We start from the raw sequence: 93,527 nt of genomic DNA on the forward strand, positions 1-93,527 counted from the left end.
CTCATCAGCCTGAAGCATATCCCCGCCCTGCATCGTTCGCGACAATGCAGCATGCGCCGAAATCTCAGTCGTCATCCATCTCTCCTCGTTTGACACGAGGGGTCAGTTCTACGTTTCGTTAGGGGGTCAATTTCTCATTTCGCCCGACAGGAACCATCGGCGAGTGCTAGCCGCGCCGTTTAAGACCAGGATTGCAGTAACGGAGCCGCCGCAGGCGGGCAACAGGCGGAGGTCGAATGGAGAAGGGGCCGCAACAGGATGGAATAAGCCCCTTCTCCGACTGATAACGCAGTATCAGCAGTTTAAAGCTAACGTCGCCTGCGACACTGTCGAGCCAGGGTACGCCAGCGTACGAAAACGGATTGCGTGACCGCCAGTTTGCGCTGAGCCGCCTTCAACACGGTTGAATAAGGAATCTCGTAATTACGAAAAGGACAAATGAACCAGAATTTGGGGACCTCGGCTCGGACGCGGGTAGGCGATATGCTTTAGTTTCAAAATTGCATTCTGTCGCCAGCGACGCAGAATTGCCGCATGCAAGCCTTGCAGCACCAATAAGGCCAGGAGCATGCAGCTTACTGAGTTGCCGCCGGATTATCGACATGTTCCGTCACGGGCTGTCCATTGATCATCGGCCGCAGCTCATAATAGGCGCAGGCCACGATCAATACGGATATCAGGACTGCAAGCAACGACCACCAGACCGCGCGCTTGCCATACAGTCGGTGCGGTGTCGTCCTTAGATCCAGGTCGTTTTTGTCGGACGCGGGCATTTTGCTTCCTTGAGTGACAAGTGATCAACTTCAGAGCTGCCGGTTCGTTCCCCGCCCCGGACTTCGGTCCGATATGGCCAGGCCAGCATCGCTGGCTGTCCCGGATTTGTCAAAGATGCCACGGAAGGCGGCGGCAGCGATGGAAAGGCCGTGGCGTCACGTGACGGACCAATGGTCGCCACGCATGGCGGGAGCGATGACGATCGCATCGTCAAGGCTGGGAAAAGCCAACCGAGTAAGGTTGCCCGCCAGAGAGCGCCGTCGGACAACGAACCTGGATTGGTATCGTGTCTTTGATGCCGCAAGGATCGGGAGGATGCGGAGTGACGCTTGGAGAATTGATGGATCGATACCGGCCGGGCCTTGCCTGCGAGACCTCTGCTGTCCGCCGCAGCTGGGAGGAAATGTTCACCTTCACGCTACGACACTACACCCGGGAGACGCCCATCATAACCTTCGATCCCGATTTCCTGTCTCAGCGGCTTATCTTGGCAGGCATCCACCATCTTATCGTGGCCGGATACGTCATACGCTGGCGCCACATGCTGTCCATGGCGCATGAGCATAACTGAGACCACGGGGATTATCCTGATCGCATCCTTCGCAAGGGAAAAACCTCCTCTTGGGGGGCTCGCTTCTTGGCTTCGGCCGCAGGCATCATCACCCATATTCCGGCCATGCGACACGAACAGCTGGCGACGACGCATGGGCCGGAAGCTGTGGATAATCCTGCCGCCGGCCTAAGGATCAGCCCCGGCCTCATGACAAAGCGATTTGCCGATGGCAGGGGTTTTGTCCCAAAGATAACGCGGAGACCGACATGACAACGACGAATGAAATTGCAGACAAGATCGCCGGCGCGCACGGCCTGACAAAGGTCCAGGGCAAAGCGATCGTCGAAGCCGTCCTGGCATCGATCACCGAGGCGGCCCTTGCCGGAAACGAGACATCGCTGCCTGGCTTTGGCAAGTTCAAGGTGAAGGCGACGCCTGAACGCGAGGCGCGCAATCCCTCGACCGGCGCCACGATCAAGGTTGCGGCCGCAAAGAAGCTGAGCTTCCAGCCGGCCAAGGCCCTCAAGGATGCGATGAACAAGTGATGCGAGCCTGAGGGGCAAACGCCCACCTCTGCCCGCGGCAATGCCGGGGCAGAGGCACAGTGCCGCCCCTGACACTTCCAACGACAGCAGCGTCAAGAGGCGGCTCAGCGCTGCTGCAAACATCTATTGCATTGCGACCTGGCATTGCGATCGCCAATCGCCATCTGAAGCCGATTGCGTCACCCGTTGCCTTTCCCATTTTTTGATCCCGTCTCCGCCACATGAGATCGATAGGGTAGCCGTAGTGCCTCGAAACTGGCCGGGGTGTCGTTTGCTCTACAACGTCAGACGCAGCCCCGCTGCGCCGATCAGCCAGGAGCGGGCAACGCAGGCTTGTTACGGGAAGGGTCCGCCGGGGCAGCCTCTCTGCTGTCGAGCGTATCTGGTGCGGCCGCCGCGCCGCTTCGGCGCAAGCGCAGGCGCAGGCTTTGCCAATGCCCGTTCCCGAATTGTTTTTTGTCGCCCCATGCGCGGGCTCGATGCCCCTGTCTGACCGGAAAGCGGCTACGCCTCGATCGTCCAGCCGCAACGGCAGTCGCAATTTTCTGACCCCTGCCGGCTATCGCCGTCATTCCGCGCCACTCACAAAATTGCGACTTGCCGTCCTCCATTGCATTTCGGCCCTATGGGTGCGGTCCGCTCGTTCCCGGTCTTTTCGACAGCCATCGAGGCCGCGATGGGCGCGGCCCGAAACAGCGAAAGGAACAGGAAAATGGCAAGCATCGGTACCTTCACCAGCATCGAAAATGGCTTCTCCGGCTCGATCCGCACCCTCGCCCTCAACGTCAAGGCCCGCATCGCCCGGATCGACAATCCCACAGACAAGGGCCCGCACTACCGCGTCTTGGCCGGTCCCGTCGAACTCGGCGCCGCCTGGAAGAAAACCTCCGAACAGGGCCGCGACTATCTCTCGGTCAAGCTCGACGATCCGAGCTTCTCAGCTCCGATCTACGCAACGCTCTCGGAGATCGAAGGGGAAGAGGGATACCAGCTGATCTGGTCGCGCCGCGTCAGCCAGGACTGAGACCGAGCGCCCCGCCGAAAGGCGGGGCCTTGCCTGCACCATCAGGATGTCGAAGCGGCGATCGCGTCGGCAGTTCCTCGGAGGTAACGGCCAACGGCCCCCGAACTATCGCGGCGTGTTTCTGTGGAAACGGTTTTCGTGCACGCAGACGCGCATGTCGGCTCTTCGGAACCAGATCGCTCGCCCGCAGCGGAGCGGCCGGTTGCCCGCTGTGAAGATGATCTGCTCATCGGCGCGCATCTGCAGCACTTCGTGAGGCAGGATCAGCGGGCGTGGCGCCAGCTGTTTCGAGCGGGTGCGGGACGATCCCCTCGCCTGTACGCTGCGGCTTTCCTGGTCGACCTCTACGGTCGTCATGCCGCAGCGGCGCGAAATATAGTCGGCGGTCTCCGGATCGTTGATCGCCGCAAACGAAATCCAGCTCGCGCTCTCGAACCATTTGCTGGCAGCATCCCGACCGCCATAGGTTTCCCGCATCTGGCCGATCGACTGGTAGATCATCGCCAGCGTGATGCCATATTTGCGGCCGGCGTCCCTTGCCGTTTCCAGGACGCGCATATAACCGAGACGGGCCGCCTCATCGAGGAGGAAAAGCGAAGGTTCGCTCACGATGCCGTCGCGATTGTAGATCGCGTTCAGGAAGGAGCCAATGATCAGGCGCGCGAGTCCGGCATGCGTCTCGAGCGTCTTCAGGTCGATATTGATGAAGACGTCGGTTGTCCCGGAGGCGAGCTCATCGGTCGAAAAGCTCGAGCCCGACACCAGGGCCGCGTAATTTTCATAGGAAAGCCAATGCGTTTCCTTGACGGCATTGGCATAGACGCCGGAAAAGGTTTCCGGCGTCATGTTGACGAAGACGGCGACGTTGCTCCGCACGAATTCGGAACCCGACCTCTCGTAGATCCCCTCCAGGCGCCGGCGCAGTTGCGGTTCGGGTTCGGCAAGATTGGCGCGCACCTGCCGCAGCGTCTGCCGGTCGCCGTCGGTCTGCCCCGACAGGCAGACATCGGCAATCATTGCGGTCAGCAGCTGCTGCCCCGATGTGCGGAAGAAATCATCGCGAAGGCCGCCGCTCCGTCTGCTGTCGCTCATGATCCAGGAGGCGATCGCTGCTATATCCTCCTCCTTCGACGCGCCGAAGCGGCCTATCCAGTCGAGCGCGTTGAAGCCGACAGCGGGCTGATGCGGATCGAGGATCTTGATCCGGCGACCTGCCGCCTGCCGGTGCGTTGCTACCATCGGGGCTACCTCGTTGGAAGGATCGAGCAGGACGAGCGTGCCGCCCCATTTGAGGGCGGTAGGGATTGTCACCGACGTCGTCTTAAAACCGCCGGATCCGGCAAAGACGATTCCATGGGTCGAACCGAACGAGCAATCAAAACAGAGAAGGGGCTGCCTGCCGCCGGGACCCCAGCTCTCCTTGTCGATTGCCCGAAATGGCCGGCCGGCAACGTCGGTCCGATCCACGCGGTAACACTCGCCGATGACAATGCCACCGGTCGGGGTAAAGAGCGCTTGCGCTTGGGACAATGACATCCATTCGGCCTCGCCGTGAACTGCACGTTTGCCACGGGTCCGCCTCGGGGTCGGGCGGACAAAAGCTGCGTTGCCTGAAACCACGACCCGCAAGCCGAAAGCAGCCGAGAGCAGAAGCGCACAAGCGCCGATCATCGTCGCGGGATCGAGATAGGGTGGGACTGACCGGGCTGATGGCATGACTGTGGCGTGTCGCGCGGCCTGCTCGAACGCTGCGATAGCGAGGCTCGACATGGCGCCTGTAACGACACCCGCGCCGGCGTGCCGGATTGCCGCCGACCCGGCACAGGCAAAGAGCAGGGCAAGACCTGTCGCCGCGGCAGAGACAAAGGGCAGAGCCAGGCCGATGCCTGCCAGAGCGCGCCGGCTGGCGCCGGTCTTGCCCAAATCGGCAAGCGTCACATCCATGCCCATCGTCAGGAGCGTTGCGCTCAGCATCAGCCCAAGGGCAAGAACCGGCAGGATGATCCTATGTGCCATCGCAGACGACCTTGCCGCCGATTACCGCCGCAAGACGGCCGATGCCCTCGTCTTTACCGGTCGCGGCTTGTTTCACATCGTTCCACAGGCCGGCAACCGCGGCGCGGATCGTGCAGGATGGCCTCCTCATTCGAGATGCTCCTGTCGGGCAGTTTCGACCCTGCGACGATCCTTCAGATCGGCCCGCCCATCTACTAACAGAAATGCGAGTTGGCCCAGTCGACCGCTTTGGCCATGATCCGGACCGTAGCGAAGGGACAGATCAAAGGGCGCGCCAGACTGACCGAAAATGTCGTCTCCTTGCGGCTGTCGCAGTCAGGATCGCGCCGAGAAAGCCCGTCACCCCGAACGAACTCATGTCAGAGAAGGAGGCTTAACCGATGGTAGCCGAAATGATGAAATCTGCCCGACCTGACGCGGTGTCCGGTGACGACAGTCCGCGCACCGATCGCCGCCCCAAGGTTTCAGGGCAGGAGATCCTGCGAGGTGCCGAGGCAGGTTCACGATGACCCGGGAGGCAAGGTCGATTGGCGGTCACATTTTTCCTGTCGCATGGGCTCGTGGCATCCACGCAATTTCCGTGTTCGTCGGATTGGCCGCGGGTCTCGCCCTTCTCCATCAGTTCGGGCTGCGGCTCAATCTGACCCCGAGCGAGCCGATCGGCCTTTGGCGTATCGCACCGCTCGACAGGCAGGCGCTCGCCGGCGCGCGCGTCTTCATCTGCCCGCCGCAGCGCGCGGACATGCGCGAGTCCAGAAGGCGCGGTTACCTGCGGCCAGGCCCGTGCCCTGGAGGCTACGCGCCGCTCATCAAGTCTGTCGTCGCAACCGCCGGCCAGACAATCAAGCTCAGCGGCGGCGTCGTCATCGACGGCGCCCTGCTCGAACAATCCCGGCCGATGGCGGCCGATGGACGCGGCAGGCCCCTGACGGCCTGGCCGGGAGGGCCGGTGCCGGCTGGTCAGGTCTTCCTCCACTCGCCTTTCGAAGCCTCCTTTGATTCGCGCTATTTCGGGCCGGTCCCGGCCTCAGGCATTCTGGGGCTGGCAAGAGAGGTCGCAACCTATGCGCCCTGACGGAACGCGCCGCTTGCGCCCGCGCATGGAACCGCTGCGCTTTCCCCTACTCGTCGTCACCTCTATCGCGGCGGGCTGGATCGGCTGGTGCGGTGCCGTCGACATGCTTCCTGCGGCCATGGCGTTTCCGGCGATCTGGTCGCTCTGCCGCGACCGCCGGCAGGCCGGCGCCGTATCCTGCTTATATTTCCTGTCGGCGTCGCGCGCCCTGCCGCAAGGCGTGGCAACCTATTACGCAACCGACCTCTGGCCGGGACTTTTCCTGTGGCTTGCAGCCTCGATCCTCTTCGTCGGCATCCACATGCTCTCCTGGACGCAGGCGTCAGGATGGAGGAGAGCCTGCCGCTACCTTTTCGCCACCACCCTCATGATGGTCCCGCCCTTCGGGATCAGCGGTTGGGCGAGCCCGTTGACCGCGGCCGGAGTTCTCTTTGCAGGCTGGGGCCTTGCGGGGCTGGTGGCCGGCGCTGCCGGTCTTGCGGTTCTTGCCACGCGTTTTCGCCCGCTCGGCGCGATCGTGCTTGCCGGTGCCTGGCTCTGGTCGGCCTCGACCTGGAAGGACAGGCCGGTACCGGTGGGCTGGCAGGGCGTCGACCTGCAATTGGGACCGGCCCTCGGCCGCGACCTCTCTCTGCCGTTGCAGCGGCATCTCATCGCGACGGTTGGCAAGGCGCAGGCTGGCGCCAGCAGCGTCGTCGTCCTGCCGGAAGGCGCGCTGGGCTTCTGGACGCCGGCCGTCGATCACCTGTGGCGCAACGCGCTTGCCGATTGGAACGTCACCGTCCTTGCCGGCGCCTCCCTCGCCGACGCATCAGGCTACGACAATGTCGTCGTCAGCATCGGCAAGGCCGACAGCCGCGTCGTCTACCGCCAGCGCATGCCGGTGCCGATTGCCATGTGGGCACCCTGGCGAGGCTGGATGGGAGAAAGCGGCGGCGCCCATGCACATATGCTTGGGAAGGCCGAGCAGACGGTCGCCGGTCAACGCGTGACCATCCTGATCTGCTACGAACAGCTGCTGATCTGGCCGATCCTGCAGTCCATGTGGTCCGACCCCGATCTGGTGGTGGCGATCGGCAACGGCTGGTGGACGTCGGGCACGTCGATCGTTGCAGTCCAGCGCGCCACCATCCTGGCCTGGGCGAGGCTCTTCGGCAAGCCGGCCCTCTTTTCCTTCAACACATGATTCAGGGACTGTCATCATGGACGCCAGCCTGATTGCGCAATGTGCCGACCCTACTTTGACACCTGCCGTCGTCGAGCATTTTCTGGCGGCAGCAGGATCTGCGGATCCGCTCGCGGTCACGGTCATGTCCGGAGACCGGCTACTGGTCCTGCCAAAGCCGGCCGATACCGGCCAGGCGATATCCCTGGTGCGCCAGTATGCCGGTCACGCCGTCGTCAGGGTCGGCGTAACGCAGATGCCGGCCGGACTTGGCGCGAGGCAGGTCGAGGAGATCGATGCGGATCTTTTCGACCCGTGCCAGAACCTGAAGCGCGGCTCGGGCCTTTTCAGCCATGTGATGCGCGTCGTTGCGGCTTGGTATGGAAATCCGCAAGGAAGGGAAGCGTCCCGGTTGATCTTCGAGGACGCGGTGCTTTCGTGGAAATCCGGATATTTCGAGGGTTTGAAGGTTTTCGAGGGCGTCAAAACAGCCGAGCGTACACCGGCAAAAGCACTCGCTCCCGACGAAGACGCCAGTCGCCAACCGGCCCCTCCCCTGGCGCCGACAGATGATCCTCTGCGTGAGGGCGACATCGGTGGCGCGGTCATGCGTGTGGACCTCTCCAGGCTTGACGAAAGACGCTAGAGCCTATCTTGGGGCACGGGCTCGTGCCTCAGATCAATCCGAATTCCTTGGCGAGCGCCGTTGCCTGCGGCAACGTGGTCGCCCCCAGTGCTGCCTTGGCGTTTCGAAGATGGAAGACCACATTGGCGTAGGCCATGTTCTCGATGACGGCGATTGCTTCCATCGACTTGCCCTCCGCCGACCAGCGCAGACAGCAAAGTTCTTCGAGCTTCAGCCTGATATCGGGCCTGGTCGTAGTGTGAAGCTTGAGCATGCTGAGGCGGACGTGGAGCTGCGCGATCGTTGCGGCGGCGATAACGGGATCGAGGCCGGGTAGCTGACCGGCGTCGCCTTCGCCCGAGGCCAGTGTAAACAATGCAAGACCGCCATAGCCGGTATGCACCGGGATGGTGAGGCCGGACCGGATCCCGAACTCGACCGCTTCGGCCATGAACCGGCGCTGCTCTTTGGCACCGTCGAAGGTCGTGCTCGACCACCGGAAGGCTTTCATCCCTGCTCTGGCGCCCCGGATCGCCGGATCGACATGGGCGTAACATCGCTCGAGATATCGCCTTTGCCATTCGGAAGGATAGTTGGAAAGCGCCGCCGCGTGATCGGCACGAAGGACGAGATAGGAATATAAAGTAAAGCCCGCCTCAGCGGTCAGCCGCGCAAGGACCGATGTGGCACTGACTTCGTCACGGGCAAGAGAAAGCCCTTCCGTCAACCTGTCGAACCAGATCTCCATCGTCGCGTCCCTCACTGACGCTGCACCCGGGCCCCTTGCAACAGCATAGGATGTTTTTCGTCAAAATTGCAACCTCTGATACCGAGGGGGAGACCTCAGTCCGGCGTTGAAAGCTCGACGGGCCCGTCACCACGCCGACGGCTGTTGTCCGCTCGAGGCGGAAGCACGCGGGGATGCTCATGTGACGTCACAGGCTGCGTTCTTCTTCGCCGCATGGGGCGCTCGGCCGCAGTCCTGCTGCTTCGAGCCTCTGTTATCAATGGAGATCAGCCGTTAATTCCTGGCGGTTCCGATTAGACCAGTGGAGTCCGTACCGTCACTCTTTTTCCGGGAACTCATCCAACCGGGAGAACAGACGTGCCGACCATCCAGTCCTCAGCCATATTCTATGCAGCCCTGGCGATCTGCCTGCCTGAGCTTGCCAATGCCGAGACACTTGTCGTCAACAGTTATGGCGGCCCCTATGAAGCGATCATCCGGCAGGCCATTATCGAGCCCTTCGAACGCAAGACCGGCATCGATGTCGTCTACGATGCTGTCGGCTCTGCTTCCCAGGACTACGCCAAGATCAAGGCGAGCGATGGACATCCGGGTTTCGATGTCGTCGTCATGACGGCCTCCCAGTCGCTGCAGGGCTGCCGCGACGGTTTGCTGGACAAGCTGGACGTCTCCGAGATCCCCAATCTCGGGTCGCTGACGCGAAGCCTTCAGAACGCCGCCGGCCCCTGCGGCGCCGTGCATGAAGTCCAGTACATGGCGCTGCTCTACCGGACCGACAAATTGGCCGCTGCGCCGACGTCCTGGGCCGATCTGCTTTCGCCCGATCTCAAGAAAAAGGTGGTTCTGCCGACCTTCCAGAACATCATGGCCGTCTACCTCCTGGAGATGATGTCCGTCACCGAGGGCGGTGGACTCATCGACAATATCGATCCCGGTTTTGCGGCAATGGCCAAGCTTTCCGGGCAGTCGATCGGCTTCGAGCAGTCTTCCGCCATTCTCGAAAGCTACATCAAGGACGCAACCGTCTGGGCAATGCCGTTCTGGAATGGTCGCGCCCAGCTGCTGGTGGACGAGGGCCTGCCGGTCGACTATGTCCGGCCGAAGGAAGGGACGATCCCGCTTCTGGCGACATTGAACATCCCTGCCGGCTCCGAACACAAGGCGGCAGCGAGGTCCTTCATCGATTTCTTTCTCGAAAAGACCAGCCAGGAGGCCTGGGTAGCAGGCTACAAGGTCGGTAGCGCGCGCATGGATATCGAGGTGCCCGAGGCACTTCGCAGCCGCCAGGTCACAACCCCCGAGGCCATGAGATCGCTCCGGCTGCCGGATCTGACGGTGCTGGGCGACAGGCTTGCCGAATGGGGCCAACGATGGGAGCGGGACGTCGTCTCGCAGGCCCGGTGAGGACGTGTCATGACAGTGCTTGTCGCAACCGCCCCGCCCTCACCCGGGCGTCCTTCCGTCCGAGCCACGGCACCGATGCTGCTGGCCCCCTCCTGTCTCCTGCTGACGGTCTTCTTTGCCCTTCCAATGGGCGTGATGATCGGCATGAGCTTTCTCGACAGCCGTTCGCTGACGCCAACATTTGGAAACTACGAGCGCTTCTTCGTTGATGGCCTGTCTCTCGCCGGATTTGCCCGCACAGCCGTCATGTCCGCCCTGGTTGCCGTCGCCGTTACGCTTCTCGGCTATCCCGTGGCCTATTTCCTCGCCCGCTCGCGATCACGCTGGCGCACGCTCGTTTTTGCCCTGGCGCTGACGCCCGAACTCGCAGGCGTCGTCCTGCGCACCTATGGCTGGCTGATCATTCTGGAAGATCGCGGCTTCATCAATGATGTCCTGATCCATGTCGGCCTCGTAACGGCGCCTCTTCCCCTGTCGAAAAGCCTGTTTGCCGTCGTCGTCGGGCTTACCCATGTCGTGCTGCCTTTCGGCATCCTGTCGCTGATGACAAGCATCCAGGGCATCGACGTCAACCTGGAACGGGCAGCGCAGATGCTGGGCGCCTCCAGGGCCTCCGTTATGCGCCATATCGTCCTGCCGCTGTCGGTGCCCGGCATCGTCAGCTCGCTGCTGATCAGCTTCACCATGGCGGCCAGCGCCTATGCGACGCCGGCTCTGCTTGGCGGCGCGCGTTTCAAGGTCCTGGCGACGATGATCTCAGAACAGGTCCTGTTCTACATCGACTGGCCGTTTGCAAGCGTCATGGCGATCGCATTGCTGGCGATGATGCTCACCGTTTCGCTTGCCGGACTCGGCTTTGAGGCGCGTCTCAAAAAGCGCCGGTCACAACGAGACGGAGACGGGAAATGACCAGGACAATCGCATTTGGCTTCTGGCTCACGCTGGCACTGGTGCTGGCCTTCATCACGCTTCCGCTCGTTGTCGTCGTCGCGGCGTCGCTGAGCCCGACCGCGGCCGTGAGCTTTCGGCCATGGGACTGGACGCCGATCTGGTATGGCGGCCTTTTCGACGAGCGCTGGGTCCAGCCTTTCCTGTTGAGCGTCAGGATCGCCGTGCTCGTCGCAGCCATCAGCGGGGTGCTTGGAACCCTCGCAGCCCTCGCCCTCGTCTATGAGCGGGTTGCCGGCTCGAGCATCATCATGGCGGCGCTGCTGTCGCCCCTTTCGGTTCCACAGATCGTCAAGGGGGTGGCAATCGTCCTGTTCCTGTCGATCATCGGCCTGCAGAACCTGCTCGGCACGCCGGCCCTGATTGCAGCCCATGTCGTGCTCGCGCTGCCCTTCGTGATGCGAATGGCGGTTGGCGCGCTCGTAAACTTTGACGATAATCTCGATCGGGCGGCACAGATCCTCGGTGCAAGCAGGGCCCAGCGGCTGTTTTATGTCGTCCTGCCCCTGATCAAGCCGGGTGTGCTGTCGGGCGTGACCTTCGCCTTCATCATCTCGTTCAACAACATTCCGCTGTCGGTCTTCCTGGTGCGCCCCGGAGACACGACGCTGCCGATCGCCGTCATCAATCACCTCGAATACAGCCTCGATCCGATCATGGCGGCCGTCAATGTCGCTTCGATGGTTTTTATCCTCGTGGTGATCCTGGCCTTCGAAAAACTTGGCGGCTTTTCGGCGCAACTTCATGGAGGAAGCAAATGAGCGAATTCGATATCGAACTGCAGCAGGTGAGAAAGTCCTTCGGTCAGGTTTCTGTGGTCCGGGATATCGACCTCCAGATCCCCAAAGGCGAATTCGTCAGTATTCTCGGCCCTTCCGGCTGCGGCAAGACGACCACCCTGAACATGATCGCCGGCTTCAGCATGCCCAGTCGCGGCGATATCCGCATCCGCGGACGCAGCCAGGTGAACGTGCCGCCGGAAAAGCGCAATCTCGGCCTGGTGTTCCAGAACTACGCGCTCTTTCCCCACATGACCGTCGCCGAAAATGTCGGCTTCGGACTGCGCATGCGTGGCGTCGCCCGTCCCGAGATGAAGGCCATTGTCGAGAGCGCGCTTCGTAGTGTCCATCTCGAGGGTTTTTCCGACCGCTATCCCAGGGAGCTCTCCGGCGGCCAGCAGCAACGTGTTGCGCTCGCACGGGCGATCGCGCCCCAGCCCTCGGTGCTGTTGCTCGACGAGCCCCTGTCCAATCTCGACCTCAAGCTGAGGGAGGCCATGCGCGCTGAACTCAAGGAGATCCACGAAAGGCTCGGCATGACATTCGTGTATGTGACGCACGATCAGGAGGAGGCCATGGCCATGTCCGACCGTATCGTCGTCATGGAGGGTGGAACGATCGCCCAGCAGGGCGTACCGGGCGACATCTACCGCCATCCCGCTTCACGCTTCGTTGCCGAATTCATCGGGCAGTCGAACATCCTGCCGGTATCGGCCTATTCCCGCTCAGCGGCGGGCTACAAACTCTCGATAGAAGGCGGTCCCGTCATCCTCGCCGGCGCGGGCGCTGACAGTCCCGCCTCTGTCGGCTTCTGCTCGGTCAGGCCCCAGAATGTAAGGCTGGTCGGCGTCGACGACGTGCCGCCCGGCATGAACCGGCTCGAAGCCACGTTGCGGCGGGTGACGGACTTCGGCGCCCATCAGGAACTGGAGGTCGTCATCGGCCTTGGGCACCGGCTGGTCCTGCAGCATCCCCCGATCGCCGCCGGACACGCTCTGGCACCTGGTCAGATGGTGACGCTCGCCGTCAATCCGTCCGATGTGCGCCTCCTGGCAGTCTGAGGGCATCTATCGGTCGTCGCCATCAATCACCGGGCAATGACGTTGGAGCCCCGCACTGAGCAGACGTAGCGTCATGATGACCTCGACAGGGGGCAACAGAAGGAGAATGGAAATGCTGAAGAAAAGACTGAAGGCGGAGCAGGCGCAAAGTAATGTCTGCGCCGACATCGCGGGGTTCGATTTCAACGATTACGATGCACATGATATCGAGGAAGTGCGCCACTACTGGCTCACATATGGTGTCCTGCGCTTCAAGAACACACGCATCACCGATGCCGACCAGGTGGCCTTCTCGCGTAATTTCGGCGAGTTCGTCATTCACCCGAAGCAGCTCCAGGAAGGCGGCCATCCGACCCATCCGGAAATCCTCGTCATCAGCAATGCGACGCAGGACGGCAAGCCGACCGGCGCCATGGGCAACAGCGAGGCGACCTGGCATACCGATACCTGGTTTTACGAAAGGCCACCTGCCGGGGCAATTCTTCGTGCCGTCAAGATCCCGCCGTCGGGGGGCGACACCTATTTCCTCTCCACCTACATGGCCTACGAGACGTTGCCGGCTGCCCTGCGAAAGCTCGTCGACGGCCGGCAGATCTTCTTCCAGAACGTCTATGACAAGACCGGCAAGCTCAGGCTTGGAAAGACCGAGCCGACGAGCAAGGATTTCCGCGAATGGAGCGGCATGGTCCATCCGCTTGTGCGCACCCATGGCGAAACCGGCAGAAAGGCACTCTATCTCGGCGGCACCGCCGACAAGGCCTGGATCGTCGGCATGCCGCTCGACGAGAGCGAGGCGCTGCTGGCCGAGCTTTGGGATCACACCACCAATGAGCAGGAGGTCTTCGTTCAGCAATGGGAGGAGGGCGACATCATGATGTGGGACAACCGATGCACGATGCATCGGCGCGATTCCTTCGACCCGGCGTCGATCCGCATCATGCACCGCACGACCACGTCCGGCGAACGCCCCATCTGACATCGTTTCAGGAAAGACCGTGACATGACACCCTTCTACCGGGCCCATGAACACCTGCTAAGCCTACCCCCGGATCTCCTCGACATGCTTCCGGCCGTCGAAACCGCCACGATCGGACATGTGGAGCATCTGGGCTTCGTGGGTGACAATGTCCGTCCCGTCTTTCCCTGCCGGGCGTTCGGCCCGGCCTTGACCGTCGCGGCGCCAGGCCGCGACGGCACCATCATCTACCGGGCAATCGACATGCTGAGACCGGGAGACATGCTGGTCATTTCGCGGGTCGATCGCGACGAAATCGCCTGCGTCGGCGGCGGCGTGGCGACGGCCGCAAAGGCGAAAGGCGCCAGCGGTATCGTCATCGACGGGCCCTGTACCGATATCAAGGAGATCGCCGCGCTCGGCCTGCCCGTCTGGTGCCGCGGTGTATCGTCGCGCACGACAAACCGGGCCGTCTCGGTCGGCGGCTCGATCAATGTTCCGATCGCCTGCGGGACGGCGGCAATCCTGCCCGGTTATGCGGTTCTCGCCGATAGTGAAGGCGTCTTCGCCGCCGAAGTCGAGCGCATGCGCGAACTTGCGGACCTGGCGATTGCCCGCCAGCGGCGGTCGGCTGTGCTGCGCAAGCACCTTGCCGCCGGCCGCTCCATCTTTGCCTTCGAGCATGAGGACCTTGCATGAAAATCTCGATGATCCAGCTGAATTCCCGCCCCGACCGCGCCTATAATCTCGCCGAGGCCCGGCGCCTGATGCTGAAGGCCGTCCAGAAGGAAAAACCGGATCTGATCGTGCTGCCGGAACATTTCGACTGGACAGGGGGAACGGTGGCCGAGAAGACGGCCGCTGCCGATCTCGTGCCCGGCGGGCGGGCCCACCAGATGATCCAGCGCTTCGCTGCCGAACATGGGGTTGCGATCCATGCCGGCAGCATATTGGAAAGCGTGCCGGGCCATGACCGGATCTTCAATACGAGCGTCATCTTCGATGCCAATGGAAGCCAGATCGGAACATACAGGAAGGTCCATCTCTTCGACATCATCGCCCCGGATGGGAAACGCTACGCCGAATCCGAGACGGTTGCGCCGGGCAACCAGCTGCTGATCTACGAGCTCCGCGGATTCAGGATTGCCTGCTGCATCTGCTATGATCTGCGTTTCTCGCGATTGTTCGATCGACTGGGAGCCGAGAAAGCAGACGTCTTCATCCTGCCGGCAGCCTTCACGACACAGACCGGGAAATTTCATTGGGAGGTCCTTTGCCGCGCGCGCGCCATCGAGTTCCAGGCTTTCATGGTCGCCTGCGGTCAATGCGGGTCCTACACGACGCCTGCGGGCGAGGAACGGCACATGTTCGGGAATTCGATGATCTGCGATCCCTGGGGACAGATCCTGGTGCGAGCGCAAGACACGCCCGGCGTCTTCAGCGCCCGAATCGACCCTGACCGCTTGCGGCAGGTGCGATCGTGGATTCCCATGGAGGCACACCGTCTCGATCTTGACGTCCTTCCGGTTGCGACGGCCAAGGCCGGTCCGAAGCGCGAACTGTCGGTCGCAGCGCAAGAAAAGTCTTAGAACCGGTCCAACCGCGGTGACGCGTCTGGATCGGAACCTTTTGGGGAGTAACCCGCCGGACGCAGCGGATCAATGGACGATCGAAAATGCCCTGATGCCCGCCTCGCCGRCGGCGCGAATGAGACGTTTGCGGAATTCGGCCGGCTGGATCTCGCCGCTGATTGCGTCCGCGCAGGCCTTGACCGCAGTCCTATATTCCTCGCCGTCGTCGGACGGCCAGTCTCGAAGGAGAGTGGCTGCCGCATCACCAAGGTTGCGAATGATCCTGCTGCGTCGACGGTCTGCGAAAACCAGGCCGATGGGAGCAAACTCCGTCACCCTGTTCCAGGTCATGGCTCTCTCTCCGAAGCGCAATACTGCTCGAGCCCACGCCACGATCTCATCGAGGGTCATGACGACGGGATTCAAATTGCACGGCTCTCGAATGGCGAGCCAGCAAAGGATGGCTCAATGCGCGAGCCTCTTGAAATGGGTCTCAAGCCTTGAAGCGAGCTCGGGCGAGCGTCAGGATAGCGTACGAATGCTCGATATCAATTCATCCAAAGGGGCTAACGTCCACCCATGTTCCCCCACCAGTGCCTGGATTTGACAAAGGGCGAGTGTCTTGATGAAAAGCTGGACTGTGATCGATGTCGGCGGCCCGGGTCTTCACGGCGACCACTTTCCTATCATGGGGGCCCGTGCCCAACTCATTTATCAGTGCCATGATTAGGGTGCCAAAGCCTTTGCCGCACGGACCTTAAGCCAGTCGAAGCGAGTGGCCCAGTTTCCTGTCCACGTGACGGTCGGCAGACATATCGTGTCACCTGTTTGCGGCTGCGGACGCAAACGTCATCGAATTGTTTCCCGCTTGTTGCCAAACAAGCGGGCGGCAAACCGAAACGTCTCCGAATATTCACCCGCAGAAGTCGCTTAAATCCATAGACTGCACGCTCCTGGCACCAGGGTCGAGCAGAGGAGGAGACGACGATGGATGCAGCCGCCAACATAACCTATTTGAAGGCAGCCGATCTGGAGGCGACCCAGCAGGCGCTGACGATGGGAGAAATTCATCAGGCCGTAACGCGCGCCTGGACCGAAATCCGCTCTGGCCAAGCGCGCGGCGGAAAGGCGGTGCTTTCCCTTGGCGAAGACGAGTTCTGGTCGACGCCCGACTTTGCCGCGTTCAGGGAAGAATTTGCTGACGAACGGCTCGGCTGGAAATTGTCATCCCTCTACAGCGTCAGCTCGACGCATGGCGGGGTGAAGATCATCGGAGCGAATGCCTTCAATCGACGTCTCGGTCTGCCGAGGTCGACCTCCACCTTCCTGCTTCTCGATAAATATACGTTGCGGCCCATCGTCATTCTGGACGAAACCGGGCTGTCTGCGGCACGCACCGGAACCTATGCCTCGATCGTTGCCGATCGATGCCTTGCCAGGGCCGGCATGGCTCGCGTCTTCCTGATCGGATCGGGGCCGGTCGCCCGCAGCGTCATCCGATCGCTTTCCTGCTCCTGTGGCGACAGGATCGAGCAGATCTTCATCCGCAGTCGCAGGATCGAAAACGCCCGTGCGCTCGCAATCGCATTGGCAGAAGAGACAAGCATCCCGCTTTCCTGCGTCGAAGACAACCGGATGATGGCCAGTTGCTCGCTCGTCATCACCGCCACGAACGCGCGCCAGCCGGTCTTTGACGACGAGGAGCTGGAAAGACATGCGACCACCCTTCATCTTGGTGGCGATGAAGTCCCGGGCGCATACCTGCAGCGCTGTCTGCGGACCGGCCTCGTCGTCTGCGACGACCTTGCGACGGTTTCGCGCCGCAACTCGCAAAGCATCGCTCTTCATTTTTCGCGAAACGGCCTCTCCTTGGAGAACATTGGCCCCTTGATCGGCATCCGCTCATTGTCCGAGCCCAAGGAGTGGTACGAGCCTGTCGACGGCCCGACCTGCATTACCTGCGTTGGCCTTGGCGTCCTCGATCTCTTCGTCGCCGAGGCGAGCTACGAGAAATACTGCCGGATCAACGCCGATCGCGATCGGATCGCCGCATGTCTCCCCTGACCCAAATGCTCGCCGAACACGTCTTTGCCGGCCCACGCGATCATTCCGCCGATCTCGTCGATATGGTTCGGCGCTGCGTCCTCGATCTTGTCGGCGCGGCAATTGCCGGATCTCAAACGGCAAGCGCTGTTGCCRCATGCAATATGGTTGGGCCCGTCTTCGGAGCCGGTAATGACCGCATATGGCTCGGCGCAACGAGTGCGCCGGGCGGCGCGCTATTGTGCAACGTGATGGCGGCAACCGCGCTCGACATCGACGACGGGCATCGCGCAGCCAGGGGGCATCCCGGAGCAGCGGTCATTCCGACCGCACTTCTGCTTGCCGACGAGCTCGGCGCCACAGGCTGCGACCTGATGAACGCGATCATCTGCGGCTATGACGTCGGCGTCAGGATTGCGGCGGCGCAGACGGCCGAGGGCATCCGGACCCGTCAGTCGGGGCGATGGGCAGCCTTTGCTTCCGCCGCAACGGCCGCGCGCCTGCTTCGGCTCGAGCCGGGCCCCCTCGCCCACGCCCTGGCGATCGCCGGCGTGCTTGCGCCAAACCAACTTGCCAACGGCAGCTCGGGATATTCGCGGATGACCGGCAACGATGTGAAGGAAGGAATCGCCTGGGCGAGCGTTCTTGGCTTGACGGCTGCACGACTTGCCGAAAGCGGCTTCACCGGACCGGTCGACCTCCTCGACCATGGCCACTATTATGACGGAGGCCGGATCATCGGCTCACTCGGTCAGCGCTGGGAAATAGCCGACACCTATTTCAAGCCCTACGGCTGTTGCCGCTATATCCATCCGGCATTGGACGCCTATCGTGAAATCGCGGGCGACGATATGATCGGTGCTGATGACATCGTCGAGATCGAGGTCCAGACTTTCGCCTGGGCGGGGAGACTGGCCAACCGTACCGATCCGCAGACCCTGGTCGACGTGCAATACAGCCTTCCCTATTGCATGGCACTGATTGCGGTCGACGGCCCACAGGCGCTTGCGCCGCTCGATGAAGGCGTGTTGGGGCGCAGGGAGCTGCAGATGCTGGCGGGCAAGGTCAGGATCAGCATCGACCCTGACCTCGACCGGTCCTTTCCCGCGCAGACGCTTGCGCGGGTGATCCTTCGCACCAGGACGCTCGAGCTTGTGTCTGCCGTTCATACACCACGGGGCGAAAAGACGCGGCCCATGGACTGGAGGACGATCTGCAACAAGTTCGAGATTGTGACGCGTCATCGCTTGCGGCAGCAAGAACAGCGCCGGATCATCGAGGCGGTCTCGGCCCTGCCCTGCGGCGCTCCGGCCGCGCTGATCGCCGCACTTGAGCCCGCGAGCGCGGTTGCATGAGAAGCGGCGAAAACGGTGCCGGCCAACGGACGGGCCTGTTGAGGACGAGCGTCAATTCGCCATCAGCGCTCGATACGTTGCAACCGGCGAATCTTTGCGCGCTTGACTCTGATCCTTGCAAGAACATAATGAGAACGACGTACAGGTGGGCCGTGCGGTTCCGCCTTGTCCTACGTCCAATCGCATCGCGTGGCCCATGACCAACGATCAACCCCGATACAAGTGGCGCGAAACCTGGCCGGGCGAGGGCAAGCCGGATTTCGTCGGCTATGACGGAAATGAAATTGTGGGCCGCGTCAGGTTGGACACGACCACTGCGACCAAAACCGGCTTATGGCGCTGGAACGGCGGTTTTGCCTCCTTTGTGAGACGGAGGGTCATGCCGCAGCAGGGATGGGCGAAGACAGTGCGAGCGGCCTCACGCATGGCCGAGGAACATTACGACAGGTTGAAGGACGTGCATTGCCAGGCGCAGTCGCAAGCGAGTGATGTGCTCTCCACCCAATTTGGCAGCACGGATCACCGATAGACACCATCCTCAGTAGGAGAGCCACGCCTGGCCTGTCACTGCGGCTCGTTTGCCGGTCGGCGACAAGGCGCATCTTTCTTGCATGTGTCGTTCGGCATCCTCTCCGGCCCTGCCCTTGGACCAATCTCGACCGCAGCGCGCCGGCGTCGAAAGCGGCGATAAATAGCCTGGAACATTTCTTCCGCATCCTGGTTGGAGGGCTGGATCGCGCGACAGTTCAATCCTGCGGCCCCGCAGAAATCGCGCGATCCAGTTCCCGTTGCACCCCTTGAATTGCCCGCTTCGGCGGGCTTTTTTCTTTGATCTGAGGGGTTGGACCCCCGGCCTTGCGTCGCTTGTCTCATTCGAGAAAAAGATCTGCACGGGAAAACAGGGCGCGAGGCGATCTGGAAATTGCATGTGCCGGCCTGAAGAGCCGAGCGTCTCTCGTCATCGCGGGCCTGGAGCAAGTCCGGGCTCGCTAGCGATCGGTTTCTGGTCTGGGAGCGACAACGATACTGCCGTTCTTGACAACGATCCTGCCCCGGCAAATGACATGACGGACGCGGGCGAGATTGTGGGACTGGCTGATAACGATATCGGCACGCTTGCCGTTTGCAATCAGGCCACGGTCGCCAGCGAGCTCCGGAAAGATCCTTGCGACGTTCCCCGTCGCCTTGGCGATAGCGTCAGCCGGCGTCAGGAGCTTGCGGCAAATCATCCGGTGGATCGCCTCCAGTATCGAATCCCAATCGCCGCCGCCGAAGTCGGTCGAAATCGTATCGACAAGCCCTGCATCGACGAGGCAGTCAAGATTGTCGGGGCCGTTGCGCCAGCGGGTCGAGATGCAGTCGAGCGTCGAGACGTCGATGCCCACACCGAGGGCGCGAAGCGCGGCAGCCGTTTCCACGGCTTCGGCACGCGTGAACGACGGATGATTGCTGTGGCCGGCGACCATTCTTGCCCTTGGAAACCTTCCGGCAAGTTCGATGAGCTGGGCTGCCGTCGGCGCGGCATTGTGAAAGATCGCCGGCATGCCGGTGCGCGCAGCTTCCGCGGCGATTTCGGCAAGACCCTGGCGAGCAAGCGCAACGGGCGTCATTACGGTCTTGCGCACGAGGCTTGTTATGCTCTCGATCGTAAAATGCCCTTCAAGCCCGTTCTCCTTCAACAGCGACGACAGGGTTGCGCCGTCGGGATTGGTGTTTGCGTCGAGCCTGCGTCCGAGTGCAGCCTCCTTGAGCTTTCGCGCAAGGTTGGGGTGGACGACGAGACCGCTGGCTTTCTCGATCGCCTCCGGCAGGAACCGGTAATCCTGGGCGCCGCCGCCGAGTGTCTGGCCGCCGCCCGCTTCACCGAGCGCCTTGGCACCAGCTTCGAGCAGACGGTCGATCCTTGCGGCCAAGTGACGGGGTGAAAGCCCACTTCCATCGGCCGCTTGCGCCGCCGCAAGGCTCGCCGGCGTATGGGCCGTGCTGATATGGATGTCGAGCGGATGGGGATGTTGCGCGATGTCGTCGACGTCCTCGGCAAGGGCGAGCCCGCAAACGTTGAGGAGGGTCGTCGTCCCGGATAGAAGATGGCGGTTTTTCTGATAGTCGATTTGCTGACGGTCGAAGGAGGCGGATCCGCTCGGCATCGTCGGGCCGCAGACGCAGCCATGGGCGTGGGCATTGATCAGGCCTGGCAGAACTGTACATCCGGCAGCATCGATCAGCCTGTAGTCTTCTGACAGCGACGGCCTCTCCGTCTGGACGACAGCCTCGATGCGGCCCTCGGCAAGAAGCACGCTCGCCCGTTCGAGCGAGGTGACACCGTCACCGGTGATGACACGGGCTGCATTGATGATGGCGATCGGACGGATCTGGCTCATGCGTTCACCCCTTCTCTAATCCTTTCCGGCTTCCAGGCCATAGCCAATGCCGCGAACCGTCCGCACGATGTCCGTCTTCATGACCGCACCCAGCGCCTTGCGCAGTCTGGCGATATGGACATTGACTGTTTTCGGATCGACGAAGACCCCATTCGGCCAGGCAAGGCGAGCAAGCTCGTCACGGCGGAAGACGCGCCCCGGATCGCTCATCATCCGGTGCAAGAGGGCAAATTCGATTGGACCCACATGGACGTCACGCGCGTCATAGATGATGCGATGGGCGCGGGCATCGATGCTCAATCCATCATGGTGGAGCACCTCCGGCCGCTCCTGCTGCGGCAGCTGGCGCGCCTCGGTGCCGAGAAGACGGTTTAGCGCACGCAGATAGCGATCGGGCGCTATCGGTCGCATAAAGGCCTCGTCGACGCCCGCTCTCAAGAAGGCTTCAAAGCGGTGTTCGGCCTCGACAGGGACAAGCGTGACAATACGAACATGGTCTGTCGCCGCATCCTCCTTCAGCGCTCTGCACAAGTCGATAGCAAACGCGCTCCTGCCATCGACGATGAGCCCGACGGGCATCTTGTCCCTAATCGCCGCAGCCGTTTCTGCCGGGCTCATGACAAGGTCGGTGGCAAAGCCTTCTGCCTCAAGTATATGTCGAAGAGACAGCGAGAAGTCGGCATCAAGCGAACTTATGACGACGGTGGGTTTCACGACGCAACCACGAGAAATCGACATGCTCTCGAGTTCGACAACTCATGGCTGCAGGATGCCACGGAGAGCGTGGGACTGCAAAGGCAATGATGTTAAATTTCGTTTCCTGACGGGCGGGGTCTCCGCTTCCCCCCCACCGCGAGAAACATCCTCCCAGATCTGTGACTTGAAGCGGTGGTCTAGTGTGTTTTTCTCCCGCGATGGAAACACGAGAACCAGCCATTCTGGTCGTCACCGAGGACGTCACGCTCGCCAAGCCGATCGTCGATGCGCTGGAGGTTGCAAACCTTCAAAGCAGGGTGGTTCAAACCGCTCTTGCAGCGCATCAGGTCAGCGCCGATCACGGCTTTCTTATCCTCGTCATTGCGACTGGCGATTCAGGCGATCTGAGCGTCGAGCTCTATCGAGACATCCGCAAGTCGAGCGCGATACCGATCATTCTCCTTGCCCCGGATGATCGCCAGCTCGCCGGGATCGATACCGGTGCAGACCGTTTACTGCCAGGCAGTGCCAATCCTCACCATCTGATAGCCGAGGTTCGCGCCTGTTTGCGCGGACTGGAGCGCGGCGAGCGGCAAAGACTGCGCGTGCTGACCTTCGAAGGCTGGCGCGTTGATACTCATCGCCGCGCCGTCACGGCGCCCGACGGATCGAAGGTCAGGCTGCTCGCTGCCGAATTCGATCTCCTGGTCGCCTTCTGCCGGAGCCCTGGAACTATACTCTCTCGCCGGGTGCTGCTGGAGGCAACCCATATCGGTCTCGGCAGGCCGCTCGAACGCAGCGTCGATGTCCACGTCTGCCGGCTTCGCCGCAAGCTTACGGAGGCCGGCAACGGGGGCGAGCTGATCCAGACCGTGCGTCTTGGCGGCTATGTCCTCATTTCACAGATCAACCCTGAATAAGTAAGGGTTCCAATTTGCTTCTCATAGGTGTTTAATTCGGAGCCGCATGCTTATGTCAGTTGGGATTTCAGCTTCGGTCGCCGACCTCGCTTGAACGTCGCGGCCGTTTAAGGGAGCGATGTGTCTTGAAGAAGAGACTGGATCATCTGATTGATGTCTTGAGCCTTTCGTCCGATGAACAGTCAATACGGCTGGCCTTGTTGACATTTGCGCAGCAATGCGGCTTCGAGAAGTTCGCCTATGTCAACCTGCGCTACGGCGATACGGAAGCGTTTTCCAACTACCCGCAGGAATGGCAGGAGATATATCTCGCCAACGACTACCAGCGGATTGATCCGGTCGTCACGGCAGCCAGGCGCGCCCTGAAGCCCTTCTACTGGTCAGCCCCGCCCCAGCGCCCCGAGCCCATGTCGGAAGAGCGCGAATTTTATAAACATGCCAGTCGGTACGGGATCGTGTCCGGCCTTTCCATCCCGATACGCATCGGCTTCGGTCGAACCGCCATCCTGACGCTCGCCTCGCACCTGCCCGCGTTCAAAGGGGAGGGAATAATCGACGACATACAGGCGATCACGGCCACGACACTCGTCCATGCCAAATTGAAGGGCCGAAGCGTCATGGCCAGGCCACGGGTCCAGTTGTCGGGACGGGAGAAGGAATGCCTCAACTGGGCCGCACTCGGCAAAACCATACCGGTGACGGCTGACATCCTCGGCATCAACCACCATACCGTTCGCTACTACCTCGGCAAGGCGAGGCGGAAGCTGCGTGCCAACAACACGGTGAACGCAGTCTATCTGGCGGCGCGCCATGGATTGATCTGAGCCATTGGCCGCGGTCTTGAAGGCAGCGTGATGCCGGCCATGGGTATCGCGCCGAAACCTCGGCTGGATGTTGCGTTCGCCGGGGAACGCCTGCCAGACGCCTTATATTCGGCCAATCGCCAGAAGCCAGTATCAACGACCTTCTCGCGTTGGTCTGACCAGAAAACGGCCAGCCGCTTGCGATCGCCTCGCAGTGCCTTTCGTGTATGAGGTTTGGCTGGACGCCATTCATCTCGAAGACAAACTAGAGGTCAGAGCTGGACATCGAGTGTCATCTGCTCACCCCTCCGTCGCGCTCGACATAGGCTCCGGGGAAGATGATGTCCTGGTCGACCAGGACATTGAACCTGTAGCCGGGGCGAATTTCCAGGGTTGGCTGCACGTTGAGGTTCCTGTCGATCGTCCGCTCCGCCACGCGACCGAAGCTTTCGGCAAAATTACGCCTTGCCGCGTCCGAGGCCGTGTCCTGGGTCGCCCTGGTCGAGCTTTCCGGCATGGAGGCATCGATGCCGGTGCCGATCAGAGCGATGAGAGCGGCCGCGGTGAACGTGCGGATCGTGTGATTGTTGACGCGGTCGCGAAAGCCGCCATAGCCCTCCGGATCCGAACCTGCCATCCCGCCAATCTGCAGCGTCTGRCCGTTTGGTAAGATCAGATCGGTCCAGACGACCAGCACGCGTGCCTGGCCGAAGGCGACCTTTGAATCATAACGCCCGAAAAGCCTGGCCCCTTGGGGGATCAAGAGCCGGTAGCCGGTCGTGCTGTCGTAGACGTTCTGGCTGACCTGAGCGATGATGCGTCCAGGAAGGTCGGAATTGATGCCCGAGATCAAGGTCGCCGGTATGACCGAACCGCGTTTGAGTTCGAAGGGCGATATCTGCGGCACGACCCTGTTTGGCAGATAGCCGAGCTCCTTAATGTCCTTGTTGAAAAAATCCTCCTTCAAGACCTGCCCGTTCGGATCGGCGTTCTGTGTGAGGGACCCGGCCTGCAGCGCGGCCTGATAAAGATCGAGCGGCCCTGTCTTGACGCCTTCGCCTGGTGGGGCAGAGTTATCGGCTGGCGCGTCACGGGCCTCGGCGTGACTGATGTCGACCTGAAGCGGCGAATCCAATGCGGCGTCGGCAGCCTGCAGGCGCGCCATCCCGCGGCGCTGCAGTTCACGCAGATACCGTTCGCGCCCTTCTCTGGCGAGCCGGGTTTCGAAATCGACCTCCGGCAGCGCCTGCGGCGCAGAGTTGGCAAGGCCTAACTGCTCGGGAGTCCGGCTGGACAAGGTTTCGCGCGCCGGTGTCGGGTCGCCGGCGACATTCGGCTCGAACGGACCGACCGGCTGAGCCTCACCGATGATGCCGTTCTCAATGCCGCGCTTCAGCTGGTCGCCATAGGTCGATGCCGGAAGACCGGCGCCCGTGACCGGCGCGGATTGCCTGAAGGGAAATCCGCGCCCGGAGAGACCGAAAATGATCACCGCAGAAAACAGGACCAGCAGGCCGATCGCGATCAGGATCGGCAACCTGTTGAGACGACGCATGGCCTGCGCCTGTTGGCTTTGCGGGCTTCCAAGTTGCAGCGACTGGGCCATGCGAGGCCTCCTATTGCAGTATCATCACGGAGAGTGGGCTTGCCGGCGTGGCCTGAGACCCTGAGACGAGATAGAGCCGGGCAAGCCGCAGCCGCGGCGTCGAAAGACTTGCGAGAAGCTCTGAGCCCGATCGATCAAGACGATAGGCGAGCGCGATTGTCTGTGGCTGCGGTAGCGTGCCGCTTGCGATCCGATAGCCCGATGTCTTGAGAGATGTTGCAAGCGCAATGGCAAAATCAGATGCCTCATCTGCAAGCTTCAGAGGGCCGGACGATCGGGGAAGCTGTTCGCTCAGGCGGCTCGCCATGTCGCTTGCGACCAAGGCGGCGACATCGGCCGGCAGCGATGCAGCTGGCGCGTCGGCACTGCCTCCCGCAGTCGACGTCTGGCAGCCGCAGAGGTAGGCGCAATAAAGGATAAGAAGAACAAGGCGGCCCATCTCAGCTGCTCCGGCGGATCGTGATCTTCTGGCGTCGCCACCCGACACCCGAGACGAGCACGGCGCGATCGACATTGTAGTCGACCACCATCATGTTCCTTGTCATGCGATAGTTGACGATACGGTTCTTGCCCTCCGACACGATGAAGAGGACGGGTGCATCCTCTCCGGCCACAGAGCGAGGAAACTGGATGTAGGTTTTCAGGCCATCCGAATAGACGCGTGTCGGCTTCCAGGCCGCGCTGCCGCTTACCGAATAGGAAAAGTCGAGCTGGTCGGGAGGCGTTGCCGTGCCGGGCGCTCCCCTGAAGTCAAGGCGCGCGTTTGCCTCGGCGAGTTTTTCGGTGACGTCCTGCGAATAAGAAAAGCCGACGCGGGCCATGTAGCGGCTCGAATGGGACTTCAGCTGGATATGATAGGTTCGCCGCGACGTCGTCACCACCATAGATGTCGACAGGCCGGCTTCTGCCGGTTTGACGATCAGATGGATTGCCTGGCCACCGACTGGCCCCGAGGTTGCCGGCTCGACCTTCCATCTGACCGTGTCGCCGACAAGCACGTCACGCACCACCTCCCCGGCCTCGAGCTCGATGTCGCACACCTGCAGAGGCGAGCAGACGACAAAGGGCTGGCTTTGGCCGTAAAGAAAGATGACCTTTCCGTCGGCCCCCCTGGTGACGAGGCCGGCGCCGTCGCGCCATTGCGAAGACAGGCGCGTCGCCTTCGCCTCGTTGTCGCTCATCGACTGGGCCGGCGCGATCCTTGTGGAGGCGAGCGTTGCGAGCATCGCGCAGCAACCGGCGACCGCTCGATATGTCACGTGTCTCATGGCGTGTCCTCGTTCTATAGCTGTGCGGTCCAGTCGAGATCCTTGAGATAAAGCCCGATCGGATTGAGCCTGATCGTTGCCTCATCCTGGGGGGCGGTGATCGTCACCGTGGCAATCGCGCGAAAACGCCGCGTGCCGGTTTCCTTGCCGCGCCGGTCGCGTTCGAACTCCGTCCAGTCGATCTGGTAGGACTGGTTCGACAGCGCGACGATATTGTTCACCTCGACGGCAATAGTGGCGGCCTTCGCCTTCTCGAAAGGGGAATTGCCGCGAAACCAGGCATTGACTTTCTCGGTCGACGGATCGGCGGTGCGCAGCAGCGCATAGGTCCGGTCGATATATTGCTTTTGAACGACCGCGTCGGGCGTGACCGAACGAAAGCTGGTGACGAAACCACCGAGCGCGGCGCGCACCACACGGGCGTCGGCATATTCGATATGTTCGGGAAAGCCCGCCGAAACCGGCGTGCCCAATCTGTCGACCTCGACAATATACGGAACAAGCTTGACCTGCGTGCTGAGGAACAAGGCATAGCCCACCCCGACGATTGCAAGAAGAAGCGCAAGCATGGCGACGATGCGCCAGGCTGCTGCCGCCCGCACATATGATCCATACCGCTCGTTCCACTCGTTGCGCGCGGCGAGGTAAGGATTTTCCGGAGAGCCTGGCGTCATGGCGAAATCCTCATTTCGATTGGCCCGACCGGAGCGACGACGAAGACGGCCTGCCCGCCCCTGGCCTTGACTGGTCCAGTTTGGCATTGGCCAGACCAAGCAGGGAACTTGCATGCGCGCTAGGGGCTCCGATCGCCTTGTCCTTCATGGCCGAAACCGTGGCGGACCCGGCGGCGCCTATGCCTTCCGTCAGGCCGCGCATGGCGGCTTCGCTGATCGATGCGCCTTGGGCCCGTGCGGATCCGGCCGCCTCCGCCCCCTTTACAGCGCCGCCGATCATCAGGAATAAGGCGCCCATGCCAAAGGAGGCAGCCTGGCCGCCGTGACGCATCACCTCCATTCCGCTTCCGACCGAGACGCCCTGGATGACGCCCTGGATGATGTTCGGCACATAGATCGCGATGACGAAGACAACGACGGCAATGCCGGCTATGGCAAGCAGCGTCTGGAACTGCTCACCGATCTCCGGGCTGCCGGCAAGCCCGATCAGCACCTCCGATCCGATGCGAGCGATCATCACCAGCGCCATCAGCTTCATGCCGACGCTGAAGGCGTAGACCAGATAGCGGATGGCGAAATCCTTGGTGAAGGATGACCCGCCGAGCCCGAGCATGATCATGCCGGCCAGTAGCCCGATATACATCTCCGCCATGATCGATACGAAGATCGCCGCGACGAGCGAAAAGGCGATGACGACGACGATCACCGCGAAGGCGACCGCAATCGCCCACACATTGTCCTCGAAGAGGCCAAAGCGAATCTTTTCCGCCATCTTGGCTGCGACAGCGAGCCCTGCATTGAAAATATCGGCCGGCGAGGCATCGCCGCCCGACGCGCCGATCTGGAAGAGACTGTCGACGACGGCTCTGGCAAAGGCCGGCCCCTGATCGAGAAGGAGCGCGAAAAAGCCGACGAACATGATGCGCCGCACGAGTTCTGCGAACCATTCCTGCAGCGACGGCGCCTGCAGCGCGAGCCAGATCGCCGCAAGGCCGATCTCGATCGAGGCGAGGATCCAGAAGAGCGATCGCGCCGCGTTCAGGACCGTCTGCTCCCAACCCTGCGCCGCCCTGGCGATCTCGTCCTGCAAGGTGGTGATCAGGGCGCCTTCCTGGGCATGAGCCGGAACGACGAGAAGCACCAAGATTACCATTGCCGCAACGGCAGGCCCCGTCATGGCAGGCGTTACGAGAGAAGATGGGCGGCTCACCAGCGCGGCTCCATGGTCCGGCCGCCACTCAAGGGCGGAACGGTGCCGCGGAAGAAGAGCTCGCGACGCGCCTGCGCCAGATCCCTGTCGGTCTGGTTGGTCTGAAGCCAGGTTCCCATCATCGTCATCTGCTGGGAGACGAGCCCGCGCAGCTTCTGCATCTGGGCGACCTGCTGGGCGGCGATGTCGTGGCCGACCTGAAGCGCCTTCACCTGACCGTCTGCGCTTTCAGACAGCGCGCGAAGCGTTGCCATGGTCGCTTCCTCGCTATCGAACTGCGAGGCCGTGAGGCTGGCGGCGCGAAGGGAAGCGGCGATCGTGTCCCGATTTGTGTCAGACCAGGCCTGGTAGCTGGTCGAGAAGCTGTCTTCATCTGCAATCCTCGTCTTCAGGCTTGCAAAGCTCGGGAAACGCTGCCGCAGGACATCGTCGGCATTGGCCATGGAGAAGGCAACGCCCTGGCCGTCCGTAACGATCCCTCGCAGCTGATTGAGGTCGCTCTCGACCTCGCCCCAGACATGGGCAGGCAAGAGGGCCGTGTTCTGCAGCATGTTCTGATAGATCCTCAGCTGGTTTTCGATCTGTTCGGCAAGCTGGGTGATCTGCGTCAGCTGGTTGTCGACCTGAACGCCTGAGCTTTCGAGCAGCTTGATGAGCTCTCCGTTGTTGGCAAGCTGCGTGAATTCGGTCGCAGCTCCGGTCGCAGCCCCTGCCGCGACCGGAAGTGGCCTGCCGGCGGCAAGAAGGATTGAAAGGACGATGGCCAGTCGGTTTCTAGATCGTGACATCTGATATCCCTCTTTCCTTGAGCCAGATCGACGGCCAGGCGCTGCCATGCTCTTCGGCCAAGGCGCGGATCCGCTTCAGATCGTCCTTGCCGGAAGCGCCGACGAAGGAGAGCGCCAAGGGGCCGAGGGCCATGTCAAAGAGGCGCCGGCCCTCGGGCGAGACGACGTAATAGTCGCGTTTGGGGATTGCCGTTGCGACGATCTCCAGCTGGCGCTCGTTAAAGCCGATCCGCTCGTAGAATTGGCGCGTTCCGTGCTCGCGCGCCGAACCGTTCGGCAGGCAGATCTTCGTCTGGCAGCTTTCCTTCAGGACGTCGACAATGCCCGATCTTTCTGCGTCCGAGATCGACTGGGTCGCAAGCACGACGGCGCAATTGGCCTTGCGCAGCACCTTCAGCCACTCGCGGATCTTCTCGCGAAAGGTCGGGTGGCCGAGCATCAGCCAGGCCTCGTCGAGAATGATCAGGCTCGGGGCTCCGGTCAGCCGCGTTTCGATGCGCCGGAAGAGATAGGTCAGGACGGGAAGCAGCGTGCGTTCGCCCATTGCCATCAGCTCTTCGATCTCGAAGGTCTGGAAATGCCCGAGCCTCAGCCCGTCGCTCTCGGCATCGAGAAGCTGTCCGAGCGGACCATCGACGGTGAAGTGGTAAAGCGCCTCCTTGATGTCGCGCATCTGCACGCCGCTGACGAAGTCCGACAGCGACCGGCCAGGTGCGCGGGCCATCAGCCCGATTTGGCGGGCAATGGCGTTGCGATGGTCCGGGGTGACGGCAAGACCCTGCAGGCCGACCAGCATTTCGATCCAGCCGCAGGCCCAGGCGCGGTCGGACTCATTCGAAAGCGTCTCCAGCGGGCAAAAACCTGGCGTCCTGACGTCCCCATGGCTGCCGATCTCATAATGATCGCCGCCTGCCGCAAGCGTGAGCGGCATCATCGAGCCGCCCTTGTCGAAGACGAAGAGCTGCGCCTGCCTGTAGCGCAGGAACTGGGCGCCGATCAGAGCGAGCAACGTCGATTTTCCGGACCCGGTCGGTCCGAAGATCAGGGTATGTCCGACGTCATCGACATGCAGGTTGAGGCGAAACGGCGTCGAGCCGGAGGCAACCTGCATCAAGGCTGGCGCGTCCTTGTCGTAGAAGGGACAAGGTGCGTTCTGATCGCCCGTCCAGACCGAATTCAACGGCACGAGGTCGGAAAGATTGCGCGTCGTGATCAACGGCTCGCGAACATTGCAATACCAGTTGCCGGGCAGACTGCCGAGATAGGCGTCGGTGGCGTTCAGCGTTTCGATCCGGGCGCCGAAGCCTTCGCCCTGGATCACGCGGCGAACGCCCTCGGCCTTGTTTTCAAGCCTCTCGACATGATCGTCGAAGAGCACGATGACCGGCGTGTAGTAGCCGTAGGCGACAAGCTCGGAGGCAGCCTCGGCAATTGCCTCTTCCGTCTCCGCCACCATCGACAGCGCGTCCTGATCGATGGACCGGCTCTGCGTCTGGAACAGCTGGTCGAAGAACGGCCTGACCTTCTGCTGCCATTTCTTTCTGGTGCGCTCCAGACGATCCCTCGCCTCGCCGGCGTCAAGGAAGATGAAGCGAGAGGACCAGCGATAGGATAGTCCCATCAGGTCGAGACTGTTGAGGATGCCCGGCGAACTTTCCGCCGGCAGCCCGTCGATCGCCACGATCGCGATGTAGCGATTGTCGATCTTCGGCGTCAGACCGTGCTGCAGTTCTCCCGTCACGATGCAGTCGAGGTACATGGGCACGTCCGGAAGGCGGACCGGGTGATTGTCGCCGGTGATGCAGAACCTGATGAACTGCAGGAGATCGTCATATCGGGCGCCATCACGGCTGTCGTTCGACGCGCTTTGCGTCTTCATCCTGCGGATCGACAATGTGATCGAAAGATATTGCTCGATCTCTCGGGCCGTCGTCTGGAAACTGGCAAGGGCGATGTCGGCATGGTTCTGCTTGCGGCTGGCAGCGTCGGAATAGATGTATCGGCTCAGCGTCGAGCGGCGGGGCTCGGGCGGCCTGTAGGTCAGGATGATGGCGTGATGGCTTTCGAAATGACCGCGTTCGGCTTCGAAATGGCGTCGCCGCTCCTCATCGATCGCCCGCGTCACCCGATCGGGAAAATGCGAGCGGCCGGCGGGTGCATAATCGTCCGTCGGCAGGCGAATGGCCTCGACCTGGATCATCCATCCGGAGCCGAGCCGTGCCAGCACCTGGTTGATCTGGCGCGCAATCTCGTTGCGCTCGGTCTCGGTCGAACTTTCGCAATCCGGACCGGCGAAATACCAGCCGGCCATCAATGAGCCATCCTTCAACAGGAGGACGCCGTCTGCGACAAGACCGGCATAGGGGACGAGATCGGCAAAGGATGGTCCAGCGTGGCGGAAAGAGCGAAGCGCTACCATGGCCCCTCAGCTCCTTCGCCACGGCGTGGAGGTTGCGCGGTAATAGGCGCGGTAGCGAAGATGGCGCAGATAGACCTTGCGCATCAAGGGATCGGCCTTCGCCATTCGGCGCAGCATACCGACGATCGTAACCCAGATCGCAACGCCGATAATGGCCGAGTAGACCGTCAGAACGACGAAGATAAGGATGATGGCCGCAAGTCCGGTCATGAGGACGAGCTCGCGGTCAGCACTCATCAGCAGGTTTGGCCGCGACAGCGCACGATGAATGCGATTGACGTCAAGTGCAGGGACTGTGGCGGTCATGAGCGCTCCCCTCCCCTCTCCGCTGCTTTCTGATCGATCGACATCGACAGTCCGACCGAGGCGCCCGTAGCGTTGAAAAGGGCAACGATCTGGGTGGCGCCAAGCAGGACGCCGGCGACGAGAACCAGATACATGAGGCGTCGTGCGAAATCGTTGAGTTCGCCGCCGAAGATCAGCATGCCGCCGGCAACCGCAACCGCGGCAAGCGCGATGAACCCTGCAACCGGGCCGGTGATCGATTCCTGGATCTGTTCGAGCGGCGCTTCCCATGGAAGACCGCCGCCGCTGCTTGCAAGGACCGGGTTGCAAAGGCTGATGCCTGCCAGAACGACGAGGCAGGCGAGCCCGACATGATAACTAGGCTGCATGAGGTTCCTCCGTTTCGGATTGGAGATGATAGCTGCCGTTCGAAAACCCCTTCACATGAAGGAGATTTTCAATGCGTCGTCCGGCGCTCGTGCGTTCGATCGAGACGATGAGATCAACCGCCTGCCCGATAACCTCCCGCATTGGTTGACGACTGGCCTCGCCGGTCAGTTGCTCGAGGCGCTGGAGTGCCGAGCGCGCATTGTTGGCGTGAAGGGTGGTGACGCCGCCCGGATGACCGGTATTCCAGGCCTTCAGAAGCGTAAGTGCCGCGCCGTCGCGCACTTCGCCGACGATGATGCGGTCGGGCCGCAGCCGCAGGGTGCTTTTAAGCAGCTGCGCCATGTCGACGTGATCGCTCGTTCGCAACGACAGGACATTGGCCGATGAAGAGCGCAGCTCGCGTGTATCTTCGAGCATGACAAGCCGCTCCTGCGGGCATTGAGCGGCGATTTCAGTCAAGATTGCGTTCGACAGCGTCGTCTTGCCAGACCCGGCACCGCCCGAGACGACGACGTTCAGCCGCGCGCGCACGGCCCGGCGCAAGATCTCCGCCTGGCATTCCTTCATGATGCCGGAGGCCACATAGTCGTCGAGCGCAATCAGCCGTCCGGCGTGCCGGCGGATCGAGAAAGAAGGTGCCGAAACGATGGGCGGCAGCAGGCCTTCGAACCGATGGCCGCCGATCGGCAGCTCCCCGGAAATGATGGGGTGAGCGCGATCGACCTGCGTGTCGAGGACGTGAGCGACGGCCCCGATCACGATCTCGGCCGGCCCTTCGGCCATCCTGCCGGCATGAACGATGCCGGCCCCGACGCGTTCGATGAACAGGTGACCATCCGAATTGAGCATGATCTCGATGACCGACGGGTCTGAGAGCGCCGTCATGAGCGGCGGGCCGAGAGCCTCCTCCAGCTTGCGCACGAGCCGGGGTAAAGAAAGGGCGTTCATGTCGTCCCCCTCAGGCGGCACTGCAAAACCTGTGCGAAAGGTTCGAGCGGTAGGCGGGCGGGCGTATGGCTTGGAAAAGCTCCCGCGAAACCTGCAGGCATCCCGCCACGCTCCTGACCTCGCAGATCAAACGGGGCTCGCCATAGCGCCGCAGCGGCCAGGACACGCGTTTCAGGATGCGTTCGAACCTGACGTCGGTCACCGTTGCGATCTCTGTCTTGCCGTTTGCAAGGCACCATTCGAGAATTCCGGCAAACAGGAAGAGCGTCGCCTCGTTCAAGCCGGACGATCCGCGCTTTGCAGCCTCCGCCTGCGTGTCGACGCAGAAGCGCGAGCTTTCCACCATGTCGGGATGGGCCATGAAGGGATTGCCAGCAAGCAGTACCGAAAAGACATCTGCCAACATGGTCGGTCCCGAGGCGGCAAGCAGCCGCGCTGAGGCGATCGCCTCGCCATCGTCGCCGACGACGATGATGTAATGGGGATCGAACGCATCGAAACGGTCGCGCTCCCTCCCCTCCTCGACCGAGACGCGCCATGCGAGCCGGCCGCCGAAAACGCGCGCCCTCAGACGGAACATGCCGTCGAGAAGAGAAGCGTGCGATGCTCTATCCGCAGGTCCAATCGCCTTTACAAACATGGTCGTCCTCCGCGCCGAATTCAGATGCGCTATGGTGAGCATGAAGCAGGCGACTTGTCAGACCCCCGGATGCGGGGGGCACTGAGTCGCACAGTTTTCGGAAACGGTCGGCGACAAACGCTGATTTTCAGCCTCGAAGGCCCGGCCGATAAGGGGGGCTAGAAATTGCCACGCGCCTGATTGCGCCCCCAGGCTAAGTGTCTAAGAAATCACATGATTTCCGCAGAGACGGATCGACCCATCCGGCTGTTTCGGCAGCCCGGTTAAAACTCTGTCAACCTTAAACTCCTTGCTGGCTGAACGAAATCGGAGATAATAACGGTTATGGGGGGATTTCAGCCCTAAAATCGTTATCTGGAAGATCGATTGCCATGAACGCTAATTCGATGCCTTCCGCGAATCGGCCTGTCAGTTTCGAGGATCAGATCCTCGAACAGGGTGATCTGATTTCGCAGAAGCTACACCTTTTGAGCGTGCAGCGATTTCCGCCGAACGCCCAGAAGACCCTGCGCAGTTTTTCGCTTGCCGAGGTCGCCTCCTATGTCGGCGTCTCCCAGAGCACGCTGAAGAAGTTGCACCTGGAGGGCAAAGGCCCCTCCCCCAGAACCTCGTCCTCCGGCCGCCGTTCCTATAGCGCCGAGCAGATGCTTGAGCTGCGACAGCATCTCGATGCGCATGGGCGTTCGGAAAGCCGCATGTATGTTCCCCATCGCCGGCCGGGCGAGAAGCTGCAGGTCATCGCTGTGGTCAACTTCAAGGGCGGTTCCGGCAAGACGACGACCGCAGCCCACCTTGGCCAGTACCTTGCGCTGACCGGCCACCGCGTCCTTGCCGTCGACCTTGACCCGCAGGCGTCGCTGTCGTCCCTGCACGGCTTCCAGCCGGAGTTCGATCAGGCCTCCTCGCTCTATGAGGCCATTCGCTACGACGGCGACAGGAAGCCTCTGTCGGATCTTATTCGTGCCACGAATTTTCCAGGCCTCGACATCGTGCCGGCCAATCTCGATTTGCAGGAATATGAATACGACACGCCGCTGGCGATGGCGGACAAGTCGTCCAACGAGGGCAAGACTTTCTTCACCCGTCTGTCGCGGGCGCTCGCAGACGTAGACGATCGCTATGATGTCGTCGTCATCGATTGCCCGCCGCAGCTCGGTTATCTGACGCTGACGGCGCTGACGGCAGCGACAAGCGTTTTGATCACCATCCATCCGCAGATGCTCGACGTCATGTCGATGGGTCAGTTCCTCCTGATGCTGGGCGGCATCCTGAAGCCTATCCGCAACGCCGGCGCAGAGGTCAATCTGTCCTGGTATCGCTACCTGATCACGCGTTATGAACCAGGCGACGTGCCGCAGGCGCAGATGGTCGCCTTCATGCGGACCATGTTTCACGAGTTCATGCTGAAGAACGAGATGCTGAAGTCGACGGCAGTCTCCGATGCGGGCATCACCAAGCAGACGCTTTACGAGGTCGACCGCGCTACCATGAACCGCGCAACCTATGACCGCGCGCTCGACTCGCTCGACGCCGTCAATGGCGAAATCGCCGCTTTGATCCACCAATCATGGGGGCGTTGAAGTTGTCAGCCGACAAAAATCGACTTTTCCATCGGAAATTCAATTCTCTAACCATCAAGTGGAGGCCGTGAGATGGCGCGAAAAGGCCTGCTGACGGGATTGGCCGATCTTCCGAGCGATCCGGCGACGAGCCCGTCCTATCCGATGCGTGGCGCCGGCAAGTCCATGGTCCGCTCGCTCGACGATCTGGCGCAACAGGCCAACAAGTATCTGGAAGGCCAGGTCATCGTCGAGCTGGATCCTGATCAGGTCGATGCCTCCTTCGTTCAGGACCGTGTCCTCGGCGACGAAGCGGAATTCGAGGAGCTCAAGGAAGCGATCCGCGCCCGCGGACAGGACAGCCCCATTCTCGTTCGTCCCCACCCGTCTGTCGACGGCCGTTATCAGGTCGTTTTCGGCCATCGGCGTCTCAGAGCTGCCCGCGATCTCGGGTTGAAGATCAAGGCGGTCGTAAAGCAGATCGACGACCGCACCCACGTGATCGCGCAGGGACAGGAAAATTCCGCTCGCGCCAATCTCACCTTCATCGAGCGGGCCCTGTTTGCACGGCGCCTGGAAGACCTCGGATACGACCGCGACGTGATTGCGGCGGCGCTCGCCGCTAACGCGGCTTCCATCTCAAAGATGATGACGGTGACCGAACGCATTCCGGCAGTGACGATTCAGAAACTGGGTGCCGCACCAGGCGTCGGACGCGAGCGCTGGATCGAGCTGTCGCTGCTCGTCGGCAAGGCGTCGAATGGCGCAAGGGTTTCCGAGGTCGTGAACTCTGCGGGTTTCGAAGAGCTGCCGTCGGATGAGCGATTCTCGCGTCTTTATGGCGCTCTCAACAGATCGGCGAGGCCGGTCCGCAAAGTCGAGCCGGCAGCCGGAAAGGCGAGCTGGCAGCCGCGCGACCGGGCCGTTCAGGCCGAGATCAAGAATAGCGGCAAGGTATTTTCGATGTCGATGAAGGCAAAAAATGCCAGCCGTTTCGGTGAATTCCTCTCCAGCCGACTGGATGCGCTCTATGAGCAATTCCTGGCCGGGGACGAGGGAAACAAAGGAGACTGAACCGCAAAAGAAAAAGGCCCCCTAAACGTCGCCGTCGTGGAAGCCTCTCTCGAAGTCTAGCAGCCCGAGAATCGCACTTCCTCGAATCACAGTCAAGACAGTTTGGCACCGTTTTGGTGGACGGTTTTCTTTTGCCTGACAGAAGGTGAAGGAAAATGCAGACCCATAGGATCACGACGCCTTTCGGGCGGCGGCCGATGACGCTTGCCCTGGTGAAAGGGCAGCTTGAGACGTCCTCGATCAAAGAGGGCAAATCGATAGACAAATGGAAGGTGTTTCGCGACGTCTGCCAGGCGCGGTCGACGATCGGCATTCCCGACCGTGCCCTGACCGTGCTCGATGCATTGTTGACCTTCCTGCCGTGCAACGAACTGACGCAAGAGGGCGGGCTCGTGGTTTTTCCCTCCAACCTTCAACTCAGCGTCAGGGCCCACGGGATCGCCGGCACGACACTCCGCCGTCACCTGGCAGCGCTTGTCGAGGCCGGTCTGATCGTGCGCAAGGACAGCCCGAACGGCAAGCGCTACGCAAGACGCAGCCGGACAGGCAAACTCGAACAGGCCTTTGGTTTCTCATTGGCGCCGCTTCTGTCGCGTGCCGAGGAACTGGCGGAGCTTGCCCAGTCGGTCGCCGCCGAGCGGCGGAGGTTTCAGATCGCCAGGGAGAACCTGTCGCTTTGCCGGCGCGACATCCGCAAGCTGATCTGCATGGCGGTCCAGGAGGGGGTTCACGGGGACTGGGCGCTGATCGAGAGCCGGTTTCGCGCCCTTCTTGCCCGCATTCCGCGCACGCCGCTCCTTGCCGATCTCGAACCGATACTTGAGAACATGGAAATGCTGCGTGAGGAAATACTCAACCAGCTGGATTTGAAAGGAAATTCCGGGAAGCCGGATGGCAATGCTGTCCGTTTTGACCGCCACCTACAGAATTCATATACCGAATCCAGCCGTGAACTTGAACCCGCTTGCGAAAGGGAGGAGGGGCCAAACCCAACCGATATGAGGCCATCCGCCAAGCCGATGAAAGTCTTCCCGCTTGAATTGGTGCTGCAGGCCTGCCCGACCATTTCCGACTACGCTCCAGGAGGAGGGGGAAGTATCGGCAGCTGGCGGGAAATTATGGCGGCCGGCATCATCGTGCGCTCCATGCTAGGGGTCAGCCCGTCGGCCTATCAGCGTGCCTGCGAGATCATGGGGCCTGAAAATGCAGCCGTTGCGATGGCCTGTATCCTGGAGCGGGCAGCCCATATCACTTCGCCCGGCGGTTACCTCCGCGACCTGACTGGCAAGGCGGCGCGCGGTGAGTTTTCGCTCGCTGCGATGCTGATGGCGCTCTATCGTTCGAACGCGGCAGGGCGCAGTGCCGGCGACAAAAGGCGGGGCGGATGCGCGCAGCCTTCCGCGTTCCAGGTAGATGACGGCCGGAACGGGCCCCCGCATGGTTAACCGCCGTCATCCGGCCTCTCGAACTGGGCAAGGTAAATACCGCCTGGGAGTCTGGCAAAGACGGAAAGCGGAGAAAAAACTTCGTTGAGGTCGTTGCGCAGGCGGGGGATCGTCGCGCGTAAGCGAGTTCGGCCCGGGAATTTTATTGAGTTTTCCAGCTCGACGGATGCCGCGCTGTATCTGCTCTGCAACGGGTAAGTCTTGGTTAGGCATATCCCCTTGTCCTGTTTGAGCGGTCATCTAGTTATGGGCGCTATGTCTTTCCGCCGTCTTGGTAGGAARGCATTGAGTTCTGCCGTTAGAGGTGACCGTGACTGACGCCAATACCACCAATGACACCGATACCACTTCAAACCAGGGTCTCGATTTCGACATGTTCTTCGGTGGCGGTACTGCAGGCGCCCTGATGAGGCAGATTGACTGGCAACATACGCCGTTTGGCCTGCCGCAGGAGTGGCCCCAGAGCCTCAGATCGGCCATCAGCATCTGTCTCGGTACGAATTTCCCGATCGCCATCTACTGGGGCCCAGAGCTTGCGCTTCTCTATAACGATGCCTGGAGCGACATTCCGGGCGAAAAACACCCGTGGGCGATGGGACGCCCGGGTCGCGAGGTGTGGCCGGAAATATGGGACGCGATCGGGCCGCTCTTCGAGGCGGTCCAGCGGACAGGCGAGGGCGTGTGGCAGGAAGACCAGCTCCTGCCGATGAACCGTCACGGTTACACCGAGGAATGTTACTTCAACTTCACCTTCAGTCCCATTCGCGGCGAAAACGGCACGGTCGAAGGTATCTTCAATGCCGTTGTCGAAACCACCTACAGGGTTATCGAGGAGCGCCGGGAAAAGACCCTGCGCGAGCTTGCCGAGCGCATCGCGTCGGCTCGGTCCGAAGAAGACGTTATGACGCTCGCGGCACAAGTCCTGGGAAAACGCCCAGAAGACGTGCCCTTCTGCCTGTTTTACCGGCTGAAGGCGGACGGCTCGCAAGCTGAACTGGTTGCAAGGGCCGGTCTGGATGTCGAAGCCTACGCGCCCTCGGCTATTGCCGCCGGCGATAGCGCCGCACTTTGGTCGATAGACAGGCTGGTTGCGAGCGAAGTCCCTGTTATCGTCGATAACGTCAACGACCTGTTCCGGAACAAGCCGGCAAGCCGCGCCTGGCCGGAAGCGGTCGAGCGGGCTCTGATGATACCGATCGGCGTGAATGCCAGCGCCCACGCGCCATTCGGTTTTCTTACCTGCGGCATCAGCCCGAGACGTGAGCTCGATACCGAATATGTCTCATTTCTGGAGCGTGCCGCCGCGCATGTGAGTACCGCCCTTGCCAATGCTCGTGCCTACGAGGAGGAACGGCGCAAAGCCGAAGCTCTTGCAGAGATCGACAGAGCCAAGACGGCCTTCTTTTCGAACGTCAGTCATGAATTCCGCACGCCGCTGACACTCATGCTCGGACCGATCGAGGATGCACTTGCCGACCGCGACAATCTGATCCCCCGCGAGCGCGAACGGATCGAGGTGATCCACAGGAACGGGCTGCGTCTCCTGAAGCTCGTAAACACCCTCCTGGACTTTTCAAGGATCGAAGCCGGCCGGACCCAGGCAAATGTCGAGCCAACGGATCTGGCCGTTCTGACACGGGAGCTCGCGAGCAACTTCCGCTCTGCGATCGAGAAGGCTGGTCTGACCTTCAGCGTAAACTGCGCGCCGCTCTCCCGGGCAGCAAATGTCGATCGCGAGATGTGGGAAAAGATCGTTCTCAATCTCCTTTCAAATGCGTTCAAGTTCACCTTTGAAGGTGAAGTCGCCGTTGAACTTTCCGAAGCCGGCGGCAATGCGATACTGCGCGTGCGCGATACGGGAACGGGAATACCCGAGGAGGAGCTTCCGCGACTTTTCGAGCGTTTTCATCGGGTTGAGGGAGCTCATGGCCGATCGATCGAGGGATCGGGGATCGGACTTGCTCTTGTCCAGGAACTGGCACGATTTCACGGCGGAGACGTTCGAGCCGAGAGCGAACTCGGCAAGGGAACCGAGTTCATCGTGACCATTCCGCTCGACGATTCACGGCAGAGCGCGTCCGAGGCGTTGCAGGAGCGGCCGATCGCGCTGACGGCGGTGCGTGCCGACTCCTACGTGCAGGAGGCACTGCGGTGGCTTCCGGAGGAAAAGGACAACGGCCCTGACGTCGCCGCCCCCGAACCTGAACCCGAACCGGCAACGGCCACCGGCACATCGTCGATCAGGATCGTTCTGGCCGATGATAATGCAGACATGCGCTCCTATGTGCGGCGCCTGCTGTCGGCGCAATATCAGGTCGATGCCGTCGAGGACGGACAAGCCGCGCTGTCGGCCATACGCCGGGAGCGTCCCGATCTCGTCCTGACCGACATCATGATGCCACGGCTCGATGGCTTCGGCCTGATTAGGGAGATCAGGAACGACCCCGCGCTTCGTGATCTTCCGGTCATCGCCTTCTCCGCAAGGGCAGGTGAGGAAGCCCGTGTGGAGGGCCTCGATGCAGGGGCTGACGATTACCTCGTCAAACCATTTTCAGCCAGAGAGCTTGTCGCCACCGTCCAGTCAAATCTCGAACTTTCCAGACTGCGTCGGGAGACCACTGCAGCCCTTCGCGAAAGCGAGGCGCGCTTCCGAAACATGGCCGATCATGCGCCCGTCATGATGTGGGTGACCGACGAGGAGGCGGCGTGTACCTACCTGAACCGAATATGGTACGAGTTCACGGGCCAGACGGAGGCAGATGGGCTTGGGTTCGGCTGGCTACGAGCGACCCATCCCGATGACGTGGCGCAAGCCGAGCGGATTTTCCTGGAGGCGAACCGGCGACGCGAGCCCTTTCGGTTCGAATACAGGTTGCGGCGGGCCGATGGCGAATATCGCTGGGCGCTTGATRCCGGCGCCCCCCGCTTTGGCGAGGACGGGTCTTTCCTCGGGTTCGTCGGATCCGTCATCGACATTACCGATCGGAAACGGACGGAGGGATTGCAGGCCGCGCAGGCACGGTTGCTGGAGGCGGCAATGCAGGACGTGCCGTTGCAGGGGTTGCTGGAGAGCCTTGTCACCATGGTGGAAGGTCTTTCTTCCCATGGCGTTATCGCCTCAATCCTGCTCACGGATCCTGATCGACGCCGGCTTTGCCACTGCGCGGCGCCAAATTTACCGGCAGATTTCAACGACGCTGTCGATGGCATCGAGATCGGTCCGAACGTCGGTTCATGCGGCGCCGCGGCCTACCGGAAAGAGGCCGTTTACGTCAACGATATCGCCAACGATCCTTTATGGGCCGACTATCGCGATCTCGCCTTGTCACATGGTCTGCGCGCCTGCTGGTCGGCGCCGATCCTGTCGACCGAGGGAGAGGTCCTCGGCACATTCGCGCTCTACTACCCCCATGCGCTGGAAGCCCCGTCATCGGACCGCGATCTGCTTGATCTCGTCGCGGGATCGGCTGCGCTCATCATCGAGCGGCGCAACGCGCAGGAGGCGCTCAGACAGCAGACGAGACGGCTTGAGGCCCTCAATCGGACCGGTGAAGCCCTTGCCGGCGAGCTGGACCTCGAGCGCCTCGTACAGACGGTCACGGATGCCGGCGTCGAGCTGACCGGCGCACAGTTCGGCGCCTTCTTCTACAACGTCGTTGATAATGCTGGCGAGAGCTACATGCTCTATACCCTCTCGGGTGTGCCCCGCGAGGCATTCTCCAAGTTCCCGATGCCGCGAAACACGAAGGTCTTCGCGCCGACATTCGGAGGGGAGGGGATCGTGCGATCGGACGACATCACGGCCGATCCCAGGTACGGGCAAAGCGCGCCGCACCATGGCATGCCGAAAGGACATTTGCCGGTCAGGAGCTATCTTGCCGTGCCGATTACCCTTGGCAGCGGCGAGGTGATTGGAGGACTGTTCTTCGGCCATCCGGATACGGGCAAGTTTACCGCGCATCATGAAACATTGATGGGCGGCATTGCCGGACAGGCTGCGATCGCCTTTGACAATGCGAGGCTGTTCCGCACCGCCCAGACGGAGATCGATCAGCGTCGGGCGGCAGAAGAAAAGCTCAGTCTCCTGAATGCGCATCTTGAGGAACAGGTGGCCGAGGAGATCGCGCGGCGCGCCGAAACCGAGCAGGCCCTTCGCCAGGCTCAGAAGATGGAGGCGATCGGCCAGCTCACGGGCGGCGTTGCCCATGACTTCAATAACCTCCTGCAGGTTATCGCGGGCAATCTCCAGCTTTTGTCAAAGGATCTGGTGGGTCACGAGCACGCAAGGCGGCGCATTGCAAACGCTCTGGCAGGCGTCGAGCGGGGCGCAAAACTCGCCAGCCAGCTCCTGGCCTTCGGCCGAAAACAGGCGCTCGAGCCGAGGGTTGTCAATATTGGTCATTTTGTCTCCGGCATCGAAGACATGTTGAGGCGCACGCTGGGCGAGGGGATCGAAATCGAGACCATTCGTGGCGGGGGGCTTTGGAATGTTTCGGTCGATCCGACCCAGATCGAAAACGCCATCCTCAATCTCGCGATCAATGCCCGCGATGCCATGGAAGGGCAGGGGAAGTTGACCATCGAGGTCGGCAATGCATTCCTGGACGACAACTACGCACGCCTCCAGAGCGACGTTAAGGCGGGCCAGTACGTCATGCTTGCCGTGACCGATACCGGCTCCGGCATGCCCGCAGAGATCATAGACCAGGTCTTCGAGCCATTCTTTTCCACAAAACCGGTTGGCAGGGGAACCGGGCTCGGACTGTCCATGGTCTACGGCTTCGTCAAGCAGTCCGCTGGCCACATCAAGATCTATAGCGAGGTCGGGCACGGAACGACGATCAAGCTGTATTTCCCGCGGGTCCATCAGCAGGAAGATCAACTCGCCGGTTCTGACACCGGGCCGGTGACCGGCGGGTCGGAAACCATTCTCGTCGCCGAAGACGACGAACAGGTTCGCGATACCGTTGTCGAGATGTTGGTCGATCTCGGTTACCGCGTCCTGAAGGCCAAAGACGCCGCTGCAGCGCTGACGATCATCGAAAGCGGCATCCACATCGATCTTCTCTTCACCGACGTGGTGATGCCTGGCGCCTTAAAGAGCGCGGACGTGGCAAGACAGGCGAAGGTGCGCCAGCCGCACCTCGCCGTGCTCTTTACCAGCGGATACACCGAGAACTCGATCGTCCATGGTGGAAAGCTCGACGCCGGCGTGGAACTGCTGTCCAAGCCTTACACGCGTGATGCGCTTGCCAGAAAGCTGCGTCACGTACTGAATAACCAGAAGCAGCGTTCAACTGCGCACGTGAATCCCGCCCCGGCTCAACTTGTGTCGGTCTCGCCCGAAGAGGCGTCGCGTCTGCGGGTCCTCGCTGTTGAGGACGATGCTCTGATCCGCATGAACACCGTCGATATGCTGGAGGAACTGCAGCATGAGGTTCTGGAAGCCGGCTCCGGCACGGAAGCTTTGGCGATCCTGGAGAAAGAGGAGGTGGACATCCTGCTGACGGATCTCGGCCTTCCCGGCATGTCCGGCGAAGAGCTCGGTGCGCGCGTGCGCGAGAGATGGCCGCAGGTCGCGATCGTCTTTGCCACAGGACACGATAAGGCGCCTGATCTTCAAGGTCCGTCGACGGTGACCTTGCTCAGGAAGCCCTTCCGCGCGGAGGATCTGCGGGAGGCACTCGAACGGGTTATCAGGCCGTCTCGTCAACCCTGAGGGGAGTTGGCGCTTTGGTTGAGCAATCAGCGTCACATGTCCAAACACATCATGAGACGCTTTCTCTTGCCTTTGCAGCTTCGAAGCCCGACGCGTCAGCCAACGGGCAGGAATGAAACGAGCGACATCGCGGTCGTGATCCCGGAGGTCACTGGTGGCATCAGCGTCACCAGGAAGCGAATTGGGCAGCTGGTCTCCGTCACCTACCGTACAAAGACTTGGGCTGGCGCAAGCGGACCCTAATATCATCGATCGTCTCGGTGGCTTGGGCTGTCGGGACTGTGCAAGGACTTGGAAGGAAAATCATGCCCGCTGATGTAGGAACGCTTCAAACCAGCATGCTGGAGGGGCGTTACAGGATGCTCGTCGATGCCATTACCGACTACGCGATTTACATGCTCGACATCGGGGGTCATGTCAGCAGCTGGAACGCAGGCGCTTATCGCTTCAAAGGCTATAGCGAGCAGGAAATTCTGGGCGAACATTTACACGCCGGAAGACCGCCAAGCCGGCAAGCCGCAGAAGGCTCTCGATACCGCCGCCAGGGAGGGCCGGTTCGAAGCCGAGGGCTGGCGGATCCGGAAGGACGGCGAGCGGTTCTGGGCCCATGTGATCATCGACGCGATCCGTGACGCCTCGGGGCAACTCCTCGGCTTTGCCAAGATCACCCGCGACCTGTCGGAGCGCAGGCTCGCCGAGGAAGTTCTCAGGCACAGTCAGGAGCAGTTCCGGCTTCTCGTTCAGGGTGTGACCGACTACGCCATCTATATGCTTGACCCGCAAGGCAAGGTATCGAGCTGGAACCTCGGAGCGCAACGCATCAAAGGTTATGATCCCGATGAGATCATCGGTCAGCATTTTTCCAGATTCTACACCGACGAAGACAAGGCCGCGGACCTGCCTCGAACGGCTCTGGAAACTGCGGCCCGCGAAGGCCGTTTCGAGCGCGAGGGGTGGCGGCTTCGCAAGGACGGCAGCCGGTTCTGGGCCAACGTGATCATCGACGCAATCCGCGGGGACGACGGCAGGCTGATCGGTTTTGCGAAAGTGACGCGCGACATCACCGAAAAGCGACAGGCGCAGGAGGCGCTTGAACGGGCGCAGCAAGAACTGTTCCAGGCACAGAAGATGGAGGCAGTCGGCCAACTGACCGGCGGTATCGCCCATGACTTCAACAACCTGCTCATGGCGATCCTCGGGAGCCTTGAGATTGCACGCCGCCGCGCTCTGGACGGCAAGGACGTCGTTCAGCTGATCGACAACGCGATATTGGGAGCCAAACGCGGGGCGTCCCTGACACAGCGGCTTCTCGCGTTCTCGCGCAAGCAGGAGCTCAAGCTGGAGCCGGTCGATGTCCAGGATCTGGTCAAGGGAATGGCCGATCTGCTTCAGAGGACGATCGGCGGCTCGATCGAGGTCGCGACAACCTTTCCGCTGAGCCTGCCGCTCGTGACGTGGATCCCAACCATCTGGCGACCGCGCTGCTCAATCTCGTCGTCAATGCTCGCGATGCCATGCCGCAGGGCGGTACCATCACGATCAAGGCTCGCCGCCGCGCCGTCAAGGAGGGAGAGATCTGTGGCTTGCCTGCCGGCGAGTATGTTTGTCTCACGGTGGCGGACGAAGGGGAGGGGATGGACGCCAAGACACTCGATCAGGCAATGACCCCGTTCTTCACAACGAAGGGCATCGGCAAGGGCACAGGTCTGGGGCTGCCGATGGTTCATGGATTTCTGGCGCAATCGGGTGGCGCCTTCAAACTGAAGTCCCGCAAGGCCGAAGGCACCACAGCCGAATTGTGGATGCCTGTTGCCTCGAGAGCGGCCGTAGAGGAGATAGAAAAGCCCGCTCCCGAAGGAACCGTTTCTCAGACCGTCGAGCCACTCAAGGTCATGGTCGTTGATGACGATGCTCTGGTGTTGGTAAACACAGCGCTGATGCTCGAGGATATCGGCCATTTCGCAATCCAGGCGCAGTCGGCCGAAGAGGCCCTGAAGCTGCTCGAAAACGGTCAGCTTCCAGATATCCTGATTACGGACCATGCAATGCCGCATATGACGGGGGCGGAACTGGTGGAGACGGTTTCGCAGAAATTTCGCGACATCGCGGTGCTTCTGGCCACTGGTTATGCCGAACTGCCCGAAGGACTATGTCCAGACGTCGTGCGCCTGGCCAAACCGTTTTCACAAGAGGAGTTGCAGGATAAGATCGCAAAGGCACGCGGCCACGTCGACTAGCCCGCGAGGTCAGGATGGTGATCCTTCCGTCGCGGGTTCGATTCTGTTGAGATTTCGATCGTCAGGAAACGCCACACCACAACGAGCATCGCTGCGCGCGCGACCGAGATCGCCTTGGAACTTCACAAGTTCAGCAATGGCCGGCACGGCAGAATACTTTGTTCCCGCCAGGAAGCACTGAAACGCGGGCTACTGGATCAAACGAGAGACCGTCTCGATAAGCTTGCTTTCGTTGTACGGTTTGTCCAATACGGCGTCGAAGACATCGGGATGAGCGCGACCGATGCTACCCTGCGCACCGCTGACGAGGATAATCGGGATGTGCTCGAGGTCCCTATCGGATCTCATGGTTTGAGCCAGTTCCAGACCATTCATCAGCGGCATCATGAAGTCGGTCACCACAAGGGAAGGGCTCCTTTCCCGCACAAGCGCAAGTGCAGCCTTGCCGTGCGGAGCCGACGCAACCTCATATCCAGCGTCTTCCAGCATCATGACCAGAACTTCAGCGATGAGGTATTCGTCCTCTGCGATCACGATGAGTGGCATGCGGTTTATGCTTCCCTTCTAATGCTCTCGTTCGACCGGGGCTGCCACTCCCGTCGCCGCGCCGGAAACTGGCTCCAGCGGCTCCTGGATCAGTATTCCGTTCGAGCCGAATCCCACCTCATGGATAACCGGCTCGTAAGCCCTGTCCCTTACCTTGACCACCGAAATAGTGCGCTTGAAGCGCGAACTGATCTCTACATGGCGCAGCATCACGAGATTATCCAGTAGGCTGGAGATTTCGGACCCTGGAGCCGTCACCGTCGGCCCGAAAAGGTCGCGCAGTTCCCATGTCGCAATTGTCGTAACGCCGAGTGCGCGCAGTTCGTTCGTAAGCGCGGCAAAAAATTCGACCAGACGGGGCGGGTGAACGGCAGCTCGCTCGAAACCACCCAATCCATCGATGAGCAGGCGCTTTGTACCTTGCGCGCGTACCTCATCGAGTAGGCGATGGCCAAGCTTGTCGAGCAGGTTTTCTGTCATCGGGCTCCAGACGACTTTGAGCGCTCCGGAGCTTACGGGTCCCTCCAGATCGACGCCGAGCGCGCGAGCCTTGCTCATCAGCCTCGCGGGCGTTTCATAAAAGCCGAAATGCAGGGCCGGCTCGCTTTGGCTGGCACGTGCCAGAAAATTGACGCCAAGCGAAGTCTTGCCGCAGCCGGAGGGGCCAAAGACAAGGGTCACCGAACTATCCTGTAGTCCCCCGCCCATCACAGCGTCCAACCCTTCGGTTCCCGATGCTATGATATTGGAGGACCCTTTATCGACGACACTGCTCGTTGCCAGAACCGCTTCAATCCGCGGATAGACGACAATACCCGCCGACGTGATGTCGAACTGATGGTGACCACCAAGCGCAGCAGTGCCTCTCGACTTGCGTATCTGCAGGCGTCGCACCGAACGGACCCCGACCAGCTCGTTATGCAGGTCGATCACGCCGTCGACCATCGTATGCTCGGGACTGTCTTCAGCGACCCTGGTGCTTGTCAAAAACAAGACGGAACAGCCGACAAAGGCCGCCTGGCTTTGCACCTCTGCAATGAATGTCTTGACGTCAATGTCAGTCTCGCCTCGGTCTCGTGCATTCAGGAGCCCGTCGAAAACGAGAAGGGTCGCGCCCTGACGGTTGATCTCCTGCCTGATGAGCTTGACGACAGCCGGCAAGCCCTCTTCGCGCAAGGTCTGGAAGACACTGACATAGGAAATACTCGTCCCGAGGCACGCGCGGTCGAAAAAATCGAGCGTACCGAGCGCCTGGAAAAGGCGATCGTGGGTCTCGGCCAGAAGGGTCACGTAAAGCACTTTACGGCCGTTGGTGACGCTGGCGAAGGCCATCTGGTTGGCGAAGATCGTCTTGCCGGCGCCCGGATGACCTTGAACGATGTAGGAAGCACCTTCCACCAATCCTCCTCCGAGGATCGTGTCCAGGCCCGTGATTCCGGTGGTTAGTCGTGGAAGCTTATGTGTCAAAGCGACTGCCCTGTCTTGGTGGAAGGCGCACCGTAGGATCGTCACGTAATTTTGCAACTGCTTATTGCCTCAGGGCTACCATCATCGCGATAAGGCGATAAAGTATCAGTGTCTCGAAACCCTCTCATGCTCGTGAGGCAATGACTGAATGCCAGCTCTCGACAACCAATCCCATCATCCAGACTTTGAAGGACGCTTCCTGGAGCTCGAGGAAAGCGTAAGGAATGCGCGCCCCGGTCATGATGCGGCAGCTTTCCTGGCCGCCATTGTTGAATCTTCCGAGGATGCGATCATCAGCAAAAGCCTGACGGGCATTATCACGACATGGAACAAGGCTGCCGAAAGACTGTTCGGCTACCCCGCGTGCGAGGCGATTGGACAACCCGTGACCATGCTGATCCCGGATGACCGGCTTGATGAAGAACCAGGTATCCTTCAACGCATCCGCGCTGGGGAGCGCATCGAGCATTTCGAGACCGTTCGGCGCCACAGGGACGGGACACTGATCGACATCTCGCTGACGATCTCACCAATCAGGAATCGTGAGGGCAAGATTATTGGCGCCTCGAAGATCGCCCGGGACATTTCCGAACGGCGGCGGGCGGCAGAGCACCGGGATCTGCTGCTTCGCGAGATGCATCACAGGGTCAAGAACCTGTTTGCGATCACGAGCAGCATCATTACGGTCGCGGCTCGCAACGCCACGTCTGCGGCGGCGCTCGCCGCCGACATGAGGAACAGGCTGGTATCGCTTTCCCGTGCTCACGAGATGACGCTTCCAAGCTTTACGGGAGATAATGCCTTCCAAGAGCGGGCGATGACGCTTTTCCAGCTGCTGTCCACCATCCTGGAGCCGTTCTCCGAGGTGGGGGAGGGACGTTGGGCGCTGAAAGGCAGCGACTTCGAGCTCGCCGCCAAGGACGTCACCAACTTCGCCCTTCTTTTGCACGAGCTTGCCTCCAATGCCGCAAAATACGGCGCCTTGTCGGTCCCTGATGGCCGGCTTGAGATCGAAGTCGAAGTCACAGCCGAAACCGCAAAGCTCCGTTGGCTGGAGAAGAATGGACCCGGTCAGTCGCCAGGTTCAACGCATGTCGGCTTCGGCACCCGGCTGGAGCAGACGGTAGCGCGCAGCCTGGCAGGAGAGATAGAGCGGGAGTGGTTGCCGGACGGGCTTTGCGTAACCCTTACCGTCAGGCTTGAGCAGCAGCCGTAAGAGCCGCTTGCTTTTCATCCAGCTTTTTCAGCAGGGAACCGAGACGATCATTGCCCTCCTGCGGAACGGCAAACGCTGGCAACCTGCGCATTTGGTGCGAGGCCGCCTCGTTCGTGGCGTAATGGGCGATCAACTTGGCGAGTGCGTCAGCGGGTTTGGTCATGCCACTATAACTTGATCAAGGGATGCTGGTTCCAAATGTCGGGCACGAACCGTTCGTGGCAAATTGGAGCAATCGTCCCTGCCAAGCGATCTGAAGTCCATGAGGTCGAGGAGTTTCGTGTCTGGTCTGGTACCGGCGCGATCCAATGGCCCTCGAAAGCCTGCGACAATCAAGAAGAGAACCTGTTTTCGACCGTGACGCCGACCCCGGCCCTTCAGACGCGATGTCGCAGCGTTCGGGTCATTGCGTCATCGGGCTACCCGTGTAGAAGCAGCACGGCATGACCATGCCGTTGTCCGATCGCTCGAATGCATTGGCCCATTCGTGCTGATCGAGGCTGGCTATCAAAGGCAAGCTGATGCGCGTCACTTTGGTCCCATGCAGTTTTGCGCAGGAACTTCGACGGCACGTCATTGTTCAGAGCCTAAACATGAAAGAGGCCATGATGAACACGCACCCGCGCAAAACTTCCACCTTCCTGACGGTCGCTGCCGTTATCGCACTCCTGCAGCCCGCCATCGGCCACACGCAGACGATGGAAAATCTCGCCAACAAGGCGAGGAAGCTCGTCGTGCCGATCACGGGCAAGACCGATGATCGTCTCGAGATGGTCGCAACCTTCGACCATCAGGTGACCGGCGTCACCGTTTCGCAAGATGGACGCGTCTTCGTCAACTTCCCGCGCTGGTCGCAGGACGTGCCCGTTTCCGTCGCCGAGGTCATGAAGGATGGTTCTATCAAGCCGTACCCGAACGAGGAATGGAATGCCTGGCGAAACGCCAGGATGAACGAGATCTCGCCGAAAGATCACTTCGTTACCGTCCAAAGCGTCGTCACCGACAACAAGGGCTCGCTTTGGGTCGTTGACCCGGCGGCGCCAAACAGCGAGAAAACGATCAAGGACGGCCCGAAGCTGGTGCAGATCGATCTCAGGTCGAACGCAGTCAAGCGCGTCTACCCCTTTACACCCGACGTCGCCGGGCCGGCAAGCTATCTCAATGACGTCCGCATCGCCTCTGACGGCGCATTCGCCTACTTTACCGATTCCGGCTCGCCAGGCGGCCTGGTCGTTCTCGATCTCATTTCGGGCAAGGCATGGCGGGCACTCAGCGACGATCCCTCGACGCAGTTCGAAAAGGAGGTCGTCATCCACACCGACGGCAAGCCGCTGCGCCGACCGGATGGACGCCAGCCACAGTTCAACGCCGATGGGATTGCCCTTTCCAAGGACGACAGGACGCTCTACTTCCAGGCGCTGACGGGCAAGACGATGTACAAGGTTTCGACTGATGACCTTCAGAAGGCAGCAACCGATCCCGCCGCAGTCAAAGCGGAGAAATTCGCGGATACCGAGCCGACCGACGGTCTTTGGATCGACGATCAGAATCGCATCTATCTCAGTACGATGGAGAATAATGGGGTGAAGGTTCTCGGCCCGGACGGCAAGGTCACGCCCTTCCTGGAAGACAGCCGGCTGCGCTGGCCAGATACATTCGCGCAGGGCCCGGATGGTGCGCTCTACATCACGGCCTCCCACATCCAGGATTCGCCCTGGTTCAACGAGGGCTGGACCGACACGTCGTTCACGCTGTTCAAGTTCGCCCCTCCGAAGTGAGGCTGGTTGGTCTGGGAAAACCGGTTGGCGGCAGCAGCAAGACGTGTTGCCGCCTATCGATTGCCCCTGCGTCGCCCACATCATCCTTCTGTCGTTTGACAAGAGATTGAAGTAAGGCGGCGGATCAAGGCAATGTCACGGCCAAGCCTCGCCTTTCGTCCACCCGGCCATTGAACGCTCTCGGCAAAGGCTCGGTTGCAACCCCGTGCGAGCAATGGGCGTTAGCGACGCTGCCCCCGGAATATGCTGCTTTGCGGTGGCGATCGCGATCTCCAGCATTTCCTTTATGCTTTTCGCTTTCGCCAGAATGTCTTCGACCTCTTTCGCATCCAGGGGCAAGCAAGCAGGTCTGTTATCATTGGCGGCCATTTCGGCATCCCGAGATCCAAGAAAGTCGAAAGGCTAGGCCACCCCGCTTAACGGACCGTTACGATGCGATGGGGAACGCACGCACACGTGACCGTTAATGGACGCTTTCGACCATGGACGGCACGGGACGGACGTCGACAAGGTTCCTGCCGAACGGATTGATGGCAACCAATACGGCCAAGATCGCCAATGCGGACGCGGCAAACAGTTTTCGATGAATGCTCATGTTGTCCTACCCTGAGGTAACCGATCGTGCGCTATATCAAAGAAAATTTGACAGATCGTTTAGGCAGCAGCAATCACGACGGTTTGCGTGACGGATTTCCTGAAATCGTTCTGTTCGCCAATCAATTTCCTTCGCGCCGAATTGTTCCGGGCTTGGATGTCGAACCGAGGAAAAGATCAAAGCGAAAGACCTTGCCCGAGATGTGAGGAAGAACAACGACGGGTCTAAGATCAGACATCCGAAGTGATATCCATGAATTGGGCTCTAGAAATCATCCGCAGCTGGATCGTTCCTGATCGCCCGCTCAAGCCTACCACCACCAACACGATTTTGGATCGATCGACACGTCTTCTGGCTTTCCCCGGGTTCGCCACTGTCTTGAGAGACACCCGTTTCGGCGCAACCATCAAGGCGAAGCGGTCGAGCGGAAATCAGGTCGCGCTGGCAAGCGCAACAGTCCATCTCCGTCTGACGGCGTCGGGAGAATCTCAGCCGGATCCGCCGACTTCGGTCGTCTCCATCGGTCTATCGCTGTCGACGCCGCGACGCCGGTCGATCCAATCCATGACCGGTGTGACGGCAATGCCGTGCACCACGATGGAAATCAAGACGATGACGAACACCGTCGCCCATACCACCTCAGCTTTGTCGAAGGACGCATGCCCGGACGCGTAGGCGACATAATAGATGGACCCGATGCCGCGAATGCCGAACACTGACACGATAAGCTTTTCAGCCTGAGGGCGTTCACAGCCGATAAGGCTCGTCCAGGCTGCCACCGGCCGGACGATGGCAAGCGCGACGACGGCGACGGTGACGATGCGCCAGTCGACATGGGCAAGGAGCGTGCCCTCTGCGAGGACGGAGCCGAAGCACACCAGGAGGACCATGGTCAGCATCCGCTCGATTTGTTCACCGAAGTCGTGGAGTTCGCCGTGAAAGTCGCTATTGCGCTCGACGTTGCGTAGGGTCAGCGCCGCTACGAAGACGGCGACAAAGCCGTAGCCATGCACGATCTCGGTTGCGCCATAAGCAATGCAGGTAAATCCAAGCGCCGCCAGGCCGTCACCAGTCCTGGCGATACGGCCCGCCTTCGGCAATTTGAACGTGAAGTAGCCGAGGACCCTGCCGACAATCCAGCCCATGGCGATGCCCGATGCAAGCTTCCACAAGACGTCGAACAAGAACCAGTGGGCGGTCCACCCGAATGGGCTGTCGCCGGCCGAGGCAAGTGCGACCGCCGCCAGCACGAAGGGAAAACTGAGACCATCGTTGAGGCCGGCTTCCGATGTCAAAGCAAAGCGGATGTCGTCTTCCTCGCCGGTCTTGGGAGGCCCGACCTGGATATCGGCGGCGAGCACGGGATCGGTCGGCGCGACAGCGGCACCCAGAAGCAGGGCCGACGCCGCGTTCAGGCCGAGGAACTGCCAACCGAGAAACGAGATCGCAGCGATGGAGATCGGCATGGCTATTCCAAGCAGCCGCCAGGTTGTCGCCCAGCTATGGAGGCCGAGCGGCCGATCGATCTTCAGGCCCGCGCCCATCAAGGCCACGATGACGACGAACTCCGTCAGATGCTCGGTGATTGCGCCATTGTCGAGCGGGTTCATCCTCGGAAGGGGCGTGAGAGGCGACCATGCCAATAAGACGCCGATCGCGACACAGCAGATCGGTAGCGACAATGGCAGACGCCGCAACGCCATCGGCAGCCATGCGGTCAGCAGGATGACGGCGCCGAGAATGAAGAGCGTGACGACATAGGTGTTCAAATCCTACTTCTCTCTCGCCTGCTTCAGGCGCGATCCGGCCGCAATCTGCCTGCCGTCCTGCTTTGCAAGAACGGCCTCTTGCAACGTCCGGGCGGCATTGCGGACTTCCTCCTGCATCGCCTGGTCCTTATCGAAGGCCGGATGGCTGGTCGCGTAGGGTTCCCAATAGCCGATATAGCGATCGACTTCCGCCAGTGTCCCGGCCGGTTCCAGTTCCATTGATTTCAGCCAGTCCGAGACGCCGCGTCGGACATTTTCGACGCCTTCGGTGTCGCCATGGACAATCACGGAAAAGAGGCGCCCTTCGAGATGCCTGGGATAGTCCCACCCCTTCATCTCGATCTCCTTGGCTTCTTTCGCATGCTTTCCATGCGTCGTTGTCGGATCCGGGTTTCCCCCGTCCGCACAGACCAGCCGGTCGATCATCAGCTTCAGAGGCGAGGACGTCTGGTACCAGTTCACCGGGGTGACGATCATGATGCCATGGGCTTCGACCCACATCGGATAGATGTCGTTCATCCAGTCGTGGATCTGTCCGAGCGAGTAATTGGGATAGCAGGAACAAGGCCAGTGACAGAGTGCGGCCGATGTCGAGAAGCAGGCCTTGCAGGGATGGATCTGGCGACCGTATTCCGATGCGATCCGGCTCAGATCGAGCACCTCGACACTGCTTTGCGGGTTCTGCTCCAAAACCGTCTTGGCGATCTCGACCATGCGGAAGCTTTTCGATATCTCGCCAGGACAGGTATGTTCGCTGCGCGACGACCCGTTTATCAGCAGGTAACGGCGGGGGCCGTTCGCATCGTCATGGCGATGCTGCGCTTCGCAAATAGCGTCGCGCGCCGCCAGCCAGTCTGTCGCAAGCTCGTAGGAAGGATTTGCAAATTCCGGCCCGGCCTTTTGCGTGCGAGGGCTCTTGCGCGAGTGCTCGTATGCGTCCCAGGCTGCCGCCGTGACCTTCTCGAGCTCCGCCTTTAGAGGCTCGAAGGCAGGATCTTGAAACTGGTTGCGAAAGCGCCTCTTGAACTCGTCCTCGTCCATGCGCGGGCTCGGGCTTCCTTTGCGGGGTTCTAGATCGGCTGGCGTTTGTTGCATCGGGCGGACCTTCGGTATGGCGGGTATCGGGCCGCCTGGACATCCAGGGGGCTTCAGCTAAAGTTCTGAGAACCGACGAAGTTCCGGACCGGCTGCCCTCAGGCTGCGAGAAACACTGCAAGTTCTCGCGCCACTGCCTCCGGATCCTCCCGCTGAGGGAAGTGGCCGACATTTTGCAGCAGGATCCGTTCGAACGCTCCTGTGAACTTCTCGTGCACGGTCTCAGACGTCGACAGTGGAGTAACGCCGTCCTCAATCCCATGAATGAAAATGGCGGGAAGCGACAGTGATTTCGTCGCCTTCACCTTTTCCTCGAGCCATAGGCTGCGCGCATCAGGCTCTGCCTCCTCCCAGCGGACACGATAACTGTGCAGAGTGACGCCGAGCCAGTCCGGGTTCTCGAAGGATTTCGCCACACGATCGAACGTCGCGTCGTCGAACCATCCGTCCGGCGCCCAGTTCTGCCACTGCAGACGGGCATATCCCTTCCGATCATTGTCGATGGCCGCAGCACCGCGCTTGGTCGCCATGAACCACTGGTACCAATAAAGCTGAGCTTGGCTGAAGGCCGGCGTCCGCAGTCCGCCCATGCGCGGCGTGGACGAAAGCAGGGCGATGCGATCGATCCTGTCTTGCCATCCGATCGCCAGGCATTCGGCGATATGCGATCCCCAGTCGTGGCCGACGACCGCGAATTTTTCGATGCCCAGTCCATCCATCAAGGCGATCGCATCCATGGCGAGGATCCCGCCATTCGCCGTTCTCGGCGCTTTTTCGTTTAGAAACGTCGTCGGCCCAAAGCCGCGCAGATATGGAATGACAAAACGAAGATGGCGGTCCTTCAGAAGATCCACGATCGCTTCCCAGGTCGTTGCGTCATCAGGCCAGCCGTGAAGCAGAAGTACTGGTTTTCCGGACCGAGCGCCGATCTCTTTGAACGTTATGCGCAGGTCGTCTGTGTCGAGGTGGGGCATCGGGATCTCCTTTGCTCGACCAACACGATCAGCATCGGTTGGTTCCTTCAAATGCTCGTTGCTTGGAACATTGGCGTTGAAGCGAAGTTCAGCAAGACCCATCGACCGGAGACGATGATGACAATCCGACTTCCCCGACCGTCACGACACTGGACCAATGCAGCGACCATCGTCTCGTTCGATCAACGCATCTTCCTGCCAAGGATGTCCCATGACCACGAAGATTAGACGCCGCTCGGTGCTCGCGGCCGCCTCCGCGGCCTTGGCGTCATCCGTCTTTCCAGCATTTGCCCAATCAAGCGCCAATCGATCAAAGGAGCCGATTATGTTGCAGGATCCGACGTCCAAGTATCCTAAGCCGCCGTTCGAAAGACAGAAGCAGCCGTTCCCCGGCCTGGCGGGCAAGATGAACCCGAAGCCCGACCATGGCGAGAACGCCTACAAGGGATCGGGTCGTCTGGCCGGTCGCAAGGCGCTGATCACGGGTGGCGATTCCGGCATGGGCCGGGCCGCCGCGATCGCTTACGCCCGAGAGGGCGCCGATGTTGCGATCAATTACCTTCCCGACGAGGAGCCCGATGCCAAAGAGGTCATCGCCCTGATCGAGAAGGAAGGACGCAAAGCCGTTGCATTGCCCGGCGATCTTCGTGAGGAGGCATTCTGCACCAAGCTTGTCGAGGATGCCGCGGCCGCGCTCGGCGGCCTCGACGTCCTCGTCAGCAATGCGGGACGACAGCAGCAGGCCGGCGCGCTCTCCGACATAACGAGCGAAGCGTTCGATGCGACGATGAAGACCAACATCTACGCCATGTTCTGGCTGACGAAGGCCGCGCTCAAGCATCTCAAGCCGGGATCGAACATCATCATCACGACGTCGGAGCAGGCCTACGATCCCTCCGAGGATCTGGTCGACTACGCAATGACCAAGGCTGCCGGCATGAACTTCACCAAATCGATGGCAAAGCAGCTCGGTCCGAAGGGCATCCGCGTCAACGGCGTGGCGCCGGGGCCGATCTGGACGCCGCTGCAGGTTTCTGGCGGGGCGACCATGGAGAAGCTGGAACAGTTCGGCGGCAAGACGCCGATGGGCCGTCCGGGACAGCCGGCCGAACTGGCGTCGATCTATGTGCAGTTGGCAGATCCGTCGGCATCCTATGCGACGGGGCAAGTCTACGGCTCGGCCGGCGGAAGTGGCCAGCCCTGAGAGACGCGGGACAAGAGATATTACTCCTGGAAGAGGATGACATAACATGAAAGCTTTGACCTGGCACGGCAAGCACGACATTCGCTGCGAAAGCGTTCCCGATCCGGTCATCGAGGATGGCCGCGACGCAATTATCAAGGTAACCGCCTGCGCGATCTGCGGATCGGATCTGCATCTTTACAACGGGGTGATGCCCGACATGCACAGCGGCGACGTCATGGGTCACGAGACCATGGGCGAGGTGGTCGAGGTCGGCAAGGACAACAGCAAGCTGAAGGTGGGTGACCGCGTCGTCGTGCCCTTCACCATTTCCTGCGGCGAATGCTTCTTTTGCAAGCGCGGCTTCTTTTCCGGCTGCGAGCGGTCCAACCCGAACCCGGAGAAAGTCACCAAGATGTGGGGCAACTCGCCGGCCGGCCTGTTCGGTTATACCCATCTGCTTGGCGGGTTCAGCGGCGGGCAGGCGGAATACCTGCGGGTGTCTTATGCCGATGTCGGCCCGATCAAGGTGCCGGACGGCCTGACGGACGAGCAGGTGCTGTTCCTGTCGGATATTTTTCCAACCGGCTATATGGCGGCCGATTTCTGCGACATTCAGCCAGGTGATACGATCGCGATCTGGGGCTGCGGGCCGGTGGGCCAAATGGCAATCAAGTCGGCGTTCATCCTCGGAGCCGAGCGTGTCATTGCCATCGACAGCGTGCCGGAGCGGCTGGCGCTTGCCCAAAAGTCCGGCGCCATGACGCTCGATTATCTCGAGGAAGATATCTATGACCGCATCATGGAACTGACGCACGGTCGCGGCGCCGATGCCTGTATCGATGCGGTTGGCACCGAGTCCGATCCTTCCGCAAGCTGGGATGCCCGACTGGACCGTATCAAGGTGGCGACCTTCATGGGCACCGATCGGCCCCATGTGCTGCGCCAGGCCATCCATTGTTGCCGCAACTTCGGCACGGTATCGATCGTCGGTGTTTATGGCGGGTTTCTCGACAAGATCCCGATGGGATCGGCAATCAACCGCGGCCTGACCTTCAAAATGGCCCAGACCCCTGTCCAGCGCTACCTGCCGCTCCTGATGGAGCGGGTCCAGAAGGGCGAGATCGATCCATCCTTCATCATAACGCATACGGGGGGTCTGGAAGACGGGCCGGATCTCTACAAGACTTTCCTCGAGAAGAAGGATGGCTGCGTCAAAGTCGTTCTCAAGCCTTAACGGGGCAACCATGGCGATCGAATAGGTTCCGTGTCTGTTCAATCGGCGGCGCAACTCTGCTGCCAGCCGATTCCGTTTAATCGCGCGTTCGCAAGCTCGGGAGTAGACGATTGCCGGTCACGGCACTGCGCTCTCGTGGAGGATCGCATTTCTTGACGCCTCCTCTGGGCTGACGTCGCCGTCGTTGCGGCGACGGAGCAGCGCGCTGATAACCGCGCTGTAATCGAGCGGCTTTTGAAGGACGATCTTGTCCTACGCCGGCATGTTCCAGGGATTGATCACAGTTGCGTCGGTCTCCTCGAAGTCCTTGACGTTGCGTGTGACGAGGATCAGGTCGTGGATGATCGCGGTCGCGGCGAGCAGCCCATCAATATCGCCCCGCGGACGGATCGCTGCGATCCGACCCCATTCCACGGCGATCTGGTCAGTTACCGGCAGGATACGATCGCCGTGGTCCCGGCGTAGCTTTCGCAGCCACTCGGTAAGGTGAGAGGCGGCTCTCGGGTCAGACTTTTGTTTCAGCGCGATGCCGCGCAAATAGAGCAGGGATGGGATCTATCTGGCGCAGCGCTTCGGTCGGCAGATGCAATTGCCACCTGATGATGCGCCACGCTGTGGATGCGTCACGCCAGGTCTAGCGACTGCTTGAGTTCGTCAATGCGCTTGGAGGCTTCCGCTTTCGTCAGATCCTCGCCGTAAGCGTCCGGTTGATGCGCCTGTTCCGATAGGGTCTTCAGATAAGAGCGCTGCGCACCAGTCATCGGCTCGTCGCCGCTGACCCATTCGTCCGGGTCCTTCTGCGTGTTGGACGACATATCGGTTTTCGGGTTGCCACTCATTACGATCTCCTTCAATTTGTTCTGCAAAGGTTCTTTGGCGGCTGATGGTTCCCATGTCTGTTCAATCGCGGGACGCAACTCTGCTGCCAGCCGCTTCCGTTTGATCGCGTGTTCGCAAGTTCGGGAGCGGACGATTGCCGATCATGGCGTTGCGCTCTTCTACGAACCAGGGGCCAGGGGCCATCGGCTGCCTTGATGCAATTGGATTATCCCACCGGTGCCTCAACGGGCGTTTTTACAAGGCTGCGCTTCGAACGGCAGGGACGGCTTGCTCGCGGACCTCTTCGAACCGACTGTAAGACAGGACGTCAGATGGTCCCTGCCGACCTCGTCAGGCATGGAAGCTCCCGAACGGATGGCGGCTTGCCAAGCCGTTCCACGTTCCCACGCCTCGTTTCTAAACAAGAGCAAGGTCACAGGCTCGCCTTGTTTGCAGGAGGGCTTCAAACAGCACTGCCGCTTGTCGCGATCCGGATCGGCCGCACGTTTCTCCGGCACAGATGGTGTGCGAGCGGCCAGTCCTCATGCTTCGAGGTGAGCGAGATCGGACGTGAGCGCTCTAGATGTATAGTCGCCCATGCCTCGTTCGACGGGCTTCAGGGTCTCCACGTCTTGGTCGGTTAGCAGCTCTGCGAGGGCGTCTTTCGCATGGGCCTCGGCAGCCTGCGGTTTCCCGGCAATAGCCCGCCGCGCCCGAAGAAAGGTATCTGCGCTCTCAAGCCAGCATCGACTGCTGGGCGGAAATCCCTGCCGTCGCGCCCTGCGATATTGCCGTAGTGACCGAGTTCATGGCCGGATTTGCGAGATCGCCGGCGGCGTAGATGCCCGGCATGCTGGTCTCGCGACGCTCATCGACCTTAAGGGCGATGCCGAAGGGCGTATTGACCGTGGCGAGGCCCAATGGCTCATGCAGGCTTGAGGACGGCTTGTTGCGCGGATGCGCGAACAGGATATCTACGCCGGCATTGCGGCCACTCTCGAGATTAACGGTGGTGATATGGCCCCGGTGATGGCCGATTTCGGCGATCCGGCCATCGACGACAGGTATGTTGCGGCGCGCCAGATCGGCACGGATATCGGGTGAAATGTCATGACCATCGGCAAAGACAGTCAATGTGTCAGTCCAGTCGTGATACAGCCTGACGTAATTGTGCGACGTTGGTCCTGACCAGACGAGGCCCCAATGCTGGTCGGCGAATTCAAAGCCATCGCAGTAGGGGCAGGGCACGATCGAGGTGCCCCAGCTTTGGACAAAGCCGGGAACATCAGGCATCTGATCGGCGACGCCGTAGCTTAGGATGACGCGGCGCGCACCGAAGCTTTCGCCATCGCCAGTGCGGACGGAGAAGTTGTCGATGGGGCCGGAGATGGTGTCGGCCCGGGCATTGACCAAATTGACCGTGGGATAACGCGTCAGTTGCCGCCGCGCCTCGGCCAGGATGTCCAGCGGTGGCTTATGATCGTGGCCGAGTAGGCCATGCGAGTGGCCGGCGAAGCGATTGCGCGGCAGGCCGGTATCGAAAACGGTGACCTTGCGTCGGGCGCGGCCGAGCTGCAGGGCGGCGGCGAGGCCGGCAAAGCTGCCGCCGATGATGATGACGTCATCCATGGTGATAAGCTCCGTGTTGTGTATGCAAGAGGTTGGGCTGAGTCTGGCGCAATATCATCCAGCGATGCGCACTCGATATGGATGGGCGGCCAAGGAGACCTGATTTGACGGACATTATAAAATCCACTCTTGGAAATTCGGAAACTGTGTAGTATCGTAATTCGAGAATAAAGATACTGTCAAGGACTGTAATTATCGTGCCCGAAGAAAACGTCCGCGCACGGCGCGGCCGGCCCGCCAATGAGGCGCTTGGCCAAACCATAGTCGACGCCGCGGGCGAACTCTTTGCTGAATTGGGTTTCCAAGCGACGACATTGGACAAGGTCGCCCAGCGAGCGAAGATATCCAAGCTTAGCATCTACAGGCACTTCGAGAACAAGGAGGCGCTGTTTGGCGCGGCCTTTGCGGCCCGCTGCCAGCAGTTAATACCACAGGCGCTTTTTGAAGGCGTCGACGGTTCGGCCGAGGATCAGCTCATGGCGGTGGGATCATCGCTGCTTCGCACGCTGCTGCGCCCAGACGTCCGCAACGTGGAAGCAATGGTCACGGCCGACACGCCGAACCAAAAGTCGCTAAGCAAGATCCAATACGAAGCCGGCCCCGCCCATATCATCGCCCAGGTCGAGGCCCTATTGCGTCAGTTGCACGCGAAGGCGCTTCTGAACGTGCCCGATCCGCTCTGGTCCGCCCGCTTGTTTGCCGCCCTTTTCAAAGGATCCGATCTCCTAATTATCGCGCGTTTCGATGAGGCAAGAGCAGAGGACGATAACGAAATCGAATCCTATTGCCGATCGGCCGTCATCATGTTCATCGCAGCGCACGGTGGCAGCGACCACGCAGGCGGATAGCCTAGCCAAGAACGGACGTTGGCCGTGGCGCGATCGAACCTGAAACGGTGGTGGCCCGAACAAACAAGAAGCCTACCGATAATGCTGGCTTGCTGCTGCTTGGCCTCCTTCCGAGCTGCAAGCTCTGCTTCCAACTGCCATCCTCCCAAGGGACTAATCACAGGTGCGTCGGTCGCTTCAAAGTCCTTGACGTTGCACGTAACGAGGATATGTGGTGGCTGCGGCACGCGAGCAGCCGGTCAATATCGCCTTGAGCCCGACTGCCGCGATGCGGCCTCATGCGATGTGATCGGACGCGACCTACTTCGCGGCGATGAAATTAGCGTCACGTGATTTAAGGCCTTACTGCCATGGGTTTATGATCACCAGGCCGACGCCCTCGAAGTCGGCAACGTTTCGAGTTGCCAGCGCGGCGCCGCGAGAAACCGTGATGGACGCAATCTGGGCATCGAATTGGCTGATCGGGCGACCTGCCTTGCGTCTTTCCGTTGCAATTGAACCGTAGACGTCTGCGGCCTCCCGATCGAACGGCAGCACACGACCGGCGAGATCTTGGGTGAAGATTGGTAGGATAGCCGCCTCAAGTTCGCGCCGGCTGGGACCGTCTGGGAGCAGGCGTAGCCCGTAGAGGATCTCCGCTTCGGTAACGGTCGTCGTGAAAATGGCAGCGGGAGACTGATCCGCGAGCCAGTCGACAACTGCGGGCTGTGGAACCGGCAAGAGCAGTTCAGATATGATGTTGGTGTCGAGGACGATCATGAAGCCGAAAAATCCAGAGCCTCACGGATCGGTGCACGCGTCGGAAGTTCCAGTTCCACGCCGCCGAGCGGCTGCAGCCGCGCACGGATGGTCGCGGCGAGGTTTTCAGCGGATGTTTCCTGTTGAGCTAACGCCATTTTCAGGATGTCCCGTGCCTCGTCTTCCATCGATCTCCCGTGGGTGGCAGCGCGGATGCGCAGCCTCTGTTTCAACCGATCGTCGATGTTGCGAATGGTCATACTGGCCATACTGAACCGCCCAAGATCCATCTGGCAATGGAGGGCTGCCGAACCGATGTTTTCCTATTCGAAATCCCTCACTATCAATAACCTGTACTTCTCGCTGCGGTCGAACCTCACAGCTGAGCCCTGGCAGAGCTGCGACTTTGAAGTTGATTCTGGGTGAGGCGACTGCAAAGCTATCGCCGTCGCGAGCATAAGGGAGCCGGCGGCCCGTCAGCAGCCGTACATTGGAGACCGGCGGCGCTGTATTTGCCGCGTCTAGAAGCTATGGTCTGTCGAAGGGCGCGAAACCCTCTCGTTCAAGTTCTTTTTGACTCACATCCTGGGGTACGTGAACGTCGATTAGCGGCCCGTCGGTCACGATTCCCGCGCCATCCGTCCAGCCGCTTGGACTGGCAATGCATGAGCTTGCTGCAAATGCGGCGGTCCATAGCGCGCTCTGTCATTCTGAAGGCAGCCTTACGATCAACTGGCGACAGGCAGAAGACGACGGGCTAATCATCGAGTGGGACGAGCTCACTAAACGCAACGCTGAGCCACGGAAGGGCTTCGGTACCATTCTGCTGAGTGCAGTGCTGGAGAAGCAACTTGGCGGGAAAATAAGCCGGGAGTGGCGGGACCGGGGCCTTCACATCGCTGTCGAGCTGCCGGCGCTAAACCGTGTCGGCGCCAGCCTAAGATCGAAACCTTGAACACGAACTATTCCACGTGACGCCCCATTGCGGAGAATGAAGTTGAACACTGAAGTCCGAAATCTACGGGAACTCGGGGAGCACGAAGGACAGGCTGTTCTGGAACGCCTTGCTGTCACGCTGGAGCGAACCGCAAAGTGGGCGGCTGACGAAGGAGACGAGGCACTGGAACTGGTCATGGCTTCGATGGGATGGGCTCTCCTGTCTGCCGCGAGCGAACTCTCGTCCAGCAAAGACAGCCTCCTTGCCGAAGATGTCGCGATCCGCGCGCTCAGTCTGATGACGACGTTCCATTGCAGGCACCCGCAGTATCCCCTCGGCCCGGCGCTGCATTGATGAAGGTATTCATCTACGGCACCCTCAAACGCGGCTTTCCGCTCTTCGACAAGGGCCTTGGTGGGGCTCGGTACGTCGGCGACGTAGAGACAATCGAACCGTATCCTCTTTATATTGCGGGCTCGTTCTACGGCCCGATGATGCTCGAGCGCCCGGGCGAGGGGCTGCGTGTTCGCGGTTGTTCGACATCGACGAAGATCGGCTTCAAGTTCTCGACGAAGTGGAAGATGTCGATAACAAATCCAGCTGTCGCAGTCCTGTCGCAGTCGCGCCGGTCGGGGGAGGGATACCGCCAACGGCAATCGGAGACACGAAGACGGAGAAGTGGCTTGATCCGATCCAGTCCGACTACCTGGCGGTTACCAGGAGAGGCGATTCGAGCAGTAGCTTTAAGGTAAGGGATAATCGGGAGTGTCTCAGGTCAGGCGCGAAAAGTCGTTGTCGCTGCGTCTTCCGTCTCATTCAGCTTTTTCAGCAAGGACATGAGATGATCATTGCCCTCCCGCGGAACAGCGCACACCGGCAGCCTGCGCAGCTGGCGCGAGGCTTCCTCGTACTTGGCGTAGTTGGCTCTCAACTTGGCAAGTGCTGCAGCAGATTCGGTCATGCGAACTTAGCCACTCGATGTTGACCTCCCTTTGCTGTTGCGATTTCCGGGCTGTCAGCTTTTTCGAGAACCCCGACGGCTGCTATCGGCCTTGCCCTTTGCCGACGATGTCTTGGCATCATAAGCCTGGCCAAAGTTTGTGCCGCCAAGATGGCCGCCGCCACTGGTGTTCTTCACCTGGCGCACTGCCCTCTGTATCTGCTGTTCGGCGCTGGTCTTTTTCATGTGGGATTCCTTTTCAACAAAAAGAAGGCCGAGGGCATCCCTCGACCTTTCGACATGCGGTCAATGCCAGCACATCCGTGGTCAAGGACCGATTATCGGTCAGGCTGCCTGAAGATTTTCGGCAGCGCTTTTGCCTGAGCGGTCATCGGCGACGATGTCGTAGCTCAATTTCTGGCCCTCTGAGATGAAGCTCATCCCGGCGCGTTCTACTGCGGAGATATGAACAAAGATGTCCTTGGAGCCGTCGGTCGGCTGGATAAAGCCGAAGCCCTTGGTGGTGTTGAAAAACTTTACGATGCCGGTATTCATGACGATTATCCTTTCAATCGCACGATTAGTCGCTGTCCGGCGAGAGCCGCCGACAGTCATTTGATCGATGTCTGAAAGAAAAGATCCGCCAGCTGCGCTCAAGCGCAAAGCAAAGCTCTAAAAGCAAATTCGATAACCGATACATAACCTCAATGTTACGTTGCGCAAGGGCGCGGAGGCATTTTATATTTTTACGCTGTGCTCAAAAAATCAGGAGCAGGCCTCACCGTCGGGACTTTCCTGATGCTGAGACCGGGCATATTTAGTACTAAATAAACCCAAGCAGGCCTGGCCACCACGGTGATCCGCATTCCAATCATGACCCAGTAGCCAACAAAGGCTCACTCCCTCAGGAGAAGAGGCGCCGGCAACGGCAAGCGCAGAGGACGTGGCCGTTCATCACCAACCGCGAAAGCGCTAGCGATCACGGTTTCGCTTGGGTCGCGCCGATCAAACCAGAGATGCGAGCAAGCGTCCCGTTGTGGAGGGCCGGCAGCGGCACGACCACCATGCTTTTTGACAGGAAACCGGGCCGATCTCCTCCGCCCTGTGGTGGCTGGGCAGCGGGAAGGGGTTCCGCAAACATTCGTCCTGCCGCTGTCAGACGGTAGGTCTGAGAGCCGATCTCGCCCCTGGATTCGATCAAGCCCTGGTCCTGAGCCTCGAATGCTGTCTTCAGCCCGGCGTGTCTAGGGGTGCTGCGCCATTCTGCTTCATCAAGGTGTTGCAGGAGCCTTGCGAGCAGGTTCGCGCGTGTCGGCGAATTCCGGAAACGTTCGACCCATCCGAACGAGTAGAAGCGTGAATGGCTTGGGAAGCGTTAGCCCTCAAGGCGCTCCTCCGTCGTCCAGGCGGGAGCACTTGGTAACCCTCAGCCGCCACTGCCTTGGAAGTCGTGCTGTTCCGGATTATGGAGACCCCGCGAGAAAGCGCAAGCGGACCGAAAGGTTTGTAGCGAACGCACGAGGTCGCGCCGCCCGGGTTACCCGCCTTTGCAAGCCTTTCGACAGGGTAAGCTTCGTGATTGATCCGGGGACGGTCAGCCGAATTGATTCGCTAATGTTCTGGATATGTGAGCAGGTGGTGATTGCCCGGTGCGGCCCGTTCCTGGGGACCGACCTCTGAGCTTTTTGGAGCCCGCAAAGCACCCCTTTTGCGGGCTCCTTCCGTCGGCGCAGGGCTGCAGCGTCAGGCGAGTGATTGGCCCATCAACAAGTTGAAGAGAAGGGCGATCGCAGGCGGCGCGTCAATTAGGGAGGCGCCATGGTTGCCGGTGCTTCGAAGGTTGCTTCGACGGCCTGTCGGAGCTTTTACATCGCCCTCTTCAAAAGAGCCGACGTAACTCAGGCTCTTGTTAAAGCGGAAATTGTACCCATATATCTATAATCGACCAATGATTGTCATCTCGAGCTGGAGCATGGCTCCATCCCGATTTCCTTTCAAATGATCGATCTGTCTGGCAAGTGCCGGGGACACGACGGGTTTAGCCGTTCCCGTGAGCGTCATTTTCTTTGTTAGCGGCCTTACCCCAAACAGAAGGAGGACAAGATGTCTTCCAATCAGTATCCTGCGTGTGTGTCGCAAAACCTCGTGCGAACAAGTGCATCCGGCTATCATGAACAAACAATGATTGCTGACTGCATGTTAAAGAAGGTCTTCGTGCGAAAGCTGCCTCTGGCGAGCATGAGCCCCTTTTCCACGTCTCAGTGGAAAGCCCGAGCGCCGACGACGGCATAAATCGTGCCGGAATGCGCAACCTCTCAACAGACGAAGTCAAAGCGCAGCAAGCTGACAAGGCCGTAACTGGGACCCCCGCAGAAATAATCGAGCGGCAATTAGGCGATTTGTGGCCATAGCTTTTGCTCACCAACGAAGGAATCATAATGAACTCTACATTCCGCCAATCTGCGGACAAGCTTTTTCGCGCTGCCGAGGCAGGCTCAAACGCGGAAAAACTCAGGACTCTGCGAAAGGGAATGCAGCTACGACAGCGCGAGCTGCGAGAAACAGAGCGCACCGTCAGGGAAGCCAGCCGGGTCAATGCTCAGTCTCCTTCTGCAACGTGGAGGACAACCCCTTGACCCAGTTCGACTACACCGGCGTGGCAGGCCTGTATCCGGGTAAATCTCTCCGCGGGAGCAGGGGCCCACGCTACCGGCGTTTTCAGACAGCCGCCGAGGCTCTGCGTTTCGCGATTGAAGACATGCCCGGCGCACAGCAACTGGGTTCTCTCCTCGAAGTCGATGAGGCGCGGTTCGACCATAGACAGATCCGGGCACTTTACGACGCGCCGGCGTATCCGCTGGTACGCCGCATCAAGTAATCCCCCGTCTGCCGGCTCTTGCTACATGCGGCGCTTATCCCAAGAACGCAATAGGTATAGTTTGACCTCAATTAAACCGCCGGCCAGCCCAGGCGCTGATCCCGAATCGGCTTGGCTCAAGATCATCGCCGGCTACCGCAAGCCCGTGTTGGCGCGAAGCCTGTACGAGCTTGCCGTGACCCTCATCCCGTTCGTGCTTCTGTAGGCGACTGCGGCGATCGCGCTGCAGTTCGGATACTGGATTGGCCTACTCCTGATCATTCCTGCGGCTGGCTTTTTGCTACGCATCTTCATGCTGCAGCATGACTGCGGGCACGGTTCGTTCTTTGGCAAACGACGCCTGGACGATTGGACCGGCCGCGTGCTCGGAATCCTGACGCTCACACCCTACGACTACTGGCGACGCGCGCACAACGAACATCATGCCTCTGCCGGGAACCTGGATGAGCGCGGCGTTGGCGACATAACGACCCTCACGGTATCAGAGTATCGCAATCTGACCCCGATGGGACAGCTTGGCTATCGCTTGTATCGCAATCGTTCGTAATGTTCGGGATCGGCCCCGCCTTTCTGTTTCTCCTCAAGCAGAGGCTACCGTTCGGGATGATGCGCTCGGGCGCACTGCCCTGGGTCTCGACCATGGCAACGAACGTCGCCGTTACCGTGTTGACGGCGTTATTAATCTCGAGCGTCGGGATTATCCCGTTCCTCTTGATCCATCTGTCGATCGTCCTCATTGCGGGATCCGCAGGCGTCTGGCTGTTCTACGTCCAGCATCAGTTCGAGGATACGCACTGGTCGAGACCACCAGACCCTTACGCTGCCATGCATGGAGCCTCACACTATGATCTGCCGCGCCCCTTGCGGTGGATGAGCGGTAACATCGGCATGCATCATATTCATCATCTCTCCAGCCGAGTGCCGTTTTATCGGCTGCCTGAGGTGCTTCGAGACCATCCCGAGCTTGCAGATGTCGGCCGCATCAGCATTCGCGACAGCCTGGCCTGCGTCAAACTTGTTCTCTGGGACGAGAAGACGCAGCGACTGATTTCCTTCGAAGAGATGGAGATGAGCGTATGATGATAGCCTTTTGCTGGCCTGGTTGCTCTTGTCGCTGTTGCCCACGTTGAGCAAACGGCTTGCTTCCATCACTACGGGTCTTGCAATTGTGCACCGCAGCATTACCTAGGAAATCCGGGACGTCAGTTGGCTTTCCGCGAGCAGCGAGGAAGCCCCTGTGAGAAGTCTTTCGGATACTTTGCAGCGCCTGCAACGGTTTCGCACCCCGCCGACCATGCCCACGGGTTCAAACCGGTTGGAGAAGCTGCAGAACCAAACCGCTAATCCCGGCGATCTCCTAGGGTGGTATCGTGTTCCCGGATCCGCGGATGCATCACGACCAATCCCGCTTGTAGTCGTCTTACACGGTTGCACGCAGACGGCTGCCGGATACGATGCCGGGTCGGGATGGTCGAAGCTGGCCGACGGATTTGGCTTTGCTGTCCTGTTTCCGGAGCAAACCCGCCAGAACAACCCCAATCTCTGTTTCAACTGGTTTTCCGACGACGATATCCGGCGCGACGGTGGCGAGGTCCGCTCGGTCCGTGAGATGATCGGCGTGATGATCTCCAACCACGGCATCGACCCTACGAGGGTGTTCATCACGGGACTGTCGGCTGGCGGCGCCATGGCGAATGCCATGCTTGCCGCCTATCCGGAAGTGTTTGCCGGAGGAGCGATCATTGCGGGCCTGCCCTATGGCGTTGCCTCAAGCATCCCAGAGGCGTTCGACCGGATGCGCGGCCACGGTCTACCCCCTCGCGAACGACTTCAGCAGCAACTTCGTTCGGCGTCAGCGCATGCTGGACCCTGGCCGAGCATATCCGTCTGGCATGGTACGAATGACAAGACCGTGGACGAGATCAACGCCCAGGCCATTATTGATCAGTGGAAAGCCATACACGAGGTTATCGATCGACCTTCGCGGTTTGACGTCATCGACGGACACAAACACCACGTCTGGACAGACAAGACTGGCTCGGACGCCATTGAACTCTACCGCATCGGCGGCATGGGCCACGGCACTCCTATCGACACTTCAAGCGGCTACGGCTCGCAAGCACCGTACATGCTCGACGTTGGCATCTCGTCGACGGAGCACATCGCCCGCAACTGGGGTCTCACGCCATCCTTTGAGCGTCATGCGCATCCCGAGGCCGCGCGCGAAAGGCCCACCGGGGGAGCGAAGTCTGATCGCAAGATCACGAATAACGTCCAGGACGTCATAGAGAGTGCGCTGCGGTCTGCCGGGCTCATGAAATGACGCATCCTGGCGACTAACGGCCAGCCGGACGGTCGCGAGCTGCACGTTCTTATCGGATCTGCACCTTCCCAATCCTGGCTGAGCTTGTTGGCGGCGCGAAGAACTGGCGATACCTGACCATATCCCCCTGGGTTTGTTCTGTGCGAGGAGCGGCAATGCCAAAACTTTCCATATGCCACCGGACGACCTACAGCTACCGATCTCCGGTTCAGCTCTCTCCTTACCGACTATTGCTGCGACCGCGCGAGGGACCGGAAATCCTGCTGCTAAGTCACGACATAGCCTTTTCGCCCGAAGGCAGGGTTTCCTGGACAACCGATGTTTTCGGAAACGCGATTGCGACCGTGACGTTCTCGAAAGCGACGCAACGGCTCGAGATCACAAGCCGTGCGGATGTCGACCTGACATCGGAAGCCTGGCCGGTGTTCGACATCGCTGCGTCAGCCGCGAGTTACCCGTTCCGATACGATGATCAGGATTGGAAGGACCTGGGGGCCCTAAGGGACGTTCAGTATTCCGATCCTTCCGGCGAATTTCACCAGTGGGTCAGGGGCTTCGTCATGGCGGAGCCGACCGATACGCTCTCGCTGTTGAAGGATCTCAGTGCAGGTGTTTCGAACGGCGTTGCCTATCAGGCACGCGATACAGAGGGAACACAACCTCCGCTGCAGACCCTTGGCCTACGGTCGGGGAGCTGCCGGGATCTTGCGATGGTCCTTGTCGAAAGCGTGCGGGTGCTTGGCATCGGGGCGAGGATCGTGTCCGGATATCTTTATGATCCGGCGTTCACCCTCATCGGTTCGTCGCCGGGCGGCTCGACCCATGCGTGGGTTGAGGTGTTCCTTCCCGGTGCAGGATGGATCGCGTTCGATCCGACAAACAGGAGCATGGGTAGCGCCAACCTGATTCCCGTAGCAGTCGCGGGCGATATTACCCAGCTCTTCCCCGTGTCGGGAACGTTCATCGGTTCGGCAGATGCCTTCATGTCGATGGACGTTGCCGTGGACATCTCCTTCACTGCCTGATGAAGCGTGAACGCAGGTCTAAGCATTGTTCTCCGCAGTGAAGCTGAGTTTAATCCGGCGCGTCTCTTGTAAAATCCTGACTTGTACCCATATATGGATTATCGACCATTGCTTGTGATGTTGGCCCGCAGCTTCGCTCCCGCCGGATTTCCTCAAATCATCGATCTTATCCCGCAAGGCATCGCGGGAACCACAACGATTGCTCTGAAAGGAAATCGTCATGAATACTGGTACCGTAAAATGGTTCAACTCCACCAAGGGCTTCGGCTTCATCCAGCCTGACAACGGTAGCACGGACGTGTTTGTCCATGCGTCTGCTGTCGAGCGCGCCGGAATGCGTTCGCTCTCGGATGGCCAGAAGATCTCCTACGAGGTTGTCCAGGACCGCAAGTCCGGCAAAAACTCGGCCGAAAATCTTCGGGCAGCTTAGGGATTTCATTCGCTGCGCTGACCACGGATGTACTGGCAGCAGAGCTGAGTGACTGTGGAAGGTCGGGCTAGCGCCCGGCCTTTTGTTTTCTGGTCGTTCTTTTCGGGCTGACCACAACCGTCGACCGCTTGGATGCGTCCAAGCCGCAGACCGAAAGACGATCATCATGACCATGACCAAGCCGGCATTTTTCAAGCCCGAAAAGGTTTCCGCGCGAGACAAGGCTGCGACCACGAGTGACGTCGCGCGGCAGATCATTGAAACGGAAGCGGCTGACCGGACCCGCAAAACCGCGCGCCTGCGCCAGCTGCGCGAAGCCCGGCCGATCGAGCTGAAACCGGTCCGTCCGACACGACGCCGAAAGCCACCACTATCCGCAGCAGCGTGACGAGGAACTTGCCAGCGGGATGATCTCGGAAGTCGGACCGACACGTTAACGGAAGGAGAGGATATGCCTCCCACTCACAAAACTGTTTCGCCAAGCTATTCCAGCGCCGCTCCAACAATCGTCGCCGTGATCAGCTTTGTTTTTGTTCTATTCTTGATCACGGAGGGCTGGATGTGGTGAACATAACCGGCATGAAGCAGTCTCTTTTGCGCAGGCTTCTTAAGAGAGCGGACTATGCCACGCTTGACCTGAAGCCCGAGGCGGGAGCGGACCACGCGGCGGAGACCACTCTCATCGAGCAGATCCGGGCCGGCATGATCGCTCCCGAGGATTATCCCGCGTCTACGAGCACAGGCGACGCGCAAGCGGGGGGCGAGCAGGCAAGTTCCCAGAACGAGATGAACCGTACGCGGGAGGGGTTCGATACGGAAGAGCAGATGGAATTCGCCGTGAGCTCCAACGGCGACCGCTGGTTTCTGTGCTGCCAGAGCAAGGGTGACGCCGCCTTCGTCCTGCATCGCGCCAATCTGGCGTCGGGCGCGCACGAGACACGCAGATCCGTCGACGCATTCCTTAATCTAAAACCCATTGGGCCTGAACATGAGGCCCTGCGAGCGCTGCTCAGACGATCGATGGAAGCAGGATCCTGAGACATTGAACAACGTTTCTGACTTGAGCGGTCACCGCTCTGACACAGAACGCAGCCGAGTGGGACGTTTATAGCATGCGCGCAGCCCGGCCGCTCCGCGTCGTCGCACTGTTGTAGTAGCTCGACGCCTGCTCGACGGATCGATGGCGAGACTGTTCCATCGCCTCGGGGAGCGGGATGCCGCGATTGGCTGCCTCCGTCAGATAGCCAGAGCGCAATCCATGCGCCGAAAACTCCCCCGCCTCGAGCCCAGCCATCGCCACCCGCCGCTTGACGATGTCATTGACCGCCTTCGGATCAAGCGTTCGGCGGGACACATTGCCCCAGCGGTCGATCGCCCGAAACACGCTGCCGCTGTCGGTCTTGGCGGCGGTCAGCCAGGCGTTCAATGCCTCCACCGGCCGGCCGGTCAGATAGACGACCTCGTCTTGGCTGGCGCCGGAATTCTTCGTCCGGCCAAGACGGATGGAGAGCGAGGGGAGGGGGCTTCCGTCCTCGGCTGTTACCGGCGTCGATTGTCAGCTGCTCCTTGCGCAGGCTGGCGACTTCGCTGCGCCGGCGGCCGCCGGAGGCGAAGGCGACCATCAGGATGGCCCGGTCGCGGACGGCGCGCAGGTCGCCGCCACCGCAGGTCGCCAGCAACTTCGCCAGCACGTTACCGGTGATTGCCTTGGCGCTCTTGCGCTTTCGCGGCCGCGGCACGGCGCGCACGGCGAGACGAATGGCTGATTTCAGGGCAGGGGAGGCGAAGGCACCGGTCAGACCACGCCATTTCGTCAGCGTCGACCAACTGGCGAGACGCCGGCGAACGGTATCGGGTGCATGCGGACCGGTCGATCTGAGAAAGCCCCGGTCGCGAAGCCCTTGTTGGACATTGGCTGGCATGCCGTGGTGCGGATCGGTGTCTCGCTTTTTCGGGTCCCACAGATGATGGGCGACGAATTTCAGGAGCAGCGCCTCTGGCGCGGGCCAGGGCAGGGAAGGGCCGGTGGCGGAAAGCGACCAGGCCTGCAGATAGGCAAGTCGGAGGTCAGAGCCCGCAGCGTATTATCGCCCGTGCCCTTGTTGACCAGATGCCGCAGGGTTTCGACGTCCTGGTCGGTCAGCAGCTCGGCGAGCTCGTCACGGCGCTCGATTGGCAGGACAGCGGCAATGCTATCGAGGTCTTCGGCGCGATGCGCAACGTCGGTCTTATCTCTGCCTGCGGGCTTAGTGATCATTTTCCAGCGGACCCAGAAGGACAATTCCCTCGTTGCGCGCCGCGCTCGCCACTGCAGAAACCATGCCGCGGCAACGGATGCATCGAGTATGAATGGCATCAGTAGCGACGACCTTCGTCACGCCAGGCGCGGATTTCCTCTTGAGTGGTGAACGGCAAGCCCGCACGTTGAGCCTTGATCTCGCTGATCACCGCGTCGACGTCGGTTTCTCGTCGGATGCGAGAGAGCCGTGCTATGGGTGTGTTGCCCCGGGAAATGATGACCTCTTCACCCGCTTCGACCTGTGCGAGTAGCTCGGAAAGATGGGTTTTTGCCTCTGCTACTTTAACGCTGACTGCCATTGGGTTTCTCCCGCGGCCGATGTTTTCCCTCAAGATAGGCATGCGTTGGTCTACCATAAACCATATCAGTTCCGATAAGCACTAGATAGCCTTGCGTGGCTGGCACACCTTCCCGCATGTAGGGCCTCACGTTGAATGCTAGGCAAGTCGTTGTCGGTCGAGCGAACGAAAATTTACCCACAGCGATTTCACACGAGACGCCAGTAAGGGCGGACAGTGACATTGTCTTATCATTTCAATATTTTAGCTTCCATTGACCGACGGGTCCCAGGTTCACATCCCTTCAAGGCGTAGTCGACCATACCCTATAGCCGCGTCATTCATGAAAACCCGTTAGAACGACCTTGCCGAACAACCCGCCGGCCTCCATCCGGCGATGTGCATCCGATACAGCCGCAAGCGAATACGTCGCTCCAATGACCGGCTTCAGCTCGTGGCCAACCCTCGGGAGTACCTGTTCCCTGAACCGGCCGATCATCGCTCGTTTTTCTGACCGCGACCTAGATTTCATCACCGTGCCCATCAATTGCAGGTGGTTGTGAAGAACGATGTCGAGGGGAATGATGGCGTTTTTATCGCGGCCGAGCAGGCCGACCTGGACAAGCCGGCCACCAGGCGCAAGACCACGAATGTTGCGGGCGAGGTAGGACCCACCGACAAAGTCGATGATCAGATCGACACCGCGAGAGGCGGTCGTATCGACGATCTCTGCCTCGAAGTCGGCCTGCCTGTAATCGAAGACCGCATCCGCGCCGAGTGACAGCACGTTTTCGATGTTGTTCGCAGATGCCGTGGCCAGCACAGTCGTTCCTGCTGCCTTTGCGAGCTTGACGGCAGCCGATCCGATTCCGCCTGCCGCAGCGTGGACGAGGACCGTCTCACCTTTTGCGACCCTCCCGAGATTTGAAAGCGCCTCCCAGGCGGTGACAAAACTTTCCATGATCGCGGCTGCGTCGGTGAAGGACATGCCGGCCGGGATGGCAGCGGCCATCCCGTAGTCCAGGCGCGCATATTGCGCATAGGCGCCGCCCCCGACAATGCCCATGACACGGTCTCCGACGGCAAAGCCGGTCACTGCATCCCCTATGTCAACGACGTCTCCAGCGACCTCGAGCCCGAGGATGGTGCTGTCGCCGTAGCTCTGCGAACCGTAGACACCCTCCCGTTGAAGGAGGTCGGCTCGGTTGACGCCAGCCGCCATGACCTTGACCAGAAGGTCGCTGGGGCGGACGTTGGGCATGGGAGCTTCGCCAAGCCGCAGGACATCCGCGCTTCCGAAGTCATCGAATATGATCGCTTTCATCGCAACGGCTCCTTACTTCGACAGTGCCCGACGGGCGATGCTGGCAGCAAACAGCGGCGTCTCGCGGCTGTTGTGGTCGCCGCCGGCGGACTGACGGGCTGCCGCGGCCTCTTCGTAACTGACACCGTGCTCTTCGATGAAGCGCATGAACGCATCCGTCGGATGGGCTGTGACCTTGTTGGTGTAGCGCGTGCTGCCGTCGTCGATCTTCTCGGCCATCAATTCCCAGACGACATTGACCTGGGTCCGCCCATTGGCCGTGAACACGTCCGAGATGGAGTTCATGCGGCAATAGGCCGGCTCGGCGACTTCGGCCACATAGTGCTGCACGACCAGGCCCGAACCGATCTGCTCGACATTGATCGACATCCGGCGTCCGTCGTCGGTCCAGGTGACGCCGGCGGCGATATGATCGGGCGGACAGCAGCGAAGATATTCGGCCTCTGGCAGGTTGAAGAGCCAGTCCGCTATGTCGATTTTTTCAAGGGGAACGTCGATCTCCGCGGAATAGGCGGACTGAGAGAGAATTGTATCGAGGACCTTGACCATCGTAGTGTTCCTTCTGTTTGTTGGGCGACCGCCCGTTGACGAGAAGGAAAGTGCCCCGAATGCCTGCAGATGATAACGAACTGAATGGTCGAAACGGTTTTGCGTCGTAGGCAAAGATGAGGGACCCACGCTTCGCCGAACATCTCGCGGTTTACGTCGATGTCGTCCGCACGGGGAGCTTCTCGGCAGCGTCTCGGCGCCGGGCCGTTACGCCCTCGGCTGTCGTTCGACAGATTGATGCGCTGGAACAGGACCTGGGCGTTGCTCTCCTTGTTCGCTCGACACGGGCGCTGTCTTTGACGGATGCGGGACGTCACCTTTTTGAACGCGCCCAGCGCTTGCTTGACGATCTCGCCGATACCTATGCCGAGGTTGCCGCTTTCGATGGCGCGGTCAGTGGCATGCTGCGGATCGCCTGTTTCCCGACATTCGGAAAGCGCTACGTCATCCCCGTCCTGGCATCTCTCGCGCGAGACTATCCGAACCTGCACGTCGAACTGGATCTCACCGAGCGATTGGCCGACCCGGTCGCAGAGCGGCTCGATCTGGTGGTAAGGATGGGCGAGCTTCAGGACAGCACGTTGATTGCAACCAGGCTGGCGCCTCACGATCACATCATCGTGGCGAGCCCCGCCTATCTTGAGCACTACGGCGTGCCGGAAAGTGCAGATGCGCTTCGCCAACACCGTGTCCTCGACAAGTTACACGGCAACGATCTTCTCGGTTGGTCGAATATCCTCGGCGCGCCAACAGGGGAGGCGTGCGAGCGCGTTGTATTCCGGTCTGACGATTTTGAAGCGCTGAACGGCGCTGCGATCGCCGGGATGGGGGTGGCGTTCCTACCGAGCTGGGTCTCGGGGCCGTCCGTCCAGACGGGTGATCTCGTCCGCCTTTCACTATTGGGCGAAGCATGGAATGAACGGCCTTCCGGGATCTATCTTCTTCGTGCGCTTCAGGTGCCATCTGCGAAAATCAAAGCATTCACCGAGGCGCTCAAGAATCATGTCGGAACACCGCCGCGTTGGAATTGAGGCTCCCCGCAGCAGGAAGATCAATGCATGGCAGATGAGCAGGCAGCTGATAGCTGCCGACTATGTTGTGGGTTCCTTTGAAGGCGAGGAGGAACATAACGTTCACACCTCCACGCCACGGTCCTAAATGTGGCATCTCCCGTTCAACCGATGCGTATCTTTTTGCCGCTGAACATGCCGCCACGAAATACCTCGGCTTCAGGGTCGAACGCGAATAGAACGACGTCTGAGCCCGCACTGGCAATGAGCTGGTGATCAAATGAGCGAGTAAACGCGCTCTCGCCGGTTGTGATCGTGACGTCGCCGAAATCTATCGCCCCGTCGAAGACATAGAGCAAAAAAGCCGTCCCGGAATCGGCCGCGGCAGGCAAGCGTAGCCGGAAGCCCCTCGTGATGCGCGCATCGAAGACACTGACGTCGGATCGCACGGTCAGCGGCGCCTCCTGTGGCCCGGCAATCAATCGCCACTCGTTGTCACGGCTTTCGTCAACGAAATCATGAAACTGCACCATCGGCTCAAGATCGGGAGCGTTAGGCCGCAGGAAGATCTGTAGCGCTCGAACCGGACTGTTCCCGAGCATCAGTTCTTCGTGCTGGAAGGTGTGGCCTGCATTCATCACCTTGAAATGCGTTTTGTCGAGCGTCTTCTCGTTTCCGACGGTATCGCGGTGAAGCATCTCGCCGCCGCGTATATAGGTCAGGATCTCGTCGTCCTTGTGGGGGTGCATGCCGATGAGGTGACCGGGTTGCACCTGGGCGCGATCGATCCTGCCGATCGGACCGATCCCGCTATCATCGGCCGTCAGGGTGAGACCGGGATAAAGGATTTCGACGCCGAAACTTTGAACGAAGTTCCCGCGCATCCGGCCTGCGGAGATCTTGGTGATCGTCATTGAAGTGTTTCCTTCCATTTTGGGCGCGGGCTCCGAGGCCCGCGCCGAACGGGACCAATGCGCGCTCAATGATAGTTGAGGATGCCCACCAGCTTCTGCCCGAGCGGGCTCGTCCAGTCGACGGCAAGCTCGGAGATGATCTGGTCGACGGTGGTGATGACCGCTCCCGCCTTTTCCATGCGGCGCAGAGCAAGGTCGTCGCCGTACTTCGTGTAGGAGGCGGAAGCGTCAGCCGAGACCTGCACCTCGTAGCCTTCGTCGAGCATCTGCAGGACCGGGAAGGTGACGCAGATTTCCGTTGTCACGCCGGCGACGAACAGCTTCTTGCGGCCGGTTGCCTTGACCGCCTGGTTGAAGCCGTCGTGGTGCATTGCGTTGACGATGCCGGGGCGCTTGATACGGGCCTCGAAGGCTTCGGGGAGGATTTCCTTGAGTTCGGGCAGCAGCGGCCCCTGGATCTGGTCTTCCATGCTTGATGTCAGGATGGTCGGGATGTTGGCAGCCTTGGCGATGCGGGCGAGCTTCAGCGCGTTCTGCTTGACCAGGTTTATGTCGTGCGAGTGCGTCCAGGCCATCGTGCCGATCTGATGGTCGATCAGCAGCATGGCGGAATTTTCCGGGGTGAATGCTTGGCTGTGCATTGTCGTGTTCCTTTTCCTTGTCGGCGGCGAGTTGGTAAAGTTCGTTTTGATCCGCTCGATGACTGGAATTTAGCGTTGCGATGAATGGTACGGTAGCTCTATATTGAGCCACTCTGTAGAACGGAAAATGGAACGCAAAATGATCAGCTTCGAGGATATGCAGACCTTCGTCGAGGTCGCAGACGGCGGCGGGATTACCGTCGCGGCCCGGCGTCTCGGACTGCCGAAGTCGATCGTCAGCCGCCGGCTTGTGCGCCTCGAGAGCGAACTTGGCGTTCAGCTTCTGGCGCGCACGACGAGAGGCGCATCACTCACGGAAGCCGGTGTTTCCTTCCGCGAGCATGCTGCCCGCATGTGCCTGGAAATGGACGTGGCGCGCGAGGAAATGCTGCCGACCGGGGAGTTGCGGGGACGATTGCGCGTGGCGGTTCCTTCATCCTTCGGTCCCGGACATTTCGCGCCGGCGCTGGCCGAGCTTGCCCGCCTCCATCCGCTCCTGCAGCTTCACGCGCATTACAGCGACCGGTACGTTGATCTGGTGGCAGAAGGGTTCGATTGCGGGATACGGGTCGGCTATCTTCAGGATTCAAATTTGACCGCACGCAAGATCGGTGCCTTTGCGGCCGGATTGTTCGCCAATCCAGACTACCTGAGTGCCCACGGCATCCCGAAAAAGCCCTCGGACCTGCTTGAACACCAGGCCATCCTGCAAGGGACTGAAAGCTGGAAGGTATCGGACGGCAGCCGAACGGTCGTCGTCAACGGGCAGGGAAGGTTCAAGGCGGACAGCGCCGTGGGGATCGCCGAAGGGACGGCGGCCGGGCTGGGCGTTGCGGCCCTTCCTGTCGTGATCGCGCAAAGCTACGTGACTGCGGGCGCGCTAGTGCCGATCATGGCGGAATACAGCCTGCCGGAGATCGGCGTCTATATTGTGCGGCCGCCGGGATCGCACGTGTCCCGAAAGGTCAGGGTGCTGATCGATTTCTTTGTCGCACGGTTCTCGGCGAGCGCCGCACGGGATGCGTCCTAACCTCATGCGGAGAGCCGACGCTCCTGAAACGCGACGCCCCAGTCGCGCATGGCCATCAACACGGGCGCGAGTGTCTGGCCGAACGGTGTAAGCGAATACTCCACGCGCGGCGGGACTTCAGCGAAGACTTCACGGACAACAATCCCGTCGGCCTCAAGCTCCCGGAGCTGCATCGTCAGAGATCGCTGGCTCGGATCGCCAACCAGGCGGCGCAGTTCGCCAAACCGGCGCGGCCCGTCCAGCAGCCGGTAAATGATCATCGGCTTCCACTTGCCGCCCGTCACATCGACGGTGGTCTCGACGGGACACTTCTGGCCAAGGCTCATCCTGGTCTCCAATGGTGTACTTTCTATCCCTATAGGCGGAACTGTTGCCTACTTGCAAGATCGCCTGTGGCGCGCCTAGTTGGAGCGAGTTGATTGGAGGTGTGTCATGCGCGCCGCGTTTTACGAGAAACAAGGAGCTGCGAGAGAGGTGCTTGTTGTCGCCGACTTGCCCGATCCACAGCCCCGCGCCGGTGAGGTCCGGGTGAGGGTGATCGCCTCTGGTATTAATCCTTCCGACATCAAGACGAGAACCGGCTTCGGCGGCAAGGCCATGCCATTCGGACGGATCGTACCGCATCAGGACGGCGCGGGCGTGATCGACGCCGTCGGCCCCGGCGTTGCTGATACACGGATCGGAGAGCGCGTGTGGATCTACATGGCGCAATGGAACCGCGCCTTCGGGACCGCTGCGGAATTCGTCGTCGTGCCGTCCGCGCAGGCCATCACGCTTGCCGACAATGTGTCCTTTGAGATCGGAGCATCGCTCGGTGTTCCTGCGATGACGGCGCATCGCTGCCTGTTCGCCGATGGAGACCTGCGCGGCAAACGGGTTCTGGTGCAGGGTGGTGCCGGCGCGGTCGGCAACGCGGCGATCCTGCTTGCGAAATGGGCGGGGGCATGGGTGGCGGCGACGGTGAGCCGCGAGGAGCAGGCAGAGGTGGCGCGAGCGGCTGGGGCCGATCTTGTGCTCAACCGGCACGAGGAGGACGTCCGGCATGCCATACGGTCGGCGACGGGCGGCCATGGTGTCGATCGTATCGTGGATGTCGATATCTCCGCCAATATTGAATTGGCAATCTCCTGCCTCGCCCGCGACGGCGTGGTCTCAGCCTATTCGACGGAATCACCGCAAGCCAAGTTGGCCATCCCGTTTTTCCCGGCGCTGCTTGGAGGCTTCTCATTCCGTTTCGTCTACGTGTACACCATGCCGGAAGCGGCGATGCGTCACGCAACTGAAGAGATTTCGGCCTGCGCCGCGTCGGGGGCATACGTTCCGCGAATTGCGAAAACATTTCCCCTCAACGCGGTGGCCGATGCGCATGAGTTTCAGGAGAGCGGCAAGGCCGTGGGAAAGGTTCTGGTCCGACTGCAAGACGCCTGAGCCGAGCGGTTCGGTCGTCGTTCCAGGTATCGAATATCAAGCGATGACGGCTTTCGGCTCCAGAAACGCCTCGAGGCCGAACACGCCGTATTCACGACCGATCCCTGACTGCTTGAAGCCGCCAAAGGGCGCGAGCGGCTCATGCGGCGCGCCGTTGATGACCACCCGCCCGCTGTCCAATCGATCCGCAAGCGCCTGCATGTGTGCGGAGTCGGTGCCATGCAGATAGGCCTGGAGGCCGTATGGGGTGTCGTTTGCGATGGACACGGCTTCGTCCTCGTCGCGGTAGGCGATGACCGAGAGGACCGGTCCGAAGATCTCTTCGCATGCGATCCGCATCTGGTTGTCCACGCCGAAAAAGATCGTCGGCTTTGTAAACCAGCCACGATCCAGACCGGCGGGCCGCCCCAGGCCACCCGTCAGGAGACGGGCGCCTTCCTGCGTTCCCAGTTCGATGTAGGACTGGACGCGATCGTACTGCTTGCGGCTGACCATCGGTCCGATCATCGCGTCCGGATCGCTCGGAGCGCCGACCTTGAACGTCTCGATCTCCTGTTTCAGCCTGTCCAGGACGTCGTCGAGCAACTGGTTCGGAACCAGAATACGAGTACCGGCAATGCAGGCCTGGCCACTGTTGATGAAGCCCATCCGCAAAACGGCGGGAATGACAACATTCAGATCTGCATCGTCGAGAATGATGTTTGGACCCTTGCCGCCAAGTTCCAGGGTTACGCGCTTGAAGGTATCAGCCGCGTTGCGTAGGATTTCCCGGCCGACCGCGGTGGAGCCGGTGAAAGTCACTTTTGCGATATCAGGATGCCGGCTGAGTTCCGCGCCGACGACATTGCCATAGCCATTGATGATGTTGAACACGCCTTTCGGCAAACCCGCTTCATGAAGGCACTCCGTCAAGATCTGCGTCTGGATCGCGCTCATCTCGCTGGGCTTGATGACGATGCTCGAACCAGCGGCGATGGCGGTTGCGAGCTTCGAGGTGATGAAGCCGATATTGCTGTTCCAGGGCGTGATGGCCGCGGCAACACCAGACGGCTGCATGACCACCCGCGCGCGGCCCATTTGGCGCTCGAATTCGTAGTCCTCCAGGACGGACGCCATGGTGAGAAAGCTCGAAGCAGCATGAGGAATAGCAAAGCGCGTGAAGGTCTGCGGAGCGCCATATTCGAGCGACATCGCTTCGGTGAGATCGGTAACGTGCGCGGCGACCGCGGCGTTCAAGCGCTTCAGCATATCGATGCGTTCGGCCTTTGACGTGCGTGAGAACGCAGGGAAGGCGCGTTTTGCCGCGGCGATGGCTTCTTGTGCGTCTTCTACGCCGGCAAGCCGGACCGTACCGATCTTCTCTTCAGTGGACGGATTATGAAGATCGCCCGTTTCGGTTCCCTTCGGTGTGACGAACTGACCGTCGATATAGATCTTGTCGATGTTGCGCATGTCTAACTCCTTTCGACTGTCAGGCTTATCTGGCATTTCTCCATTGTCCTGATAAGCTCGCGAAAAGCGCTCAGGCTGATAAGGAGTTACGGACAATGATGCGTGGCTCGCTCGCCGAACTCGAAGCAGTTCTCGCGGTCTCTTCCCGTGGCGGGTTTCGGGCCGCCGCGCGCGAGCTTGGGATCTCGTCGTCCTCGCTCAGCCAGCAGATCGCCGCGCTGGAAGCGCGCATGGGCGTCAGACTATTCAACCGATCGACGCGGAGCGTGGTCCTTTCCGCCGCGGGCGAACAGTTCGTGGCGAGCGTTGGCCCGGCGCTGGAGGCCATTCGCAACGCCGTTGAGCATGTCGACGAGCATCGTGCGGAAGCCACCGGTACCCTGCGCATCAACACGTCGGTCGGTGCGACCCGAATGATCCTGACGCCGCTGATCCTGGAATACATGCGGAGAAACCCGCAGATGGCGGTGGAGATTGTCACGGAGGGCGCGCTGGTCGATGTCAATGCCAAGGGTTTTGACGTGGGGATCAGGATTCGGGAAGCCGTTCCCCCCGACATGGTCGTCGTTCCGATCGGCGACAGCGTCCGTCCGGCCATCGTCGGTTCGGTCGAATATTTCCGGCAGCATGGAAAGCCGCAGGTTCCGGCAGATCTTCAGAACCACGAGTGCATTCGGGCCAGAATGGCGAGCGGCACGCTCTATCGCTGGGAGTTCGAAAAGCGAGGCGAGAGCTTCATGCTCGACGTTCCTGGCAAGCTCACGCTCGACGACAGCGACCTGATGCTCCGGGCGGCCCGCGACGGAGCCGGACTCGCCTATCTGAATGAATGGCAGGTATCAGAGGACGTCGTTGCTGGACGGCTGGAGCAGGTTCTTGCCGACTGGACCCCACCCTATCCGGGGCTCTGCCTCTATTATCCCGGAAGACGAAACATCCCCGCCAAACTGCGGCGGTTCGTCGATCTCATCAAGGACGTTCGGCGCGGCAGCCACGTTGAGAGACCGCCTCAGGACTGAAGAATGTCTCGACAGGACTCCGTAACCCGGAGGTTTGAGCAGGCCTATCCGACTATGCGTTCCGTTACGGAATGAGCTCACCACGCGAAGCGGTTCCAACCACTGTTGCGTGCAGCGTAACGGTGCACTGTCAAACATGAGTATTCAGCCCGCTGATCGCCCGTTGCATCCCTTGCGCATGGATCGGGAACGGACCCGACGTTCAATCAAACACCTGCTTTTGCCGTTGACACGCGGTGTGCATCCCTAGCGCGGATCGCGGTAACGAACGGCGTGAGGATAGAATATCTCATGGAAGCCGATGTCCGCGAAGATATTGCTGCAGGGCGACGCGTGCGCATTCTCGAAGACTGGACACCGCCGCTCGTACCGCTGTGCCTCTACTATTATAATCGGCGCAATTCCTCCGCAGCCTTCCAGGCCTTTATCGCGCTTGCGCGCGACTACGCGGCCGGGCGGCTCGCACAGCGTTGAGTCTGCTGCACGTCAGGTGAGGCGCGCCCTGGTCGAGCTAATTTTCAGCCAATTGATCAGTTCCTGCCCCTGCGGCTCCTACGAACCCTTGTGCTCGATAAGGAAAGGGCGTCGCGAGCGGGGCTCATTTCTTGGTTCTCGAAGAGGCTGCTTTGGACAGTTCGAGGGCTGTAGTCCCGTGAAGATCAGGGTAATAGAGATAATAACCGGGGAAGGGGCGCACCATGGTGCCAGCAGGCGGATGAGCCGGCTGTCGGCCATCGGCCACAAATACCGTTGTCATGACAACTCCACCAAGGTGTCGAGGAAGGCGCGAACAGCGGGGTTGGACCGACGGCTCGCTGGCCACAGCGCCGTGATGTTGTGCCGGTCGACGGCATAGTCTGCCAGAACAGGAACAAGCGCTCCGCGCTCCACCCAGGAGTTGGCCATGAAGCTGGTTGCCATTCCGATACCTGCGCCAGCGGCAATCAATGCAAGAACGGCCTCGCTTGCATCGACGACGATACCCGAGGATGGCACGATTTCCACCTCCCGATCCCTGATACGGAAGGGCCAGCGGAATAGCTGGCCACTATTTTGGTAGCGCAGATTGACGGTCTCGTGCTCTTCCAACTGGTTCGGATGCTTAGGTGTGGGGTAACCGTCAAGATATTCGGGTGAGGCGTAGCAGCATAGTCGATGGGGCGATAGGGGCCTTGAGAGCAGGCGAGAGTCGGAGAGATCGCCGATCCGAACTGCCAGATCGAAGCCACCTTCGACCAGATCCACTATGTGATCGCTCAAACGGAGATCTATGTGCACATTTGGATAGAGTCTGCGAAAATGAGGAAGCGCGGGCGCGATAATGTGCAGGCCGATCGGCAAAGATGCTGCTATCCGCAATGTGCCGGCAGGCTCGGTGCGCGCTGCCTTTGCCGCCTGCTCGATATCTTCAGCGTCGCTCAGCAGCCGAAGCGCGCGCTCATGGAGGTCGCGTCCTTCGTCCGTCAAGGTCAGGGAACGGGTCGTGCGCGTAAAGAGCGAAACGCCAAGTTGCTTCTCTAGCCGCTGGATACTTTTGCTGACCGCCGAGGGAGAGATGGACAGGGTGCGGGCCGCCGCGGTGTAGCTTCCGAGCGATCCGGCGCGTGCAAACGCGATTAGCCCCGTCAGTCTATCGATTCCGATTTGTTCCTTCATGGCATTAGTAAAGCGAATTCAACACCGATTATCAATCGTCGTCGACGCGCATATCTTCTGTAATCAAAGCCAATATCCAAGGAGGCAATGGTGACAGAGATAATGAAAGCTGTAAGACTGCATGAATTCGGCGGTCCCGACGTTCTGCTTTGTGAGGACGCGCCCCAACCGGAAATGACCGATCACGACGTTCTCGTCCGGGTCCATGCTGCGGGCATCAATCCGCCCGATCTTTACCTGCGCGATGGCTACCGGGCACTTCCGCCGGAGTGGCAACCCAATCCAACCTTCCCGCTGATCCTTGGCACCGACGTCTCTGGCGTCGTATCGGCGGTCGGCAAGAACGTGTCTGGGTTTCGCGTCGGCGACGAAGTCTATGCGATGGTTCGTTTTCCGGAAGACCTCATGAAGGGCAGCAACGCCTATGCGGAATATGTTTCAGTCCCCGCATCGGAACTGGCGCTGAAGCCCGCCGGGATCGACCATATCCGGGCGGCCGGTGCGCCGATGTCGCTGTTGACCGCCTGGCAGTTTCTGGTGGATCTGGGCCATGATGCGCCGAACCCATTCCAGGCCTTCTCGCATGCACCGGTTCCGCTGGATGGAAAGACCGTGCTGGTGAATGGCGCTGGAGGCGGTGTCGGCCATCTCGCAGTTCAAATCGCAAAATGGAAAGGGGCAAAGGTGATTGCCGTTGCTTCCGGCAAGCACGAGGCGCTTCTCCGCGATCTCGGAGCCGATAGTTTTATCGACTACACCAAGGTGGCTGCGGAAACGGTGGCGAAGGATGTGGATCTGGTACTCGATGCCGTCGGCGGCGCGAATATGGAACGCTTCCTTCCTATCATAAAGCAGGACGGCGCCTTGTATCTCGTCAATCCCTTGGGCTTTTCTGGCCATGGGCAAGCTGCCGAGCGAAAGATCATCGTATCGTCGACGCAGGTGCGTTCGAACGGCGCGCAACTCGTAGAGGCCGGCCGCCTCCTTGATGACGGCACCGTTCGCGTGGTGATCGACAGTACTTATCCGCTGGCTGACGCATCTGCAGCCCACCGCCGCGCGTCCGAAGGAAGCATTCAAGGCAAGATCGTGCTGATCGCTGCCTGATTGTCGCAGTCCAATGGAGACCCGGATTGCCGAGAGCCGGCAGTCCGGGAGAGGAGAATGCCTCATGCTTATCGTAACAGGTCATATGCACGTCAATCTGGCCGACCTGGCGCAGTTCTTGGCAGAACTCAAATTGCTCGCAGTCAGTACGCGCAAGCGTTCTGGCGCCATCGCCTATGATGCTGCCGTTGACGATCCCCAGTCAGGCCGATTGTTGATATCGGAACGCTGGGTGGATGAGGCTGCGCTCAGCGCTCATCTGCGGGCGGCTGATACGATCGCGTTTGTCAGCCGCTGGAACGGCAAAATGCGAGGGGAAATCCGGAAATACGACGCGTCAAACGAACGAGAGATTATGGACCCTTGATACAGCCCCTCGAGATTGGGCGCATAGCCTGACTTTTATCGAAGTGGTTCAGCCGTCTTTAAGTGCCTGAGGTCCAAAGACACTTCCATTTTCCATGGTGGTGTCGATGCGTCGCATTATTGAAAAGTCATTTTTGACTGGCCTGTGCTCGATGCTGGCCTCACTGGCTCTCTCGTTCTGTATCGTGCCATTACTGGGCGGGCAGGTGGTTGGAGCGGGGCTGTTCATGACCATCTTCTGTCCGCTGGCGATATCGATTCCGGCCTCGGCGTTTCACTTTGCCCAGTCCGAGAAGATTCGGCGGGCTGAAGCGGCGACCAAGGAGGTTCTACAGCAGCTCGCAGAAGCCTACGAGGCCCTTCGTCTCCAATCCCGCACCGATGGCCTGACAGGAATCCTGACACGGAGCGCCTTCATGGAAGAACTGGAGGGTATGAGTGATCGCGGTGTATCCGGGGTCCTGCTGTTTCTAGACCTGGATCATTTCAAGATGATCAATGACCGTCATGGTCACGCAACGGGTGACGAGGCGCTCCGCCTGACCGGCCGAATTCTCTCCCGCTACCAGAGGCAATCAGATGTCGCCGGACGCCTGGGCGGTGAAGAATTCGGTCTGTTCCAAAGCGGTCTAACGTTTGAAGACATGCATACTCGGTGCGAAGAGATTAGAGCGGAAATTGCTGCCGTCGTTTTACACGCGGCTTCCGGCTCGCGGGTGCAGATATCGGCGAGCATAGGAGCGTGTCACTGTCCGCCTGGTTTTGACCCGTCCGAGCGCCTGAAAGCCGCGGACGAAAATCTCTATCAGGCGAAATCACTCGGCAGAAACAGGGTCGTTGCATAGGCGACGACGCTGAACCATGGGCTTTTGGAGCGCTGCGACGAAGGCCACTTTTTCTGTGTCGATCGGCTTGATCAAGCGCAATCAATCCCCTTGAACTCACACAGTTGAAGCGCTGGCCGTTCGTGTGTTGGCTCCCCTCTCGACCGGTATCCGCCGAGCGGAACTGCTGCGCGAGGTTCGTCGGGCGGGGCGAATCCAGCCGCGGCGGTGAACTCGAAGACGCGTCAGCTCACTCCGCAGCACGGCCGTCAAACGCTTGACGCGCCTGCTCCACATCATCGACATGCTCAATGGTCCATTCATGGAGCGCCTGAAATGGACCCAGAAGCGAGCGGCCCAGCGGCGTGATGGCGTACTCGACTCCAATCGGCGAGGTCGGAATGATCCGGCGGGAAATAAGTCCATTGCGTTCCAGCCGCCGCAGGCATTGTGTCAGCGCCTTCTGCGTCACGCCCCCAATGTGCCGCTTGATTCCGTTGAAGCGCATCGGGCCCGCATCCAGCACGCTGATCACCATCATCGACCACTTGTCGGCGATATTATCGAACAGCGAGCGGCTGGGGCAGCTTTCATCGAAGTGCTGGCAGACGGACATTGGGTTTCCTCAGCGATACCTAGGCGACTGTAAGTGCGTTCTTGCAACTAAGTAGCAGACGTATACCTATCTCACAAGTTGGGGAGAAATGGCTCTCCTACGACTTCCGCACGCGTGACATTCGCGCCGATACAAATGAAACTTTACTAGTTAGGACCTCTCGTGATCCGCTTTTTCTCCCTCATCCCCCGCCGCCCCGACATCGACCGCCAGCGCTTCCATGACCACTGGCGCCACCCGCACGGCACCCTGGGCCGGCAGATCCCGGGGATGCTCACCTATGTCCAGGCGCACCAATTCGACACCGACCGCCTCGGCCCGGGGCAGGACCAGTACGACGGTGTCGCCATGCCCTCGTTCGACTCTCCAAAGGCCGCCGCCGCACTGGTCGACGAGCCCTTGTTCGTCGACAACATCCGCCCCGACGAGCCGTTGTTCCAGGACCTGCCGAAAGTCATCTTCTTCATTACCGAGGAGGAGGTCATCGTCTCGCGGCCCCCAATTGGCGCCGGAGCCGCGGTTGATCGCCAATGGGACGTGCTGGAGCGGCCGACAAGCATTCATCTCCTGCAGTTCGTGCACCGTGACGGCAATCCCGGTTGGGCGGGCGCGGACGACGCCGCGCTCGGCCTGCGGATCGGTGCGCTGCGCCACGCGGTGAACCGACCGAGTGTCGAAGTGCATAGCGACGAGCCACCGTTCCTAGGGGCTCGCCAATTGTGGTGGCCAACACTGACGACGTTCCAGGACGGCGTGGACGCCGATCGGGCGGCATTCGACGAACTCCTCGCCCGAGCCGGTCATTCCGTGACCATGCTGGCGGTCTCGGAGCGGTTCCTGCGCTGAGAGAGCCTGTCATTCTCTATCTACGAGGACGCTGAGCGCTTCAACCGCGAACTGGCAGCGTCCTTAACCCTCACCACCACAGAAGGGCATCTTCATGATCCTCAAGACATACACCCGCATCTTCACGACAGACCTTGAGTCCACCGTGGCAACGCTCAAGGCATTCCACGGCACGCAGCCGCATCTCTGGCTAGACTATGATCCCTTGACCCTCGTCGGGATTGGCGACGTGCTCGCGATTGGCGGAACGGAGGAGGCGCTAAAGCCAATCCGCGGCAGCCTCGGCCCTTGGATCGTGGAGGACATCGACGACGCCAAGAGCAAGCTCCTTGCAAACGGCGCGTCTGTGATCCGCGACGTTGGAAACATCCCGACCGGACGAATGATGTATATGAAGCATGCAGACGGCAGCGTGGTGGAGTACGTCCAGTGGGCGCCCGATCTGGTCGAGCAGCACATCCTCGCACCGCTGCGGGCCGGGGTTCCGGCCTCGCAGATCTGACGGGGAGGGGGGAGCCGTTTAGAATGAACGATCCTACAGCATTCGAGCGGCCCGGCCGCTTCTCCGGGTCGCATTGTTATAATAGCTGGAGGCTTGCTGCACCGAGCGGTGTCGCGACTGTTCCATCGCTTCTGGGAGGGGGATGCCGCGGTTGGCGGCCTCGGTGAGGTAGCCCGATCGCAGTCCATGCGCGGAAAACTCCCCCCTGTCCAATCCCGCCATCGCCACCCGCTGCTTAATGATGGCGTTGACCGACTGCGGATCCAACGCCCGCCGCGACACCGTCCCCCAGCGCCCGATCCCCCGAAACGCGCTGCCCTTGTCGATCTTGGCGACCGCCAGCCAGGCGTCGAGCGCCTCAACCGGCCGGCCGGTGAGATAGACGACATCGTCCTGCTCGCCGGTCGTGGTTTTGGTGCGACCGAGATGGATGGCGAGAGAGGGGAGGGGAGGGCCGCCTTGAATTTCGATTGGCGCTTCCACGGTCAGTTGTTCCAGGCGAAGGCCTGCGATCTCGCTGCGCCTCCTGCCRCCGGAGGCAAAGGCGACCATCAGGATGGCGCGGTCCCTGACATCACGCAGGCTGTCGGTCACACAGGTGGCGAGAAGCTTTGCCAAAATATCGCCGGTCACGGCTTTCGCGCTCTTGCGACGGCGCTGCCTCGGGACGGCGCGCACCGCCAGGCGGATCGCTTGTTTAAGGGCAGGGGAGGCGAAGGCGCCAGAATGTCCTCGCCACTTTGTCAGCGTCGACCAGCTGGAAAGCCGCCGGCGCACCGTATCCGGCGCATGCGGGCCGATGGATTTTACAAACCCCTGGCGCCGGAGGTTCTCGTCGACATCATCCGGAATGCCATGATCGGGGTCGTTCGCACGTTTCTCAGGATCCCACAGATGATGGGCGACGAATTTCAGCAGCAGCGCCTCGGGCGCCGGCCAGGGCAGCGAGTGGCCGGTCGCGGCCAGCCCCCAGGCTTCGAGATAGGCGAGATCGGAGGTGAGAGCCCGCAGGGTATTGTCGCCCATGCCGCGCTCGACGAGATGTTTGAGCGTTTCGACATCCTGGTCGGTCAGCAATTCAGCCAGTTCGTCGCGGCGCTCCATCGGCAACACGGCGGCAATGGTGTCGAGTTCTTCGGCGCGGCGCTCGACGGCGGTCAGGGATTGTTTAGCTTTGGCCACGCGCGCTCCAAAATCGCCGTATTCGGCGGCCTTCAGGGCCGTGATTTGCCCCGATTCTTTCCGATTTGCGACTCGAGATCAACTACCATCGATAACCGATACTTATCGATGGTTAGCCCCTGAACCCGCAATCATACCATATGAGGAACTGTAATATTCATATAGAGTTCTTTTAGCAAATCATTTACTATTATTTCAATGGCTTACGATCTCGCGAAAATCAGCATGACAGCCTTGATGCGGCCGGCTTTCGACGCCGGTGTCGGGCTCACGCGTCTCGACGAGCGCATCGCCCGTTCGCCAGTGGGGCAGGGCTTCCTCGAGCGCACCCAATTCACCGATGCCTGTGCCTCGCTGTGGATCGACGGCGAACTCGTCCACCTCGAAGACCTCGTCCTCCACGACGCCACCCGCGATATCCGCACCCCCACCCACGAACTCACCATCGCCCGCGATGTTTTGCGCACCCGCCGGCGCATTTCTGGCCAGTCCCCCGATTGGGCGCTGTCGCCGGATGGCCTGCGCAGCCTGCGGCAGGCGTGGCCTGCAGCATCATTTGGTGGCGACGGCCACGTCGAGAAAAAAATTGGCGTGGTGCATTCCGGCGAAGCCGCAGAAGGGGAGGGGGAGGACGATGATGACGCTGTCCCGCTGGCGGAAGAGTTCGCCGCCATCGACGCGCTGCTCGCCCGCACCGACGCTGCCATCGAGCAAGCAAAGACGCCCGGCCCAACCACCAGCGTGCGGGCTCGCGAAAAAAGTCCGCTGGTCTATGATCTTGACTGGGACGAGGACGAGCGACTGGAGGAATGGCGAACGGTGCTGCGGCAGACGGAAAATCTGCCGGCGGTGTTGCGGGCGATCATCGCCCTCGATGCCTGGAACGAGCTTGCCGTCCTGCAGCACGCCCCTTGGCTCGGCCGGCTGTTTTGCGCCGCGATCCTGCGCCAGGCCGGCATTACTACCGGCGCCCATCTCGCCGCCGTCAACCTCGGCCTCAAAACCATTGCCGTCGATCGGCGCCGGCATCGCGACCGGGAGACCCGGCTGCTCGCGATAACGCACGGGCTGATGGCGGCCGCTGAGATTGGGGTGAAAGAGCATGACCGACTGGCGCTTGCGAAAACAATGATGGACCGAAAACTGGAGGGGAGGCGGACATCGTCCAAATTGCCGGAGCTGGTCGAACTGGTGATGGCGCGGCCACTGGTGTCCGCCAAAATGGTGGCCAAGACGCTCGAGGTGACGCCGCAGGCGGCGCGGCGGATTGTTTTGGAGCTTGGCTTGCGGGAGATGACGGGGAGGGGGAGGTTTCGGGCATGGGGGATACTTTGACCTGACACCAGACTTGCAGATACGACTGTCACCAAGCCCGATTGTTTGACGGCATTGCAACCTCCGGCCACGGCAAACCGGCCGTGATCTTTGGATGGCGGGGTCCAGTTTCGATCCCGCCTTGTTCGTCAAGAACACAATCGATTTCATCTAGGTAGCGCTTGGCGAAAATCTTCGTTTCTTGGTCATCACCCCAAGCGAGCTCAAACAAGCCCTCACGCAACCGGCTTACGTCGCGGGGGATAAGATCGAAGTGGGTCGCACTGCCACCGATCGGTTCGTGGACGTAGAGCAAATTTTGTCTTGTCGACCAATCATCGTTCCCGATTGCGCGGCGTCCTATTGGATCTGCTGCAAGCTTTAAAAAACTGTCATGATCCCCGCCTGCCAAGATAATTGATGCGAGGAAGAGCTTGGTCTTAGCACTGGTTGCGCGATCATATCGCTCCAGCAGTGCCGTCCTTTCTACCTGAGGCAGATCAGCGTAGATCTGGGCCGGATAATCGTGCCGTGCTCCCCGATCGATGGAGGGTCCACCATATCGACCGGATGCCAACTCTTCCAGGAAGTCGAGCGTTAGGCCTCCTGGTCTCGGCATCGCTAGATAAAGCTCGTATAGACCGCTGAGGTCGGGAATACGCTCGACAAGACCCTTTAGAAGATCCACCCGCTCTCGCTCTGGTAAGTGTCGAATTGGCGGCAGAATGTCTCTCATCCGCCATGCGTCGAGCTTTATGTCGGAAACGACGAGATCGTAGCCCCGCAACATTGCACGCGGATTGTCAGAAAATGCGAGAATCTTGAGCCAACAGAAAATCTCTCGCAGCTGATCGTCGCTGCTCCACATTCGTTCTGACCTTGCTTTGACGAGCCGCTGCAATTCTCCTTCAATGATTTCGGACGGCACTATCAGCCCGCCTACGACCATGCGCTGGGCTAGATCGAGTTTGTCTATGGCGGCGGCAAGGAGGTCGGAGAAGAATTCCGATCTTTCACCGTGGGGTAAAATGACGGCATAACCAGCGAGTTTGACTGCGCGTCGCAACCCTTCAACCGTCCCCTCAGCTTTTGCAGCCTCAGCAACTTTGAGGATCGCGTCGGCAGGCTCGCTCGTTATGCTTCGGTCCCGCGATCGGTTCACCACAGCGCGCTCGAAGTCGGGCCACGACCGAAGGGAAGCCTCCCTGCGCTCCTCATTATGCTGAAGCCAAATCACCTGCAGACCAGCCGCAGCCTCCGTGCCGAACTCGGGATCGGAGAGGTAGGCCAGAAGAACGGCCTCTGCCTCCGGCGTCGCAATTTCTGTAAGCGTCACTCGGTAGTCGAGGCGATGCGATTGGCGAATCTCTTGCAAAGCAGTTTCATTTCGCCGGTTCTGTGCAAATGCAGCGTGCGCTTCCCGCAAGAGAGCCAAATCGTAATTGAGCATTTCGGCTACAATGTTTACTTGCGTTGGGTCGGGGAGCTTTCGCATAGCCCATGTCAGCCTCCCCAGATCGTGGCGTGACGCTTGTTGGTCCAGCAACTGACGCCCCCACCCATTCATCAAAGCCACCGCAGATTGCCGTTGCTCAGAGGAGAGCTGCATAGCCACGCCGTCATGGTGGCGTCCATGGCCACTGATGATGTTACAGAGATCGTGGATCTCAACCGCGGTTTGACCTGCAGCGTATTCCTCCAATGCCTCAAAAAGAATACTGCCCCTTGTGCTTTCGAGAGCATTTTCAAGCGCCCGCACAGGCGTGTAGGCAGCTTCAGTTCGCACTCCCGCGGCGTCGAAGTCGTGTCGAGCACCTAGGAAGCGCCTCAGAAGTTCTCGAACAGTCTGAGGTCCCGCGAGGAATGCGGCGTAGTGAACAACATCCTCGTCGGCGTGTCCATTTAGAAGCAACTCTGGTATCGCGCCGCTGTCCGTAGAAGGAAGCTGTTCAAGAAGGGAATATGGCCGGTGTGGGAGATCAAAACCGTTCTCCAATCGCCACTGCAACAACTTGGCCACCGCGGCTGGGACCTTTGTAGCCGCCTCGACCAACGACTGCTCCATCCCATCCCGAAACTTAAATGTCGGGTCTTTGAAAACGGATTCGAGAAGGGCCGGAAGGTCCGCATCCGGCAGAGAGGCGACCGCTTTAGCAAGTCTTGTAGCCGGAGAAGGATCGGCGTTCACTGCAAGTTGTCGTCTGCGCGTCAGGTCGTCCAACAGGATCTTGTCGCGAATACCCTCGAAATGTCCGCTTGTTGCAACCAAGTTGGCAAACGCCTCGTCACTACCTCTTAAAAGGTCTTCCATCCTCGCCGTCGCACCGCGAAACGATAGACCTTCAAAAATCCGCAGCCGAACCGAGTGACTGATCTCTGCCAAACCGAGAGCAAGGGCCGCATCGAGACCCTCGCTGTCGCCGTGATAGGCCATCTCCGCTGCCAAGGTGTCCCGCGTATCCTCCGCGAGAGAGCTGTAGTGACAGCTGAGTTGGTTTCCCAAAACTGCGGGATTGAACCGCGGAACGAGTCGCATCGTCTCCATCTGCTCTTGCGACTTCAAGCTCGATACGAGCGGCCACACGATTTCAGCGAATTCAGGCCGCCCAGACGCTATCATGAACGCTCTCGCACGCTTCACATTGCCAGAAGCGTGCCAGGTCTGACCAAACTCCACGATCGATTGGCCGACCGCACTCCAGAGCTTTGCGCCAGACCTCTTGATCACCCTGGCACCAAATTGGGGGTCGATTTTCAGGAGCAGTTCGACGACCTCACCAACTATTCTGATTGCTTCCTCATCGGCGCGGGACATGCGCTCGCAAGCGAAAAGGATTGTCTCGCCCCAACCGGCTTCGTTCAGACGCTGGGTGACGACGGGCTGATCAAAGCTAGGCCGTCGACTCATAAACTCTGACACCAGATCCTTGCCGCGACGATTTTGACAGCAGCGAGATAATTTTCTGGGCGCTTGTCATAGCGAGTAGCTATACCTCGAAACTGTTTGATCTTGTTGAAGAATCTCTCCACGAGGTTTCGT

General features: G+C 60.4%; 92 protein-coding genes and 7 pseudogenes. 50 read left to right on the top strand and 49 right to left on the bottom strand.

What is annotated here, in order from left to right:
- Window positions 1–575: 575 nt before the first annotated feature.
- Complete coding sequence (locus AC1DF8_RS31375; protein ID WP_113212570.1) at window positions 576–773, bottom strand: hypothetical protein; 198 nt, start codon at window positions 771–773, stop codon at window positions 576–578.
- Window positions 774–1,114: 341 nt separating this feature from the next.
- Between AC1DF8_RS31375 and AC1DF8_RS31380 the strand changes: the two genes are divergently transcribed.
- The 3 genes from AC1DF8_RS31380 (at window position 1,115) to AC1DF8_RS31390 (ending at window position 2,896) form a co-directional block, all read left to right on the top strand.
- Window positions 1,115–1,345, top strand: coding sequence for a hypothetical protein (locus AC1DF8_RS31380; protein WP_478156515.1), 231 nt, complete (start codon window positions 1,115–1,117; stop codon window positions 1,343–1,345).
- 248 nt (window positions 1,346–1,593) lie between these two features.
- Window positions 1,594–1,872 (top strand): HU family DNA-binding protein, encoded by a 279-nt coding sequence (locus AC1DF8_RS31385; RefSeq protein WP_113207829.1) that lies wholly within the window; start codon window positions 1,594–1,596, stop codon window positions 1,870–1,872.
- A 712-nt stretch (window positions 1,873–2,584) separates the two neighbouring features.
- Window positions 2,585–2,896, top strand: a complete 312-nt coding sequence (locus AC1DF8_RS31390; protein WP_113212567.1) for a DUF736 domain-containing protein — start codon at window positions 2,585–2,587, stop codon at window positions 2,894–2,896.
- Between the two features lie 105 nt (window positions 2,897–3,001).
- Here AC1DF8_RS31390 and traG read toward each other — a convergent pair whose 3' ends face one another.
- Entirely contained in the window at window positions 3,002–4,912 is a 1,911-nt protein-coding gene (gene traG, locus AC1DF8_RS31395) for a Ti-type conjugative transfer system protein TraG (protein WP_478156518.1), read from the bottom strand.
- Window positions 4,902–5,042, bottom strand: a complete 141-nt coding sequence (locus AC1DF8_RS31400; RefSeq protein ID WP_162710061.1) for a hypothetical protein — start codon at window positions 5,040–5,042, stop codon at window positions 4,902–4,904. Before AC1DF8_RS31400 ends, traG begins: the two co-directional genes overlap by 11 nt.
- Window positions 5,043–5,417: 375 nt before the next feature.
- Between AC1DF8_RS31400 and traF the strand changes: the two genes are divergently transcribed.
- The 3 genes from traF to AC1DF8_RS31415 are packed head-to-tail and all read left to right on the top strand — an operon-like array spanning window position 5,418 to window position 7,798.
- Window positions 5,418–5,987: a conjugative transfer signal peptidase TraF gene (traF, locus tag AC1DF8_RS31405; RefSeq protein ID WP_478156520.1), complete on the top strand. Its 570-nt coding sequence runs from the start codon at window positions 5,418–5,420 to the stop codon at window positions 5,985–5,987.
- The gene (locus AC1DF8_RS31410) at window positions 5,977–7,173 is read left to right on the top strand and encodes a conjugal transfer protein TraB (protein ID WP_478156522.1); all 1,197 of its coding nucleotides are present in this window, start codon (window positions 5,977–5,979) and stop codon (window positions 7,171–7,173) included. The genes traF and AC1DF8_RS31410 overlap by 11 nt, the downstream gene beginning before the upstream one ends.
- 16 nt (window positions 7,174–7,189) lie before the next feature.
- Window positions 7,190–7,798, top strand: coding sequence for a lysozyme family protein (locus AC1DF8_RS31415; RefSeq protein ID WP_478156524.1), 609 nt, complete (start codon window positions 7,190–7,192; stop codon window positions 7,796–7,798).
- A gap of 28 nt (window positions 7,799–7,826) precedes the next feature.
- On the opposite strand, the gene AC1DF8_RS31420 is transcribed toward AC1DF8_RS31415, so the two are convergent.
- Window positions 7,827–8,525, bottom strand: a complete 699-nt coding sequence (locus AC1DF8_RS31420) for an autoinducer binding domain-containing protein (protein WP_112543699.1) — start codon at window positions 8,523–8,525, stop codon at window positions 7,827–7,829.
- A gap of 357 nt (window positions 8,526–8,882) precedes the next feature.
- Between AC1DF8_RS31420 and AC1DF8_RS31425 the strand changes: the two genes are divergently transcribed.
- From AC1DF8_RS31425 to AC1DF8_RS31455, 7 genes are all read left to right on the top strand, one after another.
- On the top strand, window positions 8,883–9,929 hold the full coding sequence (locus tag AC1DF8_RS31425) for an ABC transporter substrate-binding protein (RefSeq protein WP_113207823.1): 1,047 nt from the start codon (window positions 8,883–8,885) through the stop codon (window positions 9,927–9,929).
- 75 nt (window positions 9,930–10,004) lie between these two features.
- The gene (locus AC1DF8_RS31430) at window positions 10,005–10,838 is read left to right on the top strand and encodes an ABC transporter permease (RefSeq protein ID WP_478156598.1); all 834 of its coding nucleotides are present in this window, start codon (window positions 10,005–10,007) and stop codon (window positions 10,836–10,838) included.
- Window positions 10,835–11,638, top strand: coding sequence for an ABC transporter permease (locus tag AC1DF8_RS31435; protein ID WP_478156527.1), 804 nt, complete (start codon window positions 10,835–10,837; stop codon window positions 11,636–11,638). The genes AC1DF8_RS31430 and AC1DF8_RS31435 overlap by 4 nt, the downstream gene beginning before the upstream one ends.
- Window positions 11,635–12,717 (top strand): ABC transporter ATP-binding protein, encoded by a 1,083-nt coding sequence (locus tag AC1DF8_RS31440; protein ID WP_183849174.1) that lies wholly within the window; start codon window positions 11,635–11,637, stop codon window positions 12,715–12,717. The genes AC1DF8_RS31435 and AC1DF8_RS31440 overlap by 4 nt, the downstream gene beginning before the upstream one ends.
- A gap of 112 nt (window positions 12,718–12,829) precedes the next feature.
- Window positions 12,830–13,693, top strand: coding sequence for a TauD/TfdA family dioxygenase (locus tag AC1DF8_RS31445; protein ID WP_113207820.1), 864 nt, complete (start codon window positions 12,830–12,832; stop codon window positions 13,691–13,693).
- Window positions 13,694–13,717: 24 nt separating this feature from the next.
- The gene (locus AC1DF8_RS31450; protein ID WP_113207819.1) at window positions 13,718–14,371 is read left to right on the top strand and encodes an RraA family protein; all 654 of its coding nucleotides are present in this window, start codon (window positions 13,718–13,720) and stop codon (window positions 14,369–14,371) included.
- Window positions 14,368–15,261: a carbon-nitrogen hydrolase family protein gene (locus tag AC1DF8_RS31455; RefSeq protein ID WP_478156530.1), complete on the top strand. Its 894-nt coding sequence runs from the start codon at window positions 14,368–14,370 to the stop codon at window positions 15,259–15,261. The genes AC1DF8_RS31450 and AC1DF8_RS31455 overlap by 4 nt, the downstream gene beginning before the upstream one ends.
- Window positions 15,262–15,330: 69 nt before the next feature.
- Here AC1DF8_RS31455 and AC1DF8_RS31460 read toward each other — a convergent pair whose 3' ends face one another.
- Window positions 15,331–15,594: a DUF982 domain-containing protein gene (locus AC1DF8_RS31460; protein WP_478156532.1), complete on the bottom strand. Its 264-nt coding sequence runs from the start codon at window positions 15,592–15,594 to the stop codon at window positions 15,331–15,333.
- A gap of 636 nt (window positions 15,595–16,230) precedes the next feature.
- Here AC1DF8_RS31460 and AC1DF8_RS31465 point away from each other — a divergent pair.
- From AC1DF8_RS31465 to AC1DF8_RS31475, 3 genes are all read left to right on the top strand, one after another.
- Window positions 16,231–17,307: a Rossmann-fold NAD(P)-binding domain-containing protein gene (locus AC1DF8_RS31465; RefSeq protein WP_113207816.1), complete on the top strand. Its 1,077-nt coding sequence runs from the start codon at window positions 16,231–16,233 to the stop codon at window positions 17,305–17,307.
- Window positions 17,295–18,641, top strand: a complete 1,347-nt coding sequence (locus tag AC1DF8_RS31470) for an MmgE/PrpD family protein (protein ID WP_478156534.1) — start codon at window positions 17,295–17,297, stop codon at window positions 18,639–18,641. The genes AC1DF8_RS31465 and AC1DF8_RS31470 overlap by 13 nt, the downstream gene beginning before the upstream one ends.
- Window positions 18,642–18,837: 196 nt before the next feature.
- Complete coding sequence (locus tag AC1DF8_RS31475) at window positions 18,838–19,170, top strand: hypothetical protein (protein ID WP_478156536.1); 333 nt, start codon at window positions 18,838–18,840, stop codon at window positions 19,168–19,170.
- 460 nt (window positions 19,171–19,630) lie between these two features.
- On the opposite strand, the gene AC1DF8_RS31480 is transcribed toward AC1DF8_RS31475, so the two are convergent.
- Together AC1DF8_RS31480 and AC1DF8_RS31485 are read right to left on the bottom strand one after the other, a co-directional pair.
- The gene (locus AC1DF8_RS31480) at window positions 19,631–21,022 is read right to left on the bottom strand and encodes an amidohydrolase family protein (protein ID WP_113212556.1); all 1,392 of its coding nucleotides are present in this window, start codon (window positions 21,020–21,022) and stop codon (window positions 19,631–19,633) included.
- 15 nt (window positions 21,023–21,037) lie between these two features.
- Window positions 21,038–21,760, bottom strand: a complete 723-nt coding sequence (locus AC1DF8_RS31485; protein ID WP_113207813.1) for a response regulator transcription factor — start codon at window positions 21,758–21,760, stop codon at window positions 21,038–21,040.
- A gap of 176 nt (window positions 21,761–21,936) precedes the next feature.
- On the opposite strand from AC1DF8_RS31485, the gene AC1DF8_RS31490 reads away from it, so the two are divergent.
- Window positions 21,937–22,638 (top strand): response regulator transcription factor, encoded by a 702-nt coding sequence (locus AC1DF8_RS31490; protein ID WP_478156539.1) that lies wholly within the window; start codon window positions 21,937–21,939, stop codon window positions 22,636–22,638.
- Between the two features lie 125 nt (window positions 22,639–22,763).
- Window positions 22,764–23,462, top strand: a complete 699-nt coding sequence (locus tag AC1DF8_RS31495) for an autoinducer binding domain-containing protein (RefSeq protein ID WP_162735837.1) — start codon at window positions 22,764–22,766, stop codon at window positions 23,460–23,462.
- Window positions 23,463–23,733: 271 nt separating this feature from the next.
- Here the strand turns inward: AC1DF8_RS31495 and trbI are convergent, their stop codons facing one another.
- From trbI to traI, 11 genes are read right to left on the bottom strand one after another with little or no spacing between them, the layout of a single operon-like run.
- Window positions 23,734–25,047 carry an IncP-type conjugal transfer protein TrbI gene (gene trbI, locus AC1DF8_RS31500; RefSeq protein ID WP_113207810.1) on the bottom strand — a complete coding sequence of 438 codons (1,314 nt, stop codon included), beginning with the start codon at window positions 25,045–25,047 and terminating at the stop codon, window positions 23,734–23,736.
- A 10-nt stretch (window positions 25,048–25,057) separates the two neighbouring features.
- Window positions 25,058–25,486: a hypothetical protein gene (locus tag AC1DF8_RS31505; protein ID WP_162735836.1), complete on the bottom strand. Its 429-nt coding sequence runs from the start codon at window positions 25,484–25,486 to the stop codon at window positions 25,058–25,060.
- A 1-nt stretch (window position 25,487) separates the two neighbouring features.
- Window positions 25,488–26,315, bottom strand: a complete 828-nt coding sequence (gene trbG / locus AC1DF8_RS31510; protein WP_113207808.1) for a P-type conjugative transfer protein TrbG — start codon at window positions 26,313–26,315, stop codon at window positions 25,488–25,490.
- Between the two features lie 14 nt (window positions 26,316–26,329).
- A complete protein-coding gene (locus tag AC1DF8_RS31515) occupies window positions 26,330–26,989 on the bottom strand; it encodes a conjugal transfer protein TrbF (RefSeq protein WP_113207807.1) in 660 nt (219 codons plus the stop codon).
- A 10-nt stretch (window positions 26,990–26,999) separates the two neighbouring features.
- Complete coding sequence (gene trbL, locus AC1DF8_RS31520; protein WP_478156599.1) at window positions 27,000–28,166, bottom strand: P-type conjugative transfer protein TrbL; 1,167 nt, start codon at window positions 28,164–28,166, stop codon at window positions 27,000–27,002.
- Between the two features lie 29 nt (window positions 28,167–28,195).
- Window positions 28,196–28,987 carry a P-type conjugative transfer protein TrbJ gene (gene trbJ, locus AC1DF8_RS31525; protein ID WP_113207805.1) on the bottom strand — a complete coding sequence of 264 codons (792 nt, stop codon included), beginning with the start codon at window positions 28,985–28,987 and terminating at the stop codon, window positions 28,196–28,198.
- Window positions 28,974–31,406 carry a conjugal transfer protein TrbE gene (locus AC1DF8_RS31530; RefSeq protein WP_113207804.1) on the bottom strand — a complete coding sequence of 811 codons (2,433 nt, stop codon included), beginning with the start codon at window positions 31,404–31,406 and terminating at the stop codon, window positions 28,974–28,976. Before AC1DF8_RS31530 ends, trbJ begins: the two co-directional genes overlap by 14 nt.
- Before the next feature lie 6 nt (window positions 31,407–31,412).
- Complete coding sequence (locus AC1DF8_RS31535) at window positions 31,413–31,712, bottom strand: conjugal transfer protein TrbD (RefSeq protein WP_113207803.1); 300 nt, start codon at window positions 31,710–31,712, stop codon at window positions 31,413–31,415.
- Window positions 31,709–32,080 (bottom strand): TrbC/VirB2 family protein, encoded by a 372-nt coding sequence (locus AC1DF8_RS31540; RefSeq protein ID WP_478156544.1) that lies wholly within the window; start codon window positions 32,078–32,080, stop codon window positions 31,709–31,711. The genes AC1DF8_RS31535 and AC1DF8_RS31540 overlap by 4 nt, the downstream gene beginning before the upstream one ends.
- Window positions 32,070–33,029 carry a P-type conjugative transfer ATPase TrbB gene (gene trbB / locus AC1DF8_RS31545; RefSeq protein WP_113207801.1) on the bottom strand — a complete coding sequence of 320 codons (960 nt, stop codon included), beginning with the start codon at window positions 33,027–33,029 and terminating at the stop codon, window positions 32,070–32,072. The genes AC1DF8_RS31540 and trbB overlap by 11 nt, the downstream gene beginning before the upstream one ends.
- A gap of 10 nt (window positions 33,030–33,039) precedes the next feature.
- Window positions 33,040–33,669 carry an acyl-homoserine-lactone synthase gene (gene traI, locus AC1DF8_RS31550; RefSeq protein WP_113207800.1) on the bottom strand — a complete coding sequence of 210 codons (630 nt, stop codon included), beginning with the start codon at window positions 33,667–33,669 and terminating at the stop codon, window positions 33,040–33,042.
- A 371-nt stretch (window positions 33,670–34,040) separates the two neighbouring features.
- Here traI and repA point away from each other — a divergent pair, with 371 nt between their 5' ends.
- From repA to AC1DF8_RS31580, 6 genes and pseudogenes are all read left to right on the top strand, one after another.
- Window positions 34,041–35,249: a plasmid partitioning protein RepA gene (repA, locus tag AC1DF8_RS31555; RefSeq protein WP_112543673.1), complete on the top strand. Its 1,209-nt coding sequence runs from the start codon at window positions 34,041–34,043 to the stop codon at window positions 35,247–35,249.
- Window positions 35,250–35,321: 72 nt separating this feature from the next.
- Window positions 35,322–36,302: a plasmid partitioning protein RepB gene (repB, locus tag AC1DF8_RS31560; protein WP_113207799.1), complete on the top strand. Its 981-nt coding sequence runs from the start codon at window positions 35,322–35,324 to the stop codon at window positions 36,300–36,302.
- A 155-nt stretch (window positions 36,303–36,457) separates the two neighbouring features.
- Window positions 36,458–37,747: a plasmid replication protein RepC gene (gene repC / locus AC1DF8_RS31565; RefSeq protein WP_478156548.1), complete on the top strand. Its 1,290-nt coding sequence runs from the start codon at window positions 36,458–36,460 to the stop codon at window positions 37,745–37,747.
- Window positions 37,748–38,933: 1,186 nt separating this feature from the next.
- Window positions 38,934–40,733, top strand: a pseudogene (locus tag AC1DF8_RS31570) (response regulator); the annotation flags it as partial.
- A gap of 51 nt (window positions 40,734–40,784) precedes the next feature.
- On the top strand, window positions 40,785–43,466 hold the full coding sequence (locus AC1DF8_RS31575; RefSeq protein ID WP_113207924.1) for a GAF domain-containing protein: 2,682 nt from the start codon (window positions 40,785–40,787) through the stop codon (window positions 43,464–43,466).
- Window positions 43,467–43,771: 305 nt separating this feature from the next.
- Window positions 43,772–45,703: pseudogene (locus AC1DF8_RS31580) on the top strand (hybrid sensor histidine kinase/response regulator).
- Window positions 45,704–45,892: 189 nt separating this feature from the next.
- Here the strand turns inward: AC1DF8_RS31580 and AC1DF8_RS31585 are convergent.
- Complete coding sequence (locus tag AC1DF8_RS31585; protein ID WP_113207795.1) at window positions 45,893–46,249, bottom strand: response regulator; 357 nt, start codon at window positions 46,247–46,249, stop codon at window positions 45,893–45,895.
- An 18-nt stretch (window positions 46,250–46,267) separates the two neighbouring features.
- Entirely contained in the window at window positions 46,268–47,761 is a 1,494-nt protein-coding gene (locus AC1DF8_RS31590; RefSeq protein ID WP_478156550.1) for a DUF7125 family protein, read from the bottom strand.
- A gap of 103 nt (window positions 47,762–47,864) precedes the next feature.
- Here AC1DF8_RS31590 and AC1DF8_RS31595 point away from each other — a divergent pair, with 103 nt between their 5' ends.
- Window positions 47,865–48,932, top strand: a complete 1,068-nt coding sequence (locus tag AC1DF8_RS31595; RefSeq protein ID WP_113207793.1) for a PAS domain S-box protein — start codon at window positions 47,865–47,867, stop codon at window positions 48,930–48,932.
- Here the strand turns inward: AC1DF8_RS31595 and AC1DF8_RS31600 are convergent.
- Entirely contained in the window at window positions 48,910–49,095 is a 186-nt protein-coding gene (locus AC1DF8_RS31600; protein WP_113207792.1) for a hypothetical protein, read from the bottom strand. The two genes, AC1DF8_RS31595 and AC1DF8_RS31600, sit on opposite strands and share 23 nt — an antisense overlap.
- A 442-nt stretch (window positions 49,096–49,537) precedes the next feature.
- On the opposite strand from AC1DF8_RS31600, the gene AC1DF8_RS31605 reads away from it, so the two are divergent.
- Complete coding sequence (locus tag AC1DF8_RS31605; RefSeq protein WP_478156553.1) at window positions 49,538–50,710, top strand: SMP-30/gluconolactonase/LRE family protein; 1,173 nt, start codon at window positions 49,538–49,540, stop codon at window positions 50,708–50,710.
- A gap of 135 nt (window positions 50,711–50,845) precedes the next feature.
- Here AC1DF8_RS31605 and AC1DF8_RS31610 read toward each other — a convergent pair whose 3' ends face one another.
- Together AC1DF8_RS31610 and AC1DF8_RS31615 are read right to left on the bottom strand one after the other, a co-directional pair.
- On the bottom strand, window positions 50,846–51,079 hold the full coding sequence (locus AC1DF8_RS31610; RefSeq protein ID WP_478156555.1) for a hypothetical protein: 234 nt from the start codon (window positions 51,077–51,079) through the stop codon (window positions 50,846–50,848).
- A gap of 94 nt (window positions 51,080–51,173) precedes the next feature.
- Window positions 51,174–51,305 (bottom strand): hypothetical protein, encoded by a 132-nt coding sequence (locus AC1DF8_RS31615; protein WP_478156556.1) that lies wholly within the window; start codon window positions 51,303–51,305, stop codon window positions 51,174–51,176.
- A 26-nt stretch (window positions 51,306–51,331) separates the two neighbouring features.
- Here AC1DF8_RS31615 and AC1DF8_RS31620 point away from each other — a divergent pair, with 26 nt between their 5' ends.
- The gene (locus tag AC1DF8_RS31620) at window positions 51,332–51,511 is read left to right on the top strand and encodes a hypothetical protein (RefSeq protein ID WP_162735834.1); all 180 of its coding nucleotides are present in this window, start codon (window positions 51,332–51,334) and stop codon (window positions 51,509–51,511) included.
- Between the two features lie 282 nt (window positions 51,512–51,793).
- Here AC1DF8_RS31620 and AC1DF8_RS31625 read toward each other — a convergent pair whose 3' ends face one another.
- The 3 genes from AC1DF8_RS31625 to AC1DF8_RS31635 form a co-directional block, all read right to left on the bottom strand.
- Window positions 51,794–53,074 (bottom strand): cation:proton antiporter, encoded by a 1,281-nt coding sequence (locus tag AC1DF8_RS31625; protein WP_478156557.1) that lies wholly within the window; start codon window positions 53,072–53,074, stop codon window positions 51,794–51,796.
- Between the two features lie 3 nt (window positions 53,075–53,077).
- A complete protein-coding gene (locus AC1DF8_RS31630) occupies window positions 53,078–54,169 on the bottom strand; it encodes a flavodoxin family protein (protein ID WP_478156558.1) in 1,092 nt (363 codons plus the stop codon).
- A gap of 98 nt (window positions 54,170–54,267) precedes the next feature.
- Window positions 54,268–55,143, bottom strand: coding sequence for an alpha/beta fold hydrolase (locus tag AC1DF8_RS31635; protein WP_478156559.1), 876 nt, complete (start codon window positions 55,141–55,143; stop codon window positions 54,268–54,270).
- Window positions 55,144–55,468: 325 nt separating this feature from the next.
- Here AC1DF8_RS31635 and AC1DF8_RS31640 point away from each other — a divergent pair, with 325 nt between their 5' ends.
- Window positions 55,469–56,347, top strand: a complete 879-nt coding sequence (locus AC1DF8_RS31640) for an SDR family oxidoreductase (protein WP_478156560.1) — start codon at window positions 55,469–55,471, stop codon at window positions 56,345–56,347.
- Between the two features lie 46 nt (window positions 56,348–56,393).
- Window positions 56,394–57,563 (top strand): zinc-dependent alcohol dehydrogenase, encoded by a 1,170-nt coding sequence (locus AC1DF8_RS31645; RefSeq protein ID WP_478156561.1) that lies wholly within the window; start codon window positions 56,394–56,396, stop codon window positions 57,561–57,563.
- Window positions 57,564–57,815: 252 nt separating this feature from the next.
- Here AC1DF8_RS31645 and AC1DF8_RS31650 read toward each other — a convergent pair.
- The 4 genes and pseudogenes from AC1DF8_RS31650 to AC1DF8_RS31665 all read right to left on the bottom strand — a co-directional run.
- Window positions 57,816–58,100: pseudogene (locus AC1DF8_RS31650) on the bottom strand (PIN domain-containing protein); the annotation flags it as partial.
- 86 nt (window positions 58,101–58,186) lie between these two features.
- Window positions 58,187–58,402 carry a DUF3072 domain-containing protein gene (locus tag AC1DF8_RS31655; RefSeq protein ID WP_112543659.1) on the bottom strand — a complete coding sequence of 72 codons (216 nt, stop codon included), beginning with the start codon at window positions 58,400–58,402 and terminating at the stop codon, window positions 58,187–58,189.
- A gap of 525 nt (window positions 58,403–58,927) precedes the next feature.
- Window positions 58,928–59,047 (bottom strand): annotated as a pseudogene (locus AC1DF8_RS31660) (integrase); the annotation flags it as partial.
- Between the two features lie 70 nt (window positions 59,048–59,117).
- A complete protein-coding gene (locus AC1DF8_RS31665; RefSeq protein WP_112971391.1) occupies window positions 59,118–60,011 on the bottom strand; it encodes an NAD(P)/FAD-dependent oxidoreductase in 894 nt (297 codons plus the stop codon).
- Between the two features lie 194 nt (window positions 60,012–60,205).
- On the opposite strand from AC1DF8_RS31665, the gene AC1DF8_RS31670 reads away from it, so the two are divergent.
- Complete coding sequence (locus tag AC1DF8_RS31670; protein WP_478156600.1) at window positions 60,206–60,859, top strand: TetR/AcrR family transcriptional regulator; 654 nt, start codon at window positions 60,206–60,208, stop codon at window positions 60,857–60,859.
- 342 nt (window positions 60,860–61,201) lie between these two features.
- On the opposite strand, the gene AC1DF8_RS31675 is transcribed toward AC1DF8_RS31670, so the two are convergent.
- Window positions 61,202–61,618, bottom strand: a complete 417-nt coding sequence (locus AC1DF8_RS31675; RefSeq protein ID WP_478156562.1) for a PIN domain-containing protein — start codon at window positions 61,616–61,618, stop codon at window positions 61,202–61,204.
- Window positions 61,615–61,866 (bottom strand): FitA-like ribbon-helix-helix domain-containing protein, encoded by a 252-nt coding sequence (locus AC1DF8_RS31680; protein WP_113207785.1) that lies wholly within the window; start codon window positions 61,864–61,866, stop codon window positions 61,615–61,617. Before AC1DF8_RS31680 ends, AC1DF8_RS31675 begins: the two co-directional genes overlap by 4 nt.
- A 728-nt stretch (window positions 61,867–62,594) precedes the next feature.
- Here AC1DF8_RS31680 and AC1DF8_RS31685 point away from each other — a divergent pair.
- Together AC1DF8_RS31685 and AC1DF8_RS31690 are read left to right on the top strand one after the other, a co-directional pair.
- Window positions 62,595–62,888: a hypothetical protein gene (locus tag AC1DF8_RS31685; protein ID WP_478156563.1), complete on the top strand. Its 294-nt coding sequence runs from the start codon at window positions 62,595–62,597 to the stop codon at window positions 62,886–62,888.
- On the top strand, window positions 62,888–63,286 hold the full coding sequence (locus tag AC1DF8_RS31690; RefSeq protein ID WP_478156564.1) for a gamma-glutamylcyclotransferase family protein: 399 nt from the start codon (window positions 62,888–62,890) through the stop codon (window positions 63,284–63,286). The genes AC1DF8_RS31685 and AC1DF8_RS31690 overlap by 1 nt, the downstream gene beginning before the upstream one ends.
- A 23-nt stretch (window positions 63,287–63,309) precedes the next feature.
- Here the strand turns inward: AC1DF8_RS31690 and AC1DF8_RS31695 are convergent, their stop codons facing one another.
- The 3 genes from AC1DF8_RS31695 to AC1DF8_RS31705 form a co-directional block, all read right to left on the bottom strand.
- Window positions 63,310–63,495: a hypothetical protein gene (locus AC1DF8_RS31695; RefSeq protein ID WP_478156565.1), complete on the bottom strand. Its 186-nt coding sequence runs from the start codon at window positions 63,493–63,495 to the stop codon at window positions 63,310–63,312.
- A gap of 54 nt (window positions 63,496–63,549) precedes the next feature.
- Window positions 63,550–63,720 (bottom strand): hypothetical protein, encoded by a 171-nt coding sequence (locus tag AC1DF8_RS31700; RefSeq protein ID WP_018114003.1) that lies wholly within the window; start codon window positions 63,718–63,720, stop codon window positions 63,550–63,552.
- Window positions 63,721–63,819: 99 nt separating this feature from the next.
- Window positions 63,820–64,029 (bottom strand): cold-shock protein, encoded by a 210-nt coding sequence (locus tag AC1DF8_RS31705; RefSeq protein WP_112971398.1) that lies wholly within the window; start codon window positions 64,027–64,029, stop codon window positions 63,820–63,822.
- Window positions 64,030–66,106: 2,077 nt separating this feature from the next.
- On the opposite strand from AC1DF8_RS31705, the gene AC1DF8_RS31710 reads away from it, so the two are divergent.
- The 7 genes and pseudogenes from AC1DF8_RS31710 (at window position 66,107) to AC1DF8_RS31740 (ending at window position 71,168) form a co-directional block, all read left to right on the top strand.
- Entirely contained in the window at window positions 66,107–66,352 is a 246-nt protein-coding gene (locus tag AC1DF8_RS31710) for a hypothetical protein (protein WP_478156566.1), read from the top strand.
- 25 nt (window positions 66,353–66,377) lie between these two features.
- Window positions 66,378–67,432: pseudogene (locus tag AC1DF8_RS31715) on the top strand (fatty acid desaturase).
- Between the two features lie 157 nt (window positions 67,433–67,589).
- Window positions 67,590–68,675: an extracellular catalytic domain type 1 short-chain-length polyhydroxyalkanoate depolymerase gene (locus AC1DF8_RS31720; RefSeq protein ID WP_478156567.1), complete on the top strand. Its 1,086-nt coding sequence runs from the start codon at window positions 67,590–67,592 to the stop codon at window positions 68,673–68,675.
- A gap of 155 nt (window positions 68,676–68,830) precedes the next feature.
- Entirely contained in the window at window positions 68,831–69,700 is an 870-nt protein-coding gene (locus AC1DF8_RS31725) for a transglutaminase family protein (protein WP_478156569.1), read from the top strand.
- A gap of 220 nt (window positions 69,701–69,920) precedes the next feature.
- On the top strand, window positions 69,921–70,130 hold the full coding sequence (locus AC1DF8_RS31730; RefSeq protein WP_113207778.1) for a cold-shock protein: 210 nt from the start codon (window positions 69,921–69,923) through the stop codon (window positions 70,128–70,130).
- Between the two features lie 166 nt (window positions 70,131–70,296).
- Complete coding sequence (locus tag AC1DF8_RS31735) at window positions 70,297–70,518, top strand: hypothetical protein (protein ID WP_113207777.1); 222 nt, start codon at window positions 70,297–70,299, stop codon at window positions 70,516–70,518.
- A 173-nt stretch (window positions 70,519–70,691) separates the two neighbouring features.
- Window positions 70,692–71,168: a hypothetical protein gene (locus AC1DF8_RS31740; protein WP_113207776.1), complete on the top strand. Its 477-nt coding sequence runs from the start codon at window positions 70,692–70,694 to the stop codon at window positions 71,166–71,168.
- A 67-nt stretch (window positions 71,169–71,235) separates the two neighbouring features.
- Here AC1DF8_RS31740 and AC1DF8_RS31745 read toward each other — a convergent pair.
- The 4 genes and pseudogenes from AC1DF8_RS31745 to AC1DF8_RS31760 form a co-directional block, all read right to left on the bottom strand.
- Window positions 71,236–72,387: pseudogene (locus tag AC1DF8_RS31745) on the bottom strand (site-specific integrase).
- A gap of 98 nt (window positions 72,388–72,485) precedes the next feature.
- Window positions 72,486–72,728 carry a type II toxin-antitoxin system Phd/YefM family antitoxin gene (locus AC1DF8_RS31750; protein WP_112542194.1) on the bottom strand — a complete coding sequence of 81 codons (243 nt, stop codon included), beginning with the start codon at window positions 72,726–72,728 and terminating at the stop codon, window positions 72,486–72,488.
- 316 nt (window positions 72,729–73,044) lie between these two features.
- A complete protein-coding gene (locus AC1DF8_RS31755) occupies window positions 73,045–74,031 on the bottom strand; it encodes an NAD(P)H-quinone oxidoreductase (RefSeq protein WP_478156572.1) in 987 nt (328 codons plus the stop codon).
- A 12-nt stretch (window positions 74,032–74,043) separates the two neighbouring features.
- Entirely contained in the window at window positions 74,044–74,580 is a 537-nt protein-coding gene (locus AC1DF8_RS31760; protein ID WP_478156574.1) for a hypothetical protein, read from the bottom strand.
- A 116-nt stretch (window positions 74,581–74,696) separates the two neighbouring features.
- Here AC1DF8_RS31760 and AC1DF8_RS31765 point away from each other — a divergent pair, with 116 nt between their 5' ends.
- Window positions 74,697–75,611 carry a LysR family transcriptional regulator gene (locus AC1DF8_RS31765; RefSeq protein WP_113207774.1) on the top strand — a complete coding sequence of 305 codons (915 nt, stop codon included), beginning with the start codon at window positions 74,697–74,699 and terminating at the stop codon, window positions 75,609–75,611.
- Between the two features lie 143 nt (window positions 75,612–75,754).
- On the opposite strand, the gene AC1DF8_RS31770 is transcribed toward AC1DF8_RS31765, so the two are convergent.
- Both AC1DF8_RS31770 and AC1DF8_RS31775 read right to left on the bottom strand, forming a co-directional pair.
- Complete coding sequence (locus AC1DF8_RS31770; protein WP_478156576.1) at window positions 75,755–76,504, bottom strand: pirin family protein; 750 nt, start codon at window positions 76,502–76,504, stop codon at window positions 75,755–75,757.
- A gap of 65 nt (window positions 76,505–76,569) precedes the next feature.
- Complete coding sequence (locus AC1DF8_RS31775) at window positions 76,570–77,145, bottom strand: isochorismatase family protein (protein ID WP_112542199.1); 576 nt, start codon at window positions 77,143–77,145, stop codon at window positions 76,570–76,572.
- 139 nt (window positions 77,146–77,284) lie between these two features.
- Between AC1DF8_RS31775 and AC1DF8_RS31780 the strand changes: the two genes are divergently transcribed.
- Window positions 77,285–78,175 carry a LysR family transcriptional regulator gene (locus tag AC1DF8_RS31780; protein WP_112542200.1) on the top strand — a complete coding sequence of 297 codons (891 nt, stop codon included), beginning with the start codon at window positions 77,285–77,287 and terminating at the stop codon, window positions 78,173–78,175.
- A 2-nt stretch (window positions 78,176–78,177) separates the two neighbouring features.
- On the opposite strand, the gene AC1DF8_RS31785 is transcribed toward AC1DF8_RS31780, so the two are convergent.
- Window positions 78,178–78,501 (bottom strand): winged helix-turn-helix transcriptional regulator, encoded by a 324-nt coding sequence (locus tag AC1DF8_RS31785; RefSeq protein ID WP_478156579.1) that lies wholly within the window; start codon window positions 78,499–78,501, stop codon window positions 78,178–78,180.
- Window positions 78,502–78,607: 106 nt separating this feature from the next.
- On the opposite strand from AC1DF8_RS31785, the gene AC1DF8_RS31790 reads away from it, so the two are divergent.
- The gene (locus AC1DF8_RS31790) at window positions 78,608–79,603 is read left to right on the top strand and encodes an NADPH:quinone reductase (protein ID WP_478156581.1); all 996 of its coding nucleotides are present in this window, start codon (window positions 78,608–78,610) and stop codon (window positions 79,601–79,603) included.
- Window positions 79,604–79,639: 36 nt separating this feature from the next.
- Here AC1DF8_RS31790 and AC1DF8_RS31795 read toward each other — a convergent pair whose 3' ends face one another.
- Window positions 79,640–81,055 (bottom strand): aldehyde dehydrogenase family protein, encoded by a 1,416-nt coding sequence (locus tag AC1DF8_RS31795; RefSeq protein ID WP_478156583.1) that lies wholly within the window; start codon window positions 81,053–81,055, stop codon window positions 79,640–79,642.
- 98 nt (window positions 81,056–81,153) lie between these two features.
- On the opposite strand from AC1DF8_RS31795, the gene AC1DF8_RS31800 reads away from it, so the two are divergent.
- Both AC1DF8_RS31800 and AC1DF8_RS31805 read left to right on the top strand, forming a co-directional pair.
- On the top strand, window positions 81,154–82,074 hold the full coding sequence (locus tag AC1DF8_RS31800) for a LysR family transcriptional regulator (RefSeq protein ID WP_210299375.1): 921 nt from the start codon (window positions 81,154–81,156) through the stop codon (window positions 82,072–82,074).
- A 255-nt stretch (window positions 82,075–82,329) separates the two neighbouring features.
- Complete coding sequence (locus tag AC1DF8_RS31805; RefSeq protein ID WP_478156603.1) at window positions 82,330–82,548, top strand: LysR substrate-binding domain-containing protein; 219 nt, start codon at window positions 82,330–82,332, stop codon at window positions 82,546–82,548.
- 124 nt (window positions 82,549–82,672) lie between these two features.
- Here the strand turns inward: AC1DF8_RS31805 and AC1DF8_RS31810 are convergent, their stop codons facing one another.
- Both AC1DF8_RS31810 and AC1DF8_RS31815 read right to left on the bottom strand, forming a co-directional pair.
- Window positions 82,673–82,831: a hypothetical protein gene (locus AC1DF8_RS31810; protein WP_162709978.1), complete on the bottom strand. Its 159-nt coding sequence runs from the start codon at window positions 82,829–82,831 to the stop codon at window positions 82,673–82,675.
- The gene (locus AC1DF8_RS31815; protein WP_113207769.1) at window positions 82,828–83,730 is read right to left on the bottom strand and encodes a LysR family transcriptional regulator; all 903 of its coding nucleotides are present in this window, start codon (window positions 83,728–83,730) and stop codon (window positions 82,828–82,830) included. Before AC1DF8_RS31815 ends, AC1DF8_RS31810 begins: the two co-directional genes overlap by 4 nt.
- A gap of 90 nt (window positions 83,731–83,820) precedes the next feature.
- Here AC1DF8_RS31815 and AC1DF8_RS31820 point away from each other — a divergent pair, with 90 nt between their 5' ends.
- From AC1DF8_RS31820 to AC1DF8_RS31830, 3 genes are all read left to right on the top strand, one after another.
- Complete coding sequence (locus tag AC1DF8_RS31820; protein ID WP_113207922.1) at window positions 83,821–84,837, top strand: NADP-dependent oxidoreductase; 1,017 nt, start codon at window positions 83,821–83,823, stop codon at window positions 84,835–84,837.
- A gap of 64 nt (window positions 84,838–84,901) precedes the next feature.
- On the top strand, window positions 84,902–85,204 hold the full coding sequence (locus tag AC1DF8_RS31825; RefSeq protein ID WP_113207768.1) for an antibiotic biosynthesis monooxygenase: 303 nt from the start codon (window positions 84,902–84,904) through the stop codon (window positions 85,202–85,204).
- 106 nt (window positions 85,205–85,310) lie between these two features.
- Window positions 85,311–86,048 (top strand): GGDEF domain-containing protein, encoded by a 738-nt coding sequence (locus tag AC1DF8_RS31830; protein WP_478156586.1) that lies wholly within the window; start codon window positions 85,311–85,313, stop codon window positions 86,046–86,048.
- Window positions 86,049–86,277: 229 nt separating this feature from the next.
- On the opposite strand, the gene AC1DF8_RS31835 is transcribed toward AC1DF8_RS31830, so the two are convergent.
- Window positions 86,278–86,643, bottom strand: a complete 366-nt coding sequence (locus tag AC1DF8_RS31835) for a winged helix-turn-helix transcriptional regulator (protein WP_478156588.1) — start codon at window positions 86,641–86,643, stop codon at window positions 86,278–86,280.
- A 162-nt stretch (window positions 86,644–86,805) separates the two neighbouring features.
- Between AC1DF8_RS31835 and AC1DF8_RS31840 the strand changes: the two genes are divergently transcribed.
- Both AC1DF8_RS31840 and AC1DF8_RS31845 read left to right on the top strand, forming a co-directional pair.
- A complete protein-coding gene (locus AC1DF8_RS31840; RefSeq protein ID WP_478156590.1) occupies window positions 86,806–87,489 on the top strand; it encodes an EthD domain-containing protein in 684 nt (227 codons plus the stop codon).
- A 94-nt stretch (window positions 87,490–87,583) separates the two neighbouring features.
- Window positions 87,584–87,991, top strand: a complete 408-nt coding sequence (locus AC1DF8_RS31845) for a VOC family protein (protein WP_478156592.1) — start codon at window positions 87,584–87,586, stop codon at window positions 87,989–87,991.
- Between the two features lie 33 nt (window positions 87,992–88,024).
- On the opposite strand, the gene AC1DF8_RS31850 is transcribed toward AC1DF8_RS31845, so the two are convergent.
- Complete coding sequence (locus AC1DF8_RS31850) at window positions 88,025–89,173, bottom strand: tyrosine-type recombinase/integrase (protein WP_478156594.1); 1,149 nt, start codon at window positions 89,171–89,173, stop codon at window positions 88,025–88,027.
- 189 nt (window positions 89,174–89,362) lie between these two features.
- On the opposite strand from AC1DF8_RS31850, the gene AC1DF8_RS31855 reads away from it, so the two are divergent.
- Window positions 89,363–90,508, top strand: a complete 1,146-nt coding sequence (locus AC1DF8_RS31855) for an RHE_PE00001 family protein (RefSeq protein ID WP_478156605.1) — start codon at window positions 89,363–89,365, stop codon at window positions 90,506–90,508.
- Between the two features lie 28 nt (window positions 90,509–90,536).
- On the opposite strand, the gene AC1DF8_RS31860 is transcribed toward AC1DF8_RS31855, so the two are convergent.
- Together AC1DF8_RS31860 and AC1DF8_RS31865 are read right to left on the bottom strand one after the other, a co-directional pair.
- Window positions 90,537–93,407, bottom strand: coding sequence for a hypothetical protein (locus tag AC1DF8_RS31860; protein WP_478156596.1), 2,871 nt, complete (start codon window positions 93,405–93,407; stop codon window positions 90,537–90,539).
- Window positions 93,392–93,527, bottom strand: a pseudogene (locus tag AC1DF8_RS31865) (IS5/IS1182 family transposase); the annotation flags it as partial. The gene AC1DF8_RS31860 and the pseudogene AC1DF8_RS31865, both read right to left, overlap by 16 nt.

It is taken from the genome of Rhizobium sp. 05N49, assembly GCF_056396805.1.

Excerpts from the sequence above, each read along its gene's own strand:
- AC1DF8_RS31375 (WP_113212570.1), bottom strand. The coding sequence starts at position 773 with ATGCCCGCGTCCGACAAAAACGACCTGGATCTAAGGACGACACCGCAC.
- AC1DF8_RS31380 (WP_478156515.1), top strand. The coding sequence starts at position 1,115 with ATGGATCGATACCGGCCGGGCCTTGCCTGCGAGACCTCTGCTGTCCGC.
- AC1DF8_RS31385 (WP_113207829.1), top strand. The coding sequence starts at position 1,594 with ATGACAACGACGAATGAAATTGCAGACAAGATCGCCGGCGCGCACGGC.
- AC1DF8_RS31390 (WP_113212567.1), top strand. The coding sequence starts at position 2,585 with ATGGCAAGCATCGGTACCTTCACCAGCATCGAAAATGGCTTCTCCGGC.
- traG (WP_478156518.1), bottom strand. The coding sequence starts at position 4,912 with ATGGCACATAGGATCATCCTGCCGGTTCTTGCCCTTGGGCTGATGCTG.
- AC1DF8_RS31400 (WP_162710061.1), bottom strand. The coding sequence starts at position 5,042 with ATGAGGAGGCCATCCTGCACGATCCGCGCCGCGGTTGCCGGCCTGTGG.
- traF (WP_478156520.1), top strand. The coding sequence starts at position 5,418 with ATGACCCGGGAGGCAAGGTCGATTGGCGGTCACATTTTTCCTGTCGCA.
- AC1DF8_RS31410 (WP_478156522.1), top strand. The coding sequence starts at position 5,977 with ATGCGCCCTGACGGAACGCGCCGCTTGCGCCCGCGCATGGAACCGCTG.
- AC1DF8_RS31415 (WP_478156524.1), top strand. The coding sequence starts at position 7,190 with ATGGACGCCAGCCTGATTGCGCAATGTGCCGACCCTACTTTGACACCT.
- AC1DF8_RS31420 (WP_112543699.1), bottom strand. The coding sequence starts at position 8,525 with ATGGAGATCTGGTTCGACAGGTTGACGGAAGGGCTTTCTCTTGCCCGT.
- AC1DF8_RS31430 (WP_478156598.1), top strand. The coding sequence starts at position 10,005 with ATGCTGCTGGCCCCCTCCTGTCTCCTGCTGACGGTCTTCTTTGCCCTT.
- AC1DF8_RS31435 (WP_478156527.1), top strand. The coding sequence starts at position 10,835 with ATGACCAGGACAATCGCATTTGGCTTCTGGCTCACGCTGGCACTGGTG.
- AC1DF8_RS31440 (WP_183849174.1), top strand. The coding sequence starts at position 11,635 with ATGAGCGAATTCGATATCGAACTGCAGCAGGTGAGAAAGTCCTTCGGT.
- AC1DF8_RS31445 (WP_113207820.1), top strand. The coding sequence starts at position 12,830 with ATGCTGAAGAAAAGACTGAAGGCGGAGCAGGCGCAAAGTAATGTCTGC.
- AC1DF8_RS31450 (WP_113207819.1), top strand. The coding sequence starts at position 13,718 with ATGACACCCTTCTACCGGGCCCATGAACACCTGCTAAGCCTACCCCCG.
- AC1DF8_RS31455 (WP_478156530.1), top strand. The coding sequence starts at position 14,368 with ATGAAAATCTCGATGATCCAGCTGAATTCCCGCCCCGACCGCGCCTAT.
- AC1DF8_RS31465 (WP_113207816.1), top strand. The coding sequence starts at position 16,231 with ATGGATGCAGCCGCCAACATAACCTATTTGAAGGCAGCCGATCTGGAG.
- AC1DF8_RS31475 (WP_478156536.1), top strand. The coding sequence starts at position 18,838 with ATGACCAACGATCAACCCCGATACAAGTGGCGCGAAACCTGGCCGGGC.
- AC1DF8_RS31480 (WP_113212556.1), bottom strand. The coding sequence starts at position 21,022 with ATGAGCCAGATCCGTCCGATCGCCATCATCAATGCAGCCCGTGTCATC.
- AC1DF8_RS31485 (WP_113207813.1), bottom strand. The coding sequence starts at position 21,760 with ATGTCGATTTCTCGTGGTTGCGTCGTGAAACCCACCGTCGTCATAAGT.
- AC1DF8_RS31490 (WP_478156539.1), top strand. The coding sequence starts at position 21,937 with ATGGAAACACGAGAACCAGCCATTCTGGTCGTCACCGAGGACGTCACG.
- AC1DF8_RS31505 (WP_162735836.1), bottom strand. The coding sequence starts at position 25,486 with ATGGGCCGCCTTGTTCTTCTTATCCTTTATTGCGCCTACCTCTGCGGC.
- trbG (WP_113207808.1), bottom strand. The coding sequence starts at position 26,315 with ATGAGACACGTGACATATCGAGCGGTCGCCGGTTGCTGCGCGATGCTC.
- AC1DF8_RS31515 (WP_113207807.1), bottom strand. The coding sequence starts at position 26,989 with ATGACGCCAGGCTCTCCGGAAAATCCTTACCTCGCCGCGCGCAACGAG.
- trbL (WP_478156599.1), bottom strand. The coding sequence starts at position 28,166 with ATGACGGGGCCTGCCGTTGCGGCAATGGTAATCTTGGTGCTTCTCGTC.
- trbJ (WP_113207805.1), bottom strand. The coding sequence starts at position 28,987 with ATGTCACGATCTAGAAACCGACTGGCCATCGTCCTTTCAATCCTTCTT.
- AC1DF8_RS31530 (WP_113207804.1), bottom strand. The coding sequence starts at position 31,406 with ATGGTAGCGCTTCGCTCTTTCCGCCACGCTGGACCATCCTTTGCCGAT.
- AC1DF8_RS31535 (WP_113207803.1), bottom strand. The coding sequence starts at position 31,712 with ATGACCGCCACAGTCCCTGCACTTGACGTCAATCGCATTCATCGTGCG.
- AC1DF8_RS31540 (WP_478156544.1), bottom strand. The coding sequence starts at position 32,080 with ATGCAGCCTAGTTATCATGTCGGGCTCGCCTGCCTCGTCGTTCTGGCA.
- trbB (WP_113207801.1), bottom strand. The coding sequence starts at position 33,029 with ATGAACGCCCTTTCTTTACCCCGGCTCGTGCGCAAGCTGGAGGAGGCT.
- traI (WP_113207800.1), bottom strand. The coding sequence starts at position 33,669 with ATGTTTGTAAAGGCGATTGGACCTGCGGATAGAGCATCGCACGCTTCT.
- repA (WP_112543673.1), top strand. The coding sequence starts at position 34,041 with ATGAACGCTAATTCGATGCCTTCCGCGAATCGGCCTGTCAGTTTCGAG.
- repB (WP_113207799.1), top strand. The coding sequence starts at position 35,322 with ATGGCGCGAAAAGGCCTGCTGACGGGATTGGCCGATCTTCCGAGCGAT.
- repC (WP_478156548.1), top strand. The coding sequence starts at position 36,458 with ATGCAGACCCATAGGATCACGACGCCTTTCGGGCGGCGGCCGATGACG.
- AC1DF8_RS31575 (WP_113207924.1), top strand. The coding sequence starts at position 40,785 with ATGCAGGACGTGCCGTTGCAGGGGTTGCTGGAGAGCCTTGTCACCATG.
- AC1DF8_RS31585 (WP_113207795.1), bottom strand. The coding sequence starts at position 46,249 with ATGCCACTCATCGTGATCGCAGAGGACGAATACCTCATCGCTGAAGTT.
- AC1DF8_RS31595 (WP_113207793.1), top strand. The coding sequence starts at position 47,865 with ATGCCAGCTCTCGACAACCAATCCCATCATCCAGACTTTGAAGGACGC.
- AC1DF8_RS31600 (WP_113207792.1), bottom strand. The coding sequence starts at position 49,095 with ATGACCAAACCCGCTGACGCACTCGCCAAGTTGATCGCCCATTACGCC.
- AC1DF8_RS31605 (WP_478156553.1), top strand. The coding sequence starts at position 49,538 with ATGATGAACACGCACCCGCGCAAAACTTCCACCTTCCTGACGGTCGCT.
- AC1DF8_RS31610 (WP_478156555.1), bottom strand. The coding sequence starts at position 51,079 with ATGGCCGCCAATGATAACAGACCTGCTTGCTTGCCCCTGGATGCGAAA.
- AC1DF8_RS31615 (WP_478156556.1), bottom strand. The coding sequence starts at position 51,305 with ATGAGCATTCATCGAAAACTGTTTGCCGCGTCCGCATTGGCGATCTTG.
- AC1DF8_RS31630 (WP_478156558.1), bottom strand. The coding sequence starts at position 54,169 with ATGCAACAAACGCCAGCCGATCTAGAACCCCGCAAAGGAAGCCCGAGC.
- AC1DF8_RS31635 (WP_478156559.1), bottom strand. The coding sequence starts at position 55,143 with ATGCCCCACCTCGACACAGACGACCTGCGCATAACGTTCAAAGAGATC.
- AC1DF8_RS31640 (WP_478156560.1), top strand. The coding sequence starts at position 55,469 with ATGTTGCAGGATCCGACGTCCAAGTATCCTAAGCCGCCGTTCGAAAGA.
- AC1DF8_RS31645 (WP_478156561.1), top strand. The coding sequence starts at position 56,394 with ATGAAAGCTTTGACCTGGCACGGCAAGCACGACATTCGCTGCGAAAGC.
- AC1DF8_RS31655 (WP_112543659.1), bottom strand. The coding sequence starts at position 58,402 with ATGAGTGGCAACCCGAAAACCGATATGTCGTCCAACACGCAGAAGGAC.
- AC1DF8_RS31665 (WP_112971391.1), bottom strand. The coding sequence starts at position 60,011 with ATGGATGACGTCATCATCATCGGCGGCAGCTTTGCCGGCCTCGCCGCC.
- AC1DF8_RS31675 (WP_478156562.1), bottom strand. The coding sequence starts at position 61,618 with ATGATCGTCCTCGACACCAACATCATATCTGAACTGCTCTTGCCGGTT.
- AC1DF8_RS31680 (WP_113207785.1), bottom strand. The coding sequence starts at position 61,866 with ATGGCCAGTATGACCATTCGCAACATCGACGATCGGTTGAAACAGAGG.
- AC1DF8_RS31690 (WP_478156564.1), top strand. The coding sequence starts at position 62,888 with ATGAAGGTATTCATCTACGGCACCCTCAAACGCGGCTTTCCGCTCTTC.
- AC1DF8_RS31695 (WP_478156565.1), bottom strand. The coding sequence starts at position 63,495 with ATGACCGAATCTGCTGCAGCACTTGCCAAGTTGAGAGCCAACTACGCC.
- AC1DF8_RS31700 (WP_018114003.1), bottom strand. The coding sequence starts at position 63,720 with ATGAAAAAGACCAGCGCCGAACAGCAGATACAGAGGGCAGTGCGCCAG.
- AC1DF8_RS31705 (WP_112971398.1), bottom strand. The coding sequence starts at position 64,029 with ATGAATACCGGCATCGTAAAGTTTTTCAACACCACCAAGGGCTTCGGC.
- AC1DF8_RS31725 (WP_478156569.1), top strand. The coding sequence starts at position 68,831 with ATGCCAAAACTTTCCATATGCCACCGGACGACCTACAGCTACCGATCT.
- AC1DF8_RS31730 (WP_113207778.1), top strand. The coding sequence starts at position 69,921 with ATGAATACTGGTACCGTAAAATGGTTCAACTCCACCAAGGGCTTCGGC.
- AC1DF8_RS31735 (WP_113207777.1), top strand. The coding sequence starts at position 70,297 with ATGACCATGACCAAGCCGGCATTTTTCAAGCCCGAAAAGGTTTCCGCG.
- AC1DF8_RS31750 (WP_112542194.1), bottom strand. The coding sequence starts at position 72,728 with ATGGCAGTCAGCGTTAAAGTAGCAGAGGCAAAAACCCATCTTTCCGAG.
- AC1DF8_RS31755 (WP_478156572.1), bottom strand. The coding sequence starts at position 74,031 with ATGAAAGCGATCATATTCGATGACTTCGGAAGCGCGGATGTCCTGCGG.
- AC1DF8_RS31760 (WP_478156574.1), bottom strand. The coding sequence starts at position 74,580 with ATGGTCAAGGTCCTCGATACAATTCTCTCTCAGTCCGCCTATTCCGCG.
- AC1DF8_RS31765 (WP_113207774.1), top strand. The coding sequence starts at position 74,697 with ATGAGGGACCCACGCTTCGCCGAACATCTCGCGGTTTACGTCGATGTC.
- AC1DF8_RS31770 (WP_478156576.1), bottom strand. The coding sequence starts at position 76,504 with ATGACGATCACCAAGATCTCCGCAGGCCGGATGCGCGGGAACTTCGTT.
- AC1DF8_RS31775 (WP_112542199.1), bottom strand. The coding sequence starts at position 77,145 with ATGCACAGCCAAGCATTCACCCCGGAAAATTCCGCCATGCTGCTGATC.
- AC1DF8_RS31780 (WP_112542200.1), top strand. The coding sequence starts at position 77,285 with ATGATCAGCTTCGAGGATATGCAGACCTTCGTCGAGGTCGCAGACGGC.
- AC1DF8_RS31785 (WP_478156579.1), bottom strand. The coding sequence starts at position 78,501 with ATGAGCCTTGGCCAGAAGTGTCCCGTCGAGACCACCGTCGATGTGACG.
- AC1DF8_RS31790 (WP_478156581.1), top strand. The coding sequence starts at position 78,608 with ATGCGCGCCGCGTTTTACGAGAAACAAGGAGCTGCGAGAGAGGTGCTT.
- AC1DF8_RS31795 (WP_478156583.1), bottom strand. The coding sequence starts at position 81,055 with ATGCGCAACATCGACAAGATCTATATCGACGGTCAGTTCGTCACACCG.
- AC1DF8_RS31800 (WP_210299375.1), top strand. The coding sequence starts at position 81,154 with ATGCGTGGCTCGCTCGCCGAACTCGAAGCAGTTCTCGCGGTCTCTTCC.
- AC1DF8_RS31810 (WP_162709978.1), bottom strand. The coding sequence starts at position 82,831 with ATGACAACGGTATTTGTGGCCGATGGCCGACAGCCGGCTCATCCGCCT.
- AC1DF8_RS31815 (WP_113207769.1), bottom strand. The coding sequence starts at position 83,730 with ATGAAGGAACAAATCGGAATCGATAGACTGACGGGGCTAATCGCGTTT.
- AC1DF8_RS31825 (WP_113207768.1), top strand. The coding sequence starts at position 84,902 with ATGCTTATCGTAACAGGTCATATGCACGTCAATCTGGCCGACCTGGCG.
- AC1DF8_RS31830 (WP_478156586.1), top strand. The coding sequence starts at position 85,311 with ATGCGTCGCATTATTGAAAAGTCATTTTTGACTGGCCTGTGCTCGATG.
- AC1DF8_RS31835 (WP_478156588.1), bottom strand. The coding sequence starts at position 86,643 with ATGTCCGTCTGCCAGCACTTCGATGAAAGCTGCCCCAGCCGCTCGCTG.
- AC1DF8_RS31845 (WP_478156592.1), top strand. The coding sequence starts at position 87,584 with ATGATCCTCAAGACATACACCCGCATCTTCACGACAGACCTTGAGTCC.